Annotated in this window: 87 protein-coding genes, 3 pseudogenes and 3 riboswitches; of the genes and pseudogenes, 64 read left to right on the top strand and 26 right to left on the bottom strand. The window is 59.4% G+C overall.

The window, feature by feature from the left end; translation table 11 throughout:
• Positions 1–210, top strand: a 210-nt coding sequence (locus IEX27_RS18635) for a transposase (protein ID WP_188722602.1), incomplete at its 5' end; no start/stop codon positions are given.
• 560 nt (positions 211–770) lie between these two features.
• On the opposite strand, the gene IEX27_RS18630 is transcribed toward IEX27_RS18635, so the two are convergent.
• The 4 genes and pseudogenes from IEX27_RS18630 to cobD form a co-directional block, all read right to left on the bottom strand.
• On the bottom strand, positions 771–2,921 hold the full coding sequence (locus IEX27_RS18630) for a sensor domain-containing protein (RefSeq protein WP_188722601.1): 2,151 nt from the start codon (positions 2,919–2,921) through the stop codon (positions 771–773).
• A 423-nt stretch (positions 2,922–3,344) separates the two neighbouring features.
• Positions 3,345–4,028 (bottom strand): annotated as a pseudogene (locus IEX27_RS18625) (transposase); the annotation flags it as partial.
• Between the two features lie 71 nt (positions 4,029–4,099).
• Positions 4,100–4,633, bottom strand: a complete 534-nt coding sequence (locus tag IEX27_RS18620) for a tyrosine phosphatase family protein (RefSeq protein WP_188722600.1) — start codon at positions 4,631–4,633, stop codon at positions 4,100–4,102.
• Entirely contained in the window at positions 4,630–5,655 is a 1,026-nt protein-coding gene (cobD, locus tag IEX27_RS18615; protein WP_188722599.1) for a threonine-phosphate decarboxylase CobD, read from the bottom strand. The genes IEX27_RS18620 and cobD overlap by 4 nt, the downstream gene beginning before the upstream one ends.
• Between cobD and cbiB the strand changes: the two genes are divergently transcribed.
• A complete protein-coding gene (gene cbiB / locus IEX27_RS18610; RefSeq protein WP_188722598.1) occupies positions 5,654–6,622 on the top strand; it encodes an adenosylcobinamide-phosphate synthase CbiB in 969 nt (322 codons plus the stop codon). The genes cobD and cbiB overlap by 2 nt on opposite strands.
• On the opposite strand, the gene IEX27_RS18605 is transcribed toward cbiB, so the two are convergent.
• The 3 genes from IEX27_RS18605 to cobU are packed head-to-tail and all read right to left on the bottom strand — an operon-like array spanning position 6,606 to position 9,194.
• Entirely contained in the window at positions 6,606–8,069 is a 1,464-nt protein-coding gene (locus IEX27_RS18605) for a cobyric acid synthase (protein WP_188722611.1), read from the bottom strand. The two genes, cbiB and IEX27_RS18605, sit on opposite strands and share 17 nt — an antisense overlap.
• A 1-nt stretch (position 8,070) precedes the next feature.
• Complete coding sequence (gene cobO / locus IEX27_RS18600) at positions 8,071–8,685, bottom strand: cob(I)yrinic acid a,c-diamide adenosyltransferase (RefSeq protein WP_188722597.1); 615 nt, start codon at positions 8,683–8,685, stop codon at positions 8,071–8,073.
• A complete protein-coding gene (cobU, locus tag IEX27_RS18595; RefSeq protein ID WP_188722596.1) occupies positions 8,682–9,194 on the bottom strand; it encodes a bifunctional adenosylcobinamide kinase/adenosylcobinamide-phosphate guanylyltransferase in 513 nt (170 codons plus the stop codon). The genes cobO and cobU overlap by 4 nt, the downstream gene beginning before the upstream one ends.
• 102 nt (positions 9,195–9,296) lie before the next feature.
• A riboswitch (cobalamin riboswitch) is annotated at positions 9,297–9,492 on the bottom strand.
• A 57-nt stretch (positions 9,493–9,549) separates the two neighbouring features.
• Positions 9,550–9,751, top strand: a riboswitch (cobalamin riboswitch).
• Between the two features lie 36 nt (positions 9,752–9,787).
• On the opposite strand from cobU, the gene IEX27_RS18590 reads away from it, so the two are divergent.
• The 7 genes from IEX27_RS18590 to IEX27_RS18560 are packed head-to-tail and all read left to right on the top strand — an operon-like array spanning position 9,788 to position 17,898.
• A complete protein-coding gene (locus IEX27_RS18590) occupies positions 9,788–10,237 on the top strand; it encodes a DUF1636 family protein (RefSeq protein ID WP_244630449.1) in 450 nt (149 codons plus the stop codon).
• Positions 10,234–11,271: a cobalamin biosynthesis protein CobW gene (gene cobW / locus IEX27_RS18585; protein ID WP_188722595.1), complete on the top strand. Its 1,038-nt coding sequence runs from the start codon at positions 10,234–10,236 to the stop codon at positions 11,269–11,271. The genes IEX27_RS18590 and cobW overlap by 4 nt, the downstream gene beginning before the upstream one ends.
• 13 nt (positions 11,272–11,284) lie before the next feature.
• Complete coding sequence (gene cobN, locus IEX27_RS18580) at positions 11,285–14,620, top strand: cobaltochelatase subunit CobN (RefSeq protein ID WP_188722594.1); 3,336 nt, start codon at positions 11,285–11,287, stop codon at positions 14,618–14,620.
• Positions 14,617–15,786: a precorrin-3B synthase gene (gene cobG, locus IEX27_RS18575; protein ID WP_188722593.1), complete on the top strand. Its 1,170-nt coding sequence runs from the start codon at positions 14,617–14,619 to the stop codon at positions 15,784–15,786. The genes cobN and cobG overlap by 4 nt, the downstream gene beginning before the upstream one ends.
• Positions 15,783–16,415, top strand: a complete 633-nt coding sequence (locus IEX27_RS18570) for a precorrin-8X methylmutase (protein WP_188722592.1) — start codon at positions 15,783–15,785, stop codon at positions 16,413–16,415. Before cobG ends, IEX27_RS18570 begins: the two co-directional genes overlap by 4 nt.
• Positions 16,412–17,137 (top strand): precorrin-2 C(20)-methyltransferase, encoded by a 726-nt coding sequence (locus IEX27_RS18565; RefSeq protein WP_188722591.1) that lies wholly within the window; start codon positions 16,412–16,414, stop codon positions 17,135–17,137. Before IEX27_RS18570 ends, IEX27_RS18565 begins: the two co-directional genes overlap by 4 nt.
• On the top strand, positions 17,134–17,898 hold the full coding sequence (locus tag IEX27_RS18560) for a precorrin-3B C(17)-methyltransferase (protein ID WP_188722590.1): 765 nt from the start codon (positions 17,134–17,136) through the stop codon (positions 17,896–17,898). Before IEX27_RS18565 ends, IEX27_RS18560 begins: the two co-directional genes overlap by 4 nt.
• On the opposite strand, the gene IEX27_RS18555 is transcribed toward IEX27_RS18560, so the two are convergent.
• Positions 17,862–18,632 (bottom strand): cobalt-precorrin-6A reductase, encoded by a 771-nt coding sequence (locus tag IEX27_RS18555; RefSeq protein ID WP_188722589.1) that lies wholly within the window; start codon positions 18,630–18,632, stop codon positions 17,862–17,864. The two genes, IEX27_RS18560 and IEX27_RS18555, sit on opposite strands and share 37 nt — an antisense overlap.
• Here IEX27_RS18555 and cbiE point away from each other — a divergent pair.
• The 8 genes from cbiE to cobF are packed head-to-tail and all read left to right on the top strand — an operon-like array spanning position 18,619 to position 25,720.
• Positions 18,619–19,875, top strand: coding sequence for a precorrin-6y C5,15-methyltransferase (decarboxylating) subunit CbiE (cbiE, locus tag IEX27_RS18550; RefSeq protein WP_244630448.1), 1,257 nt, complete (start codon positions 18,619–18,621; stop codon positions 19,873–19,875). The two genes, IEX27_RS18555 and cbiE, sit on opposite strands and share 14 nt — an antisense overlap.
• Positions 19,872–20,252, top strand: a complete 381-nt coding sequence (locus IEX27_RS18545) for a cobalamin biosynthesis protein (protein WP_188722588.1) — start codon at positions 19,872–19,874, stop codon at positions 20,250–20,252. The genes cbiE and IEX27_RS18545 overlap by 4 nt, the downstream gene beginning before the upstream one ends.
• Complete coding sequence (gene cobM, locus IEX27_RS18540; protein WP_188722587.1) at positions 20,249–21,010, top strand: precorrin-4 C(11)-methyltransferase; 762 nt, start codon at positions 20,249–20,251, stop codon at positions 21,008–21,010. The genes IEX27_RS18545 and cobM overlap by 4 nt, the downstream gene beginning before the upstream one ends.
• Positions 21,007–21,810: a uroporphyrinogen-III C-methyltransferase gene (cobA, locus tag IEX27_RS18535; RefSeq protein WP_188722586.1), complete on the top strand. Its 804-nt coding sequence runs from the start codon at positions 21,007–21,009 to the stop codon at positions 21,808–21,810. Before cobM ends, cobA begins: the two co-directional genes overlap by 4 nt.
• Positions 21,807–23,123: a cobyrinic acid a,c-diamide synthase CobB gene (locus IEX27_RS18530; RefSeq protein WP_188722585.1), complete on the top strand. Its 1,317-nt coding sequence runs from the start codon at positions 21,807–21,809 to the stop codon at positions 23,121–23,123. Before cobA ends, IEX27_RS18530 begins: the two co-directional genes overlap by 4 nt.
• Positions 23,124–23,126: 3 nt before the next feature.
• Complete coding sequence (locus IEX27_RS18525) at positions 23,127–23,897, top strand: adenosylcobinamide-GDP ribazoletransferase (protein WP_188722584.1); 771 nt, start codon at positions 23,127–23,129, stop codon at positions 23,895–23,897.
• 14 nt (positions 23,898–23,911) lie between these two features.
• Positions 23,912–24,922, top strand: coding sequence for a nicotinate-nucleotide--dimethylbenzimidazole phosphoribosyltransferase (gene cobT, locus IEX27_RS18520; RefSeq protein WP_188722583.1), 1,011 nt, complete (start codon positions 23,912–23,914; stop codon positions 24,920–24,922).
• A 3-nt stretch (positions 24,923–24,925) separates the two neighbouring features.
• Positions 24,926–25,720, top strand: a complete 795-nt coding sequence (gene cobF / locus IEX27_RS18515; protein WP_188722582.1) for a precorrin-6A synthase (deacetylating) — start codon at positions 24,926–24,928, stop codon at positions 25,718–25,720.
• Between the two features lie 126 nt (positions 25,721–25,846).
• On the opposite strand, the gene IEX27_RS18510 is transcribed toward cobF, so the two are convergent.
• Genes IEX27_RS18510 through IEX27_RS18490 form a run of 5 tightly spaced genes read right to left on the bottom strand, consistent with a single transcriptional unit; the run spans position 25,847 to position 31,651 of the window.
• Complete coding sequence (locus IEX27_RS18510; protein ID WP_188722581.1) at positions 25,847–26,599, bottom strand: ABC transporter ATP-binding protein; 753 nt, start codon at positions 26,597–26,599, stop codon at positions 25,847–25,849.
• 1 nt (position 26,600) lies between these two features.
• Positions 26,601–28,337 (bottom strand): dipeptide/oligopeptide/nickel ABC transporter permease/ATP-binding protein, encoded by a 1,737-nt coding sequence (locus tag IEX27_RS18505; protein WP_188722580.1) that lies wholly within the window; start codon positions 28,335–28,337, stop codon positions 26,601–26,603.
• Positions 28,330–29,292 carry a nickel ABC transporter permease gene (nikB, locus tag IEX27_RS18500; protein WP_210315568.1) on the bottom strand — a complete coding sequence of 321 codons (963 nt, stop codon included), beginning with the start codon at positions 29,290–29,292 and terminating at the stop codon, positions 28,330–28,332. The genes IEX27_RS18505 and nikB overlap by 8 nt, the downstream gene beginning before the upstream one ends.
• A gap of 3 nt (positions 29,293–29,295) precedes the next feature.
• On the bottom strand, positions 29,296–30,828 hold the full coding sequence (locus tag IEX27_RS18495) for an ABC transporter substrate-binding protein (protein WP_188722579.1): 1,533 nt from the start codon (positions 30,826–30,828) through the stop codon (positions 29,296–29,298).
• A gap of 1 nt (position 30,829) precedes the next feature.
• Positions 30,830–31,651 (bottom strand): (2Fe-2S) ferredoxin domain-containing protein, encoded by an 822-nt coding sequence (locus IEX27_RS18490; protein WP_244630447.1) that lies wholly within the window; start codon positions 31,649–31,651, stop codon positions 30,830–30,832.
• 103 nt (positions 31,652–31,754) lie between these two features.
• Positions 31,755–31,957: riboswitch (cobalamin riboswitch) on the bottom strand.
• A 507-nt stretch (positions 31,958–32,464) separates the two neighbouring features.
• Here IEX27_RS18490 and IEX27_RS18485 point away from each other — a divergent pair.
• Entirely contained in the window at positions 32,465–32,974 is a 510-nt protein-coding gene (locus tag IEX27_RS18485; protein WP_210315567.1) for an MFS transporter, read from the top strand.
• Positions 32,975–32,992: 18 nt separating this feature from the next.
• On the opposite strand, the gene IEX27_RS18480 is transcribed toward IEX27_RS18485, so the two are convergent.
• Together IEX27_RS18480 and IEX27_RS18475 are read right to left on the bottom strand one after the other, a co-directional pair.
• Positions 32,993–33,694, bottom strand: coding sequence for an IS6 family transposase (locus IEX27_RS18480; RefSeq protein ID WP_188722578.1), 702 nt, complete (start codon positions 33,692–33,694; stop codon positions 32,993–32,995).
• A 66-nt stretch (positions 33,695–33,760) separates the two neighbouring features.
• Positions 33,761–34,825 (bottom strand): AraC family transcriptional regulator, encoded by a 1,065-nt coding sequence (locus tag IEX27_RS18475; RefSeq protein WP_188722577.1) that lies wholly within the window; start codon positions 34,823–34,825, stop codon positions 33,761–33,763.
• 394 nt (positions 34,826–35,219) lie between these two features.
• On the opposite strand from IEX27_RS18475, the gene IEX27_RS18470 reads away from it, so the two are divergent.
• From IEX27_RS18470 to IEX27_RS18440, 7 genes are all read left to right on the top strand, one after another.
• Entirely contained in the window at positions 35,220–36,395 is a 1,176-nt protein-coding gene (locus tag IEX27_RS18470) for a thiamine pyrophosphate-dependent dehydrogenase E1 component subunit alpha (RefSeq protein WP_188722576.1), read from the top strand.
• A gap of 24 nt (positions 36,396–36,419) precedes the next feature.
• A complete protein-coding gene (locus IEX27_RS18465) occupies positions 36,420–37,394 on the top strand; it encodes an alpha-ketoacid dehydrogenase subunit beta (RefSeq protein WP_188722575.1) in 975 nt (324 codons plus the stop codon).
• A gap of 90 nt (positions 37,395–37,484) precedes the next feature.
• Entirely contained in the window at positions 37,485–37,796 is a 312-nt protein-coding gene (locus tag IEX27_RS18460; protein WP_308642630.1) for a YgiT-type zinc finger protein, read from the top strand.
• Positions 37,793–38,185, top strand: a complete 393-nt coding sequence (locus IEX27_RS18455) for a hypothetical protein (protein WP_188722573.1) — start codon at positions 37,793–37,795, stop codon at positions 38,183–38,185. Before IEX27_RS18460 ends, IEX27_RS18455 begins: the two co-directional genes overlap by 4 nt.
• Before the next feature lie 9 nt (positions 38,186–38,194).
• A complete protein-coding gene (locus IEX27_RS18450) occupies positions 38,195–38,587 on the top strand; it encodes a hypothetical protein (protein ID WP_188722572.1) in 393 nt (130 codons plus the stop codon).
• A 68-nt stretch (positions 38,588–38,655) separates the two neighbouring features.
• The gene (locus IEX27_RS18445; RefSeq protein WP_188722571.1) at positions 38,656–40,089 is read left to right on the top strand and encodes an MBOAT family O-acyltransferase; all 1,434 of its coding nucleotides are present in this window, start codon (positions 38,656–38,658) and stop codon (positions 40,087–40,089) included.
• Between the two features lie 9 nt (positions 40,090–40,098).
• Positions 40,099–41,121 carry an SGNH/GDSL hydrolase family protein gene (locus IEX27_RS18440; RefSeq protein ID WP_188722570.1) on the top strand — a complete coding sequence of 341 codons (1,023 nt, stop codon included), beginning with the start codon at positions 40,099–40,101 and terminating at the stop codon, positions 41,119–41,121.
• A gap of 157 nt (positions 41,122–41,278) precedes the next feature.
• Here IEX27_RS18440 and IEX27_RS18435 read toward each other — a convergent pair.
• A pseudogene (locus IEX27_RS18435) lies at positions 41,279–41,694 on the bottom strand (DDE-type integrase/transposase/recombinase); the annotation flags it as partial.
• A 172-nt stretch (positions 41,695–41,866) separates the two neighbouring features.
• Between IEX27_RS18435 and IEX27_RS18430 the strand changes: the two are divergent.
• The 25 genes from IEX27_RS18430 to IEX27_RS18310 all read left to right on the top strand — a co-directional run bounded on the left by IEX27_RS18430 (position 41,867) and on the right by IEX27_RS18310 (position 67,747).
• Positions 41,867–43,726, top strand: coding sequence for an aspartate aminotransferase family protein (locus IEX27_RS18430; RefSeq protein ID WP_188722569.1), 1,860 nt, complete (start codon positions 41,867–41,869; stop codon positions 43,724–43,726).
• On the top strand, positions 43,716–45,074 hold the full coding sequence (locus IEX27_RS18425) for a dihydroorotase (protein ID WP_188722568.1): 1,359 nt from the start codon (positions 43,716–43,718) through the stop codon (positions 45,072–45,074). The genes IEX27_RS18430 and IEX27_RS18425 overlap by 11 nt, the downstream gene beginning before the upstream one ends.
• A complete protein-coding gene (locus tag IEX27_RS18420; protein WP_188722567.1) occupies positions 45,074–45,886 on the top strand; it encodes a carbon-nitrogen hydrolase family protein in 813 nt (270 codons plus the stop codon). The genes IEX27_RS18425 and IEX27_RS18420 overlap by 1 nt, the downstream gene beginning before the upstream one ends.
• Positions 45,887–45,894: 8 nt before the next feature.
• Entirely contained in the window at positions 45,895–47,181 is a 1,287-nt protein-coding gene (locus IEX27_RS18415; RefSeq protein WP_188722566.1) for a hydantoinase/carbamoylase family amidase, read from the top strand.
• Positions 47,182–47,220: 39 nt separating this feature from the next.
• Positions 47,221–48,084 (top strand): substrate-binding periplasmic protein, encoded by an 864-nt coding sequence (locus IEX27_RS18410; protein ID WP_188722565.1) that lies wholly within the window; start codon positions 47,221–47,223, stop codon positions 48,082–48,084.
• A gap of 19 nt (positions 48,085–48,103) precedes the next feature.
• Complete coding sequence (locus tag IEX27_RS18405; RefSeq protein ID WP_188722564.1) at positions 48,104–48,847, top strand: amino acid ABC transporter ATP-binding protein; 744 nt, start codon at positions 48,104–48,106, stop codon at positions 48,845–48,847.
• Between the two features lie 3 nt (positions 48,848–48,850).
• Complete coding sequence (locus tag IEX27_RS18400) at positions 48,851–49,522, top strand: amino acid ABC transporter permease (protein WP_188722563.1); 672 nt, start codon at positions 48,851–48,853, stop codon at positions 49,520–49,522.
• A gap of 1 nt (position 49,523) precedes the next feature.
• Positions 49,524–50,186 carry an amino acid ABC transporter permease gene (locus tag IEX27_RS18395; protein WP_188722562.1) on the top strand — a complete coding sequence of 221 codons (663 nt, stop codon included), beginning with the start codon at positions 49,524–49,526 and terminating at the stop codon, positions 50,184–50,186.
• 201 nt (positions 50,187–50,387) lie between these two features.
• On the top strand, positions 50,388–51,551 hold the full coding sequence (locus IEX27_RS18390) for an aspartate aminotransferase family protein (protein WP_210315566.1): 1,164 nt from the start codon (positions 50,388–50,390) through the stop codon (positions 51,549–51,551).
• Positions 51,548–52,420 carry a beta-keto acid cleavage family enzyme gene (locus tag IEX27_RS18385; RefSeq protein ID WP_188722560.1) on the top strand — a complete coding sequence of 291 codons (873 nt, stop codon included), beginning with the start codon at positions 51,548–51,550 and terminating at the stop codon, positions 52,418–52,420. The genes IEX27_RS18390 and IEX27_RS18385 overlap by 4 nt, the downstream gene beginning before the upstream one ends.
• 43 nt (positions 52,421–52,463) lie before the next feature.
• Positions 52,464–53,333 (top strand): MurR/RpiR family transcriptional regulator, encoded by an 870-nt coding sequence (locus IEX27_RS18380; RefSeq protein ID WP_188722559.1) that lies wholly within the window; start codon positions 52,464–52,466, stop codon positions 53,331–53,333.
• Between the two features lie 961 nt (positions 53,334–54,294).
• A complete protein-coding gene (locus IEX27_RS18375; protein ID WP_188722558.1) occupies positions 54,295–55,170 on the top strand; it encodes a branched-chain amino acid ABC transporter permease in 876 nt (291 codons plus the stop codon).
• Complete coding sequence (locus tag IEX27_RS18370; protein WP_188722557.1) at positions 55,170–56,186, top strand: branched-chain amino acid ABC transporter permease; 1,017 nt, start codon at positions 55,170–55,172, stop codon at positions 56,184–56,186. The genes IEX27_RS18375 and IEX27_RS18370 overlap by 1 nt, the downstream gene beginning before the upstream one ends.
• Complete coding sequence (locus IEX27_RS18365) at positions 56,183–56,953, top strand: ABC transporter ATP-binding protein (RefSeq protein WP_188722556.1); 771 nt, start codon at positions 56,183–56,185, stop codon at positions 56,951–56,953. The genes IEX27_RS18370 and IEX27_RS18365 overlap by 4 nt, the downstream gene beginning before the upstream one ends.
• Positions 56,946–57,650, top strand: coding sequence for an ABC transporter ATP-binding protein (locus IEX27_RS18360; protein WP_188722555.1), 705 nt, complete (start codon positions 56,946–56,948; stop codon positions 57,648–57,650). The genes IEX27_RS18365 and IEX27_RS18360 overlap by 8 nt, the downstream gene beginning before the upstream one ends.
• A 315-nt stretch (positions 57,651–57,965) precedes the next feature.
• Positions 57,966–59,156, top strand: a complete 1,191-nt coding sequence (locus IEX27_RS18355; protein WP_188722554.1) for an ABC transporter substrate-binding protein — start codon at positions 57,966–57,968, stop codon at positions 59,154–59,156.
• Between the two features lie 90 nt (positions 59,157–59,246).
• Positions 59,247–60,020, top strand: a complete 774-nt coding sequence (locus IEX27_RS18350; RefSeq protein ID WP_188722553.1) for an enoyl-CoA hydratase/isomerase family protein — start codon at positions 59,247–59,249, stop codon at positions 60,018–60,020.
• Positions 60,021–60,031: 11 nt separating this feature from the next.
• Complete coding sequence (locus IEX27_RS18345; protein WP_188722552.1) at positions 60,032–61,345, top strand: acyl-CoA dehydrogenase family protein; 1,314 nt, start codon at positions 60,032–60,034, stop codon at positions 61,343–61,345.
• 11 nt (positions 61,346–61,356) lie between these two features.
• Positions 61,357–62,373, top strand: coding sequence for a phosphotransferase family protein (locus IEX27_RS18340; protein ID WP_244630446.1), 1,017 nt, complete (start codon positions 61,357–61,359; stop codon positions 62,371–62,373).
• Positions 62,363–62,755, top strand: coding sequence for a DUF6285 domain-containing protein (locus IEX27_RS18335; RefSeq protein ID WP_188722551.1), 393 nt, complete (start codon positions 62,363–62,365; stop codon positions 62,753–62,755). The genes IEX27_RS18340 and IEX27_RS18335 overlap by 11 nt, the downstream gene beginning before the upstream one ends.
• Positions 62,752–63,123, top strand: a complete 372-nt coding sequence (locus tag IEX27_RS18330) for an EthD domain-containing protein (protein WP_188722550.1) — start codon at positions 62,752–62,754, stop codon at positions 63,121–63,123. Before IEX27_RS18335 ends, IEX27_RS18330 begins: the two co-directional genes overlap by 4 nt.
• A 102-nt stretch (positions 63,124–63,225) precedes the next feature.
• Positions 63,226–64,065 (top strand): SDR family NAD(P)-dependent oxidoreductase, encoded by an 840-nt coding sequence (locus IEX27_RS18325; protein ID WP_188722549.1) that lies wholly within the window; start codon positions 63,226–63,228, stop codon positions 64,063–64,065.
• Between the two features lie 14 nt (positions 64,066–64,079).
• The gene (locus tag IEX27_RS18320; RefSeq protein WP_188722548.1) at positions 64,080–65,069 is read left to right on the top strand and encodes an NADPH:quinone oxidoreductase family protein; all 990 of its coding nucleotides are present in this window, start codon (positions 64,080–64,082) and stop codon (positions 65,067–65,069) included.
• A gap of 24 nt (positions 65,070–65,093) precedes the next feature.
• Positions 65,094–66,725, top strand: coding sequence for an AMP-binding protein (locus tag IEX27_RS18315; RefSeq protein ID WP_210315565.1), 1,632 nt, complete (start codon positions 65,094–65,096; stop codon positions 66,723–66,725).
• A gap of 11 nt (positions 66,726–66,736) precedes the next feature.
• On the top strand, positions 66,737–67,747 hold the full coding sequence (locus tag IEX27_RS18310; RefSeq protein ID WP_210315564.1) for an NADP-dependent oxidoreductase: 1,011 nt from the start codon (positions 66,737–66,739) through the stop codon (positions 67,745–67,747).
• Between the two features lie 68 nt (positions 67,748–67,815).
• On the opposite strand, the gene IEX27_RS18305 is transcribed toward IEX27_RS18310, so the two are convergent.
• From IEX27_RS18305 to IEX27_RS18290, 4 genes are all read right to left on the bottom strand, one after another.
• Positions 67,816–69,966 (bottom strand): 3-hydroxyacyl-CoA dehydrogenase NAD-binding domain-containing protein, encoded by a 2,151-nt coding sequence (locus tag IEX27_RS18305; protein WP_188722546.1) that lies wholly within the window; start codon positions 69,964–69,966, stop codon positions 67,816–67,818.
• An 8-nt stretch (positions 69,967–69,974) separates the two neighbouring features.
• Positions 69,975–71,183, bottom strand: a complete 1,209-nt coding sequence (locus tag IEX27_RS18300; RefSeq protein ID WP_188722545.1) for an acetyl-CoA C-acetyltransferase — start codon at positions 71,181–71,183, stop codon at positions 69,975–69,977.
• A gap of 26 nt (positions 71,184–71,209) precedes the next feature.
• The gene (locus tag IEX27_RS18295; protein ID WP_188722544.1) at positions 71,210–72,349 is read right to left on the bottom strand and encodes an acyl-CoA dehydrogenase family protein; all 1,140 of its coding nucleotides are present in this window, start codon (positions 72,347–72,349) and stop codon (positions 71,210–71,212) included.
• Between the two features lie 94 nt (positions 72,350–72,443).
• Complete coding sequence (locus tag IEX27_RS18290; RefSeq protein ID WP_188722543.1) at positions 72,444–73,217, bottom strand: enoyl-CoA hydratase-related protein; 774 nt, start codon at positions 73,215–73,217, stop codon at positions 72,444–72,446.
• A gap of 100 nt (positions 73,218–73,317) precedes the next feature.
• On the opposite strand from IEX27_RS18290, the gene IEX27_RS18285 reads away from it, so the two are divergent.
• From IEX27_RS18285 to IEX27_RS18275, 3 genes are all read left to right on the top strand, one after another.
• Complete coding sequence (locus IEX27_RS18285) at positions 73,318–74,124, top strand: enoyl-CoA hydratase-related protein (RefSeq protein ID WP_188722542.1); 807 nt, start codon at positions 73,318–73,320, stop codon at positions 74,122–74,124.
• A 102-nt stretch (positions 74,125–74,226) separates the two neighbouring features.
• Positions 74,227–75,351, top strand: a complete 1,125-nt coding sequence (locus IEX27_RS18280) for a CaiB/BaiF CoA transferase family protein (RefSeq protein WP_188722541.1) — start codon at positions 74,227–74,229, stop codon at positions 75,349–75,351.
• A 17-nt stretch (positions 75,352–75,368) separates the two neighbouring features.
• A complete protein-coding gene (locus IEX27_RS18275; RefSeq protein WP_188722540.1) occupies positions 75,369–76,124 on the top strand; it encodes an SDR family NAD(P)-dependent oxidoreductase in 756 nt (251 codons plus the stop codon).
• 12 nt (positions 76,125–76,136) lie between these two features.
• Here the strand turns inward: IEX27_RS18275 and IEX27_RS18270 are convergent, their stop codons facing one another.
• The 5 genes from IEX27_RS18270 to IEX27_RS18250 form a co-directional block, all read right to left on the bottom strand.
• Complete coding sequence (locus IEX27_RS18270) at positions 76,137–76,658, bottom strand: TetR/AcrR family transcriptional regulator (protein ID WP_210315563.1); 522 nt, start codon at positions 76,656–76,658, stop codon at positions 76,137–76,139.
• A 172-nt stretch (positions 76,659–76,830) separates the two neighbouring features.
• On the bottom strand, positions 76,831–77,706 hold the full coding sequence (locus tag IEX27_RS18265) for an enoyl-CoA hydratase-related protein (RefSeq protein ID WP_188722538.1): 876 nt from the start codon (positions 77,704–77,706) through the stop codon (positions 76,831–76,833).
• A 2-nt stretch (positions 77,707–77,708) separates the two neighbouring features.
• The gene (locus IEX27_RS18260) at positions 77,709–78,953 is read right to left on the bottom strand and encodes an acyl-CoA dehydrogenase family protein (RefSeq protein ID WP_188722537.1); all 1,245 of its coding nucleotides are present in this window, start codon (positions 78,951–78,953) and stop codon (positions 77,709–77,711) included.
• A gap of 1 nt (position 78,954) precedes the next feature.
• On the bottom strand, positions 78,955–80,013 hold the full coding sequence (locus IEX27_RS18255) for a phosphotransferase (protein ID WP_210315562.1): 1,059 nt from the start codon (positions 80,011–80,013) through the stop codon (positions 78,955–78,957).
• Positions 80,006–81,004, bottom strand: a complete 999-nt coding sequence (locus tag IEX27_RS18250; RefSeq protein ID WP_188722536.1) for an NADPH:quinone oxidoreductase family protein — start codon at positions 81,002–81,004, stop codon at positions 80,006–80,008. The genes IEX27_RS18255 and IEX27_RS18250 overlap by 8 nt, the downstream gene beginning before the upstream one ends.
• A gap of 129 nt (positions 81,005–81,133) precedes the next feature.
• Between IEX27_RS18250 and IEX27_RS18245 the strand changes: the two genes are divergently transcribed.
• The 10 genes from IEX27_RS18245 (at position 81,134) to IEX27_RS18200 (ending at position 91,240) form a co-directional block, all read left to right on the top strand.
• The gene (locus IEX27_RS18245) at positions 81,134–81,928 is read left to right on the top strand and encodes an ABC transporter ATP-binding protein (RefSeq protein ID WP_188722535.1); all 795 of its coding nucleotides are present in this window, start codon (positions 81,134–81,136) and stop codon (positions 81,926–81,928) included.
• Complete coding sequence (locus IEX27_RS18240) at positions 81,921–82,631, top strand: ABC transporter ATP-binding protein (RefSeq protein WP_188722534.1); 711 nt, start codon at positions 81,921–81,923, stop codon at positions 82,629–82,631. The genes IEX27_RS18245 and IEX27_RS18240 overlap by 8 nt, the downstream gene beginning before the upstream one ends.
• A gap of 31 nt (positions 82,632–82,662) precedes the next feature.
• The gene (locus IEX27_RS18235) at positions 82,663–83,859 is read left to right on the top strand and encodes an ABC transporter substrate-binding protein (RefSeq protein WP_188722533.1); all 1,197 of its coding nucleotides are present in this window, start codon (positions 82,663–82,665) and stop codon (positions 83,857–83,859) included.
• Positions 83,859–84,713 carry a branched-chain amino acid ABC transporter permease gene (locus IEX27_RS18230; RefSeq protein ID WP_188722532.1) on the top strand — a complete coding sequence of 285 codons (855 nt, stop codon included), beginning with the start codon at positions 83,859–83,861 and terminating at the stop codon, positions 84,711–84,713. The genes IEX27_RS18235 and IEX27_RS18230 overlap by 1 nt, the downstream gene beginning before the upstream one ends.
• Positions 84,706–85,683, top strand: a complete 978-nt coding sequence (locus IEX27_RS18225) for a branched-chain amino acid ABC transporter permease (protein ID WP_188722531.1) — start codon at positions 84,706–84,708, stop codon at positions 85,681–85,683. The genes IEX27_RS18230 and IEX27_RS18225 overlap by 8 nt, the downstream gene beginning before the upstream one ends.
• Positions 85,680–86,585: an amidohydrolase family protein gene (locus tag IEX27_RS18220; protein ID WP_188722530.1), complete on the top strand. Its 906-nt coding sequence runs from the start codon at positions 85,680–85,682 to the stop codon at positions 86,583–86,585. The genes IEX27_RS18225 and IEX27_RS18220 overlap by 4 nt, the downstream gene beginning before the upstream one ends.
• 90 nt (positions 86,586–86,675) lie before the next feature.
• The gene (locus IEX27_RS18215; RefSeq protein WP_188722529.1) at positions 86,676–88,247 is read left to right on the top strand and encodes a long-chain-fatty-acid--CoA ligase; all 1,572 of its coding nucleotides are present in this window, start codon (positions 86,676–86,678) and stop codon (positions 88,245–88,247) included.
• Positions 88,248–88,315: 68 nt separating this feature from the next.
• Positions 88,316–89,296: an MBL fold metallo-hydrolase gene (locus IEX27_RS18210; protein WP_188722528.1), complete on the top strand. Its 981-nt coding sequence runs from the start codon at positions 88,316–88,318 to the stop codon at positions 89,294–89,296.
• A gap of 50 nt (positions 89,297–89,346) precedes the next feature.
• Positions 89,347–90,324: an NAD(P)H-dependent flavin oxidoreductase gene (locus IEX27_RS18205; RefSeq protein ID WP_188722527.1), complete on the top strand. Its 978-nt coding sequence runs from the start codon at positions 89,347–89,349 to the stop codon at positions 90,322–90,324.
• 262 nt (positions 90,325–90,586) lie between these two features.
• The gene (locus IEX27_RS18200) at positions 90,587–91,240 is read left to right on the top strand and encodes a metallophosphoesterase family protein (RefSeq protein WP_188722526.1); all 654 of its coding nucleotides are present in this window, start codon (positions 90,587–90,589) and stop codon (positions 91,238–91,240) included.
• Here IEX27_RS18200 and IEX27_RS18195 read toward each other — a convergent pair.
• Positions 91,204–92,124 (bottom strand): hypothetical protein, encoded by a 921-nt coding sequence (locus IEX27_RS18195; RefSeq protein WP_507763576.1) that lies wholly within the window; start codon positions 92,122–92,124, stop codon positions 91,204–91,206. The genes IEX27_RS18200 and IEX27_RS18195 overlap by 37 nt on opposite strands.
• 23 nt (positions 92,125–92,147) lie before the next feature.
• Here IEX27_RS18195 and IEX27_RS21430 point away from each other — a divergent pair.
• A pseudogene (locus tag IEX27_RS21430) lies at positions 92,148–92,258 on the top strand (IS66-like element accessory protein TnpA); the annotation flags it as partial.

The following is a 92,258-nucleotide window of genomic DNA, read 5'->3' as shown; positions in this document are numbered from 1 at the left end:
AAGACGCCGTGGGGCAAGGCGATCTACAAGCGGCGCAAGGAGACGGTGGAGCGCTCGTTTGCGGATGCCAAACAGCTGCACGGGCACCGTTATGCGCGGTTCCGCGGCCTCATGAAGGTAACGTGGCTATGCCTGCTGGCAGCCGCCAGCCAGAACATGAAGAAGATCGCCCTGGCACTCACCCGGAAACCACACATGGCCGGGGCGTGAGGCCGCGGGCTCCTTCTTCATCTTCTCTGCGTCAACGCCCGCAGCGACGCCTTCCCGCTCCAACGAAAAACCCGCCAAAAAAATCGGCGGGTTTGTCAGCGGTCTGAGAAGCGCACCAGCGCTTCTTACTCCACTCCCTATGGCACCGGGGCTTCGTCTATCTCTGGTCGTCGACTGGTTGAGTCGCCGGATGCAGCAGGAACGTCTTGAACGTGAGTGTCAGAGAGATCGTTCATTTGGTCCGCGGATGCGGTAACGGCCATGCACCTAACCATCACCGTTTGCGTTCGTTCCGAGCTTGGCCAGGTCGTCGCGGCTTTTCGTGCGACGCGTCTCGTGGTCCTCACTGATCCCGAGGAAGATGAGGATATTGCCGATCGAACTAGAACACCTTCCGAAGAGATACCGCTCCAGCGACTCTGTCAGGACAGTCAACCCCCGCGGTAACGTGGGTCTTTATTTCCAATCAGCAGCCATCCGCCCTCGGGCAGCAATGCCAAGTCATTCTGCTGAAGCCACGGCCCGGATTTGAGCTTCACCTACGGTGAGGGCGGGAAAGTTTATTGAATCCCGTGCACCATGCTGTCGAGCTGCTCCGGCATATGCAACTCGAAACCTTGTGCATAATGGGCACCTATAGGCTGCAGCGCAGCTAGAAGTTCAGGGGTTTCAACGGATTCGGCAATGGTTTTTATCCCCATGCAGTTTGCTAACCTGACGACCGACTCCACGATGATGCTACTGGAAGGGTCTTCCAGCATGGCCTTGACAAACGCGCCGTCGATCTTGACGAACTGGACGGGGAGCTGCTGAAGATAGGCGAATGATGCCATCCCGCTTCCAAAATCGTCGAGTGCAAAGCGAAAGCCATGCAAAGATAGCATCTTCATTGACTCCGCGCTTCGACTGACATCGGAGATCGCACCGGTCTCAGTGACCTCGAAGCATATTTGCGCTGCATTGATGCTCGGAAACTCCGCCAACAATCCTTCGATGAAGGAATGGAAGCTGAGTGAGCCCAGCGTGATCCCCGAGAGATTGATGAAATACCCCACAAAGCCGCGGATCTCTTCAGGAAGTCCGGCAAAATGTGCGAAGGCTTTGGCTACGACATGGCGATCGAGCGCCTCGATCATGCCGAAACGCTCAGCGGCCGGGATGAAGCCGGACGGAGGAATGATTCTTCCCTCTGCATCTTGCAGGCTGCTTAGGATCTCGAAATAGCGAACTGCCGAAACTGTCGGTTCAACAATATCAACAATGCGTTGTCCGTAGAGGACGATTCTATCGTCGCGAATAGCTTCCTGGAGACGTGTAACATTGTCCATCTCTGTAAGCTGCCGCCCGATGTCCTCATCCGACGGCCAGGCAAGCTTGACTTTGTCCCGGCCAAACTCCTTGGCAAGGAAGCAGGCCGCATCAGCAAGTCCCAATGCGTCCTGGAAAGAGCTCCCTTCCTTCTCCGAGAACATCGCCACACCGACGCTGAGCGTCACGCCATAACGCTTGTTCTTCCAGACAAAGCTGATCGCTTTGACAGCCCCTCGTAAGCGGTGAGCGTGAGCTACCGCCTCCTCGCTAGAGCATGCGGGCATCAGGAGCGCGAACTCGTCGCCGCCCAGCCTCGCAAGAAACGCTCCGTCGCCAGCAATCTGCGACAGGACCCTCGCCACTTCCTTGAGAAGACCGTCTCCCGCTGCATGACCACAGCGATCATTGATGATCTTGAAATGGTCGATGTCCATGTAAAGAAGAGCATGGGGCGCTGGTGTATCGATCTGTAAAGTGCGCCTTTCAAATTCCCGACGATTGTAGAGTCCCGTCAAGGCATCATGTGCTGCCTGAAACGCAACTTCCTGTGCGAGGGTGTACGCCTCGGTAACGTCGTTGCCTTGAACGAAGATGCCCGTAACTTCATGATCCTCGTGGAATATCGGCTGATAGATAAGGTCGATATACCTTTGTTCGAGAGGTGCTCCCTCCACCCGCTGCAGTTGGATAGGCATAGCGCGACCGATGAAGGGCTCTCCGGTCTGATAGACCTTGTCGAGCTTTTCCAAAAAGCCTTGGAAGACGACTTCCGATAGAACTTCCGCCAAAGGGTGGCCGATGATCTCGCGATGCCCTACCAGTTGATAGTAGGCGTCGTTGGCTAGTTCATAGATATGACGGGGCCCTTCAAGCACGCAGATGAACCCAGGCGCTTGATGAAAGAGCTGCTGAAGCCGCGCTCCCTCTGAGCTTAAGGCGGTCTGCGATGCCCGGACCGCGATTGCGTTCTCGCCATCATCATCTGTATCGGCGGACAGAAAAGCATTGGCGCGCACAAGCTCTGTCGTGTCGAGGGGGCAGTGCAAGATACCGCTCAGCTCACCGCCCGGGGAGAACAACGGGACGTTGGATGCTGTCCAGTGGCGTGAGAGTGTCTTCCCATCAGGAATGATGATATCGTAGCAGGTGCTCGTGATATGATGCGGCTCACCTGTCTTCAGGACTCGGCGGAAGGAATCTTGGAGAATATCCTTCTGAGCTTCGTCGCCACCTGGAAAAACATCGAATATCGACCGTCCTATTAGCTCCGCGCGCGAGCGGTGACAGACCGCCTCATAGGCCGCGTTGCATGCGCGAAACGTCAATTCTACGTCGAGGATCGCAGCTGGAGTCGGCCCTGCATCGAAGATAGCCGCATAGTCCACACCGTTTTCTGTCATTTTCTGTCATTAGTCTCCCCTCAAGGAAATATAGAATAATGAGTGTAAATGCGTCGGAAATAAACCGCACAAATTGCTATCATATACATATTTAGCATACATCCGCTGCGGCTCGGCTATCCACCGCCTACGGCGAACATCACCGGTCAGCAATTCAACTTGTCGATACTGGTTAGACATAAGCCTGATGGGGCTGCCTGATCGCAACTCCTTCGTCAAGTAGGTCGGCTTTATGGCGCTTCCGGGTGCAGGGATGTCATCGCGGTCGGGACAGGCCGCCGCATGATGGAGCTTCGCGGCGCGAGCCTTTAATGTGGACGACGCATTTTGCCTGTTTGGCAGTGCAACCCCATCAACGGAATGGCTCGGCTTGACGTCCCGGCAGGGACACCCAAGCGCTCGGTTTTCGAACGCTATGGCGTTCTATGCTGCGATTGCTGGATTTTGGTTGAAGAACTCGCCAGTTTTCAGCATCGTGTGCATCACGGCCACCAGTTTGCACGCCACTGCCACTGCGGCTCTCTTGAAGCCGATCCTCTCTCGAAGTTGCAGACCCCAGGTGCGCAGAGCGCCTTCGCGCGAGGAGCGCGTCAGGATCACCGTTGCGGCTTCATACAGAAGCCCAAGCAAGTGACTATTCCCGTTCGCATATATGTCCGTAGCAATCAACCTCTCTCGACTGATAGCGCCGGACCGTCAGCCCGACCCATGCGCCAACGGATGTTGAGGACTTAAAGTTGGCTGGGTCCTCAATAGCGATGGCGAAGGAAGTTGCGGTGATCATGCCGACACCAGGGATCGACATCAGAAGACGGCACGCCTGACTTTCGCGTGCCCGCGACAAGTTTGCGTCCCAGTTCGGCGGCACGAGAGCGAATGCCGCGCCAGGCCTTTAGCATGGCTGGTAACTCAGACTGCCCTTCGAGAAGATCTCGAACATTCTTTTCGAACGTAGCACCTTTGGCAGCGGGACGATCAGTCTGAACGTTTTCATGACCCCGTGGATCTGGGTCAAGAGCTCGGTCATGATTCGGACTAGGCGATTGCGAGCGGCAACAAGCGGTCGGGTGGGCATGCTATCGAACCCCTTACGCGCACCTCACGAAAGATGGGACAGTTCAACGGAGTTAGTCGATAACACAGGGGATATTGACCGGCCTGGATGTTCTCAGTGGCAATCAACAGGCTGGCGGTTGAATCTCTCGATCCTGAAGATCAAAGGTAAAGGGCTTGCCACTAAAGGCTTCGCGGCCGCGGCCTATGCTGCGAATGGCGGCGATCATGCGGCCTTGTCTTCCCATCATCTCGTCCGCCAGGGCCACGATGCGCGGATTGGGTGTCGCGCTAGGCGAAAGCCGGCGCAATGTTTGCGCAAGGTCCAGTTCACCCTGTTCCGGCTGAAGAAGGCAGGTAACGATATATGCGACCGCCGTAGAACGGCTGATGCCCGCATAGCAACTGACGATCAGCGGAGCCTGCCTGTCCCAATTTCGCGCGAAATCGATCACGGCCCCGACATGGGAATGCGAGGGCGCAACAAGCCGTTCGCGCTCATCTACGATATCGTTCATGGAGAGAAACAGCCAGCCGCTTTCCGCAATTTGCGCTGGTCGTCCCAATTCTTTTCCCGGGGAAGAAATCGCGATTAAATGCATAGCTCGGCTCTCGCGCAGCGTCTCGGCAAGATGCGGTAACGGAGTGACATGGATCATTGCCCGGTAAGTCCCGCAAGTGCTGCATCAAGTCGGGCAAACCCCGCTTCCCCGCCTGGCAACCCGAAACGGAGAGCATCGGGCTGTACCTCGAAATTGCGCACGAGAATGCCCGCGCGGCCAAGAGCATCGAAGATCTCATCTGCGTTGGCGGCCCGCACGAATCGATAAAGCAACGTCCCTCCGATTGCATCGAGCCCATGGCGTGCCAGAAGCGCGTTGAGTTGTGCCGTCTCGCTTTCGAGCTGCGCGCGCATGGCAGCTTGCCACGTTCGATCGCCAAGCGCTGCAATGCCGATCTCCAACGCCGGCCCGGAGACGGCCCACGGTCCGAGTCGGGTTGAGACCCGTCTGACCATCTCACGCCCGGCAAGCGCAAAACCCAGGCGAAGTCCGGCGAGGCCAAAGAATTTACCAAAGGAACGCAACACAACGAGGCCGGGGTGTCCGGCATCTCCCGCAACGCTTTCGGCCACCGGTCCAACTTCCATGAAGGCTTCATCGACGATGAGCAGACCGCCTTTGACCGCAAGACGGTCAGCGAGCGCTAGAAGCGCCGGCCGGGGAGCGACCCGCCCATCGGGATTGTTCGGATTGACGACGACCGCAAGGTCGGCCCCTGTCAGCATCTCGAAATCAGATGCCTCCGTTACACAGTGGCCCGCCAGCCGCGCGGTCCGCGCATGCTCGGCATAGGTGGGTGACAGCACCACCGCTTTTCCGGGGGCAACGAGTTGCATCACCTGCGGCAGAAGGATCTGTGTGCCGGGCGCGGCAACCACCAATTCGGCGGAACGCGCATCATAGAAGTCGGCCGCTGCCCTACGCAGTTCGTCCAGCCGCTCTGTTTCGGGCAGAGTCGAAAATGCGGTTGCGGGCAATTCGGGGAGTGGATAGGAGTGCGGGTTGATGCCGGTGGAGAGATCCAGCCACGGCACCGTCACATCGGGGAAGAGACGACGGGCCCGCGTCAAGCTGCCGCCATGATCGCCCACCTCTGCGGGGAGTTCTTCTCGTTTCATGTCCGTTCTGTTTGCCTTTCTAACGCTCGCGATCGAGGCGGTCATTGGCTATCCGGACCGCCTTTTCCAGCTGGTCGGGCACCCGGTGACATGGATCGGCCGCGTGATCACCACGCTTGACCGGAACCTTAACAAGCCAAACTCTTCCGCGCCGCTGCGCCGCATGGCCGGAATTGTCACGCTGGTGATTCTGATCACGGTTGCCGCAGGCGTCGGTTGGAGTATCCAGAGCCTGCTTGGCACCGGCGCGGGGCTGGTCGCCACCGCGCTGGTCTCCTCGTCGCTCATCGCCCAGCGCAGCCTCTTTGCCCACGTGAATGCCGTCGCAGAGGCATTGGAGACCGACGGCCTCAAGGCCGGGCGAATGGCCGTTTCGCAAATCGTCGGGCGCGATCCTCACACCCTCGATGAAGCAGCCGTCGCCCGTGCGGCGATCGAAAGCCTTGCCGAAAACTTCTCCGACGGCATCGTCGCACCGGCTTTTTGGCTCGCCGTCGCCGGCCTGCCGGGTGCAGCCGCTTACAAAGCCGTCAACACGGCAGACAGCATGATCGGACACCGCACCCCGCGCCATGAGGCATTCGGCTGGGCTGCGGCTCGCTTCGACGATCTCGTCAACCTGCCTGCGTCGCGGCTGAGCGCGCTGCTCATCATTGGCGCCTGCCCATTCGTGCGCGACGCCTCGGCCGGTGCCGCGTGGCGCGCGCTCAGGCGCGATTCGGGCGAACATCGCTCGCCCAATGCGGGTTGGCCGGAAGCGGCAATGGCCGGCGCGCTCGGATTGGCGCTGGCTGGCCCCCGTTCCTATGGAGGCGTGCTGGTGGATGATGCCGAGATGGGATCCGGCGGACGGCGCGAGGCGCATGCCGCCGATATACGCCGCGCGCTGGCGTTGTTCCGCGTTGCTGACGCGTTGCTGATCATCGCCCTCGGCCTGGCAGCGGCGGCGATCATGCTGCATGGCTGATCAGCGCATCGACGTCGAGATGAGCCTCAAGATGGACTGCCAGCGCATCCAGCGCTTCTTCCACACCCGCCTCGTAATCGAGAGCCGATGCCGTGCCCCCGAGCCGCTTCAGCCAGGCTGAACGCTGATGGTCATTGGCGAAAAGGCCGTGGAGATAGGTGCCTATGACGCGCCCGTTGGCCGAGATCGCGCCATCTGTGCGTGAACCGTCGATCTGCGCGAAGCGCCGCGCGCAATCCGGCCCTGTCGTCTCGCCCATATGAATCTCATAGCCATCGAACGGCACGTTGTCGAAGCTCGTGCCCGCCACCGTCGCGACGCGTTTTTCCTTCGAAAGCGTTGTCGCGACATCGAGCAGGCCGAGGCCCGGGACCGATCCAGCCGCGCCCTCCACGCCTTCGGGATCGGAGACGACCCGGCCCAGCATCTGGTAGCCGCCGCAAAGGCCGAGCACATGGCCCCCACGCCTGACGTGAGCGGCAAGATCGATGTCGAAGCCAGCCTCGCGCAATGCGGTGAGGTCGGCGATGGTTGATTTCGAACCGGGCAGAAGCACCAGAGCGGCATCGCCCGGCAGAGCCGTTCCCGGCCAGACGCGCAACAGTTCCACCTCCGGTTCCGCCTCCAGAGGATCGAGATCATCGAAATTCGCGATATGCGGCAGCATCGGCACCGCGATGCGGATGGGCCCGTTCTTGCCGCGCCGCGCATCCTTGCCCATCAGGGCCAGCGCATCCTCGGCAGGCAGGCGCGCTGCGGCCGGCAGATGCGGTACGAGGCCGAAAGGGCTCCAGCCGGTGCGTCGGGCGATTTCCTCCATACCGCGTTTGAAAAGCGCCGGGTCGCCGCGAAACCGGTTGACGATGAAACCGCAGATCATGGCGGCATCGCCGGGGTCGATCACATGGGCAGTGCCCACCAGGCTGGCGATGATGCCGCCGCGATCGATATCGCCGATCACCACCACCGGCACATTCGCCGCGCGCGCAAAGCCCATATTGGCGATGTCGTTTGCCCGCAGATTGATTTCCGAAGCACTTCCAGCACCTTCGACCAGGACGAAATCCGCTTCCGCTGAGAGCCTTTCGAAACTCTCCAGAACACGCGGCATCAGCGTCCTTTTCACATCCTGATAACGGGCTGCATCGGCGCTTGCCGCAACCTTGCCCTGCACGACGATCTGCGCGCCCACCATGCTTTGGGGCTTCAAAAGCACCGGATTCATATGAACCGAGGGCGCAATCCGTGCGGCCCGCGCCTGCAATGCCTGCGCCCGCCCGATTTCACCGCCATCCACCGCAACCGCCGCATTGTTCGACATGTTTTGCGGCTTGAAAGGCCGGATGCGATAGCCGCGATTGGTCAAGGCGCGGGCAAGGCCCGCCACGATCAGTGACTTGCCCACATCCGAGCCGGTCCCCTGGAACATCAGCGCCCGCGCCGTCATCTCAGAATTCAATGCCCTTCTGAGCCTTCACACCGGCGGTAAAGTGGTGCTTGACCGCTCCCATCTCGGTGACGAGGTCGGCTGCCTCGATCAGTGCAGGCTTGGCATTGCGCCCGGTTACGACCACATGCAGGTCGTCCCGGCGCGTGGCAAGATCGCGCACAACCTCGTCGAGGTTCAGATAATCGTAGCGCAGGGCAATATTGAGCTCATCGAGGATCACAAGACCGAAGGAAGGATCCGCCATCAGTTCGCGGGCTTTGGCCCATGCTCGTTCCGCCGCCGCGATATCGCGGGTGAGATCCTGCGTCTCCCAGGTGAAGCCCTCGCCCATGGCGTACCAGGCGACCTTGTCGCCAAACACGGCGAGCGCGTGCTTTTCGCCCGCATGCCATGCGCCCTTGATGAACTGAACGATACCGACACGCTTTCCATAACCCAGCATGCGCAACGCCAATCCGAACGCCGCGGTGGACTTGCCCTTGCCCGGTCCCGTATTGACGATGAGCAGCCCTTTCTCGACCGTTTTTTCCGCCACCTCGGCGTCCTGTACGGCCTTGCGGCGCTCCATCTTGGTCTTGTGACGGCGGGCGGTTTCTGGATCGATCTGTTTCATTTCACTCTCATCGGTAGGCCGGCAACTGTCAGGATCACGCTATCGGCCGCTGCGGCAACTGTCTGGTTGAGGCGTCCCGCATGGTCGCGAAATGCCCGCGCGAGCGCGTTGTCTGGAACGATGCCCAGGCCCACCTCGTTGGCGACGACCACCCACGGCCCGCGGGGAGACGCGAGCACCTCCGCCAGTCCTCGGATCTCCGCTTCGACGTCGCGGTCGGCAAGCATGACGTTGGTCAGCCAGAGCGTCAGGCAGTCGATCAGCACGGGCCGACCGGTTTCCACGGATGACAATGCACCGGCAAGCTCGAACGGAACGTCGAGCGTTTCCCAGCCGTCATCGCGGCGCGCGCGATGCTCGGCGATTCGCTCTTGCATTTCACCGTCGAGCGCCTGTGCGGTGGCGATATAGCTCCAGGGGGCGGGATATGCCGTTATTATGCTTTCGGCATGGCGGCTTTTGCCTGAACGCGCTCCGCCCAGCACGAAGGACAGATGGGATGCGCTCATGCTGCGGTTCCGCAAAAACGAGCGTGGGCGCGGGTGCTTCCGTGCCGCAAAATCGGCGATGCAATCATGACCTTCCCTTCGCCCTCGCCCCGAGGACATAGAATCTCATCAACATTGCCGGCAGGTCTCCTGGCTTGCGAGTCGACACCTTGCGCCCCGCCTTCCCAGAGCAAAGCTCCAGTGGCAAAAGGGGCAGGCTCTTCGCCTACAGTTGCGGGGGCAGCCGCTGCTTGGGACGGCGAAATCCGAACAGCGTTCCCTCAAGTCCCTCTCGGGAACCGGCTTGGGCGACAATACCTCATAACGGCGAACTCGCAAGTCCGCTTGCCGCACATTGACAGGGTCTATCCCAGGAGACTAAATGCGCCGCGACGGTCTCCTCTCTCTCCAGAGAGGAGCTAAGAGGGAATACGGTGCGCCGCGAGGCAACCCCGTAGCTGTTCCCGCAACTGTAAGCGGAAAGTGCCGGCCATACGCCACTGGGCTTCATGCCTGGGAAGGCGGCCAGAACGTTACGATCCGCAAGCCAGGAGACCTGCCGTCGCGAAAAAAATCCTCATCGTCTGGCGGGTGTCCCGGACAAGGAGCAACTGGTGGCTTACGGCTCTTCATCACCGTCCCGCAGGGATGATATCTGCGATCAAGCATCGTCGGGCAAGCCCATCGATCCGCTCGCCGAAGTTACGATTCTCGTGTGCAATACGTGCCGTCTGCAATCCGAACCCCACCTCGATCCGCGTCCGGGCTTAGTTCTGGCGCAGAACGTGATCGCTGCCGGGGCTGAGGCAGGGGTCAACGTTCTGTCCGTCGGTTGTCTCGGCAATTGCAAACGGGGGCTTTCGGCTGCGATCCTGCGCAAGGGCTCCTGGTCATACGTGTTTGGCGGCCTGAACCCCGGCAATGCGGATGACCTTGTCAGCGGCGCCAAAGTGTTCGCCGCTTCCAATGACGGTTTCATGCCTTTTCGCGAACGCCCCGAAGCGCTTAAGCGCGGACTTATCGCACGCATTCCCACTTTCGACAGCCTGAAGGACCTGCCATGACCGCTTCTGCCACCCGCGTTCCCTGCACCGTCGTCACCGGATTTCTCGGCGCGGGCAAGACAACGCTGATCCGCAACATCCTCGAACAATCGAAGGACAAGCGCCTCGCCATCATCGTCAACGAGTTCGGCGATGTCGGCATCGACGGCGAGATTCTCAAGAATTGCGGCATCGAGACCTGTCCCGGCGAGAATATCGTCGAGCTGGCCAATGGTTGCATCTGCTGCACCGTCGCCGACGATTTCGTCCCTGCGCTGGACCAGATCCTCGCGCTTGAGAACAGGGTCGACCACATCCTGATCGAGACCTCCGGCCTCGCGCTGCCGAAGCCGCTCATCCAGGCTTTCCAGTGGCCGGCCATCAAGGGACGTGTGACGGTGGACGGAGTGGTTGCGGTCGTCGACGGTCCAGCTCTGGCCGAGGGTCGCGTCGCCAGCGACCATGATGCGCTCGCCGACCAGCGCGCGGCCGATGATTCGCTCGACCACGACGATCCGATCGAGGAAGTGTTCGAGGATCAGGTTGCCTGCGCCGACCTAATCATCCTGTCGAAAAGCGACCTTCTCGACGATTCAGGCCGTGAACGCGCACGGGCGGTTGTGGCCGAACACCTGCCTCGCGCCGTCAAGATCGTTCCGGCGAGCGACGGCCGGGTCGATCCTTCCGTCCTGCTGGGCCTCGGCCTTGCGGTTGAAGACGACATCGAAAACCGCAAGACGCATCACGACAACGCTTTCGACCACGAGCATGATGATTTCGACACCTTCGTCGTCGAGCTTCCGGCAATCACCGATCCGGACGAGCTGGCGCAAAGGGTGCGGAACGCGGCCGAAGCCGAGAACGTGCTGCGCGTAAAGGGCTTTGCCGACGTGTCTGGGAAGCCGATGCGCCTTCTCATCCAGGGCGTTGGTCCGCGCGTCACGCATTACTACGATCGGGCATGGAATGCCGGTGAGGAACGCGCAACGCGTCTTGTGGTCATCGGCCTGAAGGGCATCGACCGTACCGCGATCGAAACGCTGCTCAACGCCTGATCCTGGAACGCCGATGCATATCCTCGCCACCAGTTCCGCTTCTCTGGACGACCTGATCGAGCCCGTCGATCTCGCCCAGACTCCGGCGGACATGGTGGCGCTTTCCTTCACCGACAGCGACCTTTCGGCGCTGCGTGCCGCATGGACAGCGCAGGCGGACGCGCTTCCCGAGATGCGTTTTGCGCCCTTGCGCGAACTGCGTCATCCGATGTCCGTGGACCTCTGGATCGACGGCGCGGCGGCACATGCGAAAGTCATTCTCGTCCGCGTTCTGGGCGGCTATGACTGGTGGCGCTATGGCTGCGACCAGCTTGCAGCCATGGCCCGCAGGACCGGGGCACGGCTGGTTCTGCTGCCCGGCGAATGCCGCCAGGACGACGAGCGCCTGGCGCGGCTTTCGAACGTGGATCCCACCGAGCGGGCCATTCTGCTCGACTGTTTCCGGCAAGGCGGACCGGAAAACATGCAGGTTGCAATCCGCCGGCTCGCACGGCTTGCCGGACGCGAGATCGATGCAGGCGGGCCGAAACCGCTGGCGAAGGCCGGGCTCTACAAGCCGGGCAAAGGCATTGCCGAAATAGCGGATTTTGGTATCGCGCACGCGCCGTTCTTGCCGATCCTGTTCTACCGCTCCATGCTTCTCGCAGCTGACGTGGAACCGATCGACGCGCTGGTGGACGCGCTGGAGACAAGAGGGCTGACGGCGGTTCCGGTCTTCGTGTCGAGCCTGCGCGAGAATGAACCCCTCGAGCTGATCTCGAAGATCGTCGAAAGCCTCAAGCCTGCCGCCCTCATCACTGCCACCGCTTTTGCCTCGATGGCGGAACCGGGCGGGGACACTCCGTTCGATCGTTTCGGTCTGCCTGTCTTTCAGGTCGTAACGGCCACGACGCGCCGGACCGCCTGGATCGATGGGCAACGCGGCCTTGCTCCGGCAGACCTTGCCATGCATGTGGTGCTGCCCGAACTCGATGGGCGCATCCTGGCGGGCGCGATCTCGTTCAAGGATTCGGGCGGGGATACTGCCGCCGCAGCCGCACAGGTCAACCGCGCCGAACCCGACCGGGTGGACCGGGTAGCCAAGCGCATCGCAAGCTTCATCAAGCTTTCGCAAACACCGCGGAGCGAACGCCGCATCGCGATCCTGATCCCGGATTATCCCGCCGCAACCGGCAGGACAGGCTATGCCGTCGGCCTCGATGTTCCGGCAAGCGTGCTGGCGATGCTGCACGACCTTGAGGACGCGGGCTACCGCGTCGAGGGAATACCGGCCACGCCGCGCGACCTGATGCGCAGGCTGGAGCGCGAGCATGCGCACCTGACGCTTGACCGCTACAGGACGTGTTTCGCCACGCTGCCCGAAAAAGCCCGCCAGGACGTCGTTGCCACATGGGGCGACCCGGCCAACGAAGCTATAGAAGGCGCCTTCGCCTTCCGCGCGCTGCAATTCGGCAATGTCACGGTGACATTAGCGCCCGACCGTGGCCGCTCCGCCGACCGCCGTTCCGACTATCATGATCCGGCACTCGCGCCCCGCCATGCTCTCATCGCCTTCGGCGCCTGGCTGCGGCAAACGCTCGGCTGTCACGCGCTGATCCATGCCGGTGCGCATGGGACGCTGGAATGGCTGCCCGGCAAGACGGTGGCTCTTTCCCGCGATTGCTTTCCCGAAATCGTCGCGGGCACCCTGCCGGTCATCTATCCGTTTATCGTTTCCAATCCCGGCGAGGCTGCGCAGGCAAAGCGCCGCATCGGCGCTGTCACGCTCGGCCATCTGACGCCACCCCTCGTCGGTGCCGGGCTGAGCATGGGCCAGCAGCAGCTGGAGCGCCTGGTCGACGAATACGCACAGGCCGAAGGGCTCGACAGCCGCCGCCGCGAGCGCCTGGCGAAGCTGATCGTGGACTCCGCGGCACGAACCGGCCTCAGCCAGGAAGCCGGTGTTACCGACGCAGACGACGAAATGTCCGCCCTCACCCGCATCGACGCATGGCTGTGCGACGTGAAGGATTTCGCCATCAAGGACGGGCTTCATGTCTATGGTCGCGCGAACGAGGGCGATGAAGACATGCGCCTGCAATCGGCACGGGCCGAGAAGCATGCGCTGATCAACGCGCTGGATGGCCGCCACATAAAGGCAGGTCCTTCCGGAGCCCCGTCGCGAGGGCGAACCGACGTGCTGCCGACCGGACGCAATCTCTTTACCTCAGATCCGCGTACGCTGCCGACGCCGACGGCTTTCGCGCTCGGCAAGGCTGCCGCTGATGAGGTGGTACGCACCTACTGCCAGGAGCATGGCGAATGGCCCCGCGCGCTGGTGATGGATCTGTGGGGAAGCGCATCGCTCAGGACCGGCGGCGAGGAGATTGCGCAAGGGCTTGCCCTGATGGGATGCCGCCCGCAATGGGATCACGCCACCGGGCGCGTGACCGGGATCGAGGTTCTGCCGCCTGCTGCGATAGGCCGTCCGCGCATCGATGTGACCTGGCGTATTTCCGGCCTCTTCCGCGACATGTTTCCTACGCAGATCGCGCTGCTCGACACGGCCGTCGCAGCCGTTGCCGCACGGGATGAAGCCGACGAGGACAATCCCCTTGCCGCCACCGCCCGCAAGGACAAGCGCCGCCCGGCACGCATCTTCGGCTCGGCCCCCGGCACGTTCGGTTCCGGTATCGAGGAAAGGCTCGCAATCGGCGACTGGAGCGATCGCGCTGCACTGGGTACGATCTATCTGGACACTGCATCCTTCGCCTATGGCGGTGCGGAAGGCGAAGGTAAAATGGCCGCAGACGCCTTTGCAGCGCGCGTAGCCGATGCCGATCTCCTCATTCATACCGGCGACGATGCCGGGCGCGACATTCTCGAAGGCTCGGCAGACGTCGCCTTTATCGGCGGGTTTTCAGCCGCGCTTGCCGCTCTCGGCAAATCGGCCGATCTGGTCGTCCTTGATACGACGGACCCGGAAAAGCCTCGGGCACGCTCGCTTATCGAAGCGGTAACGCGCACCGTACGCGTCCGTGCGATCAATCCGCGCTTCATTGCCGGTCAGATGCGGCACGGCCCGCGCGGCGCGAGCGAATTTGCCGAAACGGTGGACCGCCTCGTCGGCTTTGCCGAGACAACCGCCTCCATTTCGCCGACACTGATCGAAGCCGTCCATGACGCATATTTGGGCGATGCGGCAGTGCGTGCATTCCTGCTCGACCAGAACCCCGCCGCGGCACGCGCCATCGCTCAACGTTTCACGGACGCGCGGCGTCGCGGCCTCTGGCATCCTTTGCGCAATTCCATCGACTCCGATCTCGCGGAGTTGATCGCCGAGGCGCGTGCGCTGGAGGACGCGGCATGACTGCCTCTTTGCGTCGGGGCGCGTGCCCTTCCATTTCGGCACCCATGGAAACCGGCGACGGGCTGCTGGTGCGACTTGCTCCGGCTTCCGGCCAGCTTTCGCCCCGCCAGCTTGCGGGCATTGCGGAGGCCGCGCAGCGCCATGGCAGCGGATTGCTGGAAGTAACGCGACGCGGCAATCTGCAAATTCGTGGCCTGTCGTCTGAATCGACTGAACCTTTTGCCGACGAAATTTCGACGCTCGATATTTCCGTTACGTCAGGCGTTCCAGTCGAAACCGGTCCGCTGGGCGGGATCGATGCGCAGGAGATCGCCGATCCTCGACCTCTGGCCGCAGAAATACGCGCCCGCGCCACGCCGCTGTCGGCTCTGCTGGGCCCAAAGGTTACCGTAACAGTCGACGGCGGCGGCCGCCTGCATCTCGGAGCGCTGCTCGCCGACGTGAAGCTGACCGCTGTTCACGACGGCTGGCAGGTCGCCATCGGCGGCAACGCCGCGACCGCGCGGGTGCTGGCCGTGCTGGATGCGACCAAGGTCGTAGACACCACACTGAACATCTTGCAGCAACTGGCGGAGCGTAGCCGCACGGCACGAGCACGCGATCTCCCCGTTGAACATCTTCTTTCCTCCACACCACTTTGCTCCAACCAACCCTCGCCGGTCGGGATATTCCCGCTCAAGGACGGATCTTCGGCACGCGGTTTCGCCTTGGCTTTCGGCCAGATCGACAGCACAGGACTTTGCAAATTTGCGCGCGCGCTGAACCAAACTGCGGCAATCCGGCTCGCGCCGGGTGGCGGGTTGATCGTCACAGGCCTTGCGAAAGAACAGGAAGCGACTTTCGACAGTCTTGTCGCGCGCCTCGGCTTTGTCACGCGGGCGGACGATCGGCGCCTTTCCATCGTTGCTTGCGCGGGGGCACCGGCGTGCCGCTCGGCCTGGGTTGCCACGCGCTCGCTTGCAGCCGAACTCGCATCGCATATCAAGCCGCGCCACCTCGTGCATCTTTCCGGCTGCGCCAAGGGCTGTGCCCGCCCGTCCGCACCGGCTGTCACGCTTACGGGAACGCCCAATGGCTGTGTTCTCGAAGGCGAGGCCCCGCCGGATTTGCGCGCCGCGCTCATCGCGCTCGGCAATCGCTATTTCGTTCAACGGGAATCCGCATGACCACTCAAGACTACATCAAGGACGGAACCGCGATCTACGAGCGCTCCTTCGCGATCATCCGCGCCGAGGCCGATCTGTCGGTTTTTTCGAAGGCCGAGGCGGACATCGCCGTGCGCATGATCCACGCCTGCGGGCTGGTTGAAGCGAGCCGCCATTTCGTCTTTTCGCGCGATTTCGTCGAAGCAGGCCGAGCCGCCCTGAAGGCTGGAGCACCGATCCTCTGCGACGCAGAGATGGTTGCGCGTGGCGTGACGCAAGCTCGCCTGCCTGCGCGGAACGACGTCATCTGCACCCTGCGTGATCCACGCACGCCCGACCTTGCCGTGACACTCGGCAACACCCGCTCGGCAGCAGCGCTGGAACTCTGGCGCGACAGGCTCGAAGGTGCCATTGTGGCTATTGGCAATGCACCGACCGCGCTTTTTCACCTGCTCGATATGCTAGGTGACGGTGCCCCTCGCCCCGCTGCCATCATCGGCATGCCAGTGGGCTTCGTCGGCGCGGCTGAATCGAAGGACGCCCTCGCCGCCTCGGATCTCGGAATCCCCTTTGCCATCGTGCGCGGGCGGCTCGGCGGCAGCGCCATGACGGCAGCAGCCGTCAACGCATTGGCGAGGGCCGGACTTTGAGCGGGCGACTGATCGGCGTCGGCACAGGCCCCGGCGACCCCGAACTCCTGACCCTCAAGGCGGTGCGCGCACTGAACGAGGCCGATGTTGTGGCCTATTTCGCCAAGGCTGGCAATGAGAGCAATGCCCGACGCGTCGTCGCCACGCATCTGACGCGCGGCGCAGCCGAGTTTCCGCTGCTCTATCCGGTAACGACTGAGATCCATCGCAAGCACCGCTATTATACTTCCGCCATTACCGGTTTCTATGACGCCTCGGCACTTGCCATTGCCCGCCTGCTCGACGAGAACCGGACAGTTGCGGTGCTGTCCGAAGGCGATCCGCTCTTCTATGGGTCCTACATGCACCTGCATGTGCGGTTGGCCAATCGTTATCCTACGGACGTCATTCCCGGCATTACCGCGATGTCTGGCTGCTGGTCGCAAGCCGGCCTGCCCCTGGTGCAGGGCGACGACGTGCTCTCCGTTCTGCCCGGAACGCTGGACGAGGACGATCTTGCCAAACGCCTGCGCGCAGCAGACGCCGCGGTGATCATGAAAGTCGGCCGCAACCTGCCGAAAATCCGCGCCGCGCTCACCTTGGCCGGAAAGCTCGACACTGCGATCTATGTCGAGCGCGGGACGATGGATGGCGGCCGGGCCATGCCGCTTGCCGAAAAAACGGATGATCGCGCACCGTATTTCTCCCTTGTGCTCGTTCCCGGCTGGAGGTCGCGGCCATGAGCGGCAAGCTGTTCGTCATCGGAACAGGCCCCGGGAATCCGGATCAGACCACGCCGCAGGCACTGGCCGCCATTAGCGAGGCAAGCGACTTCTTCGGCTACAAGCCCTATCTCGACCGCCTTAACCTCCGCGAGGACCAGACGCGGCACGCCTCCGACAATCGCGAGGAACTCGCGCGTGCGAGTGCAGCTCTCGACCTCGCGCTCACGGGCCGGACTGTCGCGGTCGTCTCCGGCGGCGATCCCGGCGTGTTCGCCATGGCAGCGGCGGTCTGCGAGGCGGTGCAGCATGGCAGGCCGGAATGGCGCAGCATCAACATCGAGATCGTGCCGGGCATTACGGCCATGCTTGCCGTTGCCGCCCGGCTCGGCGCGCCACTCGGCCATGATTTTTGCGCCATGTCGCTGTCCGATAATCTGAAGCCGTGGGATGTCATTGAGGCGCGATTGAAAGCGGCTGTGACGGCGGGCTTCGTCATCGCGCTCTATAATCCGATTAGCCGCGCACGGCCCTGGCAACTGGGCCGCGCCTTCGAAATCGTTGCCAAGCTTCTGCCACCGGCCACTCCGATCATGTTCGGCCGCGCCGCAGGCAGGCCGGACGAGCAGATGCTGGTCGCGCCTCTCCGCGAAGCTCAGGCCGCGATGGCCGACATGGCGACCTGTGTGATCATCGGATCGGCCGAAACGCGCATCATCGAACGCGAAGGGCATGTGCCGCTTGTCTATTCGCCCCGCTCGATCGGGAGCCCGGCAAGATGACGAATACGCAGCATGGCAGCCTCGACATTTACGGCCGGTTTGCCCAACGAAATGTGGGGTGGACGCGCGATCATGACGACCGGCAGTTGAAGCGCACGCGCGGCGGCGATCTTGCCGTAGGTCGCCGAACCGCCGGAGTTTTTGGAAACGACGACATCAACGCCATGGGTTTCGAACAGGCGCTTTTCAGCTTCCATGTCGAACGGGCCGCGATCGAGAATGACCGTCGAGCCGGAGGGCAATTCGTCCGCCGGAACCGGATCGACGCTGCGAACGATGTAGCGATGCCGGGCATAATCCGTGAAAGGCGCGACCTCCTGCCGGCCGATGGCGAGGAACACCGTCGAAGGTTCGCTGCCAAGCAAGCTTGCCGCATGGGCGACACCGCGCGCGTCCAGCCAGCGATCGCCAGCCACCCGCTCCCACTGGGGTCGTGTCAGGGTGACAAGAGGAACGCTCGCGCGCTCGGCGGCTGCAACCGCATTGGTCGAGATCCCTGCGGCGAATGGATGTGTCGCATCCACCAGAATGTCGATGCGATGTTCTACGAGATATCGTGCGAGCCCTTCAGCGCCGCCGAAGCCCCCTACCCGCACCTGCCCCGGCAATTGGCGGGGACGGGCCGTTCGCCCGGCAAGCGATACGGTCGTGGAAAGGCCCGGCATGTCGGCAAGCTGCTCTGCCAATTGGCGCGCATCCGCCGTACCGCCGAGAATCAGGATGTTGCAGGTCATTATGGTTTCTAGCGACAGCCACGCTGGCTTTTCAACGAAGAAATGGCTTGCCGTCGTCGGCATCGGCGAGGATGGCCTGTCTGGTCTCGGCGAAACCGCATGCCGGCTTATCGCCGAAGCCGACGTGGTCTTCGGCGGGCACCGGCATCTGCATCACGCCGCGAGCACAATCACCGGCAGGGCCGTGCCATGGCCGTCTCCCTTCGATACCGCGATGAAAGCCGTGCTGGCCGAGCGCGGCCTCAAGGTCTGCGTGCTTGCTTCTGGCGATCCGTTTCATTTCGGTGTGGGCACGACGCTTGCTCGCCATGTCGATCCGTCCGAGATGATCGTGCTTCCGGCGCCTTCCACCTTCAGCCTCGCCGCTGCCCGCCTTGGCTGGGCTCTGAATGAAGTGGAAACGATTTCGCTTCACGGTCAGCCGATAGAGCGTATCCGTCCGCTCCTGCACCCCGGCAGGCGCATCATTGCCCTCACGTCCGATGGCTCCTCGCCTGCCTCCATCGCACGATTGCTTGTCGCTGACGGCTTCGCCAACTCGCATATCAACGTGCTGGAATCGCTGGGCGGCGGGAACGAGCAGGTGGTAGCCTGTGCGGCCAGCGAGCTGGCGAGCCAACGCTTCGGCGAGCTGAACGTCGTCACGGTCGACGTGCGTGTCGCCCCCGACGCGCGTATCCTGCCGCTGGGCTTCGGACTGGACGACGCGCTGTTTTTGCATGACGGGCAGATCACCAAGCGTGAAATCCGTGCCGTAACGCTTTCTGCGCTGGCACCCAGGCGTGGCGAATTGCTGTGGGACATCGGCGCGGGCTCCGGCTCCATCGCCATCGAGTGGATGCTGTCGCATCCCTCCATGCGCGCCATCGCCATTGAAAGGAATGCGGCGCGCATCGCCCGCATCCGCGAGAATGCTGCACGCTTCGGCATTCCCTCCCTGCGCATCGTGGAGGGAGCGGCACCCGGCGCCTGCGAAGGATTGCAGATGCCGGACGCGATCTTCATCGGCGGCGGAGGAAGCCGCGACGGAATCGTTGATTTCGCCCTGGAAGCCCTGCGTCCGGGCGGGCGGCTTGTCGCCAATGCCGTGACGCTGGAGATGGAGGCCATGCTTCTCGGCCTTCATGGGAGGCTCGGCGGACGTCTTACCCGCATTTCCATCGCCAGTGCGGAACCCGTCGGCACTATGAGCGGATGGCGTCCCGCTATGCCGGTCACGCAATGGGCCTGGGTGAAGCCATGAAGGTCGCAGGTCTGGGATGCCGCTCCGGCGTGCCGGTTCACGAAGTGCTCGCTGCACTCACCGCTGCATTGGCTGAACACGGGCTGGTGGGCTCGGCGCTCGGCGCATTGGCAACGATCCCGATCCGGGCGCAAGAGCCTGCGTTGCAAGAGGCTGCGCGCCTGCTGAGCCTGCCGCTCACCGTTCCGTCGGCAGAAGACCTCCAGCAGGCCGAAACGCTGACGCATTCGTCGGCCTCGCTCGATGCGACGGGCCTCGCCTGCGCAAGCGAAGCGGCAGCAATCGCCGCAGTGGGCCGCAATGGAATTCTTCTCGGGCCTCGGCTCGTCATCGGAAACGTCACTTGTGCCATAGCCATTTGCAAAGAGGGTTCATGACCGTTCATTTCATCGGAGCCGGCCCCGGGGCAGCCGACCTCATCACCGTGCGAGGGCGCGACTTAATTGCGCGCTGCCCCGTCTGCCTCTATGCCGGGTCGATCGTGCCGGCCGAACTGCTTGACTACTGCCCCACGGGCGCTCGTATCGTCGATACCGCGCCACTCTCGCTTGACGAAATCGAAGCCGAATATCGTCTTGCCCATGAGCAAGGCCTCGACGTTGCGCGGCTGCACTCCGGCGATCTTTCCGTATGGAGCGCGGTGGCCGAGCAGATGCGGCGGCTCGACCGGATCGGCATTCCCTATACGCTGACGCCCGGCGTGCCCGCTTTCGCCGCCGCCGCCGCAACGCTCGGGCGCGAACTGACGATCCCCGAAGTGGCGCAAAGCCTCGTGCTGACGCGCGTTTCCGGCCGCGCTTCGAAAATGCCGGAACGCGAAACGCTGTCGGGCTTCGGCGCAACCGGCGCTACGCTTGCCATCCATCTCGCCGTTCATGCTCTGGACCGCATCGTTACCGAACTGACGCCACTCTACGGTGCGGATTGCCCTGTTGCCATCGTCGCGCGCGCGTCCTGGCCGGACGAATGCGTGCTGCGCGGCACGCTTGGAACGATCGAGGGCATGATCGCCGCCACACCCATCGAGCGCACTGCGATCGTGTTTGTGGGTCGTGGCCTCAGCGCGGAGCTCGCCCGCGAAAGCGCGCTTTATGATCCCACATATCAACGCCGGTTCCGAGGACGCGGAGAATGACGCAACTGACCGATATCATCGGGCGCCTCGACTTCGAGGGCGAGACCTTCGAACCCGGCCATGTCTGGCTCGCCGGTGCGGGACCGGGCGGTCTCGGCTGCCTGACCCTTGCCGTCATAGCCGCGCTCGGCGCAGCGGATGCGATCGTCTACGATGCGCTGGTAGATCCCGCCGTGCTGGAGGCAGGCAGCGGCGAACGCCATTTCGTCGGCAAGAGGGCTGGCCAGCCCTCGGTGAGCCAGGAGGCGATCAACGCCCTGATCATCAAGCTCGCCCGCCAGGGAAAACGCGTCCTGCGCCTGAAGGGCGGAGACCCCAACATATTCGGGCGTGGCGGCGAGGAAGCCTTTGCGCTGGCCCGCGTCGGCGTTCCGTTCCGCTTTCTTCCCGGCATCACCTCGGGCCTGGGTGCGCTTTCCCAAGCGAGCATTCCCGCCACCATGCGCGGCGTCAACAAGGCGATCATCCTCGCCACCGGCCATGCGGCGGGAAGCGATGACGATCTCGACTGGCGCGCACTCGCACAAACCGGCCAGCCGATGGTGATCTATATGGGTTTGCGAAACCTGCCCACCATCGTCGCCGCGTTGATATCCGGTGGCCTTGCGAGCGAGACGCCGGCCGCGATCCTCGTTGCGGCCAGCACCGCCGACGAACGGGTCCTGGTTGCCGATCTCGGCAGCATCGTCGCCCGCGCGGAAGTCGAGCGCGTGGCTGCCCCGGCGCTGATCGTGGTCGGTGAGATCGTCGCCAGGCGCGCGGAACTCGCCAGCATTCTCCAACTGGGGGAGGCGTCATGAGCGCGCGCGGCTTCATCGTCGGTGCAGCCCGCTCGGGCTCGGGCAAGACCAGCGTGACGATCGGGCTTCTGCGCGCCTTTGCGCGAAAAGGTCTGGCTGTGCGCGGTGCGAAATCCGGCCCGGACTACATCGATCCGGGCTTTCATGCCGCAGCGACCGGTGCGCCCGGCGTCAATCTCGACAGTTGGGCGATGCCGCCAGCGCTTCTGGCAGACCTTGCCGCACGGCAAGCCAAAAATGCCGATCTGGTGATCGTTGAAAGCGCCATGGGGCTGTTCGACGGTATTCTGAGCGAAGCAGGCCGCTCCGGTGCGGCCTCCGATCTCGCCCGAACCTTCGGCTTGCCTGTGCTTCTGGTACTCGACATTTCCGGCCAGTCGCAAACGGCGGCAGCCATCGCCAAGGGCTTTGCAACCTTCGATCCTGACGTGCGGATCGGCGGCATCGTGCTCAATCAGGTCGCAAGCGAACGACACGAAAGAATGGCGCGCGCGGCAATCAAACAGCTTGGCATTCCGGTGATGGGCGCAGTCTACCGCAATCCCGACATGGCGCTTCCCGAGCGTCATCTGGGCCTTGTTCAGGCAAGCGAGCACGAAGCGCTCGAAGCCTTTATCGAACGCCTTGCAGACACGATGGAACGTGCCATCGACCTCGATGCGGTTGCCGAAATGGCTCGGCCGTTGGCCGCTGAGACCGGAGATGGTGCCGCTTCCGCACTGCCGCCGCCAGGCCAACGCATTGCGATTGCACGTGATGCAGCATTTTCCTTCGTCTATCCGCATGTGGAGCAGCACTGGCGCGAGGCTGGCTGCGCGCTGATCCCGTTCTCGCCGCTCGCCGATGAGGCGCCAGACGCCGGTTGCGATGCGTGCTGGCTGCCGGGAGGATATCCCGAGCTCCATGCCGGGCGTATCGCCGCCGCTGACCATTTCCGCGACGGACTTGCGCGCTTCGCCGCGTCCAGGCCGGTCCATGGCGAGTGCGGCGGGTTCATGGTTCTCGGCGAAACGCTGGAAGATGCCGAGGGTACAGCGCATCGCATGACGGGCTTGCTTAGCCATGCCACCAGCTATGCCAGGCGACGCATCAATCTCGGCTATCGGCAGGCAAGGCTGCTTGCCGATAGCCCCATCGGGCGCGCAGGCGAGACGGTGCGCGGCCACGAGTTCCATTATTCGCGCGTCATCTCGACCGGAACCGACCAGCCGCTGGCCGAACTGTTCGACGGGCAAGGCGATGCGCTCGGACCGTCCGGTGCAAGGCGCGGGCTCGTCACCGGCACGTTCTTTCACGCCATTGCGAAGGCCTGACGGTTGAACGGCGTCCTTCATCAGCGCTGGCTTGCCGACCTCGTCGCCTGCATCGGGTTCTATACGCGCGTGCCAATACCCCGCGCCGTACCGCTGCCGGACGACTTCGCCGCCGCGCAATGGGCCGCACCGCTGGCAGGCCTCGTGGCAGGTGGCATCGGCGGAACGTTCTTGTGGTTCGGCCATCTGGCCGGCCCGCCCGCTGAACTTGCCGCTGCCCTATCGCTCGCCTCGATGCTGCTGGCGACGGGCTGTTTTCACGAGGATGGCCTGGGCGATGTCTGCGATGGGTTCGGCGGCGGCAACACGGCCGAACGCAAGCTGGAAATCATGCGCGACAGCCGCATCGGAACGTTCGGAATGTGCGGCCTCACCCTCTCGCTGCTGGCGCGTTGGGCTGCGATCACGGCATTGGCGACAGTGTCGATATCATCCGCCATCCTCGCCATTCTCGCCGCGCATATGGCTGCGCGCGCGCCGATGGCCCTTTTCATGCATGTCGTTCCCGCTGCCCGCACCACCGGGCTCTCCGCCAAGCTGGGAGATGCGAAGGCATGGCCCGCCCTCCTATCGCTCGGCATCGGGCTTGTTTCCCTTCTTGTGCTCGGACCGAGTGCCGCCATTACTGCAATGGCCTGTCTGGCAATCTGGTTCATGGCCTTGCGCGCGCTCTGCCTGCGGCAGATCGGCGGGCATACGGGCGATGTCCTCGGCACGCTCGAACAAGGCGGAGAAATTGTCATTCTTTTTATCGCCTGCATTTTCCTCGCATGATGGAGCAAGTAACCATGACCTTCCGCACGATTGATGAGTTGCGCATGGCCTGCCTTGTTCTACCGGAAGGCAACGACACCAGCGCAACCGCCGCTGCCGCCCGCCAGAGTATCTTGACGAAACCGCTGGGTAGTCTTGGGCGACTGGAGGAAATCGCTATCTGGCTGGCACGCTGGCAAGGCCGCGCCATACCGAGGCTGGACAGGGTTCATGTGCTGGTCTTCGCAGGCTCGCACGGCGTGACGGCGCAAGGTGTCTCGGCGTTCCCGGCTGAAGTCACAGCGCAGATGGTGCAGAACTTCGCGCGAGGTGGAGCGGCGATCAACCAGCTCGCCCGGCAGACCGGCGCGAAGCTGGTGGTCAAATCGCTCGAGATCGAAAAACCGACGGCTGACTTCACCCAAGCTCCCGCCATGACGGCGGATGAACTTCTCGAAGCGGTCAATGCCGGCATCAATTCAGTGCAGGACGAGGCGGACCTTGTCTGCCTGGGAGAAATGGGCATCGGCAACACGACCGCCGCGGCTGCGCTGGCGGCTGCACTCTTCGGCGGCACCGCGCGTGACTGGGTGGGACGCGGGACCGGCGTGGACGATGCCGGTTTTTCCCGCAAGGTGGAAGTGGTCGATAGAGCGCTTGCGCATCATGCCAAGGCGCTTGCCGATCCGCTTGAAGCGTTGCGACGTGTCGGCGGACGAGAGCTCGCCGCCATGTTCGGCGCGGCGCTCGCCTCCCGCAAAAGGCGAATACCCCTGATGCTCGATGGCTTCGTGTGCACTGCCGCCGCAGCCGTGCTTGCGCGTCTTGCACAAGGTGGCCTCGCGCATGCAATGACAGGTCACGTCTCGGCGGAAGCCGGTCATCGCAAGCTGGTGGATTGTCTCGGCCAACGCCCGCTGCTCGATCTCGGCATGCGGCTCGGCGAAGCTTCCGGTGCATGCCTTGCCGTCGATATCCTGCGCGGCGCCATTGCCTGCCATTCCGGCATGGCAACCTTCACCGAAGCCGGTATCGCGGAGGGTTGAGCCATGCGCCGCGTCGTCGTTATCGGGATCGGAACCGGCAACCCACAGCACATGACCGTGCAGGCGATCGATGCGTTAAACCGGCTCGATGCTGTGTTCATTCCGCGTAAAGGCGAAAGCAAGGCGGATCTGGCCGAGCTTCGCCGTGAGATCTGCCGACGCTTCATCAGCAATTCTGCGACACGGCTGGTCGAGTTCGATCTACCGGCACGCGATCCGCATGAGCCGACCTATGGCAAGCGGGTCACCGACTGGCACGAGGGAATCGCCGATATCTACTGCAATCTTCTGTCGAACGAAGGCGAAGATGCCGTCATCGGCCTTCTCGTCTGGGGCGATCCCGCACTTTACGACAGCACGCTGCGCATCCTCGACAACGCCGCGGCGAAGTTCGATTTCCCGTTCGAGACCAAGGTAATTCCCGGCATCACAAGCGTGCAGGCGCTGGCCGCGAGTCACGCCATTCCACTCAATGACATAGGCGCGCCCTTCGTGGTCACGACGGGCCGGCGCCTGCGCGAGGGCGGCTTTCCCGTCGGGGTCGACACGGCTCTCGTCATGCTGGATGGCGAGTGCAGTTTCACGACGCTGAAGGACGCCACCCATTATGACATCTGGTGGGGTGCTTATCTCGGCATGGAGAATGAAATCACCCTCGCCGGACCCCTCGACCGTATGACGAGCGCGATTGTCACCAAGCGTCAGCAAGCCCGCGCGCGCCACGGCTGGATCATGGATATCTACCTGCTGCGCCGCCATAGAGCGCCGCGCGTCCCGGAGGCACAAAGGATGCCCTAACACCTTTGAATGAGCATCGGAATAATCCGAAAACCGCTTACACTTTTCAGTCCAATGCTCTAACCTTTTGTTTTAACGCATTTTCATGGCCGTCAAATGATTCCATTTGACTATGAAATGCTCTCATCACACGCCAAACGGCATCGGCAGAACGTCGCGCAACAGGGCCAGCGTATAGGCGTGCGACGGCGATGTGAGAACCGTCTCGACCACGCCTTCCTCGACCACACGCCCTTGATCCAATACCACGATCCGCTGGCAGATATCCGACACGACGGCGAAATCATGCGTGATCAAGAGATAGCTGATGCCGGACGTGCGGTGGAGATCGAGCAGCAGTTCGATCAACCTTGCCTGAACCGACACGTCGAGCGCCGAGAGCGGTTCGTCCAGAACGAGAAGTTCAGGCTCCGGCGCAAGCGCGCGGGCGATGCAGACGCGCTGGCACTGGCCGGTGCTGAGTTCATAGGGGTGGCGGTCGAGCAACTCCGCCGTCAACGCGACGCGATCGAGCAGCCGAACGAGACGTTTCCGGCGCTCGGCTGCACCTTCCCGCGGGAACCAGTTGTCCAGCGGCTCAGATAACAATTGGCGGATCGTCCAGCGCGGATTGAGGCTTGAGCGTGGGTCCTGAAAAACCGCCTGCATGTCGTGGCGTGCGCGCCGCCGCACTGCCCGCTCGCCCAAGGAGTGGCCGTGCCACAGCATGCGACCGCCGCCCGGGCGCTCCAGCCCGAGCAGGCATTTGGCGATCGTGCTCTTGCCCGAACCGGACTGGCCGACGAGACCGACGATTTCGCTCTTGCCGACGCCGAACGAAACGTCGGTGAGAACCTGATGGTCCTTGTAGTGCTTTGAGAGGCCTTCCACTGACAGCATATCAAGCAGCCTTTACGGTTTGCAGCCGCCGTCCCGGCATCGCAGTCACAAGCTCGCGCGTGTAAGGATGCGTAGCCGCGGTAAAGACCTTCGCGGTCGGCCCGCTTTCGACAACCTCCCCGCTACGCATGATGACGACCCGGTCCGCGACCCGGGCAACGACCCGCAGGTCATGGGAGACGAACAGCAGCGCCAACCCATAGCGATCCTGAAGATCGCGCAACAAATCGAGGATGCGGATCTGGGTCGAGACATCGAGTGCCGTGGTCGGCTCGTCGGCGATCAGCAGTGCCGGCTTGTTGACGATCGCCATGGCGATGACCGCGCGCTGCCGCATGCCGCCGCTGAGTTCGTGCGGAAACTGGCGGATGACGCGTTCGGGCAGATGAACCTCGTCCAGCACCTCGCGAAGCCGGTCCTCCACCGCAGCGCGCGGCATATCGAGATGGGTCAGCATGACCTCGCGTATCTGATCGCCCACGCGCAAGACGGGATTGAGCGCCGACAGCGGATCCTGGTTGACCAGCGAAACCGTGCGGCCGCGCACCTGCTGCCAGTCGTCCCACGACCATTGTGCGGCGTCCTGGCCGAACAGGCGTGCACGGCCTGCCGTCAAGGCAAGCGGCGGCCGCGTCAGGCCAAGCGCCAGCGCTGCAAGCGTGCTTTTGCCCGAGCCGCTTTCGCCGATCAGCCCCACGCTCTCTCCACGGCCCACATTGAGACTGACATCGTTCAGGATGCGCTTGCCAAAAAAGGGCGAGCGACGGTCGGTCACCTCGATGCAGAGACCTTGCAGGTCGAGCGCAGACGCCGGACTTGCGGCGCTATTGCCCGAGGCAACAGCAACTGATTTATACCTTTTTCGCGATGGTAATCGCAGCCAGTTGCGCGGACCATGCACCGGACGCCCCTCGACGCTGTCACGCACGATGTCGCCGAAGTAGTTGGCGGCCAGCACCACGACGAAGATCGCCAGCCCCGGTGCCAGCACCAGCCAGGGCGCGATTTCCATGCTGCCGCGTCCTTCGTTCAGCATCGCGCCCCACTCGGGCGCAGGCGGCGGGACCCCCAGCCCGAGGAAGGAGAGCGCGGACACGGCGAGGATCAGATTGCCGATATCGAGCATGGCAAGCACAAGGATCGGCCCGATGAGGTTAAGCGCTATATGACCGGTCAATATCCGCCAGGTCGGCGTGCCGAGGCACCGGGCGGCCGAGACATAGCCTTCCTGCGAGACCTGCAACGTGAAACCGCGAATGATGCGGGCATAGGCTGGCCAGGCGACGACCGAGATGGCGATGACCAACGGTACCATGCCGCCGCCCATCAGCGCCGCGACGGCAATTGCCAGCACCAGACGGGGAAATGCCAGAAGCACGTCGATGACCTTGGTCACCACGAGGTCGACGACACCGCCGAAATAGCCCGCCACCACGCCCACGGTGACGCCGATCGACATGACGATCACCACGGCGATGGCCGCAACCATCAGCGAGGTCCGCCCGCCATAGAGAAGCCGGATGAAGACGTCGCGTCCGAAATCGTCGGTGCCAAGCCAGTTCACCGCATTGGGCGGCAACAGGACCTGCTTGAAGTCCGTTGCAACGGGGCTCAATGACGATATGAGCGGAGCCGCCATCACCGCCGCAGCGATGATGATAACGATGGCGAGCAGAAGGATGCCCACCGGATCACGCCGCAGGCTGCCGCTGAAGCGGCGCAGAACACGATCAGACATTGCCGCGCTCCTCGACACGGACCCGCGGGTCCAGGAAACGGTAGAGGATGTCCACCACGAAATTGATGATGACGAACAGCATGGCCATCAGGAGGGTAAAGCCCTGGATCACCGGATAGTCACGGCCACTGATGGCTTCGATCATATAGCGCCCGACGCCCGGCCAGGCGAAGACCGTCTCCACCACAGCCGCACCGCCCAGAAGCCCACCGGCAACCAGCGAGGCTGAGGTGAGGACCGGGATCAGTGCAGGCCGCAGAGCATAGCGGAACAGCAGCGTGCTGCGCTTCATTCCCTTGGCTTCCGCCATCAGCATATAGGGTTGCGACAGCGTATCCAACAGGCTGGCGCGCAAGAGCCGCGAGGTTGCTGCCGCGATACCGACGCCGAGGGTGATTGCCGGCAGGATGATGCTCTCGGGTCGCCGGCCGCCCATCGCCGGGAGCCAGCCCAGCTTGATCGCGAAAAGATAGATGAGAAGGACACCGAGAAAGAAGCTCGGCATCGATTCACCGACGAGGCTCAGCACCCGGCTCACATGATCCGTGCTGCGTCCCGCATAAAGCCCGCCGAGAATTCCGCTTGGAATGGCGATGAGGAACATCACCAGAAGTGCGGCACCGCCAAGTTTCAGCGTGGCCGGAATGCGAGTCGCCAGCTCATCGGCTATGGGCTGGCGACTGCGCAGCGAGGTTCCGAGATTTCCCGTCAAGACTCGCCCCAGCCACGTCGCGTATTGCTGCGGCAGCGGGTCGTTCAGGCCCATCTGGTCGCGCACGTCAGCGATGTCGCGCTGCGTGATCTGCGCCGAATCGAGGCCGGGTTCAACCATGGTGAGCAACACTGCCGTGGCCGGGTCGCCCGGGATAAACCGCAGTATCAAAAAGACGACCACGGTTATCCCGAGCAAGACCGAAAGCCCCGCAAATGCGCGTCTAAGTGCATAGGCGAGCACGTCTTACTCCGCCGCGATATACATGGAAGGCGTGATATCGCGCGCCCGCTCGGGATTCACTCCCGCAATCCGTGCGGCATGCGCGATACCGATGAGTTCCGTGTTTCCAACATAGATCAGAGCGTAATCGGCCATGACCTTCTGCTGGATCTCCTTGGCCAGCGCAAAGCGCGTCTCGGTATCAGCTTCGGTGCTCAGCTTCTCGATCAGCGCATCCACGTCCGGATTTGCATAACGCTGCCAGTTCTGCACCGCCTCCGAATGGTAGAAGCTGGTGAGCTGGCCACTCAGGTCACCGGTCGGGGTACCGCAGGAACAGTAGGTGGCGATATCGAAATCGCCATCGAGCATGATCTGGTTCGAGGCGGTCGGCTCCACCACACGCAGCGTGGTGGCAACGCCGATCTTGCGCCATTGCGCTTCCAGCGCGATCGCCACGGTCTGCCACCAGCCATAGGTCAGCACGGTGAATTCCAGCTTCTTGCCGTCGCGTTCGCGGATGCCGTCCGCGCCCGGCTTCCAGCCGAGTTCATCCAGCAGCGCCTTCGCGCGTTCCGGGTCCGTCACCTGGCTTTCCTCGATGGCATAGGGCAGGCCAGCCGGAAAATGGCCGGTCGAATGCACCGCGAAGGGAGCCATCACGCCATCGACGATCTCGTTGCGGTCGGTGCCGAGGCTCAACGCTTCCCGCAGCTTCACATCCTGAAGCAGCGGATGGCGATAGTTCATCCAGATGTTCCAGTTGGTCTTGTTGACTTCAGGGAAGGTGTAATCCTTGCTGCGGATATAGGCACGGCGCTGCTCGAACTGGACGTTGGCGTCCATGTCGGCCTCGCCGGACTGCATGGCGAGATAGCGCGTCTGCGGATCGACCACGAAGCGCGCTTCGAGACGTTGCAGCTTGGGCTGCTCGCCCCAGTAACCTTCGAATGGTTCAGCCACCACAAGCTCGCCGGGAATGAATTCCGTCGGCTTGAAATAGCCGGAAAGGTCGGCCTCCATCGCATAGCGGTCACCGATTTCATCGGCGCGCGCGGCATTGTGGATGGCGATCGTCACCGTCTTGAACAGGAAGGCGGGATCGGGCTTTTCGGTACGGATTTCGAGCGTTGTAAGCCCGACGGCCTTGAAGGTTGCGCCCCGCAAGATGGAGGCTGCACGGGCGTTCTTCTCCTGATGCCGCTCGAACGAAGCCTGCACGGCGGCCGCATCCACCGGCGCGCCGCTCCAAAACGTCGCGCTCGGCTGCAATTCGATCCGCCAGAGCGTCGGTTCCACGAGTTCCCAGCTTTTCGCAAGCGCCGGAATGAGGTTTGCGCCGTCGAGGCTGGCATATACGAGCGGTTCCGCATAGCCGTTATTAATGATGCGCTGGGCATCGATATTGATCGGATCGAGCGAGCGCGGCATGTTGACGGTGACAAGCCGCAGCACCTGCTCTTCCACCGACGCGGCTTCCTGCGCAAAGGCTGGCACGGCAAATGTCGGCCATGCGGTTACCAGCGCGGCAAGCGCCGTCCGCGAGAAATAGTTCATTTCACTCTCCTGTTGATGGATGGTTCTGCGTCGGACGCAAGCGCTGCTTACGGCCCGTGGGTTCGTAGGCGAATTCCTGGACGATGTGACCGCCGAGCAGGTGTTCCTCGACGATGCGGTCGATGGCTTCTTCCGTGACACCGCCGTAATAGGTGCCTTCCGGAAAGACCTGAAAAACCGGCGCGAGATTGCAGGGGCCGAGGCATGTGGCCTTCGCCGTCATGGTCCCGTCACCTGTTACGCGCAGCTTGCGGTCGACCTGAAGGTTGCGCAGGTGTCCCCAAAGGGCGTCGGCGCCTGCCGCATTGCAGGCCCCTCCCTCGCAGACCAGCACGCGCCGCTTCTGTGGCGGAACCAGCGAGCCTTCAAGCTTCGCATTTTCATCTGCGAGGATTGCCGGCTCTTCTGCTGCACCGTCGATCAGCGCTCCCAGCGCCGCTTCGAAATGAATGCTCCGTGCGATATCGCGAGCGATGCGGATCGGCGGCCATCCGCCCGGATATTTGGATTGCCAGCGTTTCAGCGAGCGCGTGATCCAATTGAGGAAACTTGGCTCCAGCGGAAGCACCAGGGGGACGACAAGGATCGCTTCATGCGAACCATCGCGCAGCGACAGGAGCGCATCGCGCAAGGAGGGCTGGCCCTGCTCGGAATAACAGGCCACGGCAATGGCGACGCCGGGCAGCCTCTCCGCCATCTCGGCGATACGGCGCATTTCGGCATGGGGTGCGGCTGAAAACGCGGACTTGGCGACGAGCATCACGGCGCGCCCGGTTGCAGTCGCATCTGAAACTGGAATGGAGTCCGAAACAATGTCTTCCAAAAGAAACCTCCAACCTGATGCGGTCGGGAATTGGAAGACGGGTCGCGCAGATGTGCAGAAGGCGGCCGCGCAGACACGCGCTCCTGTGGCATACCCCGACCACGGAACTCTATGCAGTCAGGCAGGTCTCCTGGCTCACGGGTCGTCGCTGCTTCGCCTGTCTTCCCGGCATAGATGCCAGTGACGTCGATGGCGTAGAAACTCGCCGCTTACAGTTGCGGGTCAGCTCCGGTTTCTCACCGGATTCCCTCTTAGCTTCCACTCCGGCAGAACCGGCGTGGAAGAACCTTGATCGGGCGCAATCTATCCGCATTCGCGCCAGTGTCAATCCATGGCCATGTACGATGTTTTCGCTGACGACCGATGGGATCGGCGGGCGAGCAGCTCATGAACGCCACGTCGATGTCGCTAATTGCGACCGGGATTAATGCCTTTGTGCAGATTTCTTCTGCTCGTGGGGCAGGCACTTAGAACCGAGAGGCCATCTTCAATATCCCACGTTTGCGATTGGCTACGCCACGTCTGGGTGAATGAGGGGACTGAGGCAGAAGCTCGTCAATTTTGAATAAGTTATCGCGCGCTACGTCGGCGTATCACTCGCGCACATCGCCACCATACCATGCCACTTCCCACCAAACTTCCCCATGCGCACCGACAGGATTCGCACCTGTGATTTCTGCCGCTGGAGAAATCCCGCTTTCCGCATTGAACCCTTGGCGGCGTTCGGTTATGAAGTGCGGCGCAGCCTGAGGCTCAATGCTTCAAAGCAATGCACCCGTAGCTTAGTTGGATAGAGTGCTGCATTGAGACCAGATGAATGCGATCGCGGAGCCAGAAACGTCAAAAGCTGACATGACAGTTGCACGACGGGGACTTCTGGCACAGATTTCCAGTGCCCATCTGGTCAGCCATTTCCACATCATGACAATCCCGGCACTTTTGCCGCTGCTGCCGGCAGTTATGGGAATCAGCTATGTCGATCTCGGCATGGCAATAGGCGTATTCAATATTGCATCGGCTGTAGTGCAAGCACCTCTGGGTTATGCTGTAGATCGATATGGAGCCATGCGTTTATTGATGTTGGGGTTGGCTCTAGGCAGTGGCAGTTTCCTAATACTTGCGGTTCACCCAGCGTTCGGCATGCTTGTCGTTGCCATGGCGCTTGCCGGTATTGCCAATGGTGTTTACCACCCCGCCAACTACGCGCTACTCGCGCGCGGGATTCCGCAGGATAAAATGGGTCGAGCCTTTTCCATCCATACCTTTGCAGGATATCTGGGGACTGGACGGGGATGTCACGTTAGCCAGAAGAGGCCGCAGTAGGGTTTGCGTGGCAGGCTTTCAGGCGAGCACGCCCGCTGCGGCTTTCCATTCCGCCATGGTTTGCAGACGGTGAAGGTGGGTGGCGCGGGCGGACTTGTGTGAGTTGGGTGGCACGAACAGATTTCTAACAGCCGAGAAAACGGAGGTGAACCGCTGCAGGCTTCCCACCGACCGAAAGCCCTGCATCATTCTCTCCCGTTTTCTCAGTGGGCGGTGGGAATTCTCAGCCCTGTTGTTGAGGCCCTTGTGGGACCGATGCTCGACCGTCGGCATGACTTGGCGTCGGGCTGCTCCGTATGAGGACAGCTTATCGGTGATAATGCGTTTGGGCACGGAGCCTTGCTTCTTCATCAGTCGGGTCAGCAAACGCTTGGCCGCCTTGGTGTCGCGTCGGCTCTGGACGATCTCGTCAAGCACGTATCCGTCCTGATCAACGGCACGCCACAACCAGTGCTTCTTGCCAGCGATGCTGATAACCACTTCATCCAGATGCCAGACGTCATGAGGACTTCGCTGCTTGCGGCGGAGCCGCCGGGCATAGGCCGGTCCAAACTTTTTACCCCAGCGCCGGATCGTCTCGTACGAGACCACGATTCCACGCTCGAGCAGCATCTCCTCGACAAGTCGGAGGCTCAGTGGAAATCGGAAGTACAACCAAACTGCATGGGCAATGATCTGGGGCGGAAATCGGTGGCGCTTGTAGCTGATGAGTTGTGTCATGCCACAGCTCTTAGGGCAGAACCCTCTGACCATAGGTTACCGTGACATCCCCCCTCCAGCAGAGTCTCATTGCGAAGCGGGTGATGCGTCCGCTTGCCCGTCTCGATGGCCGTTTGTCATCGGGGAGCTTCCGTTCAAACCAGCTTCTACTTTGCTAGCTTGGGGGTTGAATGCCCGCAACTGCCGTCGGAAATGGCTTGGAGTGCTTCCCGTCCAACGCTGGAACGCGTGGGTAAAGCTCGATAGATCGGCGTAGCCCAACGACCAACCGATCTCCATCAGCGGTATGTCGTTGGCTGCCAGGCATCGAATGGCGGCCTCGCGCCGCCTCTCGTCGACCAGCTCGCGAAATTTCAAGCCCGCCTGGGAGAGCTTACGCTGAAGCGTTCGCGGCGACATCCTCATCGAAGCTGCGACGATTTCCAGAAGGGTAGGCTCGTGAAGATTGCGCGAGATCGCTTCGTTGACGCGAAGCTTGAAGTCGCCGTTGGTACGCGGATTGCTGATCATGGAGCTTAGCGCGTTGGTATAGCCATGGAACAGAACGGGATTGGCATTTCGCAAGGGCCATTCACTTTGTTCTTCCGGCCACAGAACCATAGTGCTGCTGGCATTGAGGCTGATCGGAACACCGGTAGTCGCACGCAGCTTGCCTTCCGGATCGTCGTTCGGGAGGCAGATCAAGTTGAACTTGAAATCTTCATTCGCCAATTCAGGATAAAGGCGCAGGATGCACCCGACGGAGACCAGGACAGCAAATTCGCACAGGTCTGGCTCAACACCCGACACGTCAAACTGGACGCCAATAAGCCTGTTGTTGATGATAATCGGCAGCACACGCAAGCCATGGAACCCAAGCCGTTCCAGATATGGGCTGCACAATAGCGCTCGCAGCGTGGGCGCCGTCATCAGGATCAGCGCAAACTGGCCGAATGTGGCCAATGAATAATCCTTGCCCATGCGCAGCCAAAGATCCGGTCGATAGCCGGTGATGCGGATGAAGGCTCTTTGAAAAGCACGCTCCTGTTTCGGCGCGATCCGACGATGCAGGGTTTGGGAATGAGGATCAACGCCTGCAGCCTGGATCGCCGGAAGAGGATCAAAGCCCTCCCTCTCCAAAGTCGCGATCATTATTCGCAGACTTCCGTCAGGTAGCAGCAGTTCCTCTAACCGGGACGTGGCCAATGAACTCCTCCCTCGTCACAGATGACGTATCAAAGCAAATTTTTGGCATCTTGCAACATATCTAAAACTTAACTTCGGACTTAACATCCTTGGTAAGGGCAGGTGAGAGAGCCCTTGCACCGGAGGAAAAGCCCGACAAATCAGGGCTTTTAGGTGTTCTGCCAGCGCGCTTGCGGGCTGGATTGGGAGGAAGCATTGGGCGCGAGAGGAGACGTCGCCGCGAAGGCTGGTATGCGCCAGCTCTTCAGCACGCATGCTTGTTCAACAGCACGATGCATCCGACCGGACGCATGAGGGGTCCCTCATGTGAATGATAATGGTGTCTTCTAGGAGGGAAGTAATGCCAGAATTCAATGAAACCGGTCCCGAGAAAAAGGGAGTGAGCAGGCGCAGTTTCCTGCAGTTTGCCGGCGTAGCCGCTACCGCTACTGCAGTGGTCAGTTCCGCACGGGTTGCCATGGCGGGTAACGGCTGGACAATCGGCCTGGAAGGTGTGCCCGACGAACGCGCCCTGTGGATGTACCGCACGATGCTGCGGTCACGCTGGTGGGAAGAGGAAATGAAGGAGGCTTTCCTCGCCGGCAAAGACGGTCTTTACGGCGCTTTTCACATCTCCATCGGCGAGGAAGCATGCTCAGCCGGTGTTATGGCTGCGCTCAACGAGGACGACTACATCGCCTCGAACCACCGCGGACACAGTCACCTGATTGCGAAGGGCGGCGACCTGTCCAAGATGTCTGCCGAACTGTTCTTCAAGGATTCGGGCTATAACAAGGGCTTCGGCGGCTCGATGCACATCACCGACGTGTCCAAGGGCATCCTGGGCATGAATGGCATTATTGGACCACAGTATCTCTTTGCAGCCGGGGCAGCCTATTCGGCCAAGGTGCGCGGCACCAAACAGGTTGCGGTCGCGTTCGGCGGTGACGGATCGGTCAATAACGGCTGGTACTATTCGGGCCTGCGCAACGCAGCGCTCTACAAGCTGCCCATGATCGCCGTTGTCGAAAATAACGGCTACCAGATGTCGATGCCGCAGCAGCGCACCAACAGTCTGATCAACCTGCATCAGTTTGGCGCTGGCCTGGACATTGCACACGAGTCGGTCAACGGCATGGACGTGATGGCAGTCTATGCGGTCGCCAAGCGTGCCGTGGAGCGCGCCCGTAATGAAAGCCTGCCGACACTGATCGAAGCCAAGACCTACCGCTACTACGACCATTCCGGTCTGGCGGGCGCAAAGCCAGGGGTGATGGGTGCCTTCGGTCTGCCCTATCGCTCCGACGCCGAGGTAAGGGCATGGATTGCCGAGGATCCGATCCCGAAGCTGCGCCGCCAGCTGGTCGCGAACAGCATTCTCACAGAGGAAAAAGCCGACGAGATCGAAGCGGAAGTCCGCAAGGAAGTAACGGAATCGATCGAGTTTGCACGCAACTCCGCGGCGCCAGACGCACAGGCAGGACTACAGCACGTCTTTGCCGGCTCGTCCGTGTCCCCGTCGCAGTTCATCGTGTGACCAGAGCTTTAGGGAGAATGTGAGATGGTAAACAAGCCAAGCAACTTCGCGATGCTCGAAGCCCTTCAGCACGGCATGCGCAATGATCCGCACATGACGATGCTCTATGAGTATCAGCGTCCTGTCGCGGCGGGTCCACTGGGTAACGTGATCGATCTCTACAAGGAATTCGGCGATCTGCGAATTCCCGATTGGGGCCCGATTGATGAGGAATGGCATGTGGGCGGTGCTGCCGGCATTGCAATGACCGGCGTCCGTGCGATTGCGCGCGTGCCTTCCATGTGCGTGACGCGGTGCTTCGAACTGGTGTTCAACCAGGTCGGCAAACTGCGCCACATGACCGGCGGTCAGGTCAACATGCCGCTGGTGATCTGGCAGGATGCGGCCGGGCGCAACCCCGGCATGGCGGGCCAGCACGCTGATGCCGGACAGGAGGCGCTCTATGCCTCCATTCCGGGGATCAAGGTGGTGGTGCCTTCCAACCCGTATGATGCGAAGGGGCTACTCGCTGCGGCGCTGCAGGAGAACGATCCCGTCATCATCTTCCACTATCCGGCAATCGACGGCAATCCGACCGATGTTCCGGACGACAACTACGTCGTTCCGATCGGCGAGGCAGCGATCCGGCAGGAAGGGACCGACCTTACCATCGTCGGTTATGGACCCGCAGCAGTTGAGATCAAACGCGCTCTTCCAGGCCTTGAAGAGGCCGGCATCAGCGCCGAAGTGATCGATCCGCGTACCGTCAAGCCGATGCCGATCGACCCGATCATCGAGTCTGTGCGCAAGACCAACAGGCTGCTCGTTGTCGATCACGGCCACGAGACGCTGGGTACGGCCGCAGAGATTATCGCCCGCGTGGCGATCGCGGTGCCTGGGGCAAAATTCGCCCGGTCAACCTTCCCGGACGCACCGCCCCCCGGTGCGCGCGAGATGATCGCGTGGATGACGCCCGATGCGCCCAAGATCGTCGAGGCTGCAAAGCACATGGTTGCCTGACCCTATCAGGCAACCCCGGGACGCGGGGGAATCCGCGCGTCCCACTCCACCTTCCCGCACATCGCCGTGCTCCAGCTATCCAGAAATCGAATGAACATAATGACACGAGAATTCAAAGACAGCGGACAACATAATTGCCCCAGTTGCGGGCAAGCCATGCGCGCTGATGTGAGCCAACTGCCCATGTGGCTCGGCGCTGAACTCAAGATTATCGAAAACGTGCCGGTCTTTCTCTGCGACTCCTGCGAGACGCAAGCCTTCCAGCCGGATGTCGAAAGCGCCATCCGCACGCTCGTCGCAACCGGTTTCCCCGACCGCCTAGCCGTAAGGGAACTGGTGGTTCCGGTGTTCGATCTTCATGCGTTCCTCTCAACGAAGACGACAAGCGAGGTTGCCGAATGAGAAGCAAACTCGCCATCCTTGTCGCCGCGCTCATTCCTTTCGCGGTGAGCCAGCCCGCCGCTGCACAGGACCTGAATATCGAAGAAGTATTCAATTGCGCCGCCGACGGGCCGCTCGGCATACAGACGCCGGAAGAATGCGTCGAATCGCGCAATATCCTGCTGAACAACTGCACTTCGTGCCACACCTTCGTTCCCATCGTGAAGGCGCAGAAGTCCGAGGACGCCTGGAACTCGCTTCTGACGGCACATCGCGAGAGGGTGCTGCATATGTCCGAGGACGAGTTCAAGATGCTGGGTGATTTCCTGCGCTCCCACTACAACGAGACGGAACCTGTTCCGTCACTCCCGCCTGCTCTTGAAGCGCTCAGCACCAATCAACCAGCGTAGGAGGCGAGGATGATACGCTTGCGAATGCTCCCTCCCGTGCTTCTGGGGCTGGCCCTCGGGGCCGGCTCCACGGCAACTGGAGCAAGCGCCCAGCAGCTTGACCTTGACGAGGTGTTCCGCTGCTCAGGCGAGACGGTCTCGCAGGACAACTGCCTTGCCGCGCGCCAGGTGCTCCTGAACGACTGCACCACATGCCACACCTTCGTGCCCATCGTCATGCAGTCCTTCGACGAGAATGGATGGCGCGGCTTACTGACACGGCATGTGGAAAACGGGCGCGTAACGCAGGTTCCACCCGAGCAGATCGAGAACCTTCGTCTCTACCTGGCGGAGAATTTCAACGGCGACCTGCCGCCGCCGGACCTGCCGCCGGCGCTGCTGGAGACGTGGACCTCTTACTGACGTGGGGACGCCGGGACGGTCCGATCCCGTTCCGGCAACTTGAAGAGAGCTGACACATTGGCGGGAACATGCTGCCCAATTCGCTGAACTTCCTTGCGCTCTTCGGCGCGATCACGCTGGTTCACTACATGCTGCCGCAGCGCCACCGCTGGTGGATGTTGCTTTTGGCCAGCGTGTGGCTCTACTCGACCTTCAACCCGCTCTACCTGCTGCTGCTTGCCTATACGACCCTGGTGGCATGGGGTGTCGGGTTAGCCCTCGAGCGAGAGCGCCGCAGGATCTGGCTGGTGCTTGGCGTCGTTGCGCAACTCGCGGTGCTGATCCTGTTCAAATATGCCGACTTCCTGCTGGAAACGGCCGAGCCGTTGCTGCGCCCCGTGGTAGCCGCCAATGAAGCGTTCGCGCTTCCACGCATGGAGTGGCTGCTGCCTGTTGGTCTGTCCTTCTATGTGTTCTCCTGCATAAGCTATATCGTGGATGTCTGGCGCGGAACGCAGAAGGCGGAGCGGCATCTCGGCCATCTGGCGCTTTTCGTTGCGTTCTTTCCCAAGCTGATCGCCGGACCGATAGAGCGGGCGCCGGATCTGCTGCCGCAACTCAAGGCGGGGGGTACGTTTTCCGAAGCGCGGGTGGTGCTCGGGCTGCAGTTCCTGCTCTGGGGGCTGATCAAGAAGGTGGTCATTGCCGACGGGCTGGTCAGCTTCGTCGATGCCGGCTTTTCGATGCCGGCATTCCAATCGGCGGTTACAGTTCTGATCGCCGTCTATTTCTACGCCTTTCAGATCTACTGCGACTTCTCCGGCTATTCCGACATGGCGATCGGCATGGCGGCCATTCTCGGCTTCCAGTTCAGGGCAAACTTCCTGCGTCCCTACATGTCGCGAAATGTCGGAGAGTTCTGGTCGTCGCGCTGGCATATTTCGCTATCACGCTGGTTCCGCGACTATCTCTACATCCCGCTTGGCGGAAGCCGCGCGGGCAAGCTGCGGCAGTATCTGAACCTGATGATCGTCTTCGGGCTCAGCGGCCTTTGGCATGGCGCGGCCCTGACCTTCCTGATCTGGGGTCTCCTCAACGGCCTGTGGCAGGTTGTCTGGCTTTCGTGCCGTCCGGTCATCACGAAGATATCCGCGGTGATGCCTGCGCGTCTCTTTGCGGTTCTTTCGGTGCTGCTCACCTTCCATCTGGTCCTTGTGACGTGGGTGTTCTTCCGGGCTGAGGATGTTGCCACGGCATTGGCCGTATACCAGCGTATCTGGGGTGCGCTGCCGCAGATGCCGAGCTTGCTTGCAGGGTACAACTACACGCCTGCGTTCTGGTATTCGCTTTGCTTGATCGTTGCGCTTTGCCTGGTGGAATGGCTGCAGGAACGCCGTCCGGTCGAGACCTGGTTGCCAGCCTGGCCGCGTGCAGCGCGTTGGTCCGTCTACTATACCGGTCTGGCGCTGCTCGTGGTGACCGGACATTGGGGCGCAGCCGAATTCGTCTACATGCAATTCTGAGGCGACGCGATGGCTTACAATACAGCATTGCCAGAGGCAGCGACAGAAATCGAAAGAGCACGGCCGTTCTGGAAGACTGCTCTGGTCTTCACCCTGATTGGCCTAGCACTCTATCTTGCATTGTTAGCAATCGCCGAGGTGCGCGTACGCGCAACAGGCGAACGCAATCCGTTCTTTCAGATCGCAACGGCCGCGCCCGGTGAAGCTGACGTCGTCATTCTTGGCGCTTCACACGCCATGCCTCTCGGCTTTGAAGGAATTGACACGTTGCTTAAGGAGCGTTCTGGGCGAGATGTCATGGTTCTTGCCATTGAAGGTGGCGGCGTTGTACCCAATGCTTTGTTGCTTGATGCATTGCTGCGCAAGACCGATCCGCGCACGATTGTCTACGCGCTCGATACATTTGCCTTCCTATCCGGGCAGTGGAATGAAGAGCGGCTGAATGACAGCGATCTTTACGCACGCGCACCGCTCGATGGCGCCATCATTGAGGCCATGCTCGCGGAGCCTGCCGCATGGCGGAACCTGCCGGGTTATTTGTTGGGCTTCGACAAGGTGAACCGGATCCTCAATCCGGGTGTGGACCGCTCAGAGGCTGAGCTGACCAAGTTCGACCGGACCTATCGCGCCAATGATCGGATCGATGACCAGCGCGTCGCCTACCTCTTTCCGGATGCTCCGGTAGAACTGATGGAAGGTTATGTAGAGCGGCTTGGAGAAATGGCGGATGCATCCCAGCAGGCGGGCAGTGAATTTGCCATTCTTCTGATGCCGGCGCCGCCGCGCTACACTTCTCGGCTGCCGCAGTCGCACGAGGCCGTAATGAAGCAGATCCGGCAGGTCGTGGTAGCGAGGGGGATCTGCGTGATCGACCATACGGGTCTTCTGCAAGGCGATGAGAATTACTACGACACGGACCACCTCAACCGCACCGGTGCGGAAGCTTATGTGAGCGGTGCGCTTGCAGACGTTCTGCGGGCAACAGAGTGGGAGGGCGCGCAAAGCTGCGATAGAGCAGCATGGCCACGATAGTTTTGCGAAGGGCTTGCAATGGAGTGTGTAGGTTGCCTCTAAATGCATTGCGCAGCGCCCGAGCGCTTCAACCGGTGGACTAAGTGTTGATTGCCTCTGAGAACGGTGATGTCACGTTAACCTAAAGAGGCCGCAATATGTCAGGCTTGGCTGGTTTTCAGGCGAGCACGCCCGCTGCGGCTTTCCATTTCGCCATGGTTTGCAGACGGTGCGGGCGGGTGGCGAGCGCAGACTTGTGTTTGGGTGGCACTAACAGATGTCTACAAGCTGAGAAGACGGAGGTGAACCGCTGCAGGCCCCCTACCGACCGAAGGCCCTGCATCATTCTCTCCCGTTCCCACAGTGGGAGATCCGAATCCTCAGGCTGGTTGTTGAGGCCCTTGTGAGCCCGGTGCTCAACCCTCGGCATAGCCTGGCGTCGCGCTGCTCCGTATGAGGGCAGCTTGTCGGTGATAATGCGTTTGGGCACCGAGCCATGCTCCTTCATCAGCCGGGTCAGCAAACGCTTGGTCGCCTTAGTGTCGCGCCGGCTTTGGACGATCTCGTCCAGCTTTATCCGTCCTGATCAACGGCCGCGACAGCCCCTTTGCCGGACTGTCACCATCGATGGTGTGATTACTCTTCTCGACTGAGAAGGCGAGCTCTTTGCTCAGCTTGGTCGCTATGATCAGTCCCGCGACCTCATCGCCTCTCATGTCCAGCACGGCTCAAGGCCACAGCCCCAACCAGCATCGATGCGTCGAGCTTGGTCAATGGCACGTTCGGCGTTCCTGTGGAGGAAGACGCGCATGAGCAAGCCGCTCAGCACGAGAAGTTTATTGCGCTTGATATCATCGAGCAGTTGAAGATTTCCGGTCTAGCCGGGACAGGTAAAACAACGTTGCTGAAGATTTTTCTCGATCAAGAGACGATCGTCGGCCGCAATATCCTGCTGCTTGCCCCGACCGGAAAGGCACGTGTGAGGCTGGGGCAGCAAACTGGACCGGCAGTCCGCTTCCCGATCGGGGAGCCAATGTATGCCGATCCCATCCCATCAACTCGATTATCCCGCCGCCGACTACGAGCTTACCCAGTGAGTTTCACGGTCGCGGCGCGCTTCTGGGAGATCGGGATGAAACGAATGTTCCATACAAGAATGAATGATTCATTTGTTGCATATTCGGATTTTATGTGGCGTAATGGGTTTCGAGAGAGGGAATTGGGGGATTTCGTGAGCTTTGTACTGCACAGACAGATGAATCGGCCTGCGCCGGTAGCTGTGGCTGGCCGTGGCGCCTGGTTGATTGATAGTGAAGGCAAAGAATATCTCGATGCCTGTTCTGGAGCAGCAGTTTCTGCTCTTGGGCACAACGACCCGGCAGTCGCCCAAGCGGTTGCCGATCAGATGTCTCGCTTGTCCTATACTCACACTTCGTTCTTCAGTAGCGAGCCCGCGGAGCGGCTCGCCCAGTCGCTCGTCGAAAAGGCTGGTGAGCCGTTCTCACATGTCTTCTTCACATCGAGCGGATCTGAGGCTGTAGAGGCTGCCATCAAGTTTGTGCGGCAGCACTTCGTTGAAAAGGGTGAACCGGAGCGCCGCCACGTCATCGGAAGATGGCAGAGCTATCATGGCAATACACTCGGCGCGCTATCGGCTGGTGGCAACAAGCTCCGCCGCGGTCTCTACAGCCCACTACTGCTCGATATGCACCACATCGATGCGTGCTACGCCTATCGGGGACAGGTAAAAGGTGAGAGCCTTGATGCCTATGGCATCCGCATGGCCGACCAGCTGGAAGCCAAGATTCTGGAGCTTGGGAGCGAAACGGTCGCTTCCTTCATCGTAGAGCCGGTGGTCGGGGCCACGCTAGGGGCTGTCGCTGCGCCTGCTACATATTTCCCTCGTATCCGCGAGATCTGTGATCGCTACGGCGTCCTCCTGGTGTTTGATGAAGTCATGTGCGGTATGGGCCGTCTCGGCAGTCTGTTCGCGTTCGAGCATGTCGGTGTGCGCCCGGATATCGTCTGTATTGCCAAGGGTCTTGCCTCCGGATACCAGCCCATTGCTGCTATGCTGCTCGCAGAGGACGTGGTGAAACCCGTCTTCAACGGCACGGGCTCCTTCATGCATGGCCATACATACCAGGCCCATCCCGTCACCTGTGCAGCCGCTGAGGTGGTTCTGTCCAAGATCTCCACGCCCGAGATGCTCACGCGCGTCAGGGATGCCGGAAAACGGCTCATGGATGGATTGCGCGTACGCCTCGGCAACTCCCCCCATGTCGGAGACATCCGGGGAGAAGGTCTGTTTCTCGCTGTCGAGTTCGTTGCAGACGCTGCAACCAAGGAGCCGTTCCCGCACACAATGAAGCTCAACGCGCTCATAAAGCGGGAGGCTATGGACAGGGGGCTTCTCGTCTACGCGATGGGCGGAACCCTTGACGGTCAGACAGGCGATCACGTGCTGCTTGCACCTCCGTTCATCGTCTCAGACGAGGAGATCGACAGGATTGTAGAGGTGTTCGCGGAAGCGTCTTTCGCAGCACTGGACCAGGTTGCGCCGCAAGCCGTTGCGCCAAGTATTTCTGCCGATGGTGAAAAAAGGGGAACAGACCATGGCATTTAATGCGGTACTTCGGGGGGACATCGTCCTTACCCATGAAATAGTTACGGACGGATATATCGGCATAAAGGATGGAACCATCGCAGCCATCGGGCGCGGGATCCCGGAAGGGGATGCGCCTGTGTATGACTACACCGGCGATCTGATTTTCCCCGGTCTCATCGATGCGCAGGTTCATGCGGGCAGTATTGACGGCGTTGCAGGCCTCGCTGACGCAACACGGGCTGCCGCCGCCGGCGGTGTGACGACGATAGTCGATATGCCATTCGATAATCCTTTACCGGTCGACAATCTGGATGCCTTCAGTTCCAAGATCGAACGCATTGGCGAACACGCCTTTGTCGATGTTGCGCTCTATGTCACTGCGCCGAAGGGCGGCCGCGCAAACGCGATAACGCAACTCGTCGAGGCTGGTGCGTGCGCCGTCAAACTGTCCACCTACGAGTATCATCCAACGCGCTTTCCGCGTTCGACCATGGGTGAAATGTATCAGGTGTTCACCGAGGCTGCGCCGCTCGACATCCCGATCGCGTTTCACAACGAAGACCAAGAGATCGTCACCAGCCTGACCGCTGCAGTACTTGCGGAGGGGCGGACTGGCCCGGAAACGCATGCCTTGACCCGCCCCCCCATCGCAGAGATGGTTGCCAACGCGCAGGTGCTGGAGCTTGGACTTCGTACAGGAGCCCGCACTCATATCGTGCATAGCTCGATCATCGAAGGTTTTGACATGATCGACCGCTATCGCGCCCTGGGAGGTCGCGTCAGTGCAGAGACATGCCTGCAATACCTGATCTTCAATGAAGATGATGTCGTGCGGGAGGGGTCCTCAATGAAGCAGACGCCGCCGCTTCGTTCGGAGGAACAGCGGCTGGCTTTGTGGGAGGCTCTGGCTGAAGGGGAAATTGAAATCATCTCGACCGACCATGTCGCCTGGCCGCTATCCCGCAAGAGCGATCCCGACATGTTCAAGAACAGTTCGGGTGTGCCTGGTCTCGAGGCACTTCTTCCGATCCTCTACACAGAGCTTGTCCAGCGCGATCTCTCGCCCACCATCATCGCCCAGGTCTGCGGTATCAACGTGGCACGTCATTTCGCATTCGAAGGCCGCAAGGGATCCATCAGAGTCGGAGCAGACGCGGATTTCGCGATCCTGCGCAAGGGAGACGGCATCTTCGATGCTTCACGGATGGTCTCGGCTGAAAAATGGAGCCCCTATCATGGGCGTCGCACCGCTGGACATGTCGCCGCTACCTACCTTCGCGGTCAGTTGATCTTCTCGGAAGGCAAAGTCGCTGAAGGTCATCGTGGCACCTTCGTCAAACCTGAACGCAAAGCAGCAGGTCTATAATGAGAGTAGCAGCGGTACAGATGAATAGCGGCGATGATATTGCCGCAAATGTCCGGAAGGCATGCGACTATATTCAACAGGCGGCGCAGCAGGGTGCAGAGCTCGTCGTTCTTCCGGAGTTCTTTAACACCATATTCTTCGCTCAATACCGTGATCCTAAGTATAACGCCTGGGCAGAAACGGACACAGGGTTCACGATGACTGCCATTCGGGAAGCTGCGGTTCGTAACGGGATAGCGGTGATCGCAACGATCTATGAAGAGGTAGAGCTAGGCCTCTGCTACGACACTGCGATGCACGTGGGTACCGATGGCGAGATCCATTTCAAGTACCGGAAAGTGCACCCCGCAGCAGTGAAGAGCCTGGAGAAGATTTACTTCCGGAGTGGCTCACGCTTCGACACTTACAAGTTCTCTGACTGGTGCGTCGGAATTGGCATCTGTTACGACATGGGTTTCCCGGAAACTGCACGCTGCCTTGCGGTAAATGGTGCCGAGCTGTTGATCGCACCATACGCAACCTCACGCCAGAACATGTTTCAGGAAATCCTTCGCACCCGCGCTTTCGAGAACGGCTGCTTCCTGCTCGCGGCCAACAAGGTTGGTCAGGAGCGCGACTGGTATTTCCCGGGCGGCAGCATGATCTCAGACCCAACGGGCAAGCTGCTCGCCTCTGCCGATATGAAGAACGAGGCCCTGCTCATAGCTGACATTGATCGCAGTGCCGTCCGAGAGGCTCGGATCAGCTATCCGAACCGGCGGGATCGCCGGCCTGAACTCTACGGCGCAATTACCCGCCAGACCGACGCTTAATGGAACCCATGACACACGAAGCAATCATAAAAGAAATTAGCGCACTTGCGGACAAGGCAGCTGCCTTGTTCGAGGAAATTGGCGCCGGCTCCTACGACGGTGTTGGCACCACACGCGCTGCTTTCGGCCCCAAGGAAACCATGGCCGGAGAGGTTCTGGAGCGGTTCGCCCGGAGTGAAGGTCTCGATGTCTCCGTCGATCACGTCGGCAACTTCCACTACGATCTGACGATCGATGCAGATGCCAAGACCGTTGTGATGGCTTCGCATCTGGATTCGGTTCCGGTCGGGGGCAATTTCGACGGGCTGGCAGGCGTGGTGGCGGGTGTCCTGGTGCAGGCAGCATGCAAACGTGCTGGCATACGCCCAGCCACAAACCTGAAGACGCTGGGCTTCCGCTGCGAGGAAAGCCCATGGTTCGGGACCGCCTACATCGGCAGCAAGCTCGCTCTGGGTCTGCTTGATCAGGGCGAACTGGATGGCCTCAAGCGCTTCGATACGGGTAAGTCACTGGGGACGCATCTTCATGAACTGGGTGCAGTTTCCAACGCGGATGAAATTCGCGAACGACGCCTGCGTGTCGAGGATCTCTCGGCCTATCTGGAATTGCATATCGAACAGGGGCCGCTGCTGGATGACATGCAGCTTCCCGTGGGTGTGGCTTCGGCGATCCGGGGCAACATCCGTCATCCGTTCGCAAGCTGCAAAGGGCGCTACGGCCATGCGGCGGCAAGCCCGCGACATCTGAGGTCGGACGCCATGACCGCGGTTGCACGGCTGATCACCGCTGCTGACGCCTTTTGGGCGGAGCTGCTTGAGGAAGGTGGAAATGACGATCTGATCATCAACTTCGGTATCGTGACTACCGATCCCGAGCAGCATGCGATGACGAAGGTCCCGGGCGACGTTCGCTTCAGCTTCAACATCGGCGGAACGCGCAACGAAGTCATGGAGAGCCTCTACAAACGCATTCGGGCTGAGGCAGAAGCGATCGAGCGGGAATTCCGGGTCGGCTTCGATTTCGGCACCCGTGTGGGTACCGAAGGCATCCAGCTCGATAGCAAACTTGCAGAGATCGCCCGCAATGCAGCCTCGCAAATCGGTGTGAAAACGCATGTCTTCCCCACCGTGGGACACGATGCGGCAATGTTCGCCAAGCTCGGCTTACCTACCGGAATGCTTCTGGTGCGCAATCAGAATGGAAGCCACAATCCGGACGAAGCGATGGAAATCTCTGATTTCATCACCGCGACGAAGGTTCTTGCGCTTTGGGCACTCAGCTCAACGCGCCAATAACAAAAGAAGACAAAACCTCCAAAAAAATGGGAAAACAATATGCGTAAACTCTCGAAAATCCTTCTTACTCTAACCATGACCGTTGGTGTCACCCAGGCAGCTTTGGCCCAGGACAGCAACACGCCGATGCGCGTGGCCTCGGATGTGGGCTTCGCGCCCTTCACGATGCGCCAGCCGGATGGCCAGGTCGTTGGCTTTATCGCGGACATGGGCGCCGAAATTGCGAAGCGCACGGGGCGACCGTCGGTCGAAATCGTCGACGTCAAGTTCAGCGCGATTTTTGCAGGCCTATTCGCAAAGAACTTTGAGTTCATCATCACGCCCCTTGGCATCACGCCGCAGCGAACCGAAGAGATCCTGTTTACGGAAGGCTATATGCAGACTGGACTTGGGTTCATGACTAAGGCCACGGCAGCCCCGATCGAGAAGCTTGAGGATCTCAAGGGTCGCAAGATTGCAATCAACCGCGGCACTTCGACCGACACCTGGATCACGAATGAACAGGCCGATACGAAATACGGCTTCGAAGTCCAGCGTTACGATGGCAGCGCTGATGCCATCCAGGCGGTCGCTAGCGGCCGGGCCGACGCCTACGTAAACGATCTTCAGGGTGTGCAGTACACCGCGAAGCAAGTGCCCAACATGACCTATGCCTACGAAATCCTGCAGGAACGCACGTATTCCACCGGCTTCCGCTACGGCGATGAAGAAGCCCGCAACAAGGTCGAGCGCGCTATCGAATGCATGAAGCAGGATGGAACACTTTCTGCTCTCAACGTCAAATGGTTCGGCGCTGAGCCGGCAGAAGGTTCTGCAATGACCAAGGTCTCACCCGGATATGGTCCTGAGGGAATGAAGGGCTGGGTCGACGTCGCCGAAGCCGACAAGCCGGGCTGCAACTGAGTTGGAAGAGGTTGACCCCATGACGTCGGCACCCGTTCTACAGATCTCCGATCTAAGAAAATCCTTCGGCAGTGAGGAGGTGCTGAAGGGTGTCAACCTCACCGTCCAGCGCGGAGAAGTAGTGGTCCTCCTCGGCTCCTCCGGCTCTGGAAAGAGTACGTTCCTTCGGTGCATCAACCGGCTTGAGGAACCGACTTCTGGTTCTATAACGCTGAATGGGAATTCGGTAACCGCATCGAATGCTAACTTGCGCACCTTGCGAAAGCAGATCGGAATGGTGTTCCAGTCATTCAATCTGTACCCTCACCTGACCGCGCTCAAGAACATCACCCTGGCCCTTCGGCTGTCATTGGGACAGACTCGGCAGGCAGCCGAGGAGCAGGCGAAGCACATGCTTGCCCAGGTCGGCCTGGCCGAGAAAGCGCACGCCCACCCGTCCGAACTATCCGGTGGTCAGCAGCAGCGTGTGGCAATTGCCCGTGCTCTGGCTCTGGAACCTCAGGTCATGCTGTTTGATGAACCGACGTCTGCGCTTGATCCGGAGCTCGTTGGCAGCGTTCTCGAGGTCATCCGGTTGCTGCGCCAGAGGCACATGACGATGGTGATCGTCACCCACGAGCTTGGGTTTGCCCGTGAAGCGGCTGATCGCATCATCATGATGGACAAGGGAGAGATCGTAGAGGAAGGCCCGCCAGAACAGCTGTTCACCGCGCCGAAACACCCGCGGACCCGCGAGTTCCTGAAGCACTTTACTGGCAGGTAGGCAATGGAGCAGATCCAGTACTACTACTTCAACCTGCCCATCATGCGGGATGCCCTGCCGACAATGCTGCACGGACTGGGCCTGACCGTTCTCATGGCATTGACCACCGTAGCGATGGGGGTGGGAGCAGGTCTTCTCCTTGCGATACTCCGCAGCTATCCGAGCCGCTGGATCCGCTGGCCGATCATCTGCTTTGTGGATGTCTTTCGCTCGCTGCCTCAGCTTGTCATCATCATCCTGATCTATTTCGCTTTGCCCTATGCCGGGATTGAGTTTTCTCCCTTCTGGTCTACCGTTCTGGGTCTCTCACTGGTCCTTGCAGCATTTGCGCAAGAGAGCTTTTGGGCCGGAATTACGGCGACACCGCGCGGCCAGTGGGAAGCCGCCACTGCGACCGGTCTCTCGCACACCGCGACAGTCCTGTTCGTTGTACTGCCGCCGGCAATCAAGACTTCGATTCCATCTCTGACGAACCGCATAATAGCGGTAACCAAAGGCACTGCGCTTGGGTCCGCCGTGGCAGTTCAGGAGCTGCTCGCACACGCGCAGAGCATTCAGTCCGTCGTCGCAAATCCGTCACCGCTGACGCTCGGCGCTTTGCTCTACATGGCCATATTCGCGCCGATGGTCGCTTTCTCGCGCTGGCTCGAATGGCGCTATCGCTGGAGCCGCTGACATGTTCCTAGAGAATTTCTTCGACATCAACGCTATCATCTACACCTATCCACTCTTGCTGGACGGGTTCTTGCTGACGGTAAAGCTTGTCGCGGTGATCGTCCCTGCCGGCATCGCCCTCGGGACGATCCTTGCGCTGATCTACGCGCTTGGCGGGTGGTTCACCAAGGCCGGATTTATCCTCTACGTTGACACCTTCCGGTCGCTCCCTCCGTTGGTGCTCCTGGTCTTCATTTTCTACGGTCTGCCGTTCCTTGGTATCCAGCTTGGAAGCTTCGCTTCGGCTGTTCTTGCACTCGTACTGAATGGTTCCAGCTATTATGCGGAGATCGTTCGGGCCGGCATCGTTGCAATTCCCAAGGGCCAGTGGGATGCGGGCCGCGCAACCGGCCTTACACGCTTTCAGACGATCGTCTACATCGTACTGCCGCAAGCGGTCCGCAATGTTGTAGGACCACTTCTGGGCAATACGCTGGAGCTCACCAAGGCTACGTCAATCTGTTCCGTGGTGGCTCTGCCCGAGTTCCTGCGGACTGCTCAGATTGCGCAGAGCCACGTCTACAACCCGACTCCGCTGGTCTTTGTAGCCCTTGTCTACCTCATCCTGCTTTGGCCCCTGGCGCGACTGGTATCGCGACTGGAACGCGGCATCGCAACACACTGAACTTAGAAAACACGTCTGGGAGAGACGCCGATCATGGTAATTACACCAAACAGCGGAGCGGTAGATGCCGCGCTTGCATCTTTGCAAGAAACCTACGTCCGCACCCGCACGGCGAGCGCGGAACTCTTCAGGCGCGCAGCTGATGTACTGCCCGGCTCGAATACACGCTCCGTCCTTCACTTCAATCCGTACCCCCTCTACATGGCCTCCGGCCATGGGGCCACGCTCAAGGATGTTGACGGTAACACCTATGTCGACTTGGTGGGCGAGTTCTCGGCCGGACTCTACGGACACTCCGATCCGGTGATCATGCAGGCTGTACGTGATGCGCTGGAAGGCGGGGTGGTTCTGGCGGCCCCTACGCGGCTGGAAATCGAACTCGCGTCTCTCATTTCCGCACGCTTCCCGTCCGTCGAGCGCCTCCGCTTCTGTAACTCCGGAACAGAGGCGAACATCCTTGCTCTGATGACTGCCATCGCAGTTACAGGCCGCAAGCGGGTGCTGGCCTTTAAAGGAGCCTACCACGGCGGCGTCCTCACCTTCCCACCTGACGGTAATCCGCTGAATATCCCGCTAGATGTCACGCTCGCGAATTATAACGATGTCGCAGGAACAGAGGAGATGATCCGCCAGGCTGGCAAGGATCTCGCAGCGGTCATTGTAGAGCCAATCCTTGGCGCGGCCGGTAACATTCCGGCGACGCAGGAGTTCATGCAAATGCTCCGCCGTGCCTCAAGCGAGTGCGGCGCACTGCTCATCTTCGATGAGGTGAAGACCTCGCGTACTGGTCGCGGTGGAATGCAGGGGCAGTTCGGAGTATTCCCGGACCTTACCACTCTCGGCAAATACATTGGGGGTGGGCTAGCTTGCGGAGCTTTCGGCGGCAGTGCCGATATCATGGCGCGGTTCGATCCTGGAGCGCCTGGTGGCCTCAAGCACGCGGGCACTTTCAACAATAACGTATGCACGATGGCTGCAGGCATTGCCGGTCTGTCGCAGGTTTTCACCGCCGAACGGGCTGACGAATTTCTTGCAACAACCGACGGCTTCCGCAAGGGGCTGAACGCTTTGTGCGCGGAACGTGGCGTGGCCATGCAGTTCAGCGGGCTGGGGTCGATGTTCACAATGCATTTTACAGGTCGTACGATCACAGGCCCAGCTGACCTTCCATCGCATAGCCGATCTCTCAGCCAGCTCTTCCACATGTTCGCTCTCTTAAGGGGAGTACTTGTTGCCGGCCGGGGAGATTTCTTTATCTCGCTTCCGACATCCGACGCGCAGATGCAGACCGTGCGCGAAACCGTGGATGATTTCATTCGGGTATATGGAAATTTGATCCCCGTCAGAGAAAGCCAGCCGGCATGAGAAAGACGATTCTGACTGCCGCAGTGACCGGGAACATCACCACACTTGCTCAGCATCCAGGCTTACCCTGTACCCCGGAGCAGATAGCGACCGCCGCCATCGAATGCGGCAAGGCCGGCGCTGCCATAGCCCATATCCATGTTCGGTACCCGGACGGGCGACCGAGTATGGAGATCGAACATTACCGTGAGGTGATGGAACGCATCCGCGATAGCGGTCTTGGCATGATCATCAATCTGACGACAGGGCCGGGCCAGCGTTTCATCCCTGACAGTCAAAACCCTGCAGTGGCAGCGCCAGGGACGACTTTGATGCACCCGCTCAAGCGGGTGGAGCATATCGCCGAGCTGAAGCCGGAAATGTGCTCGCTGGATCTGAACACGATGTGGTCCGGCAGCTCTGTAGTAATCAATCCGCCGGAGAACGTCATGGCCATGGCCAGGGTGATCCGCGAGGCTGGAACCCGACCTGAGATTGAGCTATTCGACAGCGGCGATATCCACCTTGCCCATGCCCTGATGAATGACGATGTCTTCGATCATCTACCCCTGTTCCAGATCGTCACCGGGGTCAGATACGGCTTCGATGCAAGCCCCGAGACCCTCTGCTACGCGCGGTCGCTCTTGCCAAAGGGGGCTAACTGGGGCGCAATCGGAATTGGCCGGATGTCCTTCGCAATACTCATTCAGACTGCCTTGATGGGGGGGCATATCCGCGTAGGATTTGAAGATAATCTGTACCTTAATCGTGGGGTACTCGCGCCTGACAACGCTACTTTGGTCCGTAAGGCGGTTCATCTGGTGGAGGAGTTGGGAGGAATTTTGGCACCCCCCGCCGACGCGCGGCTCATGCTGGGCTTGGCATCGTAGTTCAGCTGCTTGCTCAGGCGGGCAATCAATACAGAGGACAATCATGACATATGAGGAGGTTGTGCAACGCCTGCGGGAGAATTTTGATACGTTGCCTCCTAGGCTGAAGGTAGCCGCACGCTTTCTTATAGATTCGCCGACTGAGGTCGCATTGCTCTCTATGCGCGAGCAGGCCAGAAAGGCGAACGTTCAGCCAGCAACCATGACGCGACTGGCACAGTGGCTGGGTTTTGCTGGATTTGATGAACTGAAAACCCTTTACGCTGACGCGTTGCGGAACGATGCAGGGTCCTTCACCAGTCGCTCGATACAACTCCTCGAGCGGAGAGAGAGCAGGGGCGATCTCGGTCTCATCACTGACTATGTCGATACCACCCTTGCCTACATCGAAAACCTGAAGAGCCCTGCGTTGGCAGAAGCGATGCTGGCTGCTTCGTATTGTCTCAGCTCGGCTTCGACCATCTATACAGCCGGCGTACGTTCTGCTTTCCCCATCGCATTCCAGATAGCATATGTGTCGAGCTATTTTTCAGAACATGTCGTACTTCTCGACGGTGCAGGTGGCATTGGTGCCGATCGGTTGAGGAATGCCGGTTCAAGTGATGTGCTGATCGTAACAAGCGTCCAGCCCTATGCAACTTTGACCGTTTCTTTGGTTCAGGAGGCGAAGAAGCGAGGTGTAAAGGTTATTGCAATTACAGACAGTGTTCTGTCGCCCGTAGGGCGATTGGCGACGGTAGCAATTCCCGTCCAAAAGCTATCGCCGTCGTTCTTTGATACTTTTGCACCCGCATTTGTAGTTGGAGAAATTCTGGTAGCGCTCTTTGCAGCCCACCACGGTAAAGCGGGAACAACGAAAATTGAAATGACGGAAAAGCATTTGCGAGATGCTGGGGAATTCTTTGAGAAGTAGAGCGCAGCGAGGTGAAGGAACAGCGGGCGCTCGCGCACCACAGTCACTACTTGCTTGTTTGCCGAGACCCTCCAAACACCTTGGCAACAGGGCGGCAAACGGGACGATGTGAACGTCGTCCATTGGCGCGATCGGCTTCCGTCCGACGAAGAACGTGCTCTACGTGGTGAATCGCGGCGGACCACATAATCCTGCTGAAGTCCCACGTCGGCGGCCAAAACTCGATCGCAGTTATTAATCTTGATCCTGAAAGTGGGGAGCCTCTCTTAGACTATCCCAGTACAGCGAAACAACGAGCAACCGACTGCGTACATTCTCCATAAATCGAGTTCAATTATGGTGGCGGCAACATGCAACAGCGGCTGCATGCCGACGGAAAGGTTGTCCCGCCAGGGTTAGCTGCGTTTGAGCTAGCGGAGCGCTGGTGTTCAGGCGATCATGCCGTTTATGCAGTAACCGCACAGCACTGCCGGCTCTTCGATGAAGGGTCTGGAGCGGATGCGGATTTTCTGGCGCACCAAGACCTTCTGGGGTGGTGGTATCTGCGGCGGGGTCTACTTCGCTGACAGAAACTGAGCACGACGAAACGGACGTTCCGTTGATCAAAAGCTACACGCACCGCATTGGCCCAAACCGATCCCGTAGCGCGGTCCCTTTAGGGAACTCGATCGTAGCGCCGCTACTCTCGCCGCGCGATAGAGGTACATCCAACGCCGGCTAACTCTGATGCACGTCTCGTCCATGTGCGGGGAGCCTGAATACAGACAGTTCGCTTCGCTCTTCGGCGCTCTGCTGAAGAAATCCACGGACGCAGCAATCGTCCTGCAGCATACAAACAAACGCTTGCTTTGTAATCTCCGTTCTTGCTATTTGGGAAGCGGAGAGAGGAGCGAGACAATCATGACCAATGCGACTTTGTGCTTCGATCACGTTCCCGACGCACTCGCCTGGGAGGCTTAATATGTTGCTTGAGTGGAGCTTCGCGATTTTCAGCGGGCTGACGCTGGGGATGGCCGCCTTCCTGGTCGCCGCTGGCCTGACGCTGGTTTTCGGCATTCTCAAGATACTAAACTTTGCGCATGGCACTTTCTTCATGCTCGGCGCTTATGTCACCTACTCAATATTAGGGACGGAATCGGCCAGCATGGCCGCGTTTCTACTTGCAACTCTCGCGGCAGGTGTCGTCGTAGGGGGGGCGGGATGGGCGACGGATCTCGTCATTTTCCGCAGATTGCGCGATTCGGATTATCACTACACGCTGATAGCAACCTTCGCTCTTCTGTTGTTGATCACGGGCCTGGTGAAGATCATCTGGGGGCTCGACTTCCGGCTCGTGCGCCCGCCGGAAGTTCTTGAAACCACATGGTTCATCGGCGGCATATTCATCCCAGCCTATTCCGTCTTCGTAATCGCGGCAGGGATTGTGGTCTTCCTCATCCTGGACTTCGGTCTTCAACGCTCGTGGATCGGCAAGACGGTGCAATCCGTGGCACGAGATCCGTGGATGGCCGAGGTTCTGGGCATCAATAACCGTGTCGTGATGACTGCCGCCGTTGTCGTGAGCTTCATGCTCGCCGGCATTGCAGGTGGATTGCTGCTCCCAAATCAGAGCCTTTCGCCAGCGCTCGGTGATGTGTTCCTCCTGCTCGCCTTCACGGCGGTAATCATCGGTGGCCTTGGTAACGTTCGGGGAGCCTTCATCGCTTCGATCCTGCTTGGACTGATCGAGAGCGTCAGCACCGTGCTGCTGCCTGATCTGCCGGGGATCAGCATCTTCGTTGCGTTGATTGTCTTTATCCTTGTGCGTCCGCAGGGTATCTTTTCGGGAGCTCAGTGATGGCTGATCGAAGTGTCTATTTCTGGCCGGCAGCCGGCGTGATTGCTCTCATTGCCACGGCGTTGGCGCCATTGTTTGCCAATGACAGCGTCACCTTCATCCTTGGTCTCGCGATGATCGAGGCGGTGTTCGCCCTTTCGTGGAACCTGTTGTTCAACTACACGGGAATTGCGAGTTTCGGGCATGCGGCGTTCTTTACGCTTGGCGCCTATTTCGTGGCTTGCGCCCAGCGATATGGCTGGGACGTAACCTTCCCGCTGCAACTACTCGTCGCATTCGCTCTTGGTGGGGGTGCTGCCTTTGCCATCGGCGCCGTGGCGCTGAAGAGGGCATCAGGCATTCACCTTGCGATCCTGACGCTTGCCATCGCCGAAGTTGTGCGCATGGTAATCGGCTATATCGACTACGTTGGCCGCGACGATGGTCTCGGCGGAATACCGCGTCCCGTGGTCAATCTCGGCTTGGCTACGCTCGACCTGCGCTCCAGCAGTGCGTATTATTGGTGCATTCTCGTGGTTTGCGTTGCGTTAGCCCTGGGTCTCTGGTGGCTGGTCAGAAGCCGCTACGGCCGCGCCCTGCGGAGTATTGCTGAAGATGCGGAGCGCGCGACTTTTGTCGGCATGGATATCTACAAGCTTCGCCTTTTCTCGTTCACAATATCGGGGGCGGTAGCTGCAATCTGCGGCGGGCTCTCCGCTCCATGGGTGCAGATCGTGACGCCGGATCTCAGCCATTGGCTCCATTCCGCTCAGCCGATGCTCAACACGCTTCTTGGTGGCTCAGCCATGTTCTGGGGTCCAGCCGTCGGTGCGTTTGCTTACTCCCTTATCAACTACTCGACGCGCACACTCGACGGCGTATCCGAGATTGTGGTCGGTGGCATCCTCCTAACGATTATCCTCATTGCACCCACCGGAATAACCGGAGCGCTGGAAAGCTTGCGGCGCAAGATTTTCCAGAAGTGGCGCGCCGCTAGTCCATGGGCGCAAGTACGGGTGAAAGGAGAGCAGATATGAAACCGGTTCTCGAGGTGACCAATCTGCACAAAAGCTATGCGGCTTTGAAGGTGCTGAAAGGGTTGAATTTCAATGTCGCCGAGAAGGAAACCTTTGCCATCATAGGCCCCAATGGCGCCGGGAAGACGACGCTGTTCAAGGTCTTGACGGGCGAGGTTCCCTGCAATGTCGGGCAGATCAAGTTCCGCGGTACCGACATCACGCATCAGCAGGCCTTCCGGCGCGTTCATTCGGGCTTCGGACGAACGTTCCAGGTTGCGCGGGTCTTCCCGAGCCTCACTGTCGCCGAAAACGTGATCGTCGCCGTTGAAGCCAGACTGCGTGCGGAAAATGTCAGGTCCGGCAAGTGGTACCACTGGCGTCCTGCAGCCGAAGTTCGGGATGAAGCCCTTCATCTTGTCGCGGATCTCGGCTTGGCAAATGAAGCGGAGCGGGAGGCGCGCTACCTCTCGCACGGCGACAAGAAGCGTTTGGAGTTTGCCATCATGCTGGGCGGCCGGCCGAGCATTCTGATGCTCGACGAGCCAACTGCGGGCATGTCTCCCACGGAACGGGTTGCGATCACTGATCTCATCCGCCGCATTAAGTCAGAGCGCGGTGTAACGGTACTCATGACCGAACACGACATGGACGTGATCTTCAATCTTTCTGACCGGCTGATGGTCATGAATTATGGTGAGATCCTCGCCGTCGGATCGCCAAAGGAGGTGCGTGCAAACAAGACTGTGCGCGACGTTTATCTTGGTCAGGAGATGGCTCATGCTTGAACTTTCCAACATCGACACCTTCTATGGCGAGAGCCATATTCTGCATCAGGTATCTCTCGCGGTTCATGACAAGCAGCGCGTGGCCGTTCTTGGCCGAAATGGAGCTGGGAAGTCGACGCTGCTGAAGAGCATTATGAATGCGGGTACGACGGTTAAAGGCAGCGTAAAGTGGCGCGGTAGGGATGTAAGCAAGCTCAAGGCTTATCAACGGGCGAGGGATGGGATCGCGCTCGTGCCCGAAGATCGCCGGATCTACAACCACATGACCGTGCAGGAAAACGTCGCCATAGCGCGTCAAGGCGTGTCGCGTTCGGTCGCCATGACGGAAGCGCGCGCAATTCTCGGTTCAATCGAGATGCTGTCTACGCTGGGCGAGCGAATGGGCGGTGCGCTTTCAGGCGGCCAGCAGCAGATGCTGGCGGTCGCGCGCGGTCTGGCTGCTAAACCCGAGCTGATCCTCCTGGATGAACCGACGGAAGGTCTTGCTCCGGTCATCGTCGAAAACATGGCTGCGGACATCATCAGCCGGTGCGACGCAAACCAGATAGCCCTCCTGCTTTGCGAGCAAAACATCTGGTTTGCGCGTAAGTGCACGTCCCATGTCTATGTCATCGATAGCGGCCGGATCGTGTTCGATGGTTCGTGGGAACAATTCGCTGAAAAGCCAGAGATAGCCGAGCGTTATCTGGCTGTTTAGCCACTCACTTGGAGCCTCACTGGCTACTACCCTACGCTGGCAACAGAGCTGGCGTTCTTCTTTTTATATCAACGCGATAGCAAAAATCCACATCACCGGAATATAAGGAAAAATTCCAGCTGCGGAAGCATCCTGCGGCTTGACACCTTCAGGCTTGGAGAGCATTCTGCAAAACAAACGTTCTTTAGAATTTTTCAGTCTCAGCCGGCTGAAGATGGCTCTAATCGGGAGGATATAGGGATGGCAAGGCTTTCAAGGCGCAGAATGTTGCAGGGCACGGGAGCGCTCGCCGCTGCCTCAGCAGTTGGGCTTCCAATGTCGCGTAGCTACGCGCAAGAACAGACGATCAAGATCGGTTTCCTTGGACCGCTTAGTGGCGGCATGGAAGTCATGGGCCGTCCTCTGCTGACTGGCGCCGAAATTGCGGTCAACCAGATCAACAAGGCTGGCGGCGTCAACGGCATGAAGCTCGAGCTGGTCCCGCGGGATGACAAGGGAACCGGGAAGGATGCCGTAACGGGAGCGCGCGATCTTTTCGCTTCCGGCGTGAATCTCCTTTGCGGAAATATTTCGACCGCATCCGTTCTGGGTGTTTCGCCGCTTCTGTCAGAGGCAAATGCCACGCTGATTTCGTGCTCGGCGGTAGCAGACAGCCTGACACACGAGGATTTCACGCCGAACTACTTCCGCATCTGTGAAAACGCCTACACGAAATATCGTGCCCAGGCCCGTCTGTTTGCGGAGCGCCATCCGGACATGACAAACTGGACCGGCGTTGTGACGGATGCCGCCAACGGCCGCTCCATTTGGACCGCATTCGAACACGGCCTCAGGGAATTCTATCCGGCGCTTGCCAACAAGGAAGTCTCGATCACCGATCCAGTCGTCACGAAGGTTGGGGCGTCTGATTTCAAGCAGCAGATTGTGCGGTTGATGTCATCTCCTGCGCAATGCTTCCTCAACACAACCAATGGTGCGGACGCCATCCTGTTCTTCTCGCAGGCAGCCAGCCTGGGGCTCGACTCCAAGTTCCCGCTGGTGACCGATGCGGGCAGCGGTTGGGGCGTGCCTCTCGCGCTGAAGGACAAGATTCCGCAGTCCATCCTGACTGGTGTGTTCTGGTACTACGAGGCTTATGATCATCTCGAAATGGGGCGTGAGCTTTACAAGGACTACGTCGACGCGACCGGCAAAGAGTTCCCGGACGACTTCGTCGAGCTGTCACATGCCGCCGTCTACGCCTATGCCAATGCAATCAAGGCTACGGGTAACACCGATACGCAGCAGATTGTGAAGGCGATGGAAGGCATGAAGTTCCAGACCGCCAAGGGTGAACGTGAGTTCCGCAAGGAAGACCACCAATGCATCGGTGATGTCACCTTCCTTACACTGGACCGCGCCGACAATGAGCGTGGATGGAAGGTCGGAGAGTTCATCCGTGTCAATGGCCGTGACTCGATGGAGCCTCCGTCACCGGGCAAAGCCATCGACTTCAGCAAGATCTAAGTAATTCACATCGTTCGGGTGGACCGCCGCAACCGCGGCGGTTCACCGGACGATCTTGTCCGAAATACTTCAGCAGGAAGGGTTAGCAGCGTGCAAGGAACTTACGAGCTGATCAAAATCAGCGGTGAGAAGGATGGCCAGATCGTAAGGTTGTCGTTCGATACTCAAACTCGTGGCAATGTCATCACTCCGAAGTTGCTTGAGGAATTTCACGCCGCGCTGGATGAAATCGTCGCGATGAACCCTCGCGTTCTGATCATTTCAGGTACGGAAAAGAGCTTCAGCCGTGGTGCGGACATTGATACGATCAAGTCCATGGGGCCAGCGTTCCAGGCCTATGTTGCCAGCGAGTTCAAGCTGTTCGATATCGTTGACCGGCTTCCCTTCATCACGGTTGCTGCGCTGACAGGCATCGTTATCGGCAATGCTGCTGAGCTGGCTCTTGCATGCGATTTCCGCATTGCTGCCGAAAGCTCGACCTTCACGCTTCCGGAAGTGGCGATTGGATTTGTAGCGCCCGCGCAGCGTATCACCCGCTATCTCGGCATTGGTCAGGTGAAGGACTTCCTGCTCAATGCAAGGATGTGGAAGGCAGCGGAAGCGCACCAGCACGGCCTCATCACGAAGGTTGTCGGTGACGCAGAATTTGAGGCCGGACTTCAGGCTTTTGCTGCCGAACTGGCAGACCGTCCGCCGCTGGCGCTCAATGTTACCAAGCAGGGAATTGCCACAGCTTATGGTTTTGGCCCCGCCGACTATCGCGGCGAAGAACATTGGGCATATGCCACCTATCTGACGGATGATGTGCAAGAAGGTTTTGCTGCACTGGCAGAAAAGCGGAAGCCGGTGTTTACCGGACGTTAGGAGGAATTTCCATGGACTTCAATCTGCCCGCAGATCTCGTTGCATATCTAGCTGAACTCGACGGTTTCATTGAAACGGAAATAGCGCCTCTTCAGGCGCAGGACGATAACGAACGCTTCTTTGATCATCGCCGCGAATGGGCTCGCACCGATTTCGAGCGGAATGGACTGCCGCGCCACGATTGGGAAGAGCTGCTGGCTGAAGCACGGCGCAGGGCTGACGAAGCCGGCCACCTGAGATTTGCTCTGCCGAAGGAATTCGGCGGCAAGGGCGGCTCCAATCTTTGGATGGCGGCTATCCGCGAGCACCTGGCTGCCAAGGGACTGGGCCTTCACAACGACCTTCAGAACGAGCATTCGATCGTGGGCAATTTCCCGGTGATCGTGATGTTGCGCGATTTCGGTACGGAAGCGCAAAAGGAAGAGATGATCCGGGGCTGCCTGGATGGCAAATACTGGATTGCCTTCGGCCTGACAGAACCCAATCATGGTTCCGATGCGACGCACATGGAAACGCGGGCTCAACGGGCCGAGCGCGATGGCAAGTCTGGCTGGGTCATCAATGGCGAGAAGATGTGGATCACAGGGATGCACATTGCATCCCATTGCGTGGTCTTTGCACGGACCTCCGGCGAAGATGGCGATGCGCGCGGCATCACTGCCTTCCTGGTTCCCACCAACACACCGGGACTGATCATCGACGAATACATGTGGACGTTCAACATGCCGACGGACCACGCCCGCTTCACGTTGTCAGATGTCTTCGTGCCTGACGATGCCGTGTTCGGCCCACCGGAAAACGGATTGGCGCTGGCTCAGGCCTTTGTTCACGAAAACCGTATCCGTCAGGCGGCAAGCTCCCTTGGCGCAGCAGTCTATTGTATCAATGAAAGCGTGCGTTACGCCCGTGAGCGCAAGCCGTTCGGTAAGGCATTGGCCGAGAACCAGGCGATCCAGTGGCCGCTGGTCGAGCTTGCAACACAGGCTGAAATGCTTCGACAGCTGATCCTAAAGACCGCATGGGAAATGGATCAGATGCCTCACCCGGAAGTGGAGAAGCGGCTCTCAGACAAGGTGTCGATGTGCAACTACTGGGCAAACCGGATGGTTTGCGAGGCGGCTGATCGTGCCATGCAGATCCATGGCGGCATCGGCTATTCGCGCCACAAGGCGTTCGAGCACATCTATCGCCACCACCGCCGCTATCGCATTACCGAAGGTTCGGAAGAGATCCAGATCCGCAAGGTTGCAGGCTACCTCTTTGGATATACAGGACCGAAGCGCAAGGAGTTTGAGCACTTAAAGTCTGCCAAGGCAGCTGAATAGCAGGCGGTGACGTGAACACTCTTCAGCCAAATCTCGAACAGAGCTTGCTCAATGCACTCAAGTCCTGTTTCGGCAAGCTCGACGCGATCGAGAACCTGCGTCCTCTCTCCGGGGGCGCAGTGCAGGAAACCTGGGCCTTTGAAGCAGTCGCGCAGGAACAACGCTGGCCGCTGATCCTGCGAAGGGCCCGCGGCACGCTTCGCGCAGACCGTGCTTACGGCATAAGTCTTGAGGGAGAGGCCGCGCTCATCCGGGCTGCGTCGGGTGAGAGTGTTCCAGTACCTCACGTCCATTATGTCCTGAAACCGTCCGATCAATTGGGCGACGGCTTCATCATGGACTTAATCGAGGGCGAGACAATCCCTCGACGCATTCTTCGCGACGCATCTTATGCTGTCCTCCGGCAGAGGCTTGCAGCAGAATGCGGGTCCATTCTCGCTGCAATCCACCGTGTCCGCGTAGACGGCGTAAGCGGCCTGGAGGCGCGACAGCCGCGAGAGACCATCGAGCGCATCTATCAGGACTACCTGGAACTGGATGCGCCAGGCCCGGTCTTTGAGCTCACCTTCCGCTGGCTGTTCGATCACATGCCGGAGGATATCGGTGAGTTGTCACTGATCCATGGTGATTTTCGCAACGGCAATCTTCTCGTCGGTCCTGATCACTTGCGCTCCGTTCTCGATTGGGAGGGCGCCCATTACGGCGATCCCCACGAGGACCTTGGATACTTGTGCATGACATCATGGCGTTTCGGCGCGATTGACAAGCCAGTCGGCGGCTTTGGTTCACGCGAAGATCTGTATGCCGCGTATGAGCAGGCTGGTGGAGTAAAAGTCGATCCGGCAAGAGCCCACTTCTGGGAAGTGGCTTATACGTTGAACTGGGGCATTCAGTGCGCCCAGATGGCCGACCAGTTCCTGCGGGGTGCTGATCCCTCCGTTGAGCGGGGCATGATCGGGCGTCGGCGATCCGAGACCGAGCTCGACCTTCTGAGACTTCTGAACCCGGGAGGCTTCAATGCTGGATAAACCGACGGGGGATGATCTCCTTCTAGCGGTGCTTCACTTCCTCAGAAACGAAGCCATGCCTCTGCTTGATGGCGCGGCAGCCTTCAAGGTTCGCGTGGCGGCCAATGCTCTTGAACTGGTTCATCGCGAGATCAAGGGTGCTGGAGATGTCGAGGCGGCCGAGGCGGAGCGCCTGACTGCACTCCTCAACCAGAATGGCACCATCGATGAACTCAACCGGGTGCTCTGCGAAGCGATCCGTTCGGGCAGGATGGACCTGTCAACGCCGGGGCTGCCGGAACATTTGTGGCAGACGACTTTGGATAAGATCGCCATTGAACAGCCAACCTACGCGACATACCGGAGCCTGATGGTGCAGGAAAAGGACGAGGTTCAGCCATGATCAATGTAATATTCTGCGTCTACAAACGGCCAGAAATGAGCGATGAAGAGTTTCGCGAATTCTGGTGGGAAAGCCATGGTCCTTTCGTCAAGGCTCGATCAGAGATCCTGAGAATGAAGCGCTATGTTCAGATGCCGCGCTTGCTGGCGCCGGGCTTTGAAAGTGTTGCGTCCGCGCGCGGGGCACCCGAACCGTTTGACGGCATTGCCATGGTTTCGTGGGAGAGCATGGACGAGTTGAAGGCAACATTCACCGATCCGGCCGCCAAGAAAGCGGCTCGCGAATTGCTTGAGGACGAACGCAGGTTCATCGACTTCAGCCGGTCTCCGATCTTCTTCACAGAAGAGAAGGTCGTCGTCTGGAACTAGCTTCCGGAGTGTTCCGTGTGTCCGTTGGCAGCGCTGGCTAAAGAGCTGGTGAGCCGCTTCGCGGTCCCATGTAGCTCACCTGCATCAGGGGGGAATTTGGCATTGAGAAGACTAAAGGGGAAAGTTGCCCTTGTGACCGGCGCCGGCCGGCTGCGCGGCATCGGACGAGCGACAGCGCTACGGCTGGCTGAGGAAGGCGCGACCGTGGTCGTCTCGGCACTGGCCCGCGATCCGTCGACGTTCCCGGACCATGAGCGGGAGGTCAGCTGGAAAGGCGCGGAGTCGGTGGCTGAAGAGATCGTCTCTGCGGGCGGACAGGCATCAGCCATCCACTGCGATGTTACTAATGCTGCAGAAGTCGAAACCATGATCGCTCGGATAGAGCGTGAGCTCGGCGCTCTCGATATAGTGGTCAACAATGCTGGCGTACCGGGCGAGGCGGGCTCAGGTCCCATCGTCGAGCTCGATGATGCAGCTTGGCATCATGCCATCAATGTAAATCTGAACGGTGTTTACTACGTATCCAAACATGCCGCGCGCGCCATGTTGCGCAAGGGCGAGGGCGGGGCAATCGTCAACCTGGCATCGCTGGCAGCTCGTTTCGGCATCGCGAACTATGGCGGCTACAGCGCATCGAAATTCGCCGTGATCGGCCTTACGCAGCAGATGGCGCAGGAGCTTGCGCCCCACGGCATCAGGGTAAACGCGATTTGTCCGGGCGTGACCGAGACGGACATGATGCTGGGCACATATTCGCGCATCGCGCAGTCTGCCTCTATCGATGTTGCGCGTGTTCAGGGGAGCACCCGCAAGTCCATCCCCATGAAGCGCCCGGGCACGCCGGAAGATCAGGCCGCGGCAATTGCATTTCTCTGCGGCCCCGACGCCGCATTCATCACCGGCCAGTCGATCAATGTCGACGGCGGTTTCCGGATGGATTGAAGGATTACAGACCTATGAAAGCAGTAGTGTGCAACGAGCTGGGCGAACCCTCCGTACTCCGGGTTGAGGAGCGTCCGTCAAAGGCCCCGCGGGATGGCGAGGTCCGCGTCAAGCTGAAGGCTGCCGCCCTGAACTTCCCTGACATCCTGATGATCGCGGGCGGATATCAGGTGAAGCCTGATCTACCGTTTATTCCGGGCATCGAAGCAGCCGGCGAGATCGTTGAGGTTGGTGCCGGGACGGGAAAATGGACAGTGGGAACGCCTGTCATCGTGACTGGCGCGGGAGATCCGCTGGGCCTCTTCGCTGAAGAGGTTACGGTGCCTGTCTCAACGCTTACCGCAATACCGAAGGGCATGACCTATGAGGAAGCCTCCGGCTATCTGGCCACCTACGCAACGAGCTATCACGGGCTTGTGGACCGGGGCCGCCTGAAGGCTGGCGAAACGCTCGTCGTACATGGTGCGACTGGCGGTGTGGGCACGGCAGCCGTGCAGATTGGGAAGCATCTGGGCGCAACCGTCATTGCGACGGGCGGCGATGACGGTAAGCTTGCCAAGGTCAAGGCCATGGGTGCTGACTACGTCATTAACTACAAGACGCAGGACGTCCGTGAGACTGTAAAGGTTTTGACCAACGGCAAAGGTGCAAATGTCTTCTACGATCCGGTTGGCGGTGAGGTGTTTGAAGCGTCGATGCGGTGTATTGCCCTCGAGGGACGCATCCTGATCATTGGAGCAACCAGCGGCACGTATGCCCCTGTCAAGACAAATCACATCCTGATCAAGGAAGTTGAGATCATTGGTGTGCTGCACGGCCACTGGCGTGATCGCCATCCTGAGATGTTCGAACAGAACATGCGAATTCTGGGTGAGTGGGCAGAGGCGGGGCACATCAAGCCTTATGTGGGCAGGACCTATCCGCTTGAAAAGGCCGCTGATGCTCTCGCCGCGCTGGGTAACCGCGAAATCGTCGGAAAATGCGTTCTTACAATCGATAACTAGTTTGGCCGTCGGGCCTATCGTGGAATGGAGTCCGAGATGACTGGACACAGTGATCCCAATATCCCCCAGGCAAGTGAATGTGTTGTGCGCTATGTCCTCGACCACCGTGCCGAGACCATGGGAGGCAAGGTTTTCGCGACGTACAATGATGATCGACCCGATTGGACCTACGTGGATCTGCACCGTGCTGTCGTTGAGACGGCAAACGGCCTCGCGGAGATCGGCGTTAAGCAGGGGGATCATGTTCTCGTGTGGTTGCCAAATGGCGATCTGATCCTGAAGACTCTTCTCGCGATCAACTATCTCGGCGCAACGTTCGTGCCGGTCAACGTGGCTTATAGGGGGCGATTGCTGGAGCACGCGATTGAGCTCTCTGACGCCGAGGTGATTGTTGCCCACCCCGAACTTATTCCGTCTCTCAAGGATATCTTAACCTCGAAACTAACAACGGTTGTCTATGCGGGCACGCGGGAGCCGGAGCCCGTTGGCAGCCTCCGGTTCATTCCGGAAAGCGTTCTCGCCACGGCGAATTTTGTGCCGCCGCCGCTTGAGCGCCAGATACAACCATGGGACAACCAGTGCATCCTCTATACATCTGGAACCACTGGTCCTTCCAAGGCGGTGCTTTGCCCTTACGCACATGTGGCTTCAACGGGTATCCACACGTTCCCCTACATGGGTGAAGATGATCGCGGCGTCATTTACATGCCGCTATTCCACATCGGCGCATTTGCTTATATTGCCTGGGCAATTCTGAAAGGCGGCTCGGTTGCCATCTTTGACCAGTTCGTCACGGGGACGTTCTGGCGGGATGTGCGCAAGACAGGCGGTACGTTCACCACGATCATGGGCGCTCCCACCTCATTCCTGCTGAAATCCGAACGCACCGAGGATGAGGAGAAGACGCCGCTGCGCTATGCGCTTGTCAATCCGTTGACCGAGCAGGCGAAGCAGCTCGCAGCGCGCGTGGGCTTCCGTGCGTACGGCGTGTTCAACATGACAGAGACCTCGTCTCCGCTTTACACGGTTCTTGATCCCGAAGAAATCAACGCGTGCGGTACTCCGCGCCCGGGCGTTCAATGTCGTATCGTTGACGATAATGACTGTGAAGTGGCGCCCGGAACGATCGGTCAACTGATCATCCGGAGCGATGCTCCATGGACGATGAACGCTGGATATTACAAGAACTCCGAAGCGACAGCGGAAACCTGGCGCAATGGCTGGTTCCATACCGGTGACGCGTTCCGCCAGGACGAGAAGGGCAATTTCTACTTTGTCGATCGCATTAAGGATTCAATCCGCAGACGTGGTGAAAATATCTCCTCCCACGAAGTAGAATTTGACGTGAATAGCTATCCGGACGTTAAGGAGTCCGCTGCAATCGCCGTCAAGAGCGAGTTCGGCGAGGATGAGGTAATGGTCGTGGTACGGCCACTTGAAGGACGCACTGTCGATCCGGAGGCGCTTTTGAATTACCTGCTTCCTAAAATGGCTCACTACATGGTGCCAAGATACGTCCGCATCGTGGCAGATTTTCCACGCACGCCCACTCAGCGTATACAGAAGCACTTGCTGCGTTCTGAGGGAATTACGCCGGATACGTGGGACCGTGAAAAGGCTGGTATCGTCGTCAAACGCCAGAAGTTGTCGCTCTGATGGATGGGGATTTGATCAATAGTACGTGGAAGCTGCTGCGTCGGCCGGTCGGTATGCTTCAACAGGGCGATCTGGAGCTGGTCCATGAACCCGTACAGCCGCCTGCTGAAGGAGAAGTATTGGTTCGCACCCTGTATCTCTCGCTTGATCCGACAAACAGGCTCTGGATGAGCGATACCGAGCAGTATCTGGAACCTGTCGGCCTTGGAGCTCCGATGCGGGGCGTGACGTTGGGCATTGTAGAGCAGTCCCAAGCTGAGAAGTTTCCGGTGGGGACGCTTGTCATCCCGCATGAAGGGGCATGGTCGCGCTATCAAACACTTAGTGCCACGAAGATCGCACGCTTGCACTTGAACGCGGACCTTCCGCTTTCCGCCTATATGAGCGTGATCGGTCCACCCGGACTGACTGCCTATTCGGGCATCGTCTTTGTTGGCGAGGCGCAGCCCGGCATGACCGTCACCATATCGGCTGCAGCGGGTGCAGTCGGTTCCGTTGCGGGGCAGATCGCAAAATCGCGCGGCTGCCGCGTCATCGGCATTGCCGGAGGGCCGGAAAAATGCCGTTGGCTCGTTGACGAACTCGGATTTGACGCCGCCATAGACTATAAGTCCTGCAACGTGGCGGAGGAGCTTCGCCGGCTTTGTCCTGACGGAATTGACCTGCATTTCGAGAATGTCGGTGGCTCGATCCTTGATGCCGCAATCGGCAATATGCGCATCGGCGGATGCATTGCCCTATGCGGTTTGATCTCCTCCTACAATTCCAGCGGGGCCGTGGTCGGGCCAAGTGAATTTCAGCTGGTCCTGATGAGGCGGATAGCAATCCGCGGCTTTCTGGTGATGGATTTCTTCAAGCGGGCGCGGGAAGCTTATGCGGAGCTGGAGAAGCTGGTGCTCGCAGGTAAGCTCAAGTGGAAGGACCATATCATTGACGGTCTGCAGAATGCGCCTGATGCCATGAATCTTCTGTTCAGCGGGCGTAATGAAGGCAAGTTGATGGTGAAGGTTTCCGAAGTTTAGAATACCGGCGACGGTTTGAGACGTTAAAAAGGACTGGCCTGTCTAGCGACAGGCCAGTCCTTTTTATTTTACGCTGCTTCCTGTCGAGAGGCAGCCGAGGGATAGAAGCTGCCGTTTTGTTCAGCCATTTCAACAAGGCCGGCTGTCGGACGGAATCGATCCCCAAAGCGTGCTGCAAAGTCGTTGCAGATCTCTACGAATTTCTTTGCGCCCAGCATATCGATGTAAGAGAGGGGGCCGCCGGTCCATGGCGCGAAACCCCAGCCAAGATAGGCGCCGACGTCGGCGTCCGCGGGCGTAGCAACGATGCCTTCCTCAAGGCAGCGTGCCGCTTCCAGCGCCTGGATGGTGAGCAGGCGTAGCTTCACGGTCTCCACATCAGGCTGGGTTTCCTGCACTGAAGCGAGTTCTGCCAATCCCGGCCACAGGCGCTTCTTGCCCTCCGCGGGGTAATCGTAGAAGCCTTTTCTACTCTTGCGACCCAGTCGGCCTTCTTTCGCGACCATGCGTTGGATAAGCGCTTCCGCCGGTGAGCCAGGGAAAGCGCGTTCCGTATCCTTGGCGTCTTGCTGATTAATCCGGTAGATCAAGTCGAGCGAGATCTCATCGCAGAGCGCCAGAGGCGCGACTGGCATGCCGGCCATTCGTCCCGCATTTTCGATGAGCGCGGGTGCAATCCCGTCCTGCACCATCAGGCAGCCTTCAGTGGTGTAGGTGGCGAAAACCCGGCTGGTGTAGAAGAACCGTCCGTCATTGACCACGATTGAGGTCTTGCGCAGCTGCTTGACGAAGTCGATCGCCAGCGCCAGAGCCTCGTTGCCAGTTTGCTCACCCATGATGATCTCGACAAGCGGCATCCGCTCCACAGGTGAGAAGAAGTGGAGGCCGATGAAGCGATCCGGCTTCGATGAAGCCCTGGCAAGATCTGAAATCGGTATGCTTGACGTGTTGGAAGCGATGATTGCATCGGGACAAACCTGCTCAATCTTGCGGATTACGTCCGACTTGACCGCGCTGTCTTCAAACACCGCTTCGATGATAAGGTCGGCCCCTGCAAGTTCGGCATAATCACTAACGGGTGTGATGAGCGGCAGGAGTTTGTCGGCAGACTTCGCATTGACCGCGCGGATGTGGTTGTGGACCTTTTCTGCGGAAGCCGCATCCTGATCTACAACAACAACCGGAATACCGGCCTTTGCCGCCACATGGGCGATGGCAGCGCCCATCATGCCTGCGCCGATAACGCCGAGCTTGGCGATAGTGCGCGCGGGAACATCGGCCGGACGACGCTCCTGCTTATTTGCCTTCTGAAGGTTGATAAACTGGGTGCGGACCATGTTCTTCGCCACATCGGTCGTCATGAGGCTTGCAAACAGGCGGGACTCTATCCGGATTGCGGTGTCGATCGGGACGATCATGCCATCATAGACAGCTTTCTGGATGGCGTCGAGATTGGGATAGTTTCCATAGGTCTTCTTACGCTGCAGGGCATTGGCGGCAGAAAAAGCGAAAGAACCTTCCAACGTTCGCGGGTCATCGCCTGGGAGCTTGTAGCCCTTGCGATCCCAGGGCTTGATCCAATCCTCCGGCGAGGAGGTGAGTATCCATTCCACGGCCTTGCTTACCAGTTGATCGGCCGGGGAAACTTCATCGATGATCTTCAGCTTCAGCGCTTCATCAGGCGAGAGCGAGCGGCCCTCGATCAGCAGCGGCAAAGCCTGGAGCGGCCCGAGTATGCGGGCGAAGCGCTGGGTGCCGCCGCCGCCCGGAAGCAGTCCAACCTTGGCTTCGGGAAGTCCAAGCTGGATGCGGGGATCGTCAGCAACGATGCGACGGGTACAGGCAAGGCATAGTTCCAGTCCGCCACCGAGTGCCAAGCCGTTTATGGCTGCAACGAAGGGCTTGCCACCTTTTTCTGTGCGGCGGAAAATCTTCTGCAGGTTCAGGACAGTGTTATAGACGTTGATCGCTCTTTGATTTGCTGGCAAATCGGCTTGCGCAAGAGACAAGATCCAGTCGAGATCGGCACCTGCAATAAATGCGGGCTTGGCGCTGGTAACAACGGCACCCTTGATTGTGTCGTCGCTAAGAACGCGCTCAACCGCCTCTGCATAGTCGGCAATCGACGCTTCATTCAGCACGTTCATCGTGCGACCTGGCATATCGAACGTGATGATGGCGACCCCATCGGCGTTTACTTCAAACTTCAGGTTCTGCATCACGATCCTCATACACGCTCAATAATGGTTGCCGTGCCCATTCCTGCGCCGACGCACAGAGTGACTAGCGCCGTGCTGCGGTTGGTCCGTTCCAGTTCATCAAGAGCCGTGCCCAGGATCATTGCTCCCGTTGCACCCAACGGATGGCCCATGGCAATCGCACCACCGTTCACATTCAGGATGTTTGGGTCGATGTCGAGAAGATGCTGGAACAGCAGGACAACCGAGGCGAATGCCTCGTTTAGTTCGAAAAGGTCGATGTCGGAGGTGGTCATGCCTGCACGTGCGAGCACCTTGCGCGTTACCTTTTCAGGTCCCGTCAGCATGATGCTCGGCTCGCTACCGATGGAGGTGAAGGCGCGGATGCGCGCGCGGGGCTTCAGTCCCATGCGAATTCCGGCCTCTTTCGAACCGAGCAGCACGGCAGCCGAACCATCCACGATACCGGAGGAATTGCCGCCGTGGTGCACATGGTCTAACGCTTCAACCTCCGGATAACGCTGCATAGCTACCGCATCATAGCCCATGGCGTCTCCCATGACGGCGAAGGCGGGCTTCAACGCGGCCAGATCCTGCATCGTCGTCTGCGGGCGCATATGCTCGTCCCGATCCAGAAGCACCTGTCCCAGCTCGTCATAGATTGGCACAATCGAACGGGCGAAACGGTTCTCTTCCCAGGCACGTGCTGCACGCCTCTGGCTTTCAACCGCATAGGCATCAACATCGGTGCGTGAAAAGCCCCACTTGGTGGCGATCAGATCGGCACCGATGCCCTGTGGAGTGTAATAGGTTTTGAATGCCACTTCTGGGTCGGTAAACCATCCGCCCGCATCCGCGCCCATGGGCACGCGCGACATGGATTCCACGCCCCCGCCAATTGTCACCTCTGACTGGCCTGACATGATCTGGGCTGCGGCCATGTTTACGGCCTCAAGCCCCGACGCACAGTATCGGTTGATCTGAACGCCTGGTGCAGTCTCAGCGTAGTCAGCATTCAGCGCGGCAATACGCCCGACGTTGGAGCCCTGTTCGCCCACGGGCATGACGCAGCCCAGTACAATGTCGTCTACCAGCGAGGTATCTAGATTATTCCGGTCACGTAGTGCGCGCAGCGAATGCGCTGCCAGATCCAGTGGCGGGACTTCGTGCAGCGCACCGTCTGGCCGGCCGCGGCCACGGGGAGTTCGCACCGCGTCATATATGAAGCAATCCTGCATGTATTGTCTCCTTCCTCGCTGCAGCCCTAGAGCGTGCGAGCGATCAAATCTTTCATGATCTCGTTCGTGCCGCCGTAGATCTTCTGGACCCGCGCATCGGCCCACATATGCGCGATGGGATATTCGGCCATGTAACCGTAACCGCCGTGCAATTGCAGACATTCGTCGATGATTTCGCACTGCTTCTGCGTGCACCACCACTTCGCCATTGCAGCTGTTGTTGCGTCGAGTTCTTCACGTCCAAGTTTCTCGATGCACTCGGCAACGAAAGCCTTGCCGATCGTGAGCTCTGTCTTGGCTTCCGCCAGCACGAAGCGGGTGTTCTGGAAGTCCAGCACAGCCTTGCCGAATGCCTTGCGCTGCTTCACATAGTCGATTGTCGTCTCAAGGGCGGTCTCGGCAGCTGCCAAAGCTTGCACGGCAATGAGCAGCCGCTCCTGCGGCAGCTGTTCCATCAACTGGTAGAAGCCACGATTCTCGCTATCGCCCAGAAGTGCGTCCGCCGGCAGCGCCACGTTGTCAAAGAACAGCTCGGACGTGTCCTGTCCGTGGAACCCAATCTTTTCAAGATTTCGCCCGCGCCGGAAGCCTGCGACATTTTCCGTTTCAACGATAAACAGGGATGTGCCCTTTGACCCGGCGCTCGGGTCGGTCTTAGCAGCGACGATAATCAAATTGGCGTTCTGGCCATTGGTGATGAAGGTCTTCTGCCCATTCAAAACGAACCCGTTGCCCGACCTCTCCGCTTTTGTGCGAATGCCCTGCAGGTCCGAGCCTGTTCCAGGCTCTGTCATGGCGATCGCACCGATCATCTCACCGCTGGTAAGGCGGGGAAGCCATTTCTGCTTCTGCTCTTCCGACCCATAACGCGTGATATAAGGTGCGACTATCGCGTTATGGAGGGGAACGCCGAAGTCGAAAAAGGCAATCCGCGCCAGCTCTTCCATTATGACGATCTCGTGCCTGAACTCGCCACCGATACCGCCATATTCCGCAGGAATGCTGACACCCAAAAGCCCCACATCGCCAGCCTTCTTCCAAACCTCGGGCGGGACGCGGCGCTGGGACCTGTACTGCTGGACGTTTGGTGCAACCTCTTCCGCCAGAAAGCGCCGCACTGTTCGGCGGAACGCCTCCAACTCCTCTGTCAGCGCGTTGACGCTCATGACACTGCTTCTCCTAGGATGTTTAGCACAACACGTATCTAACAACCGTTTGATTTGCAAGTGTCTACGACAAGTTTTGCAGATCCTTCCTGCATTAACCCCGGTCTGCTACGAAGGCGGGAGTGCGCTTTTCCATGAACGCGCGGGCTGCTTCCTGCGATTCCTCCGTCATGCGGAGGGATGACATGAGAGAGCATTCATATTCGTAGGCTTCCTTGAGGTGCATGGTTTCCACACGGTTGGCCGCTACCTTGGCCAGGCGAATGGCGGTCGGACTCTGGTTTGCGATCTGCTCAGCAATCTCCAACGCTTCTGCCATCAGAGAGTCGTGAGCGACCACTTTCTCAACCATGTTGACGCGCAAGGCTTCTTCAGCTGACACACGGCGGCCGGTGAAGGCCATCAGGCGGGCCATGCCCTGAGGGGCCATACGCATTACGTGCTTGGCGCCACCCATCGCGCCGACTGAAATTTCAGGCAGCGCAAAGAAGGCTCGCTCGGAAGCCACGCGGATGTCGCAAAGCGCAGTCAGAACGATGCCGGTGCCAAGCGCTGCTCCGTTTACAGCCGCAATAACCGGTGCAGCGCAATCCTGGAGCGCGTTGAAAGACGTTCTGATAATGGCGAGTTCTTCGACCGTGTCGTCATACGTCTGCTCGAGAAAGCCCGACACATCGTTTCCCGCACAGAAGGTCTTTCCCTCTCCGGTAAGAATTGCCACCCGCACGTCGGTGTTTTCGGCAATGTCGGTGAAAGTTTTTCGCAGCTGCCTGTAGGTTTCGATAGTGAATGCGTTAACCGGAGCTCGCGCAATGGTGACGAGCGCGATTCCGCGCTCGATGTTCAGTCGAATGTCACTACCGGTCATCTCTGATCCTCCCAATTTGGCTTGGTTCAAAACTAGCAATGTCGGAAACACTTGACAACCAACAAACAAATGTTTGATTTACAGCTATACGGAGGTGCCAATGACAACAGAATCAATCAACATCTCGATCGACTCAGGGATTGCGACTCTGAAACTCTGCAGGCCGCATGTAATGAATGCATTGGCAGCCAGCACAATTCGGGAGCTCCGCTCCGCCCTTGCGAGCCTGCGCGACAACGCGGAAGTGCGCACTGTGGTGCTGACCGGGGAGGGCAAGGCATTTTGTACGGGAGCAGACCTGAGCGATCCGGAGATTTCACTGGATGGCCCTCTTTCCCAGCGAAGTGAAAAGCTGGCTCAGCTGATGCGTGGGGAAATCAATCCGACCGTGAGCGACCTCCTGCACTTTCCGAAGCCCACGATCGCTGCCGTAAACGGTCCAGCGGTTGGAGCGGGCATCGGCCTCGCGCTGAGCTGCGATATCGTGATCGCCACTCAATCGGCTTATTTCATGAATGTTTTTACGCCTCGCATGGGCCTCGTTCCCGATATGGGCGTCACCTGGCACCTTGAGCGTCTTGTTGGGCGCGCCCGCGCTCGCGGGATGACCATGCTGGGCGACCGCCTGTCTGCGCATGATGCAGCCGAATGGGGGATGATCTGGAAAGCGGTTCCGGATGCAGAGCTGGCCGCGGAGGTCTCAGCGACGGCGCGGCGGCTTGCCGATGCTCCCCCGCTTGCGCTCAGGGCCTTGTCTGAAATTCTCGATGAGGCCGGCAGCAATGGTTTTGACGAGCAATTGGATCGCGAGGGCGAGGTTCAATGCTCGCTGGTTTCTACTGCCGATGCGCAGGAGGCCGTCACAGCGTTTCGCGAGAAGCGTCTTCCTCATTTCACGGGACGTTAGGCAACCCGCTGACCTCATGCATCGCCCGATGAAGTCGGGCGCGCTTTCTCCACCGAGATGTCGCTTGCCGAGAACGCAAGCCCGCTACAAAGGAAATTTCAGATGATCGTCACCAAGCCGACAGGACCGCTGCGCGGGATGCGCGTGGTCGAGTTTGCTGGTCTTGGCCCTGCGCCCTTTGCTGCGATGATGCTCTCCGACATGGGCGCGGATGTCGTACGCATTGACCGTAAGGGCACTGGCGGGTCCCGGCCAACCGATATCACCAGTCGCGGGCGGACATCGGTAGAACTTGATCTGAAGAACAGCGAGGATGTTGAGGCTGCCCGCGCACTCATTAACGCTTCGGATGTGCTGATCGAAGGCTTCCGGCCGGGTGTAATGGAGCGGATGGGCCTTGGTCCCGAGGATCCGAGCATCACGAACCCCAAGCTCATTTATGCTCGTATGACGGGGTGGGGCCAGAACGGCCCCCTGTCATCCTCTGCCGGGCATGACATCAACTATATCGCGCTGACGGGTGCGCTAGCTGCCATAGGCCCGGCCGATGGCAAGCCCGTGCCGCCGCTGAACCTCGTGGGTGATTACGGGGGGGGAGCGCTCTATCTGGTCAGCGGCATTCTCGCTGCACGCGTCGAGGTGCTGCAATCAGGCCAAGGCCAGGTCGTCGACTCTGCCATGTGTGATGGCGTCATCAGCATGCTGACGCTGTTCCATTCACTGGCGGCGGAAGGACAGTGGGATGACAGCCGGCGAGGGGCCAATCTGCTCGATGGCGGCGCGCCGTTCTATCGCACATATGAATGCAAGGACGGGAAATATGTTTCCGTCGGCGCTTTGGAGCCCCAGTTCTATCGATTGCTGTGTGAGAAGGCCGGGCTTACGGCGCCTGACTTTGCCGACCAGAACAACGTCGGCAACTGGTCGTCGCTCCACAAACAGGCGGAAGCTGTTTTCATGACGAAAACAAGGGCTGAATGGTGCGAGCTGCTGGAGGGGACGGACGCTTGCTTTGCGCCGGTGCTCACCATGGAGGAAGCGCGGCAACATCCCCATAATATCGCTCGCGGCAGTTTCATTGAGATCGATGGGGTGAGCCAGGCGGCTCCTGCACCACGCTTTTCGCGCACACCCTCACGGGTGCAATCGCCACCGCCGCCGCAGGCGGCCGATATCGCTGATGTTCTGGCGAGATGGCGGACGCCTCACGAGCAGTTGAAATCATAGTTGAAAGGAACAGGCAGATGGACATTTCTGGCATAGCAGCGGTCGTAACGGGAGGCGGTTCCGGACTTGGAGCCGCTACTGCACACGCTTTGGCAGCCAAGGGCGCCAAGGTCACCGTGCTGGATGTGAACGGTGATTCGGCCAACAAAGTGGCTGAAGAAATTGGCGGTCTCGGACTTGTTTGTGATGTCACTAAGGAAAGCGCAGCCGATGTTCTGGATCAGGCAGCCGAAGCCCATGGCGCTGCGCGCATCCTGATCAATTGCGCAGGCATCGGCCCTGCCGGCAAGACCGTTGGCAAGAACGGACCGCTCTCGCTCGCTGAATATTCCAAGGTAATTCAGGTGAACCTGATCGGCTCGTTCAACATGCTCCGCCTCGCGGCAGCGCGGATGATGCCGTTGGACCTGCATGGTGAAGAGCGCGGTATCATCATCAACACGGCCAGCGTTGCCGCTTTCGAAGGCCAGATCGGACAGGTCGCTTATTCGTCTTCCAAGGGGGGCATTGTCGGCATGACGCTGCCTGCCGCACGTGATCTCGCGCAATCATGCATTCGCGTCAATACGATTGCTCCCGGAACCTTTCTGACGCCCTTGCTCATGACCGTTTCCGATGAGTTCAGGGCCAGCCTTGGCGCACAGGTTCCCTTTCCATCCAGGCTAGGTGACCCAAGCGAATATGCAAAGCTTGCCGTTCACATCGTCGAAAACACGATGATCAATGGTGAAACGATCCGCATCGACGGCGCAATCCGTATGGGACCGCGGTAAAATACCGGGCCGCTAGTGCTTCAGCATTGCAACAAGCTGCCGGCCAAGCTCGGCTGGCGGCTTGTCCGGATGCGGACGGTACCAGGTAGGCATCCAGTTAAGCGCACCAAGGAAGTGCAAGCGGAAGACACTCCGGTTGATGTTCGGAGGCAGGTCGAGCTTATCCACGATTCCGGCGATGATCTTGTCGTATCGGTCGCGCTGGTCGATCAGCTGATCTCGCATACCCTTCAACGACTCCGAGTAGTATGGCGACACCAGCACAGGCAGTTCACCCGACGACAGCAAAGCCTTGCAATGTGCAACAGCCGCAGCCTCCAGCTGCTCCCAGGGGTCTTCAATGCCTTCTATCGCGCTCAGCACCGCAGCGGTGATGGACTCTATTCCCGCGGAGTGGACAGCCAGGAAAATGTCTTCCTTGGAACTGAAGTGATAATAGATCGAGCCGCCGAGAATGCCCGCGGCGGCTGCAATGTCACGTATCGTGGTAGCGTCAAACCCTTGCGAGCCGAACAGCTTTGCAGCCTCCTGCATGATCAACTGACGGCGGGAACTAGGGTTTTCTTCTTCCAAACGAGCGGAAGGCGCTTTGGCTTTGGCAGAAGACCTTTTCGTTCTCATTCCAGTGATCCTTGTACGGCTACATGCTTGATGTCAGAGTGCCCATGGCAATTTAGACGTAAATAATCAAGCGTTTGTTCGCGTGTTAACGCAATGAAGTTGAAATATCTGGGCTGTGGCGCTCATTCCACCACTCCTTTGCATAGGCGAGATCGCCGAAAGGTTTGGAGCTGAATTCGGGAGCTCTCTTTTCTAGGAAGGACTTAAAGCCTTCTTCATAATCCGGACCACGGTAGCTTGCAACCAGAGCGCGAGACTCCAGCTCATGGGCTCGCGATGGGGATTGTTCACCAAGCATCTTCCAAAGCAGGTTGCGCACCATGGCGACAGATGCGGGTGAAGTTTCGGAGATGAAGGAATTAGCCACTTCACGTGCACGCTGCATCACATTCTCAGGTTCGACCAGCTCCTGCACGAACCCCTTCTCATAGGCCTCCTGCGCAAGGAATGTGCGCCCCGAGATCATCCAGGATAAGGCTGTTCCGATACCGACCAGCCGGGGTAAGAACCAGCTAGAGCACGATTCAGCTACGATTGCGCGTTTCGTGAATGGGAACGCGAACTTGGCATTGGTAGATGCTATCCGGTAGTCCATTGGCAGGAGTACGCTTGATCCGAAGCCCACGGCCGCGCCATTTACCGCGCCGATGACCGGCTTGTGCATCTCGAAAAGGCGCAACGCTACGCGTCCGCCCGGATCTGACTGGATGCCGTCGCCGGTCTGCGGGTCGCCAGTCTTGGGAACTTCGAAACCTCCACTGATATCGGCGCCGGCGCAAAATGCGCGGCCTTCACCTGTTACGATGATGGCGCGGACCGTCTCATCGCGGTCGAGCTGGTCCAACGCAGCCTCGATTTCGTCAATTGAATCGGCGGTGACGGCGTTCAGTTTCTGTGGACGTGCGATCGTTAAAATGGCGAGTAGTCCATCTTTTTCGATCCGGATATCTTGGAAGTCCATGTTTAAGCTCCTCCCGTGCGTCTGGTCGAACCCTGCTTGAGCTCCAGTCTGCCGATCTGATTGCGATGAACCTCATCAGGTCCGTCAGCCAGTCTGAGCGAGCGGGCCCAGGCGTAGAGAAGCGACAGGGGGGTGTCGTTAGAAACACCGGCGCCGCCAAAGGCCTGGATTGCCCAATCGATCACCTGGCAAGCCATGCTTGGCCCGGCGACCTTTATCATCGCGATTTCTCTTCGTGCCTCTTTGTTTCCGAAGCGGTCCATTTTCCAAGCTGCATGAAGTGTAAGCAGGCGGGCCTGCTCGATCATCACCCGGGCGTTGGCAATCCTCTCAAGCGTTATCGACTGTTCGGCGATCGGCTTGCCGAAGGCAACACGGGTCTTCACGCGTTCACGCATGAGTTCGAGCGCTCGTTCAGCCGCGCCGATCTGGCGCATGCAGTGATGGATACGTCCCGGCCCGAGGCGAGCCTGCGCAATCTCGAAGCCGCGTCCCTTGCCGAGGATCATGTTCGAGGCGGGCACCCTCACATTTTCAAAGACCACCTCGCCATGCCCGTGTGGAGCTTCTGAGAACCCGAACAAGGGCAGCATGCGGGTCACGCGAATTCCTTCGGCATCGCGGGGGATCAGGATCATGCTTTGCTGGCGATAAATATCATCGGAATCAGGGTCACTCTTGCCCATGAAGATGATGACCTTGCACCGGGGATCGCCGATGCCGGACGTCCACCACTTTACGCCATTCAGCACATAGTGGTCACCGTCCTGATCGATCCGCGACTGGATATTCGTCGCGTCAGATGACGCGACCGCCGGTTCGGTCATCGCGAAACAGGACCGGATCTCACCATTGAGCAACGGCTTGAGCCATTGTTCTTTTTGTTCTGGCGTCCCGAACCGAGCCAGAAGCTCCATGTTGCCGGTATCCGGTGCGGAGCAATTGAATATCTCCGGCGCAAAAGGGCTAGTGCCCATGATTTCGCACAGTGGTGCATATTCCAGATTGGTCAGGCCCGCGCCATGCTCATTTTCCGGCAGGAACAGGTTCCAGAGGCCTGCTTCCTTGGCCCGGTCCTTCAATGTCTCGATGAGCTGGATTGGCTCCCACGAGTCGGCGGAGCGCCAATGCGGCTGGTCGGTGGAGGCCTTCATCAGTTCGTCTTCCACGGGGTAGACGTACTCGTTCATGAATGCCTGCAGCTTCGACTGAAGCTCTTGCGTGCGAGGCGAATGTTCGAAATTCATGTCAGTTTCCCTTTGCCGCTTGTGCGCCGCAATCAGCGATGGTGCGCGTATGGGTTAGGAATTCCAGTGCGGTATCGGAGCTGGCACTTCCGGTCTTGCCGCGCGTGTAAATCCCGGCTGAGATTGCAGCGAGGCGGAACAATGAGAACGCGAGATAGAATTGCCATTTCGCGGGGCTTACCTCGCGCCCGGTCATTTGCGTGTACCGCTTCACCGCATCCTGCTCTGAAGGAATGCCTTCAGGAGGGTGGCCTTCAAAGCCGGGCTGCATTGGCAAGGACAACCGATAGACAAGGCTGTTGTAGGCAAGGTCGGCGAGCGGGTCGCCGAGTGTGGCCAATTCCCAATCCAGGATACCTATGATTTTTAGCTCGGTCGGGTGGAATACGAGGTTCTCAAGCCGATAGTCCCCGTGGGCGATTGTCGTTTCTCTGGCCTCGGGGGTATTCTCCACTAGCCAGTCCATCAGGAATTCCATCGAGGAAATGTCGCTGATGCCGGTGTCGCGATATTGCTTCGACCAGAGTTGTATCTGTCGCGAAATATATCCGCCAACACGGCCGAAATCCCCGAGCCCTGCCGCGTGGAAATCAACCGAGTGGAGGCGGGCCAGAACGTTGGTCATTTCAGCATAGATTTCGGTTCGCTGTTCCGGCGTCTGGCCGGGCAGTCGCGGGTCCCGGAAAATCCGTCCTTCCAGATGCTCCATGACATAGAAAGGCGTCCCAATGACGTCTTCGTCGTCACAATAAAGAAGCCCCTCGGGGACCGGTATGCCAAGCGGCTTCAGTGCCCGCAGAAGCCGATACTCACGGTCGACCGCATGAGCGGATTTGAGGAGCTTGCCCGGCGGCTTCTTGCGCAGAACATAGCGCTTCGACGGTGTTGTCAGTGCATATGTGGGATTGGACTGTCCCCCCGCATACTGTTTGATGGATAGCGGACCTTCGTAGCTGGGCAGATGATCGGCGAGATAGCGATCCAGAATCTCGCTGTTGATTGCCAGCTGGGGACGGACTTGTCCGAGCCTGGCATCGGTGGAGAGATCGGTCTCAGACATTTAAACCATCCGGAACAACCACCACCTTGCCAATCACACGCCGCGAGCCCAAAGCTTCGATGGCCTCCGGGGTTTGGCTCATAGGCAACACTTTCCAGATATGCGGATCGATCTTTCCGGCACTGGCAAGTTGCACCAAGGCTTCCATGTTGCGCTCTGCGATCTTCGGTTTGCGCGCCTTCCATGCGCCATAGAGCACGCCGACGACCGAAACCTCCTTCACCAGTGCATGGTTGGTCTTGAGCGTGCCATACTGGCCGCCTGCTGCGCCGATGATCAGTATGCGGCCCTCTTTCGCGATTGAGCGCATTGACACATCAAACAGCTCGCCGCCAACCGGATCATAGAAGACATCTGCCCCCTGGCCGTCGGTGAGTTCCAATATCCGGGCTCGAACATCTTCTGCGTCCACGGTGATAACGTCTGGATAGCCGAGGCTGCGCAAGGTCTCAGCCTTTTCCGCATCCCCAACGGTGGCGATAACGCGCGCACCGAGTGCTCGGCCGATCTGGAGGGCAGCCAGTCCCACGCCGCCAGCCGCGCCATGCACGACGAGCGTTTCGCCCTCCTCAAGTTGGCCGCGCTGGACGAGCGCGTGATACCCGGTGGCGTAAACGACCGGAAAGGCTGAACCTTTTTCGTAAGACATTCCCTCCGGCAGCGGAATGAGGAGAGATTGGTCGACGACGCATTCGTCAGCAAACAGGCCCTGCAGTTCAGAGCTTCCGTCGATGATGACGGATTGGCCAACCGTGAAGCTGGTGACTTCCTCGCCGACTTCAAGAATGTCTCCCGCCGCCTCAAGGCCCGGAATATAAGGAGGAGGGGTGGGAATATGATAGCCGCCTTCCGAGGCCAGGCGGTCTGGAAAGTTCACACCCGCCGCGCGGATTGCCACGCGCACATCCTTGGGTCCCAATGAGCGGGTTTGCCACTCGCGCCACTCCCACTTCGCAGGTTTGCCCTGCTCGGTACAGACCATCGCCCGCATATTTAATCCTTAATCTAACATTTGTTCGAATAGCGTTGACACCATGTCATGATGGCGGTATTCAATCAAGCACTCGTTAGAAATTTTGATGAGGCGAGTGTCGTTTAGCCGCCGGAGGAGGCGTTTGGGATGGCAATTGACATTTTGATGTCAAACGAAAAAGTGTCTCCAGCAAGGGCGGTGGCTGCAGCGTCTGCCATCAGTTGTGCAAAGCTTTCCAAGAGTTTTGGTGGCCTTCACGCATTGCGCGATGTCACGTTTCAGATTGCTCCAGGCGAAATATTGGGAATTCTTGGGCCAAATGGTGCTGGGAAGACGACTTTCATCAACGTGCTATCCGGAATGCTTCATGCAGATTCCGGAACAGTGCATATCTACGATGACGATGTATCAGCGATGTCCATGGCCCACCGTGCGCGCTATGGCCTATTCCGTACATTTCAGAATTCACGTTCCAGCGAAGAGCTTACGGGATATGAATTACTTCGCCTCGCATCGCTGACGCCCAACAAGACGAAATCGTCCAAGACCTATACTCCGGACGAGCTTCTCGAGATTTTCGGATTGAAGCGTTTCGCGGGCATTATACTTTCCGATTTACCCTACGGCATTCAGAAGATGATGAACCTGGCGGCGGTCGCACTGTGCCGTCCGAAGGTTCTGCTTCTCGACGAGCCCTTTCAGGGTGTCGCTGAGGCTGAAATCGAACGCCTCTCAAAGGTGATCAGGCACTTCGCGTCTGAGGGCGTGGCTGTTGGTCTCGTGGAGCACAACGTGCGCTCCGTCATGCGCCTGTGCAATCGGGTCATAGTGCTGGATGCAGGAGCGATGATTTTTGAGGGGCGGGGAGAGGACGCGGTACGCGATCCCGTCGTCCAAACCGCATATCTGGGCCAGCGCTTTGCAGGTGAGCTCAATGGTTGATGCATTGACACTTCAGGAAATCACGGCTGGCTACCAAGGTTCGGTTGTTCTGAGATCCGTTTCGCTCTCGGTTCCTGTGGGCCAGAACGTTGCAATTGTCGGCCCTAACGGGGCCGGTAAATCCACGCTGCTGAAGGCGATCTCGGGACTGGTCAGTGTCAAGGAAGGTTCTATTCGCATCAACGGGAACGACACGACAAACTGGCCGCCTGAAAAGATTGTCTCCGCTGGGGTCGTCCACGTGCCGGAGGGCCGTCAGGTTTTTCCTGGTCTCTCCGTGGAAGAAAATCTCTGGCTCGGCGGCTACACCAAACCTTCACGACGCGAGGATCTTCTGGCCGACGTTCTGGACCTGTTTCCGCGTCTGAAAGAGCGCCTCAGACAGGCAGCAGACAGCCTGTCGGGCGGAGAGCAGCAGATGCTCGCCATCGGGCGTGGTCTCATGGCTGAACCGCAGGTTCTCATGCTCGATGAACCAACCCTGGGTCTGGCGCCTGTCATTGTCGATCTCATGATCGATGCCCTGGAGAATCTGCGCTCGCGCAAGGAGCTTTCTCTCCTTGTCGTGGAGCAAAGCGTGCAGCTCACGCGCGGCCTTTGTGAGCACGCGTACATCCTCGTTGATGGAAAGATCGCCGCATCAGGTGCGACGGATGAGGTAATCAATGATGACATGATGAAGATCTACCTCGGTACTCACTGATCCATTCGCAACCCAAGGGAGGAGATTTGGGATGCTAACGTCTAAGTTCAGGAAATTCCGGCTAGGTGCCGGAGTGGCGGGGATAATTTCCCTGTTCGCTTCCAGCGCCATAGCCGAGACACTTACACTTTTCGATCTGGAGGCTCTCAGCGGGCCCGGCCAGACCAATGGTGTGGCGCAGGCCAATGCCGTGAAGCTTGCCGTGGAAAAGATCAACGAATCTGGCGGCCTCCAGGTGGGCGATACGACCTACACGATCGAGCTCGACGTGCACGATGATCGCTCCACGCCGACGGCAGGCGTGACGGCTGTGCAGAAAATGCTTTCCTATGGCAAGCCAGTTCTGATGGTTGGGTCCCTGTCCGGTGCTGTAACCGGCGCCTACCTTCCGATTGTGCGCGACCGTGACGATTTCATCAGCATCGTGATGGGCGCGGCGATCACGCTTACGGCCGAGGACAAGGCACTTTACCATCCGCGTGTGTCGGTCGAGCAATACACCACGTCGACTGTGACCTACATCAAGTCTCTGCCTGACGTGAAGCGCGTGGGGATCCTGACGGATAACAAGCACAGCGGCTTTGTGCAGCAGACGCCGCTTCTCCAGGAGCTTCTTACTAAAGAAGGCTTCGAGGTTGTCGGCAGCGAAGAGTTCTCCTTCGGTGCGACCCAATTCGGTCCGCAGATCAGCGCACTCGTTCGCGGCAATCCAGACATCATCAACATTCGCGGTTATGGCGGTGACGTAGCGCGAGCCATCAAGCAGGCACGTGATCTTGGCTATACGGGTCAGATCGTCAGCTCGTCCGGTATCGTCGCCAAGGATGTTACAGATGCGCAGGCGGATGCTGCGATGACGGATGTGCGCGACCTGTTTGTTCCGCTTGCAAACGATTTGATTGAAGGCGCGCGAAACAGCGAGGAAGCCAAGGCTTTCGAAGACGCCTATCAGGCCGCCTTCAAAGAGCCGAGTGGCGCGACGTCACTGTCCGCATATGGCGGCGTCTATATTCTTGCTCGGGCGCTCCAGAAGGCCGGTAGCGTCGATGACATTCCTGCAATTCGCACTGCTCTCGATGAACTCACCCTGGACGAAGTTCCGGAAATAATCGAGCCGATGATTCCGCAGGATGGTGGCCGCATCTTCAAGGACCATCAGTCCTACTTCGCCCTTGTTGTCCGCCAGTGGAAGGACGGACGCTTCATTCCGGCAGGCTTCGTCGAATAATGCAGGATCTGGTCAACGGTTTGGCGCAGGGTGCCATCTATTCACTGGCTGGCGTGGGACTTGTACTCATCTTCAGCGTGGTCAGGGTTCCGAACTTTGCTCATGGTGAGCCCGTCATGGTTGCCGCAATGCTGCCGGTTACGCTGATGGCGCTGTTCAATATGCCGTTGGCCCTCGCTCTTGTGCTGGGGGTGGTGGCAGCCATCGCCCTCGGTATCTTTTTCTCAGTCGCAATCTTTTCGCGCCTGTCGAAATATCCGGAAGTTTCCCTGCTGATCATCTCACTGGCATTGGTCGTTATGATCAGTTCGCTGGCGGTGATGTTCTGGGGCGATGCCGCCCGGCAGACCCCTGGCAGCCCCTCAACAGTATTGAACTGGGGCGGTGTCCGCATACCGGTCATGTGGATCATTATCTTCTTCATGGCGCTAGCCGCAACCGTAGCGCTGGATGCGTTCATTCGCTACACGACGCCCGGTCGTGCCATGCGTGCCATGGCTCTCAACCCGTTTGCCGCAAAACTGATGGGCATACCGGTGGCGCGCTATCACGCCCTTGCCTTTGGTATTGGTTCAGGGCTTGCGGGTGTTGCGGGGGCGCTGTTCAGCCTCGCCTTTGCCGTGCAGTCCTCGATGGGCGCAGCCATTGCGCTGAAGGCCTTCATCGTCATCATCTTTGCGGGCATGGGCTCAATCTGGGGCGCCTTTGCCGGCGGCTTGCTGCTCGGGCTCGTGGAATCTTACGGGGCAAGCTACCTGTCCAGCGGCTATCGCGACACGTTCGGCTTCATATTCCTGCTTGGCGTGCTTCTCATCAAGCCCAACGGACTGTTTGCGAGGCGAGCCAATGGTTGAGCGTTTCGGATATGTGGGCTGGGTGCTCCTCCTCGGCGGGCTGGTCGGTATTTATCTCCTTAACGATGGCTACTACACGACGGTAGCGCTCCTCATGATGCTCTGGGCCATCCTTGCCATCGGACTCAATTTCATCCTCGGCTATGCGGGATATTTCCATCTTGGTCTGGGCGCATTCTACGGGCTCGGTGCATATGGCGCGGCAGCGCTGGGCACCAAATATCAGATGCCGATGATTGTGGCCCTGATTGTAATGCCAATCGCCGGAGCCATCCTCAGTGCCATTATCGGCCCATTGCTCCTGCGTACGCGTGACCTCTATTTTGCTGTCGCAACACTCGCGCTGGGCATGATCATTTCGGATGTGACCAACAATTGGGTATCGGTAACGGGCGGCCCAATTGGTATCGGAGGCATCCAGCGTCCCGGCGTGATCGGCTTCGGGGCCTTCTCGATTGACGGCCGTACCTTGCCGGGCATGTTCATCATCGTCAGCACGATCTTTGTCGCTCTCATGATAGCCGCCGCCATCGCTCGCAAGTCGAACTTTGTTCTGATCTTGCGGGGGATCAAGTCCGATGACCTGATGACACGATCCTTCGGCTTCCCGACCACGGTATACAAGGTTGCTGCCTTTGCCATTGCCGGCGCGATATCTGCCCTCGGCGGTGTGCTCTATGCTCACATCGTCCAGTATATTTCACCTGAGCCCTTCACCTTCTTCGCCGCGTCATTCCAGGCCTTCGTCGTGCTGGCGGTCGGCGGTCTGGGTTCACTCTGGGGGCCAGTTCTTGGCTCCGTCCTGCTGACCGGCCTCCCAGAATTTCTCGATCTCGATCCACATATGAAACTCATCATCTACGGTGCGGTGCTTCTCATTGTAACCCTGGTACTGCCGAAGGGACTTGCCTCGGCCGCACAGGTTATCTCGCGCCGCAGGAAGACAGCGATGAAGGAAGGTACAGAATGATCGTCGACGCTATTTCCAGCTTCGTTCCATCTCCCGAAGCGTTTGCACGCGCGCAACAGACACTGGCGCGCATGGACGGATACCTGGAGCATTTCAATCCGGCTTCCGTAGCCGGAAAGACAAGAGCGCAGATCGAAGAGGAAGCGATGGAAGCCGGGCGCAAGATGTGCCCGACTGATGCGGAATTCTTTGCCATGCTGGACAGCGCAAATGTTGATAAGGCGGTCGTCTACAACGAGCTCTACGAAAAGTCGGTGGGCGTTGCGACGAGCTCGAATGAAGCAGTGGCCGAGTTCGTGGCAAAGGACCCCCGGCTTGTCGGCATGGGCGGCGTTGACCCTTGGGATGACGCATCCGTAGACGATATGGAGCGAAGCGTTCGTGAACTCGGAATGAAAGGGTTTGTCCTCTCGCCATTCAAGCAGAAGTTGCTACCCACTGAAGGGCGGTTGAGCCGGGTGTTTGCGAACTGCGAAAGGCTGGGCGTGCCGATCCTGCTTCATGGCGGCATCAACTGGTGGAAGGTTGTACCATATGACATTGGTCACCCCCGCTATATCGACGCCATGGCAAATGCATTCCCCAAGCTGAAGATCGTCGTTCTCCATGCCTGCTGGCCCTGGGTCGCTGATGGTGTCATGGTTGCCTGGCGTCATCCGAACGTCTTTCTGGACATCTCGGCACATCGTCCGAAGCACTTCACCGCTCCGTCTTCAGGATGGGAGCCGTTGCTTTATTACGGAAACCGTATGCTGCAGGATAAGGTGATCTTCGGATCGACGTGGACGCTCCTGGGAACAACTGTCGGGGCGCTCATTGATGAAGTTCGCTCACTCCCGCTGAAGGAAGCCGTCATTGAGAAGTGGCTGGGGGGCAACGCGGCACGAGTGTTCGAACTCTAAGCAACGCCAGAACAAAGTGGACAAAAGCCTAGATCACCTCAGTGTCTGCACAAAACACGCTGGGGTGATCCAGAGCCGGAGGTATCGCACATGAGCATGTTGATGACCGTCGGAGACATTCTGCGGCTGAACGCAAAGAGCATCCCTGACAAACTTGCACTCGTCACTGCCAACGAAAGAATAACCTACGCCGAAATCAATCGTCGCACCAATGTTGTCGCCAATGCGCTTTTGCGCGGCGGCGTCAGCGAGGGCGATCGTGTCTGTGTGCTAGGGTACAATTCTGTAGACTACTTCTGCCTTTACTTCGCCACAGCAAAGATCGGCGCGATGATGGTGCCAATGAATTTCTGGCATCGGGCTGAGGAACATGCCTACACGCTGCAGGACGCGGAGCCTTCCCTGCTTCTCTATCAGCGCGACTTCGATGCCGTGCTGACTGAAGCTTGCGAGGGAACAGCCATCCGCCGCATGGAAATTCCGAAATTAGGTGAGCCAGCCGGTCAGGAATGGACTGATTATCTGGCAGGCGCATCTGACGAGGAGCCTGACTTCCAGGTTGACCGGCAGAGCGGCCACATCATTATCTATACGTCGGGAACGACGGGGAGGCCGAAGGGCGCGCTCATCAGTCAGGAGCGTACCGTTCTGGATGCCTTCGCCATGTCTGGCGGGTTAAGCCTTCGCCGCAGCGACGTTTTCCTCAACTACTTTCCGCCTTTCCACATCGGCAATTGGGACCATCAGAAGCTGTTCCTGCTGGTTGGGGCGACAATTGTACTGCAGGCCCAGTTCTCTGCCGAAGAGGCGCTGCGGACCATCGAGCAGGAAAAGGTGACCGTCATTCTTTCGGTGCCCACCATGCTCCACACGCTCATCAGCCATGAGGATTTCGACAAACGCGATGTGTCATCGATCCGCCTGCTCTACTACGGTGCCTACGACCCAAGCGGGATCCTCGACCGGGCTGCAGAGAAGTTCAAGGCTCGGGAAGGCAAGTGCTCTTTCGCGCACACCTATGGGCTCACTGAGGCGGGTTGTTTTGCAGCACTTTGCCGTCCTGAGGAAGTTTTCGACCACTGGGGTTCTGTTGGTCGTGCACTGCCGGGCGTTGAGTTGGAGCTTCAGGATGAAGATGGGAACCCCGTGCCGGACGGGGTGGCGGGCGAGATCTGTCTGAAGGGTCCGCGCATGCTTGGCTACTGGCGCAATCCTGAGGCGACTGCCGTCGCTTTCAAGGGCGGGTGGCTACACACCGGCGACATTGCCGTTCGCGACAAGCAGGGCTTCCTGTTCCTGGTTGATCGAAAGAAAGACATGATCCGGTCGGGGGGCCAGAACGTCTATTCGAAAGAGGTCGAGGATTGCATCAGTTCGCACCCGGCTGTCGCTGATGTGGGTGTGATCGGACTGGACGATCCGGTCTACGAAGAACTGGTCTGCGCGGTGGTCGTGCTGCGTCCGGATCAGCAACCATCCGAAGCTCTGGCTGAAGACATCTCCGCCTATGTTCGCACGCGCAAGGCAGGCTACAACGTTCCCAAACGCGTGGAGTTTATCGACGCACTGCCGAAAAACGCGGTGGGCAAGATCCAGAAGCACGTGCTACGTGAGATCTATGGCGCCGGCAAACGCTGGCAGGCAACAGCAGCGTTGAAGTAGCGGTGGGGAACAATCGTCTTGCATCACGCCAAGCTTTGCCGGTCGGGCAGGTACCTGCGAGCGGTCAGGTGATAGAACTTGCGCCAGGCGTGTTATGGGCACGTCTGGTGCTGCCGTTCCAGCTTAATCACGTCAATGTCTATGTTCTGGACGACGGCGATAGCTGGGTTGTGGTTGATACGGGTGTTTATAATCAGGCGACCTGCGATCAGTGGGAAGCGCTGCTCTCGGGGCCGCTGGCTGGGCGCCCGGTAAGCCGAGTCATTGTCACCCACTTCCACCCTGACCATATCGGTATGGCTGGCTGGCTGTGCCGCCGGATGGACGCCAGTCTGACCATGACACCGTGCGAATACAAGACGGCGGAGCGGATGCTTCAGGCAACTGAGGGCGAGCTGCACGGCAAATTTCGCGCGCTTTACGGAAGTCATGGGCTAACCAGCCCATGCTTGGAAAAGGTCGTTGCCGTTGGTCATGAGTACCACAGCATCGTTTCCGATCTGCCCGGCGTTGTCGAGCTGATGAGCCGCGGCGACCTGATAAGCATTGGCGGACGGAGTTTCCGCGTCTTCACCGGCGGCGGACACTCGCCTGAACATGGCATGTTGTATTGCGAGGCCGATCGCCTGCTACTTTGCGCCGACCAGGTGCTGGGCCGGATTTCGCCTAATATCGGCGTTCTTCCCAGCGAACCCGACGCTGATCCGCTTGGCGTATTCCTCCGCTCGCTGCGCGATCTGCGGGCCGAAATCCCCGACGACACGCTACTGCTTCCGGGCCATGACGTGCCGTTCGCCGGTTTGCACAAACGGGTGGATGAGCTGACACGGCATCATCATGATCGATGCGCTGCCATTCTGACGGCCTGCAAGCAGCAGGCGCTTTCGGCACTGGAGCTTGTTCCGCACGTGTTTGAACGAAAGTTAGATCTTACTCAGATCGGTTTCGCACTCGCTGAAACCGTGGCACACATCAACCGGCTTGTCGCGGAAGGGAAGTTGACCCAGCTGGAACGCGACGGGCTCTATTCCTATGCGGCAGAGGCTTAGGCAAACAGGCAAGGTTCCGCATTTACTGTTTATAGGGGGTTGAGTAAAAAATGATCCGCACGCGCATAACGGACCTTCTGGAAATTGACCGGCCGATCGTACAGGGCGGCATGCAAAATGTCGGCGTTGCGGAACTCGCCTCGGCCGTCTCAAATGCCGGTGGTCTGGGAATTCTGACTGCGCTGACACAGCCCTCTCCGCAAGCCCTGTGCGCAGAGATTGAGCGTTGCCGGTCGATGACCGACAAGCCGTTCGGCGTGAACTTGACCGTATTTCCGACAATTAACTCACCCGATTATCGCGCCTACGCGCAGGCGATCATCGACAGCGGTGTCAAGATCGTGGAAACAGCGGGTACACCTGCAGTGGCTGAGATCTGGGAGATCTTGAAGGCCGCCGGCATTCGCATCGTCCATAAATGCACGTCAGTGCGCCACGCTCTTTCGGCCGAGCGCAAAGGCGTCGACGCTATCTCGATTGACGGGTTTGAGTGCGCAGGCCACCCCGGTGAAGAAGACATTGGTGGGCTGGTGCTCATTCCGGCAGCCGCCAACAAGGTAAAAATCCCGATGCTCGCCTCGGGTGGCTTCGCCGATGGCCGTGGGCTTGTCGCAGCACTGGCGCTCGGCGCGCACGGGATCAACATGGGCACCCGCTTTTGCGCCACCGTCGAAGCGCCCATTCATGACAACGTCAAGCAGGCGTACCTTGCCAATGATGAGCGAGGCACCCACCTGATCTTCCGGCAATTCCGCAACACGGCCCGCGTCGGAAAAAGCGACGTTTCCGACGAGGTGGCCCGTCGGCTGGAGAACCCCAAGGCGGAATTCTCGGACGTCGCAGAGCTTGTCGCCGGTGCCAAGGGACGCGAACTGCTGAAGACCGGCGATCTGACGCGTGGCGTCTTCTGGGCAGGTCAGTCGCAGGGTCTCATCAACGATGTCCCAACGGTCCGTCAGCTCATCGAGCGCATCGAGGCTGAAGCCCTTCAACTCATGCGCGACACGTTACCAAGTTTCGCGACTTAGGGCGCTTCGAGCGGCCTTGGCCTGCACTTCGCTCAGACGCTCAGCAGGAACGGCGCTGAGGTCATTCTGGCCGCGCGCCGGCTGGACGCCGTTGAGGAAGCTGCCGCTTCTGGATCAGGCTGACAGACTCTTTGAAAGTCCTTGGTTTTGGATGCTTGTGCACCGGAATTTCAATGATTGGGGGAAAACTTGCTGAACATCATTCCTGACATCCACGCTGATCCGGAGCGCCTGGACACCACTATCGACATGATCGATAACGATGCCACGAATCGCTTTCGTGGGTGATTTCATTGACGCCGGATCAGGCGTCAAGGTTCCTGACGATGGTGCCGTGCTCACTCGGATACGGCATCTGATTGAGCAGGGAGGCGCGATCGGCGTGATGGGCAATCACGAACTGAACGCGATCCTCTACCATCGGGTCGACGGGAACGGGCTTCCGCTCAGGATGCGCTCGAAGAAGAATACCAGACAGCATCGAAGCTTCATCAACCAGTTTGGCGTTGCCAGGAGAGAGGCACTTGAGTGGACCGAGTGGTTTCTGGCGAGCCTGCCGTTCTGGCGTGAGCTTGACAGCGTGCGGCTGGTTCACGCGTGCTGGAGCGACAACGCCAATGGAATGATCGCCGGGCGCAGACCAGATGGCTATCTTCAGCTTGAGGACTTGGAAGAAATCGCGAGCGAATCCACCCTCTTTGGCCGTGCGGTTAAAACGCTGGTCTCCGGCGTCGAGGTCAAACTGCCGGATGATATCCGCTTCACGGATTTCAGCGGCCACAAACGCCGGGAAGTGCGGATTGCATGGTGGCCAAACCACGTCCGCACCTGGCGCGGCGCGGCGCTATCTGTTCCTGACCCGCTTGAACTCCCGGACAGTCAATTGCCAGCCATCCGCAACCCCTCAAATCTATAGCTGACGTCATCATTCGTTTCGGAATCGACACTCACGCCGACTTCATCGAGCGACCAGCCAAGTTCGCCTGCGAGGCGCTTTACGGCGATCCGCTGCAGGGTACTCAACCGCCTGGAAAAAGGTGCCGCCTTAGCAAGGATGCTGTGAAGGAAGGCATCACGCCCCTTGGCGTCTGGTGCGCTGGCCCGCATGAAGCTCTCTATCATGTCGAGAACCCAGTAGATCAGATCGATGCCAAAGGCCTGACCTGTCAACTCGTCAATATCGGCGATAAGTGATATGTATTCCGCACCGCTTATACCCACGGATAGGAGCGCTTCCACCAAGACCTGGCTGGATTCATAAACCGATCCACTACGCGTCGAGTTCAACGCGAACAAGGTCAGGAGGCTCGAATAGACAGGTGCCATGACAGGGGCGGGGAACGCAGGGTCTTGCTGAAGCCAAGCTACGAGGAAGGGGAGCGCTTGCGCCGTCCGTTCCGATGCGAGCGGGTTATCCTGGGCACGGTTGAGAGCAGCTACGAATGCGGCGACTTGGGATGGATCGCTCGTCGACGGTTGTACGGGCCACTCATCTTTCCCGTGACGAACTATCTCAAGAGCATTGGTGAAAGATGGATCACCCGATTTTTCGAGCCAGTCGATCCAGGATAAGGGCACACCGCTTGGAGCGTTCACCTCGATGAGGCGAAATGCAGCGCTGAAGGGTTCTGCGTCCCGAAGCAAAGCGAGTTCTGCCGGCGCGAGTCTTGCCAGGGCGGCCAACACAGCGGCAACGTTGTCTAGGGACATATGAAGAGCGCTATCGCGAACGAGTTCTGAGTAAGCGCGAATTTCTGTGCACCTTCTGAAGCGCAGTGCTCTGATGCATGAAGTGTCCACCAAAAACAGGTGGACACCAAATCATGGACGATACTCCTAAACTGCAGGTGCGGCTTGTTGGCCGCGACGGCCGCCGTCGATATGACCCTGCCTCCCGAGATCGGCTTGTCGCAGCGTGTTTAGAGCCCGGCGTT

Source organism: Nitratireductor aestuarii (assembly GCF_014641695.1).
GTDB lineage: Bacteria > Pseudomonadota > Alphaproteobacteria > Rhizobiales > Rhizobiaceae > Chelativorans > Chelativorans aestuarii.
Note: the sequence above shows the minus strand (reverse complement) of the source record. Positions and strands in the feature narration are given on the sequence as shown.

Bases quoted from the DNA above. Each gene is read 5' to 3' on its own strand.
- cobO (WP_188722597.1), bottom strand. From the start codon at position 8,685: ATGAAACAGATCGATCCAGAAACCGCCCGCCGTCACAAGACCAAGATG.
- IEX27_RS18380 (WP_188722559.1), top strand. From the start codon at position 52,464: ATGACATATGAGGAGGTTGTGCAACGCCTGCGGGAGAATTTTGATACG.
- IEX27_RS18460 (WP_308642630.1), top strand. From the start codon at position 37,485: ATGAACATAATGACACGAGAATTCAAAGACAGCGGACAACATAATTGC.
- cobU (WP_188722596.1), bottom strand. From the start codon at position 9,194: ATGAGCGCATCCCATCTGTCCTTCGTGCTGGGCGGAGCGCGTTCAGGC.
- IEX27_RS18205 (WP_188722527.1), top strand. From the start codon at position 89,347: ATGATCCGCACGCGCATAACGGACCTTCTGGAAATTGACCGGCCGATC.
- IEX27_RS18265 (WP_188722538.1), bottom strand. From the start codon at position 77,706: ATGGACTTCCAAGATATCCGGATCGAAAAAGATGGACTACTCGCCATT.
- cobW (WP_188722595.1), top strand. From the start codon at position 10,234: ATGACCGCTTCTGCCACCCGCGTTCCCTGCACCGTCGTCACCGGATTT.
- cbiE (WP_244630448.1), top strand. From the start codon at position 18,619: ATGTTGCAGGTCATTATGGTTTCTAGCGACAGCCACGCTGGCTTTTCA.
- IEX27_RS18480 (WP_188722578.1), bottom strand. From the start codon at position 33,694: ATGACACAACTCATCAGCTACAAGCGCCACCGATTTCCGCCCCAGATC.
- cobD (WP_188722599.1), bottom strand. From the start codon at position 5,655: ATGAAACGAGAAGAACTCCCCGCAGAGGTGGGCGATCATGGCGGCAGC.
- IEX27_RS18465 (WP_188722575.1), top strand. From the start codon at position 36,420: ATGGTAAACAAGCCAAGCAACTTCGCGATGCTCGAAGCCCTTCAGCAC.
- IEX27_RS18390 (WP_210315566.1), top strand. From the start codon at position 50,388: ATGGCCTCCGGCCATGGGGCCACGCTCAAGGATGTTGACGGTAACACC.
- cobT (WP_188722583.1), top strand. From the start codon at position 23,912: ATGACCTTCCGCACGATTGATGAGTTGCGCATGGCCTGCCTTGTTCTA.
- IEX27_RS18255 (WP_210315562.1), bottom strand. From the start codon at position 80,013: ATGTCTGAGACCGATCTCTCCACCGATGCCAGGCTCGGACAAGTCCGT.
- IEX27_RS18555 (WP_188722589.1), bottom strand. From the start codon at position 18,632: ATGACCTGCAACATCCTGATTCTCGGCGGTACGGCGGATGCGCGCCAA.
- IEX27_RS18220 (WP_188722530.1), top strand. From the start codon at position 85,680: ATGATCGTCGACGCTATTTCCAGCTTCGTTCCATCTCCCGAAGCGTTT.
- IEX27_RS18375 (WP_188722558.1), top strand. From the start codon at position 54,295: ATGTTGCTTGAGTGGAGCTTCGCGATTTTCAGCGGGCTGACGCTGGGG.
- cobA (WP_188722586.1), top strand. From the start codon at position 21,007: ATGACGCAACTGACCGATATCATCGGGCGCCTCGACTTCGAGGGCGAG.
- IEX27_RS18530 (WP_188722585.1), top strand. From the start codon at position 21,807: ATGAGCGCGCGCGGCTTCATCGTCGGTGCAGCCCGCTCGGGCTCGGGC.
- IEX27_RS18360 (WP_188722555.1), top strand. From the start codon at position 56,946: ATGCTTGAACTTTCCAACATCGACACCTTCTATGGCGAGAGCCATATT.
- IEX27_RS18235 (WP_188722533.1), top strand. From the start codon at position 82,663: ATGCTAACGTCTAAGTTCAGGAAATTCCGGCTAGGTGCCGGAGTGGCG.
- IEX27_RS18305 (WP_188722546.1), bottom strand. From the start codon at position 69,966: ATGCAGAACCTGAAGTTTGAAGTAAACGCCGATGGGGTCGCCATCATC.
- IEX27_RS18345 (WP_188722552.1), top strand. From the start codon at position 60,032: ATGGACTTCAATCTGCCCGCAGATCTCGTTGCATATCTAGCTGAACTC.
- IEX27_RS18545 (WP_188722588.1), top strand. From the start codon at position 19,872: ATGAAGGTCGCAGGTCTGGGATGCCGCTCCGGCGTGCCGGTTCACGAA.
- IEX27_RS18415 (WP_188722566.1), top strand. From the start codon at position 45,895: ATGACACACGAAGCAATCATAAAAGAAATTAGCGCACTTGCGGACAAG.
- IEX27_RS18455 (WP_188722573.1), top strand. From the start codon at position 37,793: ATGAGAAGCAAACTCGCCATCCTTGTCGCCGCGCTCATTCCTTTCGCG.
- cobM (WP_188722587.1), top strand. From the start codon at position 20,249: ATGACCGTTCATTTCATCGGAGCCGGCCCCGGGGCAGCCGACCTCATC.
- IEX27_RS18315 (WP_210315565.1), top strand. From the start codon at position 65,094: ATGGAGTCCGAGATGACTGGACACAGTGATCCCAATATCCCCCAGGCA.
- IEX27_RS18285 (WP_188722542.1), top strand. From the start codon at position 73,318: ATGACAACAGAATCAATCAACATCTCGATCGACTCAGGGATTGCGACT.
- IEX27_RS18230 (WP_188722532.1), top strand. From the start codon at position 83,859: ATGCAGGATCTGGTCAACGGTTTGGCGCAGGGTGCCATCTATTCACTG.
- IEX27_RS18300 (WP_188722545.1), bottom strand. From the start codon at position 71,183: ATGCAGGATTGCTTCATATATGACGCGGTGCGAACTCCCCGTGGCCGC.
- IEX27_RS18475 (WP_188722577.1), bottom strand. From the start codon at position 34,825: ATGATCGCGACTTTGGAGAGGGAGGGCTTTGATCCTCTTCCGGCGATC.
- IEX27_RS18290 (WP_188722543.1), bottom strand. From the start codon at position 73,217: ATGACCGGTAGTGACATTCGACTGAACATCGAGCGCGGAATCGCGCTC.
- IEX27_RS18405 (WP_188722564.1), top strand. From the start codon at position 48,104: ATGACGTCGGCACCCGTTCTACAGATCTCCGATCTAAGAAAATCCTTC.
- IEX27_RS18260 (WP_188722537.1), bottom strand. From the start codon at position 78,953: ATGAATTTCGAACATTCGCCTCGCACGCAAGAGCTTCAGTCGAAGCTG.
- IEX27_RS18425 (WP_188722568.1), top strand. From the start codon at position 43,716: ATGGCATTTAATGCGGTACTTCGGGGGGACATCGTCCTTACCCATGAA.
- IEX27_RS18200 (WP_188722526.1), top strand. From the start codon at position 90,587: ATGCCACGAATCGCTTTCGTGGGTGATTTCATTGACGCCGGATCAGGC.
- IEX27_RS18560 (WP_188722590.1), top strand. From the start codon at position 17,134: ATGAGCGGCAAGCTGTTCGTCATCGGAACAGGCCCCGGGAATCCGGAT.
- cobF (WP_188722582.1), top strand. From the start codon at position 24,926: ATGCGCCGCGTCGTCGTTATCGGGATCGGAACCGGCAACCCACAGCAC.
- IEX27_RS18385 (WP_188722560.1), top strand. From the start codon at position 51,548: ATGAGAAAGACGATTCTGACTGCCGCAGTGACCGGGAACATCACCACA.
- IEX27_RS18320 (WP_188722548.1), top strand. From the start codon at position 64,080: ATGAAAGCAGTAGTGTGCAACGAGCTGGGCGAACCCTCCGTACTCCGG.
- IEX27_RS18365 (WP_188722556.1), top strand. From the start codon at position 56,183: ATGAAACCGGTTCTCGAGGTGACCAATCTGCACAAAAGCTATGCGGCT.
- IEX27_RS18505 (WP_188722580.1), bottom strand. From the start codon at position 28,337: ATGTCTGATCGTGTTCTGCGCCGCTTCAGCGGCAGCCTGCGGCGTGAT.
- IEX27_RS18620 (WP_188722600.1), bottom strand. From the start codon at position 4,633: ATGATCCATGTCACTCCGTTACCGCATCTTGCCGAGACGCTGCGCGAG.
- cbiB (WP_188722598.1), top strand. From the start codon at position 5,654: ATGTCCGTTCTGTTTGCCTTTCTAACGCTCGCGATCGAGGCGGTCATT.
- IEX27_RS18395 (WP_188722562.1), top strand. From the start codon at position 49,524: ATGTTCCTAGAGAATTTCTTCGACATCAACGCTATCATCTACACCTAT.
- IEX27_RS18570 (WP_188722592.1), top strand. From the start codon at position 15,783: ATGACCACTCAAGACTACATCAAGGACGGAACCGCGATCTACGAGCGC.
- IEX27_RS18240 (WP_188722534.1), top strand. From the start codon at position 81,921: ATGGTTGATGCATTGACACTTCAGGAAATCACGGCTGGCTACCAAGGT.
- IEX27_RS18495 (WP_188722579.1), bottom strand. From the start codon at position 30,828: ATGAACTATTTCTCGCGGACGGCGCTTGCCGCGCTGGTAACCGCATGG.
- IEX27_RS18485 (WP_210315567.1), top strand. From the start codon at position 32,465: ATGAATGCGATCGCGGAGCCAGAAACGTCAAAAGCTGACATGACAGTT.
- IEX27_RS18370 (WP_188722557.1), top strand. From the start codon at position 55,170: ATGGCTGATCGAAGTGTCTATTTCTGGCCGGCAGCCGGCGTGATTGCT.
- IEX27_RS18270 (WP_210315563.1), bottom strand. From the start codon at position 76,658: ATGCAGGAGGCTGCAAAGCTGTTCGGCTCGCAAGGGTTTGACGCTACC.
- IEX27_RS18355 (WP_188722554.1), top strand. From the start codon at position 57,966: ATGTCGCGTAGCTACGCGCAAGAACAGACGATCAAGATCGGTTTCCTT.
- IEX27_RS18470 (WP_188722576.1), top strand. From the start codon at position 35,220: ATGCCAGAATTCAATGAAACCGGTCCCGAGAAAAAGGGAGTGAGCAGG.
- IEX27_RS18410 (WP_188722565.1), top strand. From the start codon at position 47,221: ATGCGTAAACTCTCGAAAATCCTTCTTACTCTAACCATGACCGTTGGT.
- cobG (WP_188722593.1), top strand. From the start codon at position 14,617: ATGACTGCCTCTTTGCGTCGGGGCGCGTGCCCTTCCATTTCGGCACCC.
- IEX27_RS18445 (WP_188722571.1), top strand. From the start codon at position 38,656: ATGCTGCCCAATTCGCTGAACTTCCTTGCGCTCTTCGGCGCGATCACG.
- IEX27_RS18510 (WP_188722581.1), bottom strand. From the start codon at position 26,599: ATGCTGTCAGTGGAAGGCCTCTCAAAGCACTACAAGGACCATCAGGTT.
- IEX27_RS18295 (WP_188722544.1), bottom strand. From the start codon at position 72,349: ATGAGCGTCAACGCGCTGACAGAGGAGTTGGAGGCGTTCCGCCGAACA.
- IEX27_RS18275 (WP_188722540.1), top strand. From the start codon at position 75,369: ATGGACATTTCTGGCATAGCAGCGGTCGTAACGGGAGGCGGTTCCGGA.
- IEX27_RS18215 (WP_188722529.1), top strand. From the start codon at position 86,676: ATGAGCATGTTGATGACCGTCGGAGACATTCTGCGGCTGAACGCAAAG.
- IEX27_RS18450 (WP_188722572.1), top strand. From the start codon at position 38,195: ATGATACGCTTGCGAATGCTCCCTCCCGTGCTTCTGGGGCTGGCCCTC.
- IEX27_RS18280 (WP_188722541.1), top strand. From the start codon at position 74,227: ATGATCGTCACCAAGCCGACAGGACCGCTGCGCGGGATGCGCGTGGTC.
- IEX27_RS18605 (WP_188722611.1), bottom strand. From the start codon at position 8,069: ATGACGGCGCGGGCGCTGATGTTCCAGGGGACCGGCTCGGATGTGGGC.
- IEX27_RS18225 (WP_188722531.1), top strand. From the start codon at position 84,706: ATGGTTGAGCGTTTCGGATATGTGGGCTGGGTGCTCCTCCTCGGCGGG.
- cobN (WP_188722594.1), top strand. From the start codon at position 11,285: ATGCATATCCTCGCCACCAGTTCCGCTTCTCTGGACGACCTGATCGAG.
- IEX27_RS18440 (WP_188722570.1), top strand. From the start codon at position 40,099: ATGGCTTACAATACAGCATTGCCAGAGGCAGCGACAGAAATCGAAAGA.
- IEX27_RS18330 (WP_188722550.1), top strand. From the start codon at position 62,752: ATGATCAATGTAATATTCTGCGTCTACAAACGGCCAGAAATGAGCGAT.
- IEX27_RS18250 (WP_188722536.1), bottom strand. From the start codon at position 81,004: ATGCGGGCGATGGTCTGTACCGAGCAGGGCAAACCTGCGAAGTGGGAG.
- IEX27_RS18420 (WP_188722567.1), top strand. From the start codon at position 45,074: ATGAGAGTAGCAGCGGTACAGATGAATAGCGGCGATGATATTGCCGCA.
- IEX27_RS18630 (WP_188722601.1), bottom strand. From the start codon at position 2,921: ATGACAGAAAACGGTGTGGACTATGCGGCTATCTTCGATGCAGGGCCG.
- IEX27_RS18400 (WP_188722563.1), top strand. From the start codon at position 48,851: ATGGAGCAGATCCAGTACTACTACTTCAACCTGCCCATCATGCGGGAT.
- IEX27_RS18335 (WP_188722551.1), top strand. From the start codon at position 62,363: ATGCTGGATAAACCGACGGGGGATGATCTCCTTCTAGCGGTGCTTCAC.
- IEX27_RS18245 (WP_188722535.1), top strand. From the start codon at position 81,134: ATGGCAATTGACATTTTGATGTCAAACGAAAAAGTGTCTCCAGCAAGG.